103 protein-coding genes, 1 tRNA gene and 1 pseudogene are annotated in these 103,256 nt (G+C 69.5%); 64 read left to right on the top strand and 41 right to left on the bottom strand.

Features of this window, described 5'->3' with window-relative positions; all coding sequences use genetic code 11:
* Positions 1-517 precede the first annotated feature (517 nt).
* A complete protein-coding gene (locus BM013_RS36605; protein WP_093134717.1) occupies positions 518-1,060 on the bottom strand; it encodes a hypothetical protein in 543 nt (180 codons plus the stop codon).
* 123 nt (positions 1,061-1,183) lie between these two features.
* Here BM013_RS36605 and BM013_RS36600 point away from each other — a divergent pair, with 123 nt between their 5' ends.
* A complete protein-coding gene (locus tag BM013_RS36600) occupies positions 1,184-2,164 on the top strand; it encodes a LysR family transcriptional regulator (protein WP_093134713.1) in 981 nt (326 codons plus the stop codon).
* 12 nt (positions 2,165-2,176) lie between these two features.
* Here the strand turns inward: BM013_RS36600 and BM013_RS41505 are convergent, their stop codons facing one another.
* Positions 2,177-2,350 (bottom strand): hypothetical protein, encoded by a 174-nt coding sequence (locus BM013_RS41505; RefSeq protein ID WP_165941317.1) that lies wholly within the window; start codon positions 2,348-2,350, stop codon positions 2,177-2,179.
* A 126-nt stretch (positions 2,351-2,476) separates the two neighbouring features.
* On the opposite strand from BM013_RS41505, the gene BM013_RS36595 reads away from it, so the two are divergent.
* Complete coding sequence (locus BM013_RS36595) at positions 2,477-3,283, top strand: metallophosphoesterase (protein ID WP_093134710.1); 807 nt, start codon at positions 2,477-2,479, stop codon at positions 3,281-3,283.
* 106 nt (positions 3,284-3,389) lie between these two features.
* Entirely contained in the window at positions 3,390-4,913 is a 1,524-nt protein-coding gene (locus tag BM013_RS36590; protein ID WP_093134707.1) for an amidase, read from the top strand.
* Between the two features lie 18 nt (positions 4,914-4,931).
* Here the strand turns inward: BM013_RS36590 and BM013_RS36585 are convergent, their stop codons facing one another.
* Together BM013_RS36585 and BM013_RS36580 are read right to left on the bottom strand one after the other, a co-directional pair.
* Positions 4,932-5,549, bottom strand: coding sequence for a TetR/AcrR family transcriptional regulator (locus tag BM013_RS36585; protein WP_093134704.1), 618 nt, complete (start codon positions 5,547-5,549; stop codon positions 4,932-4,934).
* Positions 5,550-5,652: 103 nt separating this feature from the next.
* A complete protein-coding gene (locus BM013_RS36580) occupies positions 5,653-6,387 on the bottom strand; it encodes a GntR family transcriptional regulator (RefSeq protein ID WP_093134702.1) in 735 nt (244 codons plus the stop codon).
* Between the two features lie 262 nt (positions 6,388-6,649).
* On the opposite strand from BM013_RS36580, the gene BM013_RS36575 reads away from it, so the two are divergent.
* From BM013_RS36575 to BM013_RS36540, 8 genes are all read left to right on the top strand, one after another.
* Positions 6,650-7,981 carry an aromatic ring-hydroxylating dioxygenase subunit alpha gene (locus tag BM013_RS36575; RefSeq protein WP_093134699.1) on the top strand — a complete coding sequence of 444 codons (1,332 nt, stop codon included), beginning with the start codon at positions 6,650-6,652 and terminating at the stop codon, positions 7,979-7,981.
* A gap of 23 nt (positions 7,982-8,004) precedes the next feature.
* Complete coding sequence (locus BM013_RS36570) at positions 8,005-9,456, top strand: glutamine synthetase family protein (RefSeq protein WP_093134698.1); 1,452 nt, start codon at positions 8,005-8,007, stop codon at positions 9,454-9,456.
* A gap of 16 nt (positions 9,457-9,472) precedes the next feature.
* A complete protein-coding gene (locus tag BM013_RS36565) occupies positions 9,473-9,796 on the top strand; it encodes a 2Fe-2S iron-sulfur cluster-binding protein (protein ID WP_093134695.1) in 324 nt (107 codons plus the stop codon).
* A 108-nt stretch (positions 9,797-9,904) separates the two neighbouring features.
* Positions 9,905-11,098, top strand: a complete 1,194-nt coding sequence (locus BM013_RS36560; RefSeq protein WP_256220178.1) for an ABC transporter substrate-binding protein — start codon at positions 9,905-9,907, stop codon at positions 11,096-11,098.
* A gap of 55 nt (positions 11,099-11,153) precedes the next feature.
* Positions 11,154-12,014 carry a branched-chain amino acid ABC transporter permease gene (locus BM013_RS36555; protein WP_093134690.1) on the top strand — a complete coding sequence of 287 codons (861 nt, stop codon included), beginning with the start codon at positions 11,154-11,156 and terminating at the stop codon, positions 12,012-12,014.
* Entirely contained in the window at positions 12,011-12,976 is a 966-nt protein-coding gene (locus BM013_RS36550; RefSeq protein WP_093134687.1) for a branched-chain amino acid ABC transporter permease, read from the top strand. Before BM013_RS36555 ends, BM013_RS36550 begins: the two co-directional genes overlap by 4 nt.
* Positions 12,973-13,740, top strand: coding sequence for an ABC transporter ATP-binding protein (locus BM013_RS36545; RefSeq protein WP_093134685.1), 768 nt, complete (start codon positions 12,973-12,975; stop codon positions 13,738-13,740). The genes BM013_RS36550 and BM013_RS36545 overlap by 4 nt, the downstream gene beginning before the upstream one ends.
* Positions 13,733-14,491: an ABC transporter ATP-binding protein gene (locus BM013_RS36540; RefSeq protein ID WP_093134682.1), complete on the top strand. Its 759-nt coding sequence runs from the start codon at positions 13,733-13,735 to the stop codon at positions 14,489-14,491. The genes BM013_RS36545 and BM013_RS36540 overlap by 8 nt, the downstream gene beginning before the upstream one ends.
* A 20-nt stretch (positions 14,492-14,511) precedes the next feature.
* Here BM013_RS36540 and BM013_RS36535 read toward each other — a convergent pair whose 3' ends face one another.
* From BM013_RS36535 to BM013_RS36525, 3 genes are all read right to left on the bottom strand, one after another.
* A complete protein-coding gene (locus BM013_RS36535; RefSeq protein WP_093134680.1) occupies positions 14,512-14,889 on the bottom strand; it encodes a hypothetical protein in 378 nt (125 codons plus the stop codon).
* Positions 14,890-14,974: 85 nt separating this feature from the next.
* Positions 14,975-16,144: an ABC transporter substrate-binding protein gene (locus BM013_RS36530; RefSeq protein WP_093134677.1), complete on the bottom strand. Its 1,170-nt coding sequence runs from the start codon at positions 16,142-16,144 to the stop codon at positions 14,975-14,977.
* A gap of 112 nt (positions 16,145-16,256) precedes the next feature.
* Positions 16,257-17,840 (bottom strand): phospholipase D family protein, encoded by a 1,584-nt coding sequence (locus BM013_RS36525; RefSeq protein ID WP_093134674.1) that lies wholly within the window; start codon positions 17,838-17,840, stop codon positions 16,257-16,259.
* Positions 17,841-17,910: 70 nt separating this feature from the next.
* On the opposite strand from BM013_RS36525, the gene BM013_RS36520 reads away from it, so the two are divergent.
* The 5 genes from BM013_RS36520 (at position 17,911) to BM013_RS36500 (ending at position 22,313) form a co-directional block, all read left to right on the top strand.
* The gene (locus tag BM013_RS36520) at positions 17,911-19,140 is read left to right on the top strand and encodes a nucleoside recognition domain-containing protein (RefSeq protein ID WP_093134672.1); all 1,230 of its coding nucleotides are present in this window, start codon (positions 17,911-17,913) and stop codon (positions 19,138-19,140) included.
* A 119-nt stretch (positions 19,141-19,259) separates the two neighbouring features.
* Positions 19,260-19,769: a flavin reductase family protein gene (locus BM013_RS36515; RefSeq protein WP_093134669.1), complete on the top strand. Its 510-nt coding sequence runs from the start codon at positions 19,260-19,262 to the stop codon at positions 19,767-19,769.
* Positions 19,769-20,284 carry a BON domain-containing protein gene (locus BM013_RS36510; RefSeq protein WP_093134667.1) on the top strand — a complete coding sequence of 172 codons (516 nt, stop codon included), beginning with the start codon at positions 19,769-19,771 and terminating at the stop codon, positions 20,282-20,284. Before BM013_RS36515 ends, BM013_RS36510 begins: the two co-directional genes overlap by 1 nt.
* A 155-nt stretch (positions 20,285-20,439) precedes the next feature.
* Positions 20,440-21,348, top strand: coding sequence for a DMT family transporter (locus BM013_RS36505; RefSeq protein ID WP_093134664.1), 909 nt, complete (start codon positions 20,440-20,442; stop codon positions 21,346-21,348).
* Positions 21,349-21,353: 5 nt separating this feature from the next.
* Positions 21,354-22,313: a glutaminase gene (locus tag BM013_RS36500; protein WP_218153724.1), complete on the top strand. Its 960-nt coding sequence runs from the start codon at positions 21,354-21,356 to the stop codon at positions 22,311-22,313.
* Between the two features lie 39 nt (positions 22,314-22,352).
* On the opposite strand, the gene BM013_RS36495 is transcribed toward BM013_RS36500, so the two are convergent.
* A complete protein-coding gene (locus BM013_RS36495; RefSeq protein WP_093134662.1) occupies positions 22,353-23,348 on the bottom strand; it encodes an NAD-dependent epimerase/dehydratase family protein in 996 nt (331 codons plus the stop codon).
* Positions 23,349-23,443: 95 nt separating this feature from the next.
* Here BM013_RS36495 and BM013_RS36490 point away from each other — a divergent pair, with 95 nt between their 5' ends.
* From BM013_RS36490 to BM013_RS36480, 3 genes are all read left to right on the top strand, one after another.
* Entirely contained in the window at positions 23,444-24,427 is a 984-nt protein-coding gene (locus BM013_RS36490; protein WP_093134659.1) for a LysR family transcriptional regulator, read from the top strand.
* A complete protein-coding gene (locus BM013_RS36485; protein WP_093134657.1) occupies positions 24,424-24,933 on the top strand; it encodes a hypothetical protein in 510 nt (169 codons plus the stop codon). The genes BM013_RS36490 and BM013_RS36485 overlap by 4 nt, the downstream gene beginning before the upstream one ends.
* A gap of 251 nt (positions 24,934-25,184) precedes the next feature.
* Positions 25,185-26,222, top strand: a complete 1,038-nt coding sequence (locus BM013_RS36480; protein WP_093134654.1) for an aliphatic amidase — start codon at positions 25,185-25,187, stop codon at positions 26,220-26,222.
* Positions 26,223-26,252: 30 nt separating this feature from the next.
* Here BM013_RS36480 and BM013_RS36475 read toward each other — a convergent pair whose 3' ends face one another.
* Positions 26,253-27,143, bottom strand: coding sequence for a LysR family transcriptional regulator (locus BM013_RS36475; RefSeq protein WP_093134651.1), 891 nt, complete (start codon positions 27,141-27,143; stop codon positions 26,253-26,255).
* A 113-nt stretch (positions 27,144-27,256) separates the two neighbouring features.
* On the opposite strand from BM013_RS36475, the gene BM013_RS36470 reads away from it, so the two are divergent.
* Genes BM013_RS36470 through BM013_RS36460 form a run of 3 tightly spaced genes read left to right on the top strand, consistent with a single transcriptional unit; the run spans position 27,257 to position 29,587 of the window.
* Positions 27,257-27,451, top strand: coding sequence for a YjiS-like domain-containing protein (locus BM013_RS36470; RefSeq protein ID WP_093134649.1), 195 nt, complete (start codon positions 27,257-27,259; stop codon positions 27,449-27,451).
* Between the two features lie 55 nt (positions 27,452-27,506).
* Positions 27,507-29,192, top strand: coding sequence for a hypothetical protein (locus BM013_RS36465; protein ID WP_093134646.1), 1,686 nt, complete (start codon positions 27,507-27,509; stop codon positions 29,190-29,192).
* Between the two features lie 50 nt (positions 29,193-29,242).
* Positions 29,243-29,587, top strand: coding sequence for a hypothetical protein (locus BM013_RS36460; RefSeq protein WP_093134643.1), 345 nt, complete (start codon positions 29,243-29,245; stop codon positions 29,585-29,587).
* 21 nt (positions 29,588-29,608) lie between these two features.
* On the opposite strand, the gene BM013_RS36455 is transcribed toward BM013_RS36460, so the two are convergent.
* Positions 29,609-30,658, bottom strand: a complete 1,050-nt coding sequence (locus BM013_RS36455; RefSeq protein ID WP_093134641.1) for a LacI family DNA-binding transcriptional regulator — start codon at positions 30,656-30,658, stop codon at positions 29,609-29,611.
* Between the two features lie 131 nt (positions 30,659-30,789).
* Between BM013_RS36455 and BM013_RS36450 the strand changes: the two genes are divergently transcribed.
* From BM013_RS36450 to BM013_RS36420, 7 genes are all read left to right on the top strand, one after another.
* Positions 30,790-31,656 (top strand): dioxygenase family protein, encoded by an 867-nt coding sequence (locus BM013_RS36450; RefSeq protein ID WP_093134638.1) that lies wholly within the window; start codon positions 30,790-30,792, stop codon positions 31,654-31,656.
* Positions 31,657-31,676: 20 nt separating this feature from the next.
* Complete coding sequence (locus BM013_RS36445; protein ID WP_093134636.1) at positions 31,677-32,438, top strand: SDR family NAD(P)-dependent oxidoreductase; 762 nt, start codon at positions 31,677-31,679, stop codon at positions 32,436-32,438.
* Positions 32,435-33,343: a beta-keto acid cleavage family enzyme gene (locus tag BM013_RS36440; RefSeq protein ID WP_093134633.1), complete on the top strand. Its 909-nt coding sequence runs from the start codon at positions 32,435-32,437 to the stop codon at positions 33,341-33,343. Before BM013_RS36445 ends, BM013_RS36440 begins: the two co-directional genes overlap by 4 nt.
* A gap of 11 nt (positions 33,344-33,354) precedes the next feature.
* The gene (locus BM013_RS36435) at positions 33,355-34,374 is read left to right on the top strand and encodes a quinone oxidoreductase family protein (protein WP_093134741.1); all 1,020 of its coding nucleotides are present in this window, start codon (positions 33,355-33,357) and stop codon (positions 34,372-34,374) included.
* 24 nt (positions 34,375-34,398) lie between these two features.
* On the top strand, positions 34,399-34,755 hold the full coding sequence (locus BM013_RS36430; RefSeq protein WP_093134631.1) for a cupin domain-containing protein: 357 nt from the start codon (positions 34,399-34,401) through the stop codon (positions 34,753-34,755).
* 65 nt (positions 34,756-34,820) lie between these two features.
* Positions 34,821-35,816 carry a Bug family tripartite tricarboxylate transporter substrate binding protein gene (locus tag BM013_RS36425; protein WP_093134628.1) on the top strand — a complete coding sequence of 332 codons (996 nt, stop codon included), beginning with the start codon at positions 34,821-34,823 and terminating at the stop codon, positions 35,814-35,816.
* Between the two features lies 1 nt (position 35,817).
* Positions 35,818-37,503 (top strand): amidohydrolase, encoded by a 1,686-nt coding sequence (locus BM013_RS36420; RefSeq protein ID WP_218153723.1) that lies wholly within the window; start codon positions 35,818-35,820, stop codon positions 37,501-37,503.
* Positions 37,504-37,505: 2 nt separating this feature from the next.
* On the opposite strand, the gene BM013_RS36415 is transcribed toward BM013_RS36420, so the two are convergent.
* The 4 genes from BM013_RS36415 to BM013_RS36400 all read right to left on the bottom strand — a co-directional run bounded on the left by BM013_RS36415 (position 37,506) and on the right by BM013_RS36400 (position 40,447).
* Positions 37,506-37,916 (bottom strand): RidA family protein, encoded by a 411-nt coding sequence (locus BM013_RS36415; RefSeq protein WP_093134626.1) that lies wholly within the window; start codon positions 37,914-37,916, stop codon positions 37,506-37,508.
* A 31-nt stretch (positions 37,917-37,947) separates the two neighbouring features.
* Positions 37,948-38,574 (bottom strand): uracil-DNA glycosylase family protein, encoded by a 627-nt coding sequence (locus BM013_RS36410; RefSeq protein ID WP_093134733.1) that lies wholly within the window; start codon positions 38,572-38,574, stop codon positions 37,948-37,950.
* A 40-nt stretch (positions 38,575-38,614) separates the two neighbouring features.
* Positions 38,615-39,445, bottom strand: a complete 831-nt coding sequence (locus BM013_RS36405; protein WP_093134623.1) for an isocitrate lyase/PEP mutase family protein — start codon at positions 39,443-39,445, stop codon at positions 38,615-38,617.
* A gap of 78 nt (positions 39,446-39,523) precedes the next feature.
* Positions 39,524-40,447, bottom strand: coding sequence for a LysR substrate-binding domain-containing protein (locus BM013_RS36400; RefSeq protein ID WP_093134621.1), 924 nt, complete (start codon positions 40,445-40,447; stop codon positions 39,524-39,526).
* A 125-nt stretch (positions 40,448-40,572) separates the two neighbouring features.
* On the opposite strand from BM013_RS36400, the gene BM013_RS36395 reads away from it, so the two are divergent.
* On the top strand, positions 40,573-41,439 hold the full coding sequence (locus tag BM013_RS36395; RefSeq protein ID WP_093134618.1) for a fumarylacetoacetate hydrolase family protein: 867 nt from the start codon (positions 40,573-40,575) through the stop codon (positions 41,437-41,439).
* A gap of 28 nt (positions 41,440-41,467) precedes the next feature.
* Positions 41,468-42,103, top strand: a complete 636-nt coding sequence (locus BM013_RS36390; RefSeq protein ID WP_093134616.1) for a VOC family protein — start codon at positions 41,468-41,470, stop codon at positions 42,101-42,103.
* A 24-nt stretch (positions 42,104-42,127) separates the two neighbouring features.
* Here the strand turns inward: BM013_RS36390 and BM013_RS36385 are convergent, their stop codons facing one another.
* Genes BM013_RS36385 through BM013_RS36375 form a run of 3 tightly spaced genes read right to left on the bottom strand, consistent with a single transcriptional unit; the run spans position 42,128 to position 46,061 of the window.
* A complete protein-coding gene (locus BM013_RS36385) occupies positions 42,128-43,513 on the bottom strand; it encodes an L-serine ammonia-lyase (RefSeq protein ID WP_177225666.1) in 1,386 nt (461 codons plus the stop codon).
* Positions 43,514-43,517: 4 nt separating this feature from the next.
* Complete coding sequence (locus BM013_RS36380) at positions 43,518-44,696, bottom strand: M20 aminoacylase family protein (RefSeq protein ID WP_093134610.1); 1,179 nt, start codon at positions 44,694-44,696, stop codon at positions 43,518-43,520.
* A gap of 27 nt (positions 44,697-44,723) precedes the next feature.
* Positions 44,724-46,061 (bottom strand): DUF3100 domain-containing protein, encoded by a 1,338-nt coding sequence (locus BM013_RS36375; protein WP_093134607.1) that lies wholly within the window; start codon positions 46,059-46,061, stop codon positions 44,724-44,726.
* Between the two features lie 125 nt (positions 46,062-46,186).
* Here BM013_RS36375 and BM013_RS36370 point away from each other — a divergent pair, with 125 nt between their 5' ends.
* Together BM013_RS36370 and BM013_RS36365 are read left to right on the top strand one after the other, a co-directional pair.
* Complete coding sequence (locus BM013_RS36370) at positions 46,187-47,176, top strand: LysR family transcriptional regulator (RefSeq protein ID WP_256220175.1); 990 nt, start codon at positions 46,187-46,189, stop codon at positions 47,174-47,176.
* A gap of 53 nt (positions 47,177-47,229) precedes the next feature.
* Positions 47,230-47,688, top strand: a complete 459-nt coding sequence (locus tag BM013_RS36365) for a CopD family protein (RefSeq protein WP_093134605.1) — start codon at positions 47,230-47,232, stop codon at positions 47,686-47,688.
* Here the strand turns inward: BM013_RS36365 and BM013_RS36360 are convergent.
* The 8 genes from BM013_RS36360 to BM013_RS36325 all read right to left on the bottom strand — a co-directional run bounded on the left by BM013_RS36360 (position 47,685) and on the right by BM013_RS36325 (position 53,516).
* Positions 47,685-48,098: a hypothetical protein gene (locus BM013_RS36360; protein ID WP_093134602.1), complete on the bottom strand. Its 414-nt coding sequence runs from the start codon at positions 48,096-48,098 to the stop codon at positions 47,685-47,687. The genes BM013_RS36365 and BM013_RS36360 overlap by 4 nt on opposite strands.
* Positions 48,099-48,111: 13 nt before the next feature.
* Entirely contained in the window at positions 48,112-48,696 is a 585-nt protein-coding gene (locus tag BM013_RS36355) for a hypothetical protein (RefSeq protein ID WP_093134600.1), read from the bottom strand.
* Between the two features lie 80 nt (positions 48,697-48,776).
* Entirely contained in the window at positions 48,777-49,400 is a 624-nt protein-coding gene (locus tag BM013_RS36350; protein WP_093134597.1) for a dihydrofolate reductase family protein, read from the bottom strand.
* A gap of 123 nt (positions 49,401-49,523) precedes the next feature.
* Positions 49,524-49,937 carry an organic hydroperoxide resistance protein gene (locus BM013_RS36345; RefSeq protein ID WP_093134594.1) on the bottom strand — a complete coding sequence of 138 codons (414 nt, stop codon included), beginning with the start codon at positions 49,935-49,937 and terminating at the stop codon, positions 49,524-49,526.
* 56 nt (positions 49,938-49,993) lie between these two features.
* A complete protein-coding gene (locus tag BM013_RS36340) occupies positions 49,994-50,374 on the bottom strand; it encodes a helicase SNF2 (protein ID WP_256221854.1) in 381 nt (126 codons plus the stop codon).
* Positions 50,375-50,618: 244 nt separating this feature from the next.
* Positions 50,619-51,047: a VOC family protein gene (locus tag BM013_RS36335; protein WP_093134589.1), complete on the bottom strand. Its 429-nt coding sequence runs from the start codon at positions 51,045-51,047 to the stop codon at positions 50,619-50,621.
* A gap of 24 nt (positions 51,048-51,071) precedes the next feature.
* A complete protein-coding gene (locus BM013_RS36330; protein ID WP_093134587.1) occupies positions 51,072-52,310 on the bottom strand; it encodes a CaiB/BaiF CoA transferase family protein in 1,239 nt (412 codons plus the stop codon).
* 6 nt (positions 52,311-52,316) lie between these two features.
* On the bottom strand, positions 52,317-53,516 hold the full coding sequence (locus tag BM013_RS36325) for an acyl-CoA dehydrogenase (protein WP_093134585.1): 1,200 nt from the start codon (positions 53,514-53,516) through the stop codon (positions 52,317-52,319).
* 184 nt (positions 53,517-53,700) lie between these two features.
* Here BM013_RS36325 and BM013_RS36320 point away from each other — a divergent pair, with 184 nt between their 5' ends.
* Positions 53,701-54,615, top strand: a complete 915-nt coding sequence (locus BM013_RS36320) for a LysR substrate-binding domain-containing protein (RefSeq protein WP_093134582.1) — start codon at positions 53,701-53,703, stop codon at positions 54,613-54,615.
* Positions 54,616-54,677: 62 nt separating this feature from the next.
* On the opposite strand, the gene BM013_RS36315 is transcribed toward BM013_RS36320, so the two are convergent.
* Positions 54,678-55,181, bottom strand: coding sequence for a GFA family protein (locus tag BM013_RS36315; protein ID WP_093134579.1), 504 nt, complete (start codon positions 55,179-55,181; stop codon positions 54,678-54,680).
* 82 nt (positions 55,182-55,263) lie between these two features.
* Here BM013_RS36315 and BM013_RS36310 point away from each other — a divergent pair, with 82 nt between their 5' ends.
* Positions 55,264-55,974, top strand: a complete 711-nt coding sequence (locus BM013_RS36310; protein ID WP_093134577.1) for a 2OG-Fe(II) oxygenase — start codon at positions 55,264-55,266, stop codon at positions 55,972-55,974.
* Between the two features lie 217 nt (positions 55,975-56,191).
* Positions 56,192-58,132 (top strand): adenylate/guanylate cyclase domain-containing protein, encoded by a 1,941-nt coding sequence (locus BM013_RS36305; RefSeq protein ID WP_093134574.1) that lies wholly within the window; start codon positions 56,192-56,194, stop codon positions 58,130-58,132.
* A 7-nt stretch (positions 58,133-58,139) separates the two neighbouring features.
* On the opposite strand, the gene BM013_RS36300 is transcribed toward BM013_RS36305, so the two are convergent.
* Together BM013_RS36300 and BM013_RS36295 are read right to left on the bottom strand one after the other, a co-directional pair.
* A complete protein-coding gene (locus BM013_RS36300) occupies positions 58,140-58,472 on the bottom strand; it encodes a YbaY family lipoprotein (RefSeq protein ID WP_256221853.1) in 333 nt (110 codons plus the stop codon).
* A 128-nt stretch (positions 58,473-58,600) separates the two neighbouring features.
* Positions 58,601-60,628 (bottom strand): acetoacetate--CoA ligase, encoded by a 2,028-nt coding sequence (locus tag BM013_RS36295; protein ID WP_093134569.1) that lies wholly within the window; start codon positions 60,626-60,628, stop codon positions 58,601-58,603.
* 100 nt (positions 60,629-60,728) lie between these two features.
* Here BM013_RS36295 and BM013_RS36290 point away from each other — a divergent pair, with 100 nt between their 5' ends.
* The 8 genes from BM013_RS36290 (at position 60,729) to BM013_RS36255 (ending at position 68,485) form a co-directional block, all read left to right on the top strand.
* The gene (locus BM013_RS36290; protein ID WP_093134566.1) at positions 60,729-61,523 is read left to right on the top strand and encodes a TetR/AcrR family transcriptional regulator; all 795 of its coding nucleotides are present in this window, start codon (positions 60,729-60,731) and stop codon (positions 61,521-61,523) included.
* The gene (locus tag BM013_RS36285) at positions 61,520-62,479 is read left to right on the top strand and encodes an ABC transporter substrate-binding protein (protein ID WP_256221852.1); all 960 of its coding nucleotides are present in this window, start codon (positions 61,520-61,522) and stop codon (positions 62,477-62,479) included. The genes BM013_RS36290 and BM013_RS36285 overlap by 4 nt, the downstream gene beginning before the upstream one ends.
* Positions 62,476-63,333 (top strand): ABC transporter ATP-binding protein, encoded by an 858-nt coding sequence (locus BM013_RS36280; protein ID WP_093134564.1) that lies wholly within the window; start codon positions 62,476-62,478, stop codon positions 63,331-63,333. Before BM013_RS36285 ends, BM013_RS36280 begins: the two co-directional genes overlap by 4 nt.
* Entirely contained in the window at positions 63,326-64,096 is a 771-nt protein-coding gene (locus BM013_RS36275) for an ABC transporter permease (protein WP_093134561.1), read from the top strand. Before BM013_RS36280 ends, BM013_RS36275 begins: the two co-directional genes overlap by 8 nt.
* Entirely contained in the window at positions 64,093-64,890 is a 798-nt protein-coding gene (locus tag BM013_RS36270; RefSeq protein ID WP_093134559.1) for an ABC transporter permease, read from the top strand. Before BM013_RS36275 ends, BM013_RS36270 begins: the two co-directional genes overlap by 4 nt.
* A gap of 58 nt (positions 64,891-64,948) precedes the next feature.
* A complete protein-coding gene (locus tag BM013_RS36265; RefSeq protein ID WP_093134557.1) occupies positions 64,949-65,755 on the top strand; it encodes a cyclase family protein in 807 nt (268 codons plus the stop codon).
* Between the two features lie 10 nt (positions 65,756-65,765).
* Positions 65,766-67,091, top strand: coding sequence for a fumarylacetoacetase (gene fahA / locus BM013_RS36260; protein WP_093134555.1), 1,326 nt, complete (start codon positions 65,766-65,768; stop codon positions 67,089-67,091).
* 344 nt (positions 67,092-67,435) lie between these two features.
* Complete coding sequence (locus BM013_RS36255; RefSeq protein ID WP_093134552.1) at positions 67,436-68,485, top strand: RNA ligase (ATP); 1,050 nt, start codon at positions 67,436-67,438, stop codon at positions 68,483-68,485.
* A gap of 59 nt (positions 68,486-68,544) precedes the next feature.
* Here the strand turns inward: BM013_RS36255 and BM013_RS36250 are convergent.
* The 3 genes from BM013_RS36250 to BM013_RS36240 all read right to left on the bottom strand — a co-directional run bounded on the left by BM013_RS36250 (position 68,545) and on the right by BM013_RS36240 (position 70,042).
* Positions 68,545-68,620, bottom strand: a tRNA-Gly gene (locus BM013_RS36250).
* 62 nt (positions 68,621-68,682) lie between these two features.
* Positions 68,683-69,591, bottom strand: a complete 909-nt coding sequence (locus tag BM013_RS36245; protein ID WP_093134550.1) for an NAD(P)/FAD-dependent oxidoreductase — start codon at positions 69,589-69,591, stop codon at positions 68,683-68,685.
* On the bottom strand, positions 69,581-70,042 hold the full coding sequence (locus tag BM013_RS36240) for an RrF2 family transcriptional regulator (RefSeq protein ID WP_093134547.1): 462 nt from the start codon (positions 70,040-70,042) through the stop codon (positions 69,581-69,583). Before BM013_RS36240 ends, BM013_RS36245 begins: the two co-directional genes overlap by 11 nt.
* A 106-nt stretch (positions 70,043-70,148) precedes the next feature.
* Here BM013_RS36240 and BM013_RS42170 point away from each other — a divergent pair, with 106 nt between their 5' ends.
* From BM013_RS42170 to BM013_RS36225, 3 genes are all read left to right on the top strand, one after another.
* A complete protein-coding gene (locus BM013_RS42170) occupies positions 70,149-71,408 on the top strand; it encodes a helix-turn-helix domain-containing protein (protein WP_093134543.1) in 1,260 nt (419 codons plus the stop codon).
* Positions 71,409-71,515: 107 nt separating this feature from the next.
* On the top strand, positions 71,516-72,592 hold the full coding sequence (locus tag BM013_RS36230; RefSeq protein ID WP_371281640.1) for an alpha/beta hydrolase family protein: 1,077 nt from the start codon (positions 71,516-71,518) through the stop codon (positions 72,590-72,592).
* 159 nt (positions 72,593-72,751) lie between these two features.
* Complete coding sequence (locus BM013_RS36225) at positions 72,752-73,192, top strand: adhesin (RefSeq protein WP_093134540.1); 441 nt, start codon at positions 72,752-72,754, stop codon at positions 73,190-73,192.
* 74 nt (positions 73,193-73,266) lie between these two features.
* Here the strand turns inward: BM013_RS36225 and BM013_RS36220 are convergent, their stop codons facing one another.
* The 5 genes from BM013_RS36220 to BM013_RS36200 form a co-directional block, all read right to left on the bottom strand.
* Positions 73,267-73,710 carry a MaoC family dehydratase gene (locus BM013_RS36220; protein ID WP_093134538.1) on the bottom strand — a complete coding sequence of 148 codons (444 nt, stop codon included), beginning with the start codon at positions 73,708-73,710 and terminating at the stop codon, positions 73,267-73,269.
* Positions 73,711-73,720: 10 nt separating this feature from the next.
* Positions 73,721-75,001, bottom strand: coding sequence for a benzoyl-CoA 2,3-epoxidase subunit BoxA (gene boxA / locus BM013_RS36215; RefSeq protein ID WP_093134535.1), 1,281 nt, complete (start codon positions 74,999-75,001; stop codon positions 73,721-73,723).
* Positions 75,002-75,134: 133 nt separating this feature from the next.
* A complete protein-coding gene (gene boxB / locus BM013_RS36210) occupies positions 75,135-76,562 on the bottom strand; it encodes a benzoyl-CoA 2,3-epoxidase subunit BoxB (RefSeq protein ID WP_093134532.1) in 1,428 nt (475 codons plus the stop codon).
* A gap of 35 nt (positions 76,563-76,597) precedes the next feature.
* On the bottom strand, positions 76,598-78,274 hold the full coding sequence (gene boxC, locus BM013_RS36205) for a 2,3-epoxybenzoyl-CoA dihydrolase (protein ID WP_093134530.1): 1,677 nt from the start codon (positions 78,272-78,274) through the stop codon (positions 76,598-76,600).
* Between the two features lie 139 nt (positions 78,275-78,413).
* Positions 78,414-79,361 (bottom strand): helix-turn-helix transcriptional regulator, encoded by a 948-nt coding sequence (locus tag BM013_RS36200; protein ID WP_093134527.1) that lies wholly within the window; start codon positions 79,359-79,361, stop codon positions 78,414-78,416.
* A gap of 163 nt (positions 79,362-79,524) precedes the next feature.
* On the opposite strand from BM013_RS36200, the gene BM013_RS36195 reads away from it, so the two are divergent.
* From BM013_RS36195 to BM013_RS36155, 9 genes are all read left to right on the top strand, one after another.
* Positions 79,525-80,013: a 4-hydroxylaminobenzoate lyase gene (locus tag BM013_RS36195; RefSeq protein ID WP_093134525.1), complete on the top strand. Its 489-nt coding sequence runs from the start codon at positions 79,525-79,527 to the stop codon at positions 80,011-80,013.
* A complete protein-coding gene (locus BM013_RS36190; RefSeq protein WP_093134522.1) occupies positions 80,013-81,563 on the top strand; it encodes a 3,4-dehydroadipyl-CoA semialdehyde dehydrogenase in 1,551 nt (516 codons plus the stop codon). The genes BM013_RS36195 and BM013_RS36190 overlap by 1 nt, the downstream gene beginning before the upstream one ends.
* A gap of 29 nt (positions 81,564-81,592) precedes the next feature.
* On the top strand, positions 81,593-83,146 hold the full coding sequence (locus BM013_RS36185; protein WP_093134519.1) for a benzoate-CoA ligase family protein: 1,554 nt from the start codon (positions 81,593-81,595) through the stop codon (positions 83,144-83,146).
* A 154-nt stretch (positions 83,147-83,300) separates the two neighbouring features.
* Complete coding sequence (locus BM013_RS36180) at positions 83,301-84,107, top strand: alpha/beta fold hydrolase (protein WP_093134517.1); 807 nt, start codon at positions 83,301-83,303, stop codon at positions 84,105-84,107.
* A complete protein-coding gene (locus tag BM013_RS36175; RefSeq protein WP_093134514.1) occupies positions 84,104-85,276 on the top strand; it encodes an ABC transporter substrate-binding protein in 1,173 nt (390 codons plus the stop codon). Before BM013_RS36180 ends, BM013_RS36175 begins: the two co-directional genes overlap by 4 nt.
* A gap of 123 nt (positions 85,277-85,399) precedes the next feature.
* Entirely contained in the window at positions 85,400-86,272 is an 873-nt protein-coding gene (locus BM013_RS36170; RefSeq protein ID WP_007832654.1) for a branched-chain amino acid ABC transporter permease, read from the top strand.
* The gene (locus BM013_RS36165) at positions 86,269-87,228 is read left to right on the top strand and encodes a branched-chain amino acid ABC transporter permease (protein WP_093134512.1); all 960 of its coding nucleotides are present in this window, start codon (positions 86,269-86,271) and stop codon (positions 87,226-87,228) included. Before BM013_RS36170 ends, BM013_RS36165 begins: the two co-directional genes overlap by 4 nt.
* A gap of 139 nt (positions 87,229-87,367) precedes the next feature.
* Entirely contained in the window at positions 87,368-88,117 is a 750-nt protein-coding gene (locus BM013_RS36160) for an ABC transporter ATP-binding protein (RefSeq protein WP_093134509.1), read from the top strand.
* On the top strand, positions 88,117-88,818 hold the full coding sequence (locus BM013_RS36155) for an ABC transporter ATP-binding protein (RefSeq protein ID WP_093134507.1): 702 nt from the start codon (positions 88,117-88,119) through the stop codon (positions 88,816-88,818). The genes BM013_RS36160 and BM013_RS36155 overlap by 1 nt, the downstream gene beginning before the upstream one ends.
* A gap of 26 nt (positions 88,819-88,844) precedes the next feature.
* Here the strand turns inward: BM013_RS36155 and BM013_RS36150 are convergent, their stop codons facing one another.
* Positions 88,845-89,204 carry a hypothetical protein gene (locus tag BM013_RS36150; RefSeq protein ID WP_143098456.1) on the bottom strand — a complete coding sequence of 120 codons (360 nt, stop codon included), beginning with the start codon at positions 89,202-89,204 and terminating at the stop codon, positions 88,845-88,847.
* A 49-nt stretch (positions 89,205-89,253) separates the two neighbouring features.
* Positions 89,254-89,667, bottom strand: a complete 414-nt coding sequence (locus tag BM013_RS36145) for a hypothetical protein (protein WP_093134501.1) — start codon at positions 89,665-89,667, stop codon at positions 89,254-89,256.
* Positions 89,668-89,815: 148 nt separating this feature from the next.
* On the opposite strand from BM013_RS36145, the gene BM013_RS36140 reads away from it, so the two are divergent.
* Together BM013_RS36140 and BM013_RS36135 are read left to right on the top strand one after the other, a co-directional pair.
* Entirely contained in the window at positions 89,816-91,738 is a 1,923-nt protein-coding gene (locus BM013_RS36140) for a sigma-54-dependent Fis family transcriptional regulator (RefSeq protein ID WP_093134724.1), read from the top strand.
* A gap of 153 nt (positions 91,739-91,891) precedes the next feature.
* Entirely contained in the window at positions 91,892-93,694 is a 1,803-nt protein-coding gene (locus BM013_RS36135; protein ID WP_093134499.1) for an NAD(P)/FAD-dependent oxidoreductase, read from the top strand.
* A 166-nt stretch (positions 93,695-93,860) separates the two neighbouring features.
* Here BM013_RS36135 and BM013_RS36130 read toward each other — a convergent pair whose 3' ends face one another.
* Both BM013_RS36130 and BM013_RS36125 read right to left on the bottom strand, forming a co-directional pair.
* On the bottom strand, positions 93,861-94,571 hold the full coding sequence (locus BM013_RS36130) for a Crp/Fnr family transcriptional regulator (protein ID WP_093134496.1): 711 nt from the start codon (positions 94,569-94,571) through the stop codon (positions 93,861-93,863).
* A 31-nt stretch (positions 94,572-94,602) separates the two neighbouring features.
* A complete protein-coding gene (locus tag BM013_RS36125) occupies positions 94,603-94,983 on the bottom strand; it encodes a DUF1090 domain-containing protein (protein ID WP_093134494.1) in 381 nt (126 codons plus the stop codon).
* Between the two features lie 179 nt (positions 94,984-95,162).
* Here BM013_RS36125 and BM013_RS36120 point away from each other — a divergent pair, with 179 nt between their 5' ends.
* From BM013_RS36120 to BM013_RS36100, 5 genes are all read left to right on the top strand, one after another.
* Positions 95,163-96,083, top strand: a complete 921-nt coding sequence (locus BM013_RS36120) for a beta-keto acid cleavage family enzyme (RefSeq protein WP_093134491.1) — start codon at positions 95,163-95,165, stop codon at positions 96,081-96,083.
* A gap of 58 nt (positions 96,084-96,141) precedes the next feature.
* A complete protein-coding gene (locus BM013_RS36115; RefSeq protein WP_093134490.1) occupies positions 96,142-97,359 on the top strand; it encodes an ABC transporter substrate-binding protein in 1,218 nt (405 codons plus the stop codon).
* Positions 97,356-98,309: a 3-hydroxyacyl-CoA dehydrogenase NAD-binding domain-containing protein gene (locus BM013_RS36110; RefSeq protein WP_093134722.1), complete on the top strand. Its 954-nt coding sequence runs from the start codon at positions 97,356-97,358 to the stop codon at positions 98,307-98,309. The genes BM013_RS36115 and BM013_RS36110 overlap by 4 nt, the downstream gene beginning before the upstream one ends.
* Before the next feature lie 119 nt (positions 98,310-98,428).
* The gene (locus BM013_RS36105; RefSeq protein WP_177225665.1) at positions 98,429-100,234 is read left to right on the top strand and encodes a feruloyl-CoA synthase; all 1,806 of its coding nucleotides are present in this window, start codon (positions 98,429-98,431) and stop codon (positions 100,232-100,234) included.
* A gap of 45 nt (positions 100,235-100,279) precedes the next feature.
* A complete protein-coding gene (locus BM013_RS36100) occupies positions 100,280-101,062 on the top strand; it encodes a crotonase/enoyl-CoA hydratase family protein (protein ID WP_093134719.1) in 783 nt (260 codons plus the stop codon).
* Here the strand turns inward: BM013_RS36100 and BM013_RS36095 are convergent.
* Positions 101,052-102,443, bottom strand: coding sequence for an aminotransferase-like domain-containing protein (locus BM013_RS36095; protein WP_093134485.1), 1,392 nt, complete (start codon positions 102,441-102,443; stop codon positions 101,052-101,054). The genes BM013_RS36100 and BM013_RS36095 overlap by 11 nt on opposite strands.
* A gap of 150 nt (positions 102,444-102,593) precedes the next feature.
* Between BM013_RS36095 and BM013_RS36090 the strand changes: the two are divergent.
* A pseudogene (locus BM013_RS36090) lies at positions 102,594-103,256 on the top strand (3-hydroxy-3-methylglutaryl-CoA reductase); the annotation flags it as partial.

Raw genomic sequence — 103,256 nt, 5'->3', positions numbered from 1 at the left:
CACCGAAGCAACTTGTCGTTGTCTTCGTTTGCTTTGCTGCGATCAGCGAAGCCTTGTAGTCTATCACGATTTTTTAAGTACCGTCAAACTTTTTTCGCTTTCTTTTCTTTCCGCAATCCGCAACTCTCATCGCGTTTTGCTGAAGTCTTTTCAGCGGAGCCTTCGATTATGCACTGTTTTTTCAAACAACGTCAACTTTCGAAGACCTTTTTCTCAACCCACACAATCAACTCCTAAGAGCTCGCCCCGAAGAGCCTGATCGCTGCAACATCTTGCGATGCGCTGTCAGCCGAGCCCTCGATTATGCACAGTTTTCGACACTTCGGTCAACGAACAGCAAACTTTTTATCGTTCCAAGCCGTTGCTCTCCTCAATAGAAGCAAGCTGTTTCCCTGGCGAGCACCTGGTCCTACTAATAGAAGAGCGCCACACCAAGCCTTCTCACTTCCGTTCACTGGAACCGGCAATAAAAAAGCCGCCCAAAGGCGGCTTTTGATTCCAGCAGGTCGCTTGCTTATTAATAATAGCGCGAGCTGTTCATGCGGCGCATTGCTTCGTACAGCGTGGGCATGCGCACTTCCTGCGAACGGGCGCTCATGCGGGCCAGGCCGTCGATCTTGGCGACGTCGGCGGCGTCCACGGTGCCTTGCTCCTGCTGGCGCCACATGGCGGCTTGCAGTTCCTGCATCACGCGCGGGTCGCTCTGGGCGGTCGCCAGGAAGCGGGCGTCGGCACGTGCAGCTGCACGGCGTTGGGAAGCAGCGCGCAAGGCAGCGCCGATGCTGCTTTCGCGGACCGAGCCGGCAAACAGTGCGAACAAGGCGATCGCGGCGAGGCAGAACACGGTCCACACGGCGAGCAGGCCGCCTTCGTTCCAGTTGGAAACGAGCGAGTCGGTCACCACCAGCACGGCTGCGGCAATGGCGATGATCAGCAGGGCGATCAGCGGGCGGGCGCCATTGGCGCCGGCGCGGGCGGCCTGGATCTGGCCGAACAGGACTTCGGCGCGACGGACGCCGGGGTGGACGGTAGGTTGGTCAACGTGAACGAAGCTGGTCATGATGTGTCCCTCCTGAGGAACGGTGGTAATCAGTGGTGGCGAACAAGGCCGATGCAGTGATATTAGGGCTTACCCTAGTGCGTTTCCACTTTATCTTTCTGATGTTTATCATTCACATCACTGATGGACGTCAACTTTCGCACGCTTGATCTCAACCTGCTCCGCGTCTTCGACGAGGTGATGGCAGAGCGCAACCTCACACGCGCCGCCCGCAACCTGTCGATCACGCAGCCGGCCGTGAGCAATGCGCTGCGCCGCCTGCGCGAGGTGCTGGGAGACGAACTGGTGAAGCGCTCAGGCGCCGGGGTGGAGCCCACGCCCCGTGCCCTGGCTCTGTGGCCGACCGTGCGCGACGCCCTTCGCCTGCTGCAGCACACCCTGGCGCCTGGTGAATTCGACGCCGGCACGGCCGACACCACCTTCCTGCTGGCCATGGCCGATGCCACGGCGGCCGAGCTCATTCCCGGGCTGGTGCAGATCGCAGAAACCGAGGCGCCCGCCATCTCGCTGCGCGTGCTGCCGCTGACCACGCGCGACCCCCGCCGCATGCTCGAGCTGGAAGAGGTGGACATGGCCATCGGCTATTTCCCGGCGGTGATCGCCAGCCTCGCCGCGCGCGGGCAGTCCGGCGTGGGGGTGGCGTTCGAGACCCAGCGGCTCTACCTGGGTCAATATGTATGCGTGATGCGGCGGGACCACCCGCTGGCCAAGGCGCCCCTCACGCTGGACGACTACTGCGCGGCGCGGCACCTGCTGGTGAGTTTCTCGGGGCGGCCCTACGGCTTCATCGACCAGACGCTGGGCGCCATGGGGCGCGAGCGGCGCATCGTGGTGACGGTGAACCAGTTCTTCACGGCGGGCCGGGTGGTCGCCAACTCGGACCTGCTGACCGTGCTGCCGCGCCACTTCGTGACCGTGACCGGCATCGACGACCAGTTGGTGCTGCGCGACCTGCCGTTCGACCAGCCGCCGGTGCACGTGGATGCCATCTGGCATCGGCGCGCCCAGCATGGGCACGCACATGAGTGGCTGCGCACGGCGCTGTTGCGCTCCGCAGCCGCGGCTTTCGCCGGCTCGGTCCTCGGGCAGAAGGTGCCCGATTGACCGAAAGGTGGATCAGCGGACGACGCTGAGCCAGGCGCTGGCGGCTGCGCGCAGTTCCTGCGCGTGGTGCGCACCGCGGCCGGCGCGCATGTCGGCGCTTTCCATCAGCGCGGCGGCATGGCTGGCCGGGGCGGTGGCGGTCGAGGAACGGAAGAAACGGGCCACTTGGGCGATGAGGCTGAACATGGTGTTGCGCGGCTTGTGGCCGTGCTCTGAGTGGTTGATGCTTCAAGAATAAGGGTTATCCCTAGTAAAACAAGCTCAACCTTATGCGCTTCATGCATGGGGCAATTCACCTAGACTGCCCCGACGATGAAGCTGCAACTGCTGTCCGACCTGCACCTGGAGTCCCATCCCCGCTTCCATGCCGAGCCCGTCCCGGGCGCCGACATGCTGATCCTGGCGGGCGACATCGGCTCCTACCAGCAACGCTCCCGGCTGACCGAGACCGACTTCGGCCTGGGCCGCTTCTCGCCGCGCAACGGCTGGCCGACCCCGGTGATCTACGTGCCGGGCAACCACGAGTACGACAACCTCGACTTCGACGAGACCCACGACCGCCTGCGCTCCCTCTGCGAGGAGCTCGACATCCTCTGGCTCGAGCGCGAGACCCGCGTCATCGGGGGCATCCGCTTCGTCGGCACCACGCTCTGGGCCGACTTCGACGCGCTGGCCGAACCCACCGACAGCCTGGGCGAGGCGCTGAAGAAACGCGGCAAGGCGATGCGCGCAGCCGATTTCTACCTTGAAAAAGCAGCCACCATGCGTAACGGCAAGCTCTTCCTCGCCGAACAGCTTCGCGAGCAGGGACTGGCCTGCCAAGGCTGGCTCGCGCAGGCGCTGGCCGAACCTTTCGACGGCACCACGGTGGCCATCACCCACTTCGCGCCCAGCCTCGACAGCGGCGATCCGCGCTACGGCCTGACGCCCGGCACGGCCGGTTTCTGCAATGCGCTCGACGAGCTGCTGCCCCACGCCAGGCTGTGGCTGCACGGCCACCTGCACTGCCCGTCCGACTACGTGAAGAACGGCTGCCGCGTCGTGGCCAACCCGCTGGGCTATGCGCGAAACGGCGAGCAGGAAGGCTTCAAGCCCCACTTGCTGATCGACGTGCGCTGAACCGACGGCGCCACGACCGGTAACACCGTAACGGCCGGCAACGTGCGCGCCGCGACCGCTGTGTAGACTGGTTCGAGACCATCTCACCGATGGAGGAGAGAGCGCCATGACGCAACAGCAAGAACAACGACGCACCTTCCTGAAACAGACCGCGGGCGCCGCCGCGGCCACCGGGCTGCTCGGCATCTGCTCGCGGGCGTTCGCCCAGGGTCCGGGGGACGGCACGGGGATGGGTACAGGTACAAGCACCGGCAAGGCCATGGGCCAGCTGTCGATGGCCGAGATGGCGCGCCGCCTCGCCGCCGGCACGCTCACCAGCAGCCAGCTGGTGGAAGAAGCACTGGCCGCCATCCAGAACCCCGCGGGCGAAGGCGCGCGCAGCTTCATCCGCGTGCACGCCGACACGGCCCGCAGCACCGCCGCGCGGCTGGACGCCGAACGCAAGGCCGGCCGCCCCGCCGCTTCGCCGATCGCCGGCATCCCGATTTCGCTGAAAGACCTGTTCGACGAAACCGGCATCACCACGCTCGGCGGCTCGGTCGTGCTGGCCGGCCAGCCGCCCGCGGCGCGCGACGCCATCGTGGTCGAGCGGCTGCGCCGGGCCGGCGCGATCATCGTCGGGCGCACCAACACGGTCGAGTTCGCCTACACCGGGCTGGGCGTCAACCCGCACTACGGCACGCCGAAGAACGTCTTCGACCGCGCCACCGGCCGCATCCCGGGCGGCTCCACCTCGGGCGGCGCGATCTCGGTGGCCGACGGCATGGCGGCCGGCGCCATCGGCACCGACACAGGCGGCTCGCTGCGCATTCCGGCCGCGCTCAACGGGCTGGTGGGCTTCAAGCCGACGCAGCGGCGCGTGCCGCTGGACGGCGTGATGCCGCTGTCGACCTCGTTCGACTCCGCCGGCCCGATGGCATGGACGGTCGAAGACTGCGCCCTGCTCGACGCCGTGCTGGCCGCCGAGCTGCCGCGCCCCTTGCGCGTGCTGCCGCTGCGGGGCCTGCGCTTCGCGGTGCCCAAGACCTTCTTCCAGGACGACCTGTCGCCGGCGGTGGCCGCGGCCTTCGCGTCGGCCCTGGCCAAGCTCTCGGCGGCGGGCGCCACGGTCACCGAGCTGCCGATGGCGGAGTTCGCGAAGGCGCCGACCATCAACCCGCGCGGCATGATCACCGCGGCCGAAGCCTTCACCTGGCACCGCGACTTCATCAAGAACGGCGCCGCCCGATACGACCCGCGCGTGCTCGCCCGCATCAAGACCGGCGAGACCATCACCGCGCCCGACTACCTGCAGCTGCTGGCGCTGCGCCGCCAGTTCATCCGCTCGATCAACACCGCGGCCGCCGGCTACGACGCGATGCTGATGCCCACCACGCCCGACACCGCGCCGCCCATCGCCGAGGTGGTGAAGGACGACGACACGTACTACCGCATCAACGCCCGCATGCTGCGCAACCCTTCGGTGGTGAACCTGTTCGACGGCTGTGCGCTCTCGGTGCCCTGCCACGACGCGGGCACGGCGCCGGTCGGGCTGATGGTGGCCAGCATCGGCAACACCGACCACCGCCTGCTGGCCGTGGGCGCGGCGGTGGAAGCGGTGGTGACGCCGCGGCGCGCGCTCAGCAGCTGAGGCGCGGGCGCAAGCCGCTCAGCGCGCGGCGATGCCTTCGAAGCAGGTCGCGAGCACCAGGTCGACGATCTGCTCGTCCGTCTGCAGCCCGCCGGCCTTCAGGAAACCCAGCACCGGATCGCAGGCGCGCGCGAACAAGGTGTAGAGCACGGCGATGGCCGGCAGCTTCGGGTCGAGCGAGCCGTCGGCCTGCGCCGCCTGGATCCAGCCGCCGAGCTTGTCGCTGATGGTCACCAGGCGGTCGAGGTAGCCGCGGTTGTTCATCAGCGTGGCGCGCAGGGTGGAGTTCTGGTGCGGCAGCGACGGCATCTCGCCAGCCAACTGCACCTGCATGGCCCAGCGCACCACGGCGCGCAGCTTGTCGACGGGCTTGTCCTGCGCCGGCACCGAGGCCAGGAAGTCGAGGGTGCGCTGCATGATGCGCACCATGGCCGCGGCGGCCAGGTCTTCCTTGCTGGGAAAGTGCTTGTAGAGGCTGGCCTTGGCGATGCCGACGGCGGCGGCCACCTCGTCCACCGTCATCGACTCGAAGCCCTTCTCGGCGAGCAGGCGGTTCGCGGTCTGCACGATGGCCTCTTCGCGGGCCTGCAGCATCTGTTCCTTGAACGAGGTCTTGGCGGGGGCAGTGGCACTCATGCGGAAATTCTAGTCTCGGGCGTCGCCAACCAGACGACGTGAACACCGAAATACCGGCCAGTCTTTTACAGACCGGCGAGTTCGACCCGGTTGCTCGCGGCGATCAGCTCGCCCGGCTCTTCGACACCAGTCGGATGCCGGGCATCAGTTCGGCCGCGAGTTCGGGCCGCTCCAGCGCGTAGTCGAGGTTCATGCGCGCGATCTCGACGTGCTCCTCGCCCAGCGCCTGCGCCCGCGAGCCCTGCCCGCGCTCGATGGCCTGCACCATCGCGTGGTGCGTGCGGTGCGCCTGGCGCATCCACTGCTGGCCCTCTTCCATCGACGACTGCATCGGCAGCATCGCGCTGGGCGCGGCGAAGGGCTGGCCGCCCAGCATGTCCATCACGCGCTTGAGCGCCAGGTTGCCGCAGCCGTCGACGATCAGCTTGTGAAAGCGGTCGTTCATCTCGACGTACGCCGCGTAGTCGTCGATTTCCATGCTGGGCTTGTTCACGGCGCGGTCGCCGTCGTCCAGGCACTCCTTCAGGTCACGCAGCAGCTGGCGCGACGCACCGTCCTCGGCCAGCAGGCGCGCCGCGAAGCCTTCGATCACGCCGCGCACGCGAATCGCGTCGGCCACCTCCTGCGACGTGAAGCGGCGCATCTGGTAGCCGCCGCTGGGCGATTGCTCGATCAGGCCTTCGTGCTCCAGGCTGGTCAGGGCCAACCGCACCGGTGTGCGCGAGGCGTCGAGCTTCTCGGCGAGCGGGATCTCGGCCAGCCGCTCTCCAGGCACGAATTCGCCCTTGAGGATCAGGTCGCGCAGTTGCACGAGCACGCGGGATTGTTGGGAGTCCATCGGGCGATTTTAGGAGACGCGCCCGGCATTGCACGCAGCCAATTTAGGCTGGCTCGGTTGTTGCATGCACTTGATGCAAGCAAGTGTGAAAAACACACGTCACAGTCAGCATTTACCCTGATCAAAGGCGTTGCAAGCCCCATTTCGGGGCAGATTGGCCGATGAAAGTTTGACCTGGATCGAGGATCACCAAGACAATGCATACAGTTGCATGCAATGGATGCAAGCCTCTTTCCACAGCACCCACGATGGAGCCCGCACGATGATCAGCGCAGAGCAGAACGATTTCCTCACCCGCGTCGGACCCGGCGCGCCCGCAGGCAAGCTGCTGCGCCGCTACTGGCAGCCGGTGGCCCTGGCCGACGAGCTGGCGGGCCCGCGCCCGGTCAAGCCGGTGAAGCTCATGGGGCAGGACTTCGTCCTGTTCCGTGACGAGAGCGGCCAGCTCGGCATGCTCGACCGCGACTGCCCGCACCGCGGCGCCGACCTGGCCTTCGGCCGGCTCGAAAACGGCGGCATCCGCTGCGCCTTCCACGGCTGGCTCTTCGACGCCAAGGGCAACTGCCTCGAAACCCCGGCCGAGCCCGCCACCAGCAAGCTGTGCAGCCGCATCAAGCAGTCGGCCTATCCGGTGGTCGAGAAAGCCGGCGTGGTCTTCGCGTACATCGGCGAGGGCGAGCCCCCGGCCTTTGCGGACTTCGACTGCTTCGTCGCGCCCGACAGCCACACCTTCGCCTTCAAGGGCCTGTTCGAGTGCAACTGGCTGCAGGCGCTCGAGGTGGGCATCGACCCCGCGCACGCCTCGTACCTGCACCGCTTCTTCGAGGACGCGGACACCTCGGAAAGCTACGGCAAGCAGTTCCGCGGCGCCTCCGCCGACTCCGACATGCCCATCACCAAGGTGCTGCGCGAGTACGACCGCCCCGACATCAGCGTGGAGCCCACCGACTACGGCTTTCGCCTGAAGGCCCTGCGCAAGCTGAGCGAAGACACCACCCACGTGCGCGTGACGAACGTGGTGTTCCCGCAGGCCTTCGTGATCCCGATGAGCGCGGAGATGACCATCTCGCAGTGGCACGTGCCGGTGGACGACACGCATTGCTACTGGTACGCCGTCTTCACCAGCTTCACCGGCCCGGTCGACAAGCAGCAGATGCGCGACCAGCGCCTGAAGCTCTACGAGCTGCCCGACTACACCTCGCGCAAGAACAAGCGCAACAACTACGGCTTCAGCATCGCGGAGCAGCTGACCGAGACCTACACCGGCATGGGCGACGACATCAACGTGCACGACCAGTGGGCGGTGGAGTCGCAGGGCGCCATTCAAGACCGCACGCGCGAGCACCTGGGCAGCACCGACAAGGGCATCATTGCCTACCGCCGCGTGCTGGTGAAGGCCATCGAGGCCACGCTGGCCGGCGAGACCGCGCCGATGCTCATCGACGCCACGCAGGCCAGCGCCATGACCGGGCCGCCGTCCATCGACGGCATCGGCCACGTCAGCGACGAGGCCGCCACCGAGACCTACTGGCAGGAGGCCGACCGCGCGCGCCGCCTGAAGTCCGACTGGGCCTCGGCACGGCTCGCCGCCTGAACCCCGCTCACCGCACGCACGCCATGAGCACCAAGAGCCACACATTCGTCGACCGCTTCGGTCTGTGGTCCGACGACCAGCACGCACAGGCCAGGGAACTGGTGCGCCGCATCGACAGCGGCGAGGTCGACCTCGTCCGCTTCGCCTGGCCCGACCAGCACGGCATCCTGCGCGGCAAGACGCTGGTCGCCACCGAGGCGCGCTCGGCCCTGTGGGAGGGCGTGAACCTCACCTCCACCCTGCTGGCCAAGGACACCTCGCACAAGACCGTGTTCCCGGTGTTCAGCGCCAACGGCGGCTTCGCCATCGAAGGCCTGCAGGGCGGCGCCGACTTCACCGTCGTGGCCGACCCCGCCACCTTCAAGGTGCTGCCGTGGTCGCCGCGCACCGGTTGGGTGCTGTGCGACGCCTACATGGCCGACGGCAAGCCCTGCCCCTTCGCCACCCGGCAGATCCTGCAGCGCGCGGTGCGCCAGCTCGACGCGCTGGGGCTGGACTTCATCGCCGGCCTGGAGGTGGAGTTCCACGTCTTCAAGCTGGAAGACGCGCGCATGGGCCTGGCCGACTCGGGCCAGCCCGGCGAGCCGCCGCGCGTGTCGCTGCTGTCGCACGGCCACCAGTACCTGACCGAGCTGCGCTACGACCGCGTCGACACGCTGATGGAGCTGCTGCGCTCGCAGCTGATTGCGCTGGGCCTGCCGCTGCGCTCGCTGGAAATCGAGTTCGGCCCGAGCCAGTTCGAGCTGACCTTCGGCCCCACCGCCGGCGTGACGCCCGCCGACACCATGGTGCTGCTGCGCAGCGCCATCAAGCAGATCTGCCAGCGCGCCGGCCTGCACGCCACCTTCATGTGCCGCCCGAAGATCCCGAACGTGATGTCCAGCGGCTGGCACCTGCACCAGTCGCTGCGCCGCAAGAGCGACGGCGTGAACGCGTTCATGCCCGAGGCCGAGGGCCAGCACCTCAGCGAGATCGGCATGCACTACCTCGGCGGCCTGAAGGCGCACGCCTGCGGCGCCGCGGCGCTCGCGAGCCCGACCATCAACGGCTACCGCCGCTACCGCCCGTTCTCGCTGGCGCCCGACCGCGCGATCTGGGCCAAGGACAACCGCGGCGCGATGCTGCGCGTGCTCGGCGGCGTGGGGCAGAACGCCTCGCGCATCGAGAACCGCGTGGGCGAGCCGACGGCCAACCCGTACCTGTACCTCGCGTCGCAGCTGTTCTCCGGCCTCGACGGCATCGGGAACCGGACCGACCCGGGCCCTTCCGCCGATGCGCCGTACGAAACGCCGGCCGAGCAACTGCCCCGCTCGCTCGGCGATGCGCTGGCCTGCCTGCGCCGCGACGAGATGCTCAACACGCAGATGGGCAAGACCTTCGTCGACTACCTCTGCCACATCAAGGAAGCGGAAATCGCCCGCTTCAACCTCGAAGTCAGCGAGTGGGAACACCGCGAGTACTTCGACATGTTCTGAACGAGCCTCCACAAGAATGCCCACGATCCACTACATCCTCAAGGACGGCACCACGCGCGAGGTCGACGCCAAGGTCGGCGCCAGCGTGATGGAGACCGCCATCCGCGGCAACGTGCGCGGCATCGACGCCGAGTGCGGCGGCTGCTGCTCCTGCGCCACCTGCCACGTCTACGTGGACGACGCCTTCATCGGCCTGCTGCCGCCGCCCGACGACATGGAGAGCGCGCTGCTCGAGGCCGTGGCGTCCGAGCGCCGGCCCGGCAGCCGGCTGAGCTGCCAGCTCACGGTCACCGCGGCCTTCGATGGCCTCACGGTGCACGTGCCCGATACCCAGGTTTGAAGCGCGGCTCGGGCATCATCGCCCGCGTTGCACATCCGGTTACACGACAGCAGCGCCCGAGGGGGCGCGTTCATTCCACCTGAAAGGCGTTTTCCCATGACGACGACGATGACCAAGAGAACCGTTCTCTCGACCCTGCTGCTGGCCGGCTTCGGCCTGCTGGGCGCCACGGCCCAGGCCGCCGACGAGCCGCTGCGCATCGGCCTTATCGCCACCTACTCCGGCCCCTACGCCGACTACGGCCGCCAGTTCGACGCCGGCATCGCGCTGTACCTGAAGGAGCACGGCGGCAAGGTGGGCGGGCGCACCGTGGAGATCATCAAGAAGGACACCGCCGGCCCCGCGCCCGACGCCGCCAAGCGCATCGCGCAGGAGCTCATCGTGCGCGACAAGGTGAGCGTGCTCACCGGCCTGGACTTCAGCCCCAACGCCTACGCCGTGGGCGCCATCGCCACGCAGGCCAAGATCCCGACCATCGTGATGAACGCCGCCTCCTCGGCCATCACCACCAGCTCGCCTTATGTGGCGCGCCTGTCGTTCACCGTGCAGCAGGTCACCGACCCGATGGCGCGCTACATGCTCAAGGAAGGCATCAAGGACGCCTACACCGTGGTCGCCGACTACGCCTCGGGCGTGGACGCCGAAACCGCCTTCAAGAAGACCTTCACCGCCGGCGGCGGCAAGGTGTCGGGCGAGGTGCGCACGCCCATGAACAACCCCGACTTCTCGGCCTACGTGCAGCGCATCAAGGACGCCAAGCCCCAGGCCGTGTTCTTCTTCTTCCCCTCGGGCGTGATGCCGCCGGCCTTCCTGAAGGTGTGGAAGGAGCGCGGCATGGAGCAGGCTGGCATCAAGCTGTACGCCACGGGCGAAGCCACCGACGACAGCTACCTGGACGCCACCGGCGACGTGGCGCTGGGCCTGGTCACCAGCCACCACTACTCGTTCGCTCACCCCTCGGCCAAGAACCAGAAGTTCGTGAAGGACTTCGCGGCCGACAACGGCGCCAAGCTGCGCCCGAGCTACTTCGCCGTGACCGCCTACGACGCCATGGCCGCCATCGACCTCGCGCTGGCCAAGACCAAGGGCGACACCACCGGAGACAAGTTCATGGACGCGCTCAAGGGCCTGAGCTTCGAGAGCCCGCGCGGCCCCATCGAGATCGACCCGGCCACGCGCGACATCGTGCAGACCGTGTACATCCGCAAGACCGAGCGCGTGAACGGCCAGCTGGTGAACGTGGAGTTCGACAAGTTCGACCGCGTGAAGGACCCGGCGAAGGAAGCCGCCGCGGCCAAGTAACCGGGACACCTTCCGTCCGCCAGCCAGCACGCAGAAAGCAGCAAGCAGGAAATTCATGGGCATCGTGATCTTCGATGGAGTGGCCTACGGCATGCTCCTGTTCCTCATCGGCGTGGGCCTGTCCATCACGATGGGGCTCATGAACTTCGTCAACCTCGCGCACGGCAGCTTCGCGATGGTGGGCGGCTATGCGGCCAGCGTGCTGATGAACCACTTCGGCCTGGGCTTCGGCCTGTCGCTGGCGGCGGCCTTCGTGGCGGCGGCCGTGGTGGGCGCGGTGCTGGAGTTCGCGTTCTACCGGCGGCTGTACCGCGCGCACCCGCTGGACCAGGTGCTGCTGTCGATCGGCGTGGTGTTCGTGTCGATCGCCGCCTTCACCTACTTCTTCGGCCCCACGATGCAGCCCTTCACGCTGCCGCCGATGCTCGACGGCCAGGTGTCGCTGCTGGGCCTGGAGGTGGGCCGCTACCGCCTGTTCCTGATCGTCTGCGGCGTGGCCGTTCTGCTTGCGCTGCTGCTGGGTCTGGGCAAGACGCGCTACGGCGCGATGGTGCGCGCGGCGGTGGACAACCAGCGCGTGGCGGGCGGCACCGGCATCCACGTGCAGCGCCTGTTCTTCCTGACCTTCTCGCTGGGCTGCGGCCTGGCGGGCCTGGGCGGCGCGCTGAGCCTGGGCATGCTGGGACTGGAGCCGTCGTTCCCGCTCAAGTACCTCGTCTACTTCTTGATGGTGGTGTGCGTGGGCGGCGCGGGCACCGTCACCGGGCCGTTCATCGCGGCGCTGCTGGTGGGCATCGTCGACGTGGCCGGCAAGTACTACCTGCCCGAGGCGGGCGCCTTTCTCATCTATGTCTTCATGATCGTCATGCTGCTCGTGCGGCCCAACGGCATCGTCGCGAAGAAGGGGCTCGCATGAAAGCGCTGACCGTTTCCCCCGCGCAGCTGCGCATCGCGGAAGCCGCCTTCTGGCTCGCGCTGGCGTCGTGCTTCTTCCTGCTGCCCGACAAGCTCACGCTGATGAGCCAGGTCATGATCTTCGGCCTGTTCGCCGTGTCGCTCGACATGGCGCTGGGCTACGCGGGCATCCTCACCGTGGGCCACGCGGCCTTCTTCGGCGCGGGTGCCTATGCGGCCGGCCTGCTCGCCAAGTACGGCTGGAGCGAGCCCTTCACCGGCCTGCTGTTCGCGCTCGCGGTGTGCGGCGTGCTGGGCTACGTGCTGAGCTACCTGGTGGTGCGCGGCGCCGACCTCACGCGGCTGATGATCACCATCGGCGTGTGCGTGCTGCTGTTCGAGGTGGCCAACCGCCTGTCTGGCATCACCGGCGGCACCGACGGCCTGCAGGGCGTGGTCATTGCACCGGTGCTGGGCTTCTTCGACTTCGATCTCTACGGCAAGACCGCCTTCTGCTATGCCTTCGGCGTGGTGCTCGCGATGTTCCTGCTGGTGCGGCTGGTGCTGCGCTCGCCCTTCGGCCTGGCGCTGCGCGGCATCCACGACAGCCGCAAGCGCATGCTGGCCATCGGCTCGCCGGTGGAAGCGCGCCTGCGCATGGCCTACGCCTTCTCGGCCGCGGTGGCCGGCGTCGCGGGCGCGCTGCTGGCGCAGACCACGCAGTTCGTGGGCATCGAGTCGATCGGCTTCAACCGCTCGGCCGAAGTGCTCATCATCCTGGTGCTCGGCGGCACCGGGCGCCTGTACGGCGGCATGATCGGCGCCATCGTCTACATGCTGGTGCACGACTGGTTCGCCGACATGAACCCGCAGTACTGGATGTTCTGGCTCGGCATCTTCCTGATCACGGCCGTCATGCTGGGCCGCGGCGGCATCATGGGCGCGCTCTCGCGCCTGGTTCGCACGGGAGGCAAGGCGCGATGAGCGGCTCGACCACGCACACGCTGCGCACGCGAAACCTCGGCATCCACTTCGGCGCCTTCCATGCCGTGAGCGAGGTCGGGCTGTCGCTCGAACCCGGCGCGCGGCAGGCGCTGATCGGCCCCAACGGCGCGGGCAAGACCACGCTCATCAACCTGCTCACGGGCGTGTTCAAGCCCACCAGCGGCAGCATCCACATGGGCGATCGCGACATCACGCGCCTGTCGAGCGACAAGCGCGCGCGCATGGGACTGGCGCGCACCTTCCAGATCAACACGCTGTTCCCCAGCCTCACGCCGCTCCTGTCGGTGGTGCTGGCCATCAGCGAGCGCGAAGGGCTGGGCGCCACCTGGTGGCGGCCGCTGAAGGGCTGCACGGCGGTGTTCGACGAGGCGCATGCGCTGCTGGGCACCCTGCGGCTCGACAGCCTGGCCGACGTGCCCGTGGCCGAGCTGGCCTACGGCAAGCAGCGCCTGCTGGAGATCGCGCTGGCGCTGGCGGCCAGGCCGCGCATCCTGCTGCTCGACGAACCGGCCGCCGGCGTGCCGGAGGACGAGAGCGGCGAACTCTTCGAAGCCATCGCGGCGCTGCCGCAGGACATCAGCGTTCTGTTCATCGAACACGACATGAAACTCGTCTTCCGCTTCTCGCGCCGCATCTCGGTGCTGGTGGGCGGACGCATCCTCACCGAAGGCACGCCCGCCGAGATCGGCGCCGACCCGCGCGTGCGCGAGGTCTACCTGGGAAGCTCGCACCACCATGGCTGAAACCGCCAAGCCCGCACTCGTTTTCGACGGCGTCACCGCCGGCTACGGCAACGCCGTGGTGCTCAACCGCCTCGGCTTCTCGCTGCAGCAGGGCGAGAGCCTCGCCATCCTCGGGCGCAACGGCGTGGGCAAGACGACGCTGCTCGAGACGCTCATGGGCAACACCCGCGTGATGCAGGGCGCCATCCGCTGGCAGGGCGAGGACATCACGCGCTGGCCCTCGCACCAGCGCGTGCGCGCCGGGCTGGGCTGGGTGCCGCAGGAGCGCGAGGTGTTCCCCTCGCTCACCGTCGAAGAGAACCTCACCGTCATCGCGCGCTTCGGCGCCTGGAACCTGCAGCGCGTGTACCAGTTCTTTCCGCGCCTGCGCGAGCGGCGCGGCAACTACGGCAACCAGCTCTCCGGCGGCGAGCAGCAGATGCTGGCCATCGGCCGCGCGCTCATGACCAACCCCAGGCTGCTGCTGCTCGACGAGCCGATGGAAGGCCTCGCGCCGATCATCGTGGAGGAGCTGGCCGCGGCGATCCGCCGGCTGTGCGAATCGGAAGGCCTGGCCTCGGTGGTCGTGGAGCAGCACCCGGTGCTGGCGCTGGAGATGACGCACAAGGCCATCGTGCTCGAACGCGGCACCGTGGTGCATGCCGGGCCGAGCGCGGCGCTCGCGGCGGACCGGGGCCTGCTCGAAGGGCTGCTGGGCGTGGGGATCGCGCAAGACGCGACCACGGACGTGGCCGAGGGCGTGGCCGGCTGAAACGACTTCGGTCTCAGGTCTCAGGCCCGGGGTTGCCGCCCCAGCCGCTTCGAACAGACCGTGAAGCGCCACGCGGCGAGGCACGCGACGACGAAGGCCACGGCCCAGGACATCCACAGGCACGCGAAGAGGATGAAGGCCACGCTGATGTCCGCCAGGTGCGTCCAGAACGACGGCTTATCTGCCGGCAGGTGTTCCAGGAAGGCCCGGATGCTCCACCACACGCCGAGCGGCACCGCGGCCACGCACAGGGCATAACCGAGGCTCGCGCCCAGCGCGCCGATGCGGCCCCGTGAAACGGCCCGCTGCCACAACAGGAAGGCCGCCAGGGCGAGCGCCGCACAGCTCCCGAAGCCGAGAAGCAGGAGGCCGTTGAACAGCGGGAAGTCGAGGTCCATGGGCGTGCACTGTACCGGCGCACCCCCGCCGCAGAGCGCGGCCCTTGCCAAGGTATCCGCAGACGCTCCCCGGGGGAGCGCCGGCTCAGCTCAGCATCTGCCCGCGGCTGCCGATCACCGCCACGTCCACGAACTGCCCGCCTTCGCGGTTGGTGCGCCCGTAATGGATCTTCAGGCCGCCGAGGTCGAAGTTCTCGATGCTCGCGAGCCCCGACATCACCGACGCGCGCGTGAGCGTGCCGCCCGCGCGGCGCATGCCTTCGGCGAGCACGGCGGCGTCGATGTAGCCCTCCAGGCTGGGCAGCGAAAACTCCTTGACGCCGCTGGCCAGCATGTCGGCCTGGTAGCGGCGCACGATCTCGAACTTGGTCGAGTACGGCGACGGCACCACGATCACGAAGCCCAGGCCCTTGGCCAGGTCGCCCATGGCCGCGAGCGCGCTGGCCGTGATCGACAGGCCGTAGGCCGAGCTGCTGTTGCCCGCCTCGCGCAGCGCCTTCAGGAACACCGGCGCCGTGCCGGCCAGCCCGACCACCACCACCTGGGGCTTGGCCTTGGCGATGGCGGCGGCCGCGGGGCCCACTTCCATGCTGGTGGTGTTGGGCGTGGTCGCGATGACCGCGGGCTCGAGCTTGGCCTTGGCCAGCGCGTTCTTGAAGGCCGCCAGCACCGACTGGCCCAGCGGATCTTCCGAATGCACGAGGCCGATGCGGGTCTGGCCCAGCACGGCGGCCGTGCTCACGAGCTTGTCGACTTCCTGGTCGTAGTTGGCGCGCACCCAGAAGGTGTTGGGCGAATTCTTCTTGCGCAGCGAGATGGTGCCGGTGTTGGGGCCCACCACGGCCATGCCGGGCACCGCGTCCATCACCTCCGAGGTCTGGCGCGTGCCCAGCGGATGCAGCAGCGCGAGCACCGCGCTGTCTTTCTCGAAGGCCAGCGCGTTGGCCTTGGCCACGTCGGGCTTGAAGGTGTCGTCGGCCATCACGAGCTCGACCTTGGTGCCGTTGATGCCGCCGGCCTTGTTCAGCGCCGCGAAGAACGCGCTCGAACCCTGGAACAGCCCCTGCCCGTTGGCCTTCTCGACACTGCTGTTGTCGAAGGTGGCGCCGATGCGCACCGAACGTGCCTGCGCGAACGCCGGAAACCCCAGCCCCGCGGCGGCCGCGGCGGTGGCCAGCCCGGTCAATGCGCGGCGGCGGCTGGTGGAAAGCGGCGAAAGCGCAGAGATGGACTCGCGCGGCACGGGAACGGTCATGTCGAAGTCTCCAGGGGCCTCAAGGGGCAGTGACAAAAGTTTACATTTCTACCGGAAATGTAATGCACTAACCCCCTCCGGAGATGACAAAGCGCGCCCGCCGGTAGGCTGCCTACAACAGTTCCTCGCCCACGATGGGCAGCAGCAGCCAGTTCTTGAAGCGCAGCCAGAGGAACTCGCCCGGCTCGTCCTCGTGCACGATGTCGCCGCCGGCGTCGTCGTACTCCAGCCACTGCACGCGCCGCCCGTCGGGACCCAGGCGCAGCCGGTAGCCGAGGTTGACGCGGTCGCCGGCCATGAGCTTGTCGTAGTCCTGCACCAGTTCCGGGCTGTCGATGACCAGGCCCATCTCGGTGTTGACCGCGGCCGAGCGGTGGTCGAGGTTCATCGAGCCCACGAAGAAGCGGTCGTCGTCGATCACCGCGAGCTTGGCGTGCAGCCGGCTGATCGACTTGCCGAAGTCGCCGAAGCGCCCCGAGCGGCCGGTGAGCGTGGGCGCGATCTCGTAGATGGTGACGCCGATCTTCAGCATGTCGGCGCGGTAGCGCTCGTAGCCCGCATAGGCCAGCGGCTCGTCGGTGGCGCCCAGCGAGTTGGTGACCACCGTGATGCGCCCGCCGCCCTCGATGGCCTTCTTCATCATGGCCATGCCGTGCGCGCCCGGAATGAAGTACGGCGAGCCGATCTTCACTTCGCGCCTGGCCGAGTTGATGACGTTCAGCGCGCCCTCGGTCACGCTGCCTTCGTAGGCGGCGTCGGGCTTGCGCGTGATCTTCTCGGGCGAGTCCACGAACAGCGTGGACGGCGCCCAGTAGCGCCCCACGTTGCCGGTGATGAGCTCCTGCCCCACCGGCGGCCTGTTGAGCACGTCGCGCTGGTGCATGGCCACGTCGGGCACGGCCGTGCGCGCGATGGCGTCGAAGCGCTTCTGCGCCTCCTCCACCGGCAGGCGCTGCGGCGCGACCTGCTCGATGGGGCGCACGTGCTCGCTGTTCCAGTACCGGTCGAAGCCCTCGGACATCTGGCGCACCACCGGGCCGCTGGACAGCACGTCCATGTCGATGAAGTTCGCCGCCGTGCTGCGCATGAAGTACTCGTTGGCGATGTTCCGCCCGCCCGACACCGCGAAGCTGTTGTCGGCCACCAGCAGCTTGTTGTGCATGCGGTGGTTGATGCGGCCGAAGTCGGTCAGCGAGAACAGGAGCCGCGCCGACAGCGAACTGGCGCGCGAGGGCAGCGGGTTGAACAGGCGCACCTCGATGTTGGGGAACGCCGACAGCGTGCTGAACACCTCGTCTTCGCCGCCGGTGTACAGGTCGTCCACCAGCAGCCGCACGCGCACGCCGCGGGCCGCGGCCTCGCGCAGCTCCTTCAGGAACAGCAGGCCGACGTCGTCCTTCTGTATCAGGTAGTACTGCACGTCGAGCGACTTCTCGGCGTGACGGGCGAGCGAGATGCGCGCATCGAACGCGAAGGCCGCCTCCGGCAGCAGCCGGAAGCCCGACAGCGCCGTGGAGCCGCCCGGCGTGCCCTTGGCCGCGAGCTGCGCCAGTTCGGTTTGTGACACGTCCGTGGCGGAAAGCGCAGTGACCACCGGCATCGGCCGGGGCGGCGGCAGGCTCGCGCAACCGGCCAGCCAGAGGGTGGCTGCGCCCAGTGCCAGGGCGGCTGTTCGGCGGAAGTTGACGGCGCGCATGGCCCGAACTGTAGCTCGCGGCGGCCCGGAATGGCGGCCTATGATCGGCCCGCAAAAAAGGAAAAGAAGCGTGCTCAACGGCTTGTGGCTTGGTTTCTTCGGGATGGCGGCGCTCGCGGCGCTCGCGCGGTGGCTCGTCGGGGGCGACCCGGGCGTGTTCGCGGCGCTGGTCGAGAGCCTGTTCACCATGGCGCGGCTGGCGGTCGAGGTGATGGTGCTGCTGTTCGGCACGCTCACGCTGTGGCTCGGTTTCCTGCGCATCGCCGAGGCCGCGGGGCTGGTGGGCTGGCTCGCGCGGCTGCTGGGGCCGCTCTTCCGGCGCCTGATGCCGGGCGTGCCCGCCGGGCACCCGGCGCTCGGGCTCATCACCATGAACTTCGCGGCCAACGCGCTGGGGCTGGACAACGCCGCCACGCCTATCGGCCTGAAGGCCATGCGCGAGCTGCAGCGGCTCAACCCCGACCCGGTGACGGCCACCAACGCGCAGATCCTGTTCCTGGTGCTCAACGCTTCGTCGCTGACCTTGCTTCCGGTCACCATCTTCATGTACCGCGCGCAACAGGGCGCGGGCGACCCGACGCTGGTGTTCCTGCCAATCCTGCTGGCCACCAGCGCCTCGACGCTGGTCGGGCTGCTCACGGTGGCGCTGGCGCAGCGCCTGCGGCTGTGGGACCCGGTGGTGCTGGCCTACCTGCTGCCCGGCGCGCTGCTGCTGGGCGGCTTCATGGCCTTGCTGGGCACCCTGTCGGCGGCGGCCATCGCGTCGCTGTCGTCGCTGCTGGGCAACCTCACGCTGTTCGGCGTGATCGTGGGCTTCCTGCTGGCGGGGGCTTTCAAGCGCATCAAGGTCTACGAGTGCTTCGTCGAAGGCGCGAAGGAAGGCTTCGACATCGCGAAGAACCTGCTGCCGTACCTGGTCGCCATGCTGTGCGCCATCGGCGTGCTGCGTGCGTCGGGCGCGCTGGACTTCGTGCTTCACGGCCTGCGCTGGCTGGTGAGCGCGGGCGGCTTCGACGCGCGCTTCGTCGACGCCATGCCCACCGCGCTGGTCAAGCCGTTCTCGGGCAGCGCGGCGCGCGCGATGCTCATCGAGACCATGAAGAGCCAGGGCGTCGACAGCTTCCCCGCGCTGGTGGCCGCCACCATCCAGGGCAGCACCGAGACCACCTTCTACGTGCTGGCGGTGTACTTCGGCGCGGTCGGCATCCAGCGCGCGCGGCATGCGGTGGCCTGCGCGCTGCTGGCCGAGCTGGCGGGCGTGGTGGCGGCCGTGGCGGTGTGCTACTGGTTCTTCGGATAGATGGCGGGGCCACTGCCTTTTCACCGGCTTGCGGCCCGATCGATGAGCCCCGCCGAGCAGCCCCCGGGTCGCTGAGCCAAAATGGCCCTCTGCCCTCCAAGCCCTTGCTGCCTTTTTCAGTGACCACTCCCCGACGGGCCCAGCCGCCCTCCTTTTCACCCGACGAGTTTCGTGAAGCGCTCGGCACGTTCGCGACCGGCGTCACCATCGTCACCGCGCGCGCGGCCGACGGCACGCTGGTCGGCCTCACGGCCAACTCCTTCAACTCCGTGTCGCTCGCGCCGCCGCTGGTGCTGTGGAGCCTCGCGCGCGCCGCGGGCTCCATGCCCGCGCTGAGCGCCGGCTCGCACTACACGGTGAACATCCTGGCGGCCAACCAGAAGGCGCTGGCCGAGCGCTTCGCCACCAAGAACATCGACCGCTGGGCCGACGTGGCCTTCACCGAAGGCATCGGCGGTGCGCCCGTGCTGGCGGGGGCCGCGGCCAGCTTCGAGTGCTTCAACCGCAGCCGCTACGACGAAGGCGACCACGTGATCTTCGTGGGCGAGGTGGAGCGCTGCACGCACGACGCGGGCGCCTCGCCGCTGCTGTTCCACGGCGGGCGCTTCTACACCGAACACCCCTTGTAATGGCCCGCCCTGCGCTCCTGCTCGTCCTGCTGCTTGCCGCACAGGCGGGCATGGCGCAGGAAGCTGCGGCACCGCGCGAGCCGATCGAGCCCGTCAAGCAGAACTGGTTCGACGACCCGTTCTTCCAGGTGGCCGCGGGCCTGCCGGCCTGCGCCGTGCCCGAGGGGCCGTTCTACACGGCCGAGGAGCGCCGCCTGCAGACCCACTCGCGGCTGGAGCGCGGCACCAGCTGCTGGCTGGCCGGCAAGTGCACCGACAGCAACGCCTACCGCTACGACAAGCCCCTGGCCCCCAAGGTGCGCGCCGCGCTGCGGGCCGTGCCGGGCGTGGACAAGGGCAGCGTCTGGGTGACCGTGCAGCGCCGCTGGGTGTACCTGCAGGGCTGCGTGCCGAACGCGGCGCTGGCGAGCAAGCTCGAGCGCGCGGCGCGCGCGCTGCCCGACGTGGAGGCGGTGGTGCCCGACCTGATGGTGGGCACGCGGGGCAAGCCGCCCTACCCCGTGGCCACGAGGTAGGCCCGAGGTAGGCCGCCCCCCGGCCACCCGCTGGCCGCGCGGGGCGAAATACCGCGGCTGCGCGCAGTGCCCACGCCGTCACACGGCACGCCCGGCGCCGCGATACGATCATCGGACGAATTGACGGCCCCGCGCCGCGATTGACTGACCGCCAAATGATCCAGCGCAAGACCCACCTCGACAGCCTCGCCATCGGCCTGCTCATTGCCTGCTGCGCCTTCTGGGGCCTGCAGCAGATCCTCATCAAGACCACCGTGGCCGAGGTGCCGCCGATGTGGCAGGCCTCGATCCGCATGGTGGGCGCCACCTTCCTGCTGTGGCTGTGGTGCGTGTGGCGCGGCGTGCCGCTGTTCGCGCGCGACGGCACGCTGTGGCCGGGGCTGCTGGCCGGCCTGCTGTTCTCGGGCGAGTTCGCGGGCATCTACCTGGGGCTGCAGCACACCAGCGCCTCGCGGCTCACGGTGTTTCTCTACACCGCGCCCTTCTGGGTGTCGCTGCTGCTGCCGCGCTGGGTGCCGGCCGAGCGGCTGCGCGGCTTCCAGTGGCTGGGGCTGTTCATTGCGTTCGCGGGCGTGGTGCTGGCGTTCAGCGAGGGCTTCGGCCACATGAGCTCGTCGCAGCTCATCGGCGACGCCATGGCCCTGGCGGCCGGCGCGCTGTGGGGCCTGACCACGCTCACGCTGCGCACCACGCGGCTGGCCACGGCCAGCGCCGAGAAGACGCTGTTCTACCAAGTCGCCGTGACGGCCGCGGTGTGCCCGCTGCTGTCGCTCGCGCTCGGCGAGCACTGGGGCTTTGCGTACTCGGCGGCGGCCTGGGGCTCGATCGGCCTGCAGACCGTGATCGGCGCCTTCGCCAGCTACCTCACCTGGATGTGGCTGCTGCGGCACTACCCGGCCACGCAGATGTCGTCCTTCACCTTCCTCACGCCGGTGTTCGCGCTGGTGTGCGGCGTGGTGCTGCTGAAGGAGCCGCTCACGGCGCAGCTGGTCGTGGCGCTGGCGGGCGTCGCAGTGGGCATCGTGCTGGTGAACCGGCGGCCCGCGGTACAACGCACGGCATGAACCCGATGACCCAGACCATGAAATTCCAGCCGGTGCTCGACGAGATCGCGGCCACCCTGCGCCCGCAACTCGGCCAGGGCGGCACCGTTGCCAGCTACATCCCGGCGCTGGCGCGCGTCGATGCGCGCCAGTTCGGCATTGCGCTGCGCACCTGCGAGGGCGAGGAGGCCGGCGCGGGCGACTTCGAGACGCCGTTCTCGATCCAGAGCGTGTCGAAGCTGTTCACGCTCACGCTCGCCATGCAGCGCATGGGCGACACGCTGTGGGAGCGCATCGGCCGCGAGCCGTCGGGCAACCCGTTCAACTCGCTGGTGCAGCTGGAGAACGAACAGGGCAAACCGCGCAACCCGTTCATCAATGCGGGCGCCATCGCGGTGGCCGACCGGCTGGTGAGCCAGGCGCTGGCTAACGGCGACAACGGCAACAACGGCCACAGTGCCAAGGCCGACATCCTCGCGCTCATGACCAGCCTGTGCGGCGAGCCCATCGGCTTCGACGACGAGGTGGCGCAGTCGGAGGCCGACACGGGCTTTCGCAACATCGCGCTGGCCAACTTCATGAAGAGCTTCGGCAAGATCGACAACGACGTCGCCAGCGTGCTCGACACGTACTTTCACCAGTGCGCGCTGCGCATGAGCTGCCGCCAGCTGGCGCGCGCCGCGGCCTTCCTGTGCCGCGACGGTGCCCACCCGCTGGACGGCGAGCCCGAGATCACAGGCGAGCGGCAGACCCGGCGCATCAACGCGCTGATGCTCACCTGCGGCACCTACGACGCGGCCGGCGACGTGGCCTTTTCCATCGGCCTGCCCTGCAAGAGCGGCGTGGGCGGCGGCATCGTGGCGGTGGTGCCCGACAAGCTCACGCTGTGCGTGTGGTCGCCCGCGCTCGACGCCACGGGCAATTCGCTGCTGGGCATGAAGGCGCTCGAGATGTTCGTGGCGCGCACGGGGCTGTCGGTGTTCTGATCGCGCCGATCGCGCCGATCGCGCCGATGCGCCGACGGATCAGGCCGCCACCACCGCCGGTGCGGCGGCCAGGCAACCCATGCCTTCCAACGCCGCCTCCACGGCCTCTTCGAGCGGCGTGTGCGGCTCGCGGCCCAGGAAGGCGACCAGCTTCGCGTTGTCCATGCCCACGGGCGTGCGCCACAGGTAGCGCATCTCGCGCATCTCGCGGAAGGTGGCGACGAAGGGCGAGGCCAGCGTCAGCAGCCACCACGGGAAGGCCGACACGCGCACCGCTGCGCCGCCGCCCTGCGCGTGGCGTGCCGCCACCTTGCGGATGGCGCCGCTCATGCGCGTGCCGTCGGCGTCCCAGTGGCCGGCCATGTGGAAGCGCGCGAAGGGCTCGAGCCGGTCGCGCCGCGCCAGCAGCTCGACCATGGTGCGCGCCACGTCGGGCAGGTACGACCACTGGTGGCCGACGCCGGCGCGGCCCGGGTAGCTCACGGCCTTGACCGGCTGTCCCGCCTTCACCAGCCCCTGCGAGAACCAGTTGTTGCCGGCCTTCGGTCCGAAGAAGTCGCCGGCGCGCACGATCAGCACGCGGACGCCCTGGCGGCTCGCGTCTTCCAGCCGCTTCTCCATTTCGACGCGGATCGCGCCCTTGCGCGTGAGCGGGTGCTGCGGCGCGTCCTCGGCCAGCAGCGGGAAGGCGTCGGGGCCGAAGTTGTAGACCGTGCCGGGCAGCACCACGGTCGCGCCTTCGGCCCTGGCGGCGGCAATGGTGTTGTCGAGCATCGGCAGCACCAGCTCCGACCAGCGGCGGTAGCCCGGCGGATTGACCGCATGCACGATGACCGCACAGCCCCGGGCGGCCTCCCGCACGGCCTGTGCGTCCATCGCGTCGCCGGCCAGCCAGCTGATGCCGTCGCGGCGGCCTTCGGTCGCGCCGCGCTTCAGTGCGCGCACCTCCCAGCCGGCGTCGCGCAGCTGGCGCGCCACTTCGCCGCCGATGCCGCCCGTTGCGCCCAGAACCAGAACCGTGTCGTTGCGTGCCATGAAGTGCTCCTGAAAAGGTGTCGATGGATGAATTCTGGGCTGGGCGAGGTTGCATTGGAATTGCCGAACATGAGCCAGCAGCTATACATTTCCGTATGACTTCGAACATCGGCTGGGAGCTCTACCGCTCCTTCCTCGGCGTGCTGCGCGAGGGTTCTCTTTCGGGCGCGGCGCGCGCGCTGGGCATCACCCAGCCCACGGCCGGGCGCCACGTGGCCGCGCTCGAGGCGGCATTGGGCGTGGTGCTCTTCACGCGCTCGCAGGTCGGCCTGCTGCCCACCGAGGTGGCGCTGGCCTTGCAGACCCACGCCGAGGCCATGGAAAGCACGGCCGCCTCGCTGGAGCGCGCCGCCAGCAGCCACGGCACGGGCGTGCGCGGCGTGGTGCGGGTGTCGGCCAGCGAGGTGATCGGCGTGGAGGTGCTGCCGCCCATCGTGGCGCGGCTGCGCGAGGCGCACCCGGCGCTGAAGGTCGAGCTGGTGCTGACCAACCGCGTACAGGACCTGCTGCGCCGCGAGGCCGACATCGCGGTGCGCATGGTGCGCCCCAAGCAGGAGCAACTGGTGGCGCGGCGCATCGGCCACATCGAACTGGCCTTCCACGCGCACCGCGACTACCTGGCGCGCCACGGCACGCCGCGCAAGCTGGAGGAGCTGGCCGGCCATGCGGTGATCGGCTACGACCAGCCGTCGGCCTTCGTGCGCGATGCGGTCAAGGCGGCGAATGCGGGCAGCGCGGGCAGCGCGGGCAAGGCGCTGCCCGGCTACACCCGCGACGCCTTCTCGCTGCGCACCGACAGCGACCTGGCGCAGCTCGCGCTGATCCGCGCGGGCGCGGGCATCGGCATCTGCCAGGTCGGCCTGGCCCGGCGCAGCGACGCGCTGGTGCGCCTGCTGCCGCGCGCCTTCTCGATGAAGCTCGACACCTGGGTCACCATGCACGAGGACCTGCGCCACAGCCCGCGCTGCCGCGCCGCCTTCGACGCGCTGGCCGGCGGACTGCAACAGTACGTTGGCGCGCCCGAAGCAGCCGGCGCACAGGGGAAAATGGCCCGCGCAAGAACACACACCACCGAATGACCGACCTCAACGATCCGACCGAACCGACCGACTCCGACTCCCTTCCCCTGCGGGAGGCCCGCCTCTGGCGCGACGGCCTGTGGACCGCCCGCGTCATCAAGAACGAGGAAGACGACGGCTGGGCCGTCGAGATGACCCGCCAGGGCGACCCCGAGCCCGCGCTCGTCGGCCCCTGGACCATGGGCCGCGACAAGAAGAACCCCAAGCCGCTGGACGGCCCCGCCTTCTCCACGCTGGTGAAGACCGCCGCCGAAGTCATCCGCCGCCACGAGCAGCACCTGCACGCCACGCTCAACAAGAGCGTGACCGTCACCGCGCGCAACGACCAGCGCGTGCGCGTCACGCTGGCCATCGTGCCCGACGAGGACAACCCCTCGGCCACCCTCACCGCATACGACGACGCCGACGACACGGAACTCGCCAGCGTGAACGTGTCGCCCGCGTTCAGGCTCACGGCGTCGAGCGCCACCGCGTGGATCGAGTCGGAGTACGCACGCCCGCGCTGAGCGCGGGCCACAAGGCAGTCGCGCTGAACGCGGACCGCGAGATAGCCGCGCTGAGCGCGGGCCGGATGCATAACGCGCCGAGCCCCGCCGCAATCAGCGAAATGACGTATGTGCAGCCTGCGCCGAGTTGAGAACAATCGGCTCCGACGACACGAACCCGTTGCCCGCCGCCCCACAGACAAGCCCGAATCGGTTGAACACCGGCTCGGGCTTTTTTGTTTTTCTCTCAACCACCCTTCAGGAGCAGCGTCATGAGACATGGTGATATTTCGAGCAGCAGCGATTGCGTCGGCGTCGCGGTCGTCAACTACAAGATGCCCCGCCTTCACACCAAGGCCGAGGTGCTGGACAACGCCCGCAAGATCGCCGAGATGCTGGTCGGCATGAAGCGGGGCCTGCCGGGCATGGACCTGGTGGTCTTTCCCGAGTACTCCACGCACGGGATCATGTACGACGCCCAGGAGATGTACGACACCGCGGCCACGGTGCCCGGCGAGGAGACCGCCATCTTTGCCGACGCCTGCCGCCGCGCCAACGTGTGGGGCGTGTTCTCGCTGACCGGCGAGCGGCATGAAGAGCACCCGAACAAGGCGCCGTACAACACGCTGATCCTCATGAACAACCAGGGCGAGATCGTCCAGAAGTACCGAAAGATCATGCCGTGGACGCCCATCGAAGGCTGGTACCCGGGCGACCGCACCTACGTGAGCGACGGCCCCAAGGGCATGAAGATCAGCCTGATCGTCTGCGACGACGGCAACTACCCCGAGATCTGGCGCGACTGCGCCATGCGCGGCGCCGAACTCATCGTGCGCTGCCAGGGCTACATGTACCCGGCCAAGGAGCAGCAGATCCTGGTGTCCAAGGCCATGGCCTTCATGAACAACACCTACGTGGCGGTGGCCAACGCGGCGGGCTTCGACGGCGTGTACTCGTACTTCGGCCACTCGGCGCTGATCGGCTTCGACGGGCGCACGCTCGGCGAATGCGGCGAGGAAGAGATGGGCATCAACTACGCCGAGCTGTCGATGGGCCTCATTCGCGACGCGCGCAAAAACGGCCAGTCGCAGAACCACTTGTTCAAGCTGCTGCACCGCGGCTACACCGGCATCGTCAACTCGGGCGACGGCGACAAGGGCGTGGCGGACTGCCCGTTCGACTTCTATGCGCAGTGGGTCAACGACCCCCAGGCCGCGCGCGACAAGGTGGAGGCGTTCACGCGCAGCACCATCGGCACGGCGGAGTGCCCGATAGAGGGCATTCCGCACGGGCCCGCCACGCGGGACTGAGTACGCGACCGAGCACCCGGCTCCCCGTGCTCAGGCCTGGCGGAACGCCGTGAGCACCTTCAGCACGCTGAGCGTCGCGCCGTCGAGCAGCGCGGGCTGGCGGTGCGCAATGCCCACGCGCCGCGTGAGTTTGGGCGTCACCGGCAGGATCCGCATGCGCTCGTTGTGCGCCGTGTCGGTGCTCTGCTGCAGCGGCAGCAGCGCCGCGCCGTAGCCGGCCGCCACCAGGCTGCGCATGGCCGCGTCGTAGTTGAGCTCGATGCGCGCGCGCGGCGCGAAGCCGGCCGCGGCAAACCACTCCATGGTGAGGCGGTACATGTGCGTGGTCGCCTCGTTGAAGATCAGCGGCTGCGCCGCCAGCCAGGCCGGCGTGACGCGCCTGGGCGCCTTCCAGCGCTGCGGCACGAACGCCATCATGGGCTGCTCGCACCACGGCGCGACCACGATGCCGCGCACCGGCGGCTGCGGCAGCGCCACCAGGCCGATGTCGAGCGTGCCCGCCGCGAGCCGCTCCATGGCCTCGTACGAACCGCGAATGCTCACCTCGACGTCGATGCCCGCGTGCGCCTCGCCCAGCGCCTCGAGCACCTGCGGCAGCAGGTCGACCAGCACGCCGGTCGACGTGCCCAGCCGCACGCGGCCCACGCGCCCTTCGGCCTGGCGCTTGACCGCCTCGACGGCATCGTCGGTGTCGCGCAGCAGCTTGCGCCCGCGCTCCACCAGCGCCGCGCCCGCGGCCGTGGGCGTGATGCGGCGGTTGCCGCGCAGCACCAGCGGCGCATCCAGGCGCGACTCGAGTTCGCTGATGTGCAGGCTCACCGTGGGTTGCGCGAGATGCAGCGCCTTGGCCGCGGCCGAGAAGGTGCCGAGGTCGGCGATGGCGATGAGCGTGCGCAGTTGGTCGAGGTTGAGCTGTCGCATGGGGTGGCGGGTTTCTCAGGTATCAGGAAAGCTGATCGGCGGTGTCAGAAATCTCAACTTCCACAATATCACGCACCGCAAGAAGATGGGCGCTCCCAACCAAGGAGCCCATCGTGACAGCGCCGAAGCCAACGTCCTTTCATCAACGCCTGATCCATGCCCTGCGCGGCTGGCGCCGCCGCGTGGTGAACGGCCGCCGTGCGCGTGCCGACATGCGGCACCTGACCGGCATGAGCGAGCACGAGCTGCGCGACCTGGGCATCGGGCGCAGCGAGGTGCCCGAGTTGCTGGACCGCCACCGGTACTGAGCAGCGCGGCGCTTTTCTTCAGGCATCGCGCCCGTTTTGAGGTTCAATTCGGGGCGTGCCCAAGCCCGTTGCTTCACCCGCCCCCCTGTTCATCGAACTCACGTCGCCGCAGTCCGTCAACGACCGGCGCGCGGCCTTCCAGTCGCTCTGGCTGCTGGTGCGCATGCAGCACGCCCACGAGGCCGCCGACGGCGTCGTGCGGCTGGCCGACCTGCGCGGCGAGGTGTCGGACGCCAGCACGCTGCGCATGGTGGTGAGCCGCGCGTTTCGCGACTTCAAGGCCTGGGACCTCGAGGTCGGCTGGGGCGAGGACACGCAGCGCGAGCCCCGTTTCCTGAACGCCGAGCGGCGCAGCCAGGGCCCGTTCTGGCTGCCGGCGGCCGAGGCGAAGCGCGTGCGCGTGCGCGTCGACGGCCGCGCGGCCACGGCGGCGGAGGTGGCGTCGTTCCTGGGCCTGCGTTCGCGCAAGGCGCAGGCGGCACCGGCCACCGGCTCGGCGCCGCCCGATGCGGTGCACCTGCAGGACGCGGCCTTCTGGAAGCAGCTGGTCGCCTCGCAGCAGGCGGCGCGGCAAGGCCGGCTCATGGCGCCGGTGGCCGGCAGTGACGGCAACGGCAGCGCCCTCGAATCGATCCGCTTGGCCGGCACGCTGGCCGCCACCGACTTCCAGCGCGCGCTGGTCACGCTGAACGAGGCCATGCTGTGGCGCCGGCTCGGCGACAACGAGCAGGCGCGCCGCCGCCTGCAGGCGCTGAAGAAGCAGCGGCTCGCGCACCACGTGGCGGGCAACGACTACCTGGGCGCGATGGAATGCATCGTCTCGGCCTGGTGCGCCTACACCGCGCGTGACCTGCCGCTGGCGCAGTCGCTGCTGGCCGGCATGGCCGAAGACGCGGCGCGCGCGCTGGTGCTGCGCCACCACCCCGACGTGCGCTTCGAGTGGTGCAACCTGTGGGCGCTGGCCTGCCGTTCGCGCGCGCTGGGGCTCGCGGCCGACGACAAGCCGGCCGCGGCCGCGCTGGCCGAGGAATCGCTGCGCCGCTTCGGCGAGGCGCTGGCGGCGGCGTTCGAGTCGCACTCGTTCGACGCGGCGCAGCACGTGGCGGCCAACATGGGCATGGCCGCGTGGCTGTTCGACCGCGTGGGGCTGTCCGACCTGCCCGCGCTGGCGCACGACGGCAACGCCGACACCACGCGCCGCGCGGTGCAGTGGATCGCCTTCAGCGAATGGCTCTGCGGCCACACCGACGGCCAGGGCCGCTCGGCGTGGAACGCGATCTACCTGATGCGCATCGCGCGCGGCCACTGCCGGCCCGGCGACCACGAGAAGCCGCCCGCGCTCGCGCAGTTCCGCGCGCAGAAACCGCTCGACCCCGCCGCCGTTTCCAGGCTGGCTGGTCCGCTCGCCGACGCCTTCGACGCCACGAACTGGCCCGCGCGCTGGGTGCAGGTGGCGCAGGCGCGGCTGGCCGACCACCAGGCCGGGCGCCGGCGCTACCCCGGCCTGCAGCACTGCAGCCTGCTGTTCGAGCACGCCTGGTATGCGGCGCACGCGGGCGACCTGAAGGCGGCCGAGCAGTCGCTGGCCTTGCTGCGCGAAGCGCTGCCGCAGCTGGTGCCGAGCGACCGCGCCTACTTCACCGAATCGTGGAACGACCAGCTGCCCGCCGAACTGGTGCTGGAGGCCAAGCCGCCGCGGCGGCCGGCCGCTCGCAAGAAGACCGCGCCGCGGGTACGCTGAACCTGATTTCGCACCTGATTTCGCACCTGATTCCGCACCTGATTCCGTTCATGTCCGACAAGCCTAACGAACCCATCGACCTGGCCGCGCACCGCGAACGCCGCGCCCGGCTGGAGCAGCAGCGGCTGAGGCAGCGCGCCGCGGCGCAGGCGGCGCGAGACGCCGCGCCCTCGCCCGAACCCGGTCCCGGCGAAGTGCCCTGCGCGCGTTGCGGCGAGCCCATCTTCGGCCACGTGCGGCAGTGCCCGCATTGCGGCGTGCATTTCAGCAGCGGCGGCGCCGAGGCCTTCGCGCCGAAGCAGGGGCTGTCGCGGCGCACCAAGTGCATCGTCGCGCTGGTCGCCGTCGCGCTGCTGCTGGCGGGACTGAGCGACGACATCGCCCGCTGGTGGTGAGCCAGTAGGCCCCGCCAGCGCTCAGCGTGCCGCTGCCGGCGCGCCCGTCGACTTGCGCACCACCAGCTCCGGGCGCAGCACCACGGTCGAGGCCGACATCGAGTGGCCGTCGATCTCCTCGAACAGCATCTCGGCCGCGCGCCAGCCCAGCTCGCGGTGCGGCAGGCGGATCGTGGTGAGCGGCGGGTCGACCATGTCGACCAGCGGCATGTCGTTGTGGCCCGTCACCGAGATGTCCTGCGGCACGCGCAGGCCGGCCTCGCGCAACGCGTCGTAGGCGCCCAGCGCCACCAGGTCGTTGCAGCACACCACGGCCTGCGGCGGGGCACCGGCCTCCAGCATCTGCTTCATGGCGGCGGCACCGGCCTCGCGGCTGTAGCTTGCGCACTCGACCACGCGCAACGGCTTCATGCGGTGGTCGCGCAGCGCCTGCTCCACGCCCAGGCGCCGGCCCACGCCGGTGGGAATGGTCTGCGGCCCCGCCAGGTGCGCGATGCGCTTGTGGCCCAGGCCCACGAGGTGGTCGACCGCCAGCTTCATCGCGAGCCGGTCGTCGCTCACCACGGCGGGCAGGCGGCCGGTTTCGTCGGCGCGGTTGACCAGCACGGCCGTCATGCCGGCCTGGGTGACGAAGTCGACCAGCGGGTCGTCGCGCGTGGCGGTGGCCATGACCACGCCGTCGACGCGCTGCGCCAGCATGCGCTCCAGCACGGGCCGCGCCAGCGCATGGTCGACCACGTTGGCGACGAACACGAAGTACCCGCGCGCCGCCGCGCTGGCCTCGATGCCCTGCAGGATCGGCGGGAACACCGCGTTGGTGATGTCGGGCACCAGCACGCCGATGGTGTGGGTGCGCCCCGTGCGCAGCGCCGAGGCCGCGCGGTTGGGCCGGTAGCCCAGGCGCTGCGCGGCCTCCTCGACCACGCGCAGCACCTCGTCGCTGATCAGCGAGCGCTTCTCCGGGCTGAGCGCGCGCGAGACGGTGGACACGTGCACGCCGGCGGCGCGGGCAACGTCGCGGATGGTGACGGGGGCGGTCGGAGAAGAAGGGGCGGGCGGGCGGGTGCTCATTGGTGCAAACGATTGTCGTCCGGTACGGCGGGCCTTGGGTGACTTACCCTCATTCCTGAACCCCGGATTCCCGCCATTTTACTTTTCGGCGATTTGGTCTAACATCGTGCAAACGATTGCAAAGACCCGCCATGAACATTGCCACCTCTCCCGGCTCGGTGCTGGGCTTCACGCTCGACGCCATGAAGCGCACGCCCGACCCGCGGCTGCGCACCGTGATGGACGCGCTCACGCGCCACCTGCACGCCTTCGTCCAGGAGGTGAAGCTGACCGAGGAAGAGTTCGAGCAGGCGCTCGAATTCATCGTCGCGATCGGCCATGCCACCGGCGAGACCAAGAACGAGGTGGTGCTGGCGGCGGACATCCTGGGCGTGTCGACCGTGGTGGCGCTGCAGAACAACCAGGACCCGCACGGCGAGTCGCCGGCCGCGCTGCTCGGGCCGTTCTGGCGCGCCAACGCACCGGCCTGCGCGCTGGGCGACAACATCGCGCGCTCGGGCACGCCGGGCATTCCGCTGGAAGTGACGGGCACGGTGCGCGACGCCCAGGGCCGGCCGGTGGCCGATGCCACGGTCGACGTGTGGCAGGCCTCGCCGGTCGGCCTCTACGAGAACCAGGACCCGGCGCAGGAAGACATGAACCTGCGCGGGCGCTTCGACACCGACGCCGAGGGCCGCTTCCACTTTCGCAGCGTGCGCCCCGCCGGCTACCCGGTGCCCACCGACGGGCCGTGCGGCGTGCTGCTGCGCGCGCAGCTGCGCCACCCCAATCGCCCCGCGCACCTGCACTTCATGGTGAGCAAGCCGGGCCACAAGGTGCTGATCACGCAGGTGTTCGCGGACGACGACGAGAACCTCGAGAGCGACCCGACCTTCGGCGTGACGCGCCGGCTGATCGGCCGCTTCGCGCTGGCCCCCGACGGCAAGACCGCATCGATGCACCACGACTTCGAGCTCGAACCCGGCGAGATGAAGTTCCCCCGCCCCCCCATTCCCTGACTCAACCCGAGACACTCCCCATGAGCTTCGACCCCGTATCCCGACTCGACGGCAAGGTCGCCGTCATCGCCGGCGGCCTCGGCGCCATCGGCTACGCCACGGCCGTGCGCCTGGCCGCGCTGGGCGCCACCTGCGTGCTGCTGCACCGCAAGGACGATGGCGCCGCGCGCGCCGCCGCCCTGCCCTCGGCCCACGGCCAGCGCCATGCCGCCATTCGCGCCGACATCGTCGACACGGCCAGCCTGAACGCCGCCGCCGCCGAGGTGCAGGCCACGCTCGGGCGCTGCGACATCCTGGTGAACAGCGCGGGCCACACGCAGCCCGTGCCGGCCGCCGACCTCGACGCGCTGACCGACGAACTCATCGACGACATGGTGCGCGCCAACTTCCGCGGCGTGTTCGCCACCATCCGCGCCTTCGCGCCGATGCTGAAGGCCAGCGGCGACGGGCTGGTGGCCAACATCTCGTCCATTGCCGGCTTCACCGGCGTGGGCAGCAACCTGGCCTACGTGGCGGCCAAGGCCGGGCTCGACGTGGTGGGCGACGCGCTGGCCAAGGCGCTGGCGCCGGCGGTGCGCGTGGTGTCGGTGTCGCCGGGCGCGGTGGCCTCGGGCTTCGTGCCCGGGCGCGGCGCGGAGTTCGCCGACAAGATGGCCAGCACCACGCCGCTGGGCCGCATCGGCCAGCCCGACGACGTGGCCGCCACGGTCGAGGCGCTGGCCACCACGATGCGCTTCGTGACCGGCACGCGCATCGTGGTCGACGGAGGGCGCCACCTGTGAGCGCCGCCAAGACCCTCATCACCTGCGCCGTCACGGGCAACCTCGTGAAGCCGGAGCAGACGCCGCACCTGCCGATCACGCCGGTGCAGATCGCCGACGAATGCCTGGCCGCGGCCGAGGCTGGCGCGAGCCAGGTGCACATCCACGTGCGCCACCCCGAAACGGGCAAGCCCTCGATGGAAGTCGAGCTGTACCGCGAGGTGGTGGAGCGCATCCGCCGCGAGAACCGCGAGCTGATCGTGAACCTCACGACCGGCCCCGGCGGGCGCTTCGTTCCCAGCGAGGAAGACCCGAAGGTCGCGGCACCCGGCACCACGCTGCTGCCACCGGAAAAGCGCGTGGAACACATCGCGCTCATCAGGCCCGACGTGTGCTCGCTCGACCTGAACACCATGAACTCCGGCCCCGACGTGGTGATCAACACGCCGAAGAACGTGCGGCGCATGGCCCAGGTGATGCGCGCGGCCGGCGTGAAGCCCGAGCTGGAGATCTTCGATTCGGGCGACATCAACCTCGCGCTCGACCTGATCGCCGACGGCACGCTCGACGGACCCGCCATGTGGACCTTCGTGCTCGGCGTGAAGTACGGCTTCGCGCCCACGCCCGAGACCCTGCTGTACGCACGCAACATGCTGCCGCGCGGCGCCTTCTGGAGCGCCTTCGGCATCGGCCGCATGGAGTTCCCGATCGTCGCGCAGGCCTGGCTGCTGGGCGGCCATGTGCGCGTGGGCATGGAGGACAACATCTACCTCGAGAAGGGTGTGCTCGCCGAGAGCAATGCCCAACTGGTGGCGAAGGCGCGCGACATCCTCGTGAGCCTGGGCGGAGAGGTGGCCAACCCGCGCGAGGCGCGCGCCATGCTGGGCCTGGCCGACACCCGCGCCGTGCAGGGAGCCGCACGATGAGCGCCGCCGCGATGCACACCACGCATGCCACGCACACCGCACAGGCCGCCCACCCGGCGCGCGCACTGCGCGTGACCGAGAAGGCCGCCACCCTGGACGCGCTGCGGCTCGAAGCCGCTGCCCAGGCCGAACCCACGCCGCCGCCCGGCCATGCCGTGGTGCGCGTCGCCGCCGCCGCGGTGAACCCGAGCGACGTGAAGGCGACGCTGGGCATCATGCCGCAGGCCGTGTGGCCGCGCACCCCGGGGCGCGACTTTGCGGGCACCGTCGTGAGCGGCCCCGCCGAGTGGATCGGCCGCGAGGTATACGGCTCCGGCGGCGACGTCGGCATCACGCGCGACGGCTCGCATGCGCGCTACCTCGTGCTACCCGCGCAGGCGCTGCGCGCCAAGCCCCAGGGCATCTCGATGGACGAGGCCGGCGCGGTGGGCGTGCCCTTCGTCACCGCCTACGAGGGCTTTCGCCGCAGCGGCATGCCGCAGGCCGGGCAGACGGTGCTGGTGCTCGGCGCCAACGGCAAGGTCGGCCAGGCGGCGGTGCAGCTGGCCTCGCAGGCCGGCGCGCGCGTGATCGCGGTGCAGCGGCGCGAAGGCCCCTTCGAGGGCTTTGCGAGCGGGCCGGTCGATGCGATCGACGCGCGCCACCACGCCGACGTGGGCGCGCGGGTGCGCGAGCTCACCGACGGGCGCGGCGCGCACATCGTCTACAACACCGTGGGCAGCGCCTACTTCGAAGCGGCCAACAAGGCCATGGCCAAGGGCGCGACGCAGATCTTCATTGCCACGCACGACCGCGCGGTGCCCTTCGACATCTTCGCGTTCTACCGCGGCATGCACACCTACGTGGGCATCGACTCGCTGGCCATGGACTGCATCGCGAGCACCGCGCAGCTCGACGCCATGCGCGAAGGCTTCGAGCGCGGCACGCTCAAGCCCTTTCCGGTCGCGCGCAGCTTCACGCTCGACGAAGCGCTCGACGCCTACCGGCTGGTGCTCTCGGGCAGCACCGACCGCGTCGTGCTGCGCCCCTGAACCGCCTGCAAGGAACCCCACGCCATGCACGTCACCCGCTTCGACGCGGCGCCGCACTACGAGGCGCCCAACCATTTCGACATGCGCTGCCTGCGCCTGCAAGGCAAGGAAGCCGGCCCCTCCACGCAGATGTGGATGGGCATGAGCCAGATCCTGCCCGGCGGCCACACCGGCCTGGACGGCTCGCCCATGGAAAAGCTCTACCTCGTGCTCGAAGGCCAGCTGCACGTGGTGGGCGAGATCGACGGCGCGCGCTGGGAAGAAGTGCTCGGGCCCTACGACAGCTGCCGCTTCGCCCCCGGCGAAAAGCGCCAGCTGGAAAACCGCGGCAACCGGCCCGTGCTGGTTGCGCTGGTGATGCCCCACGCACCGCCGCCGTAGCGGCCCTTTCTTTCATCAGTCAGTCATTCATCGCTCAACCCAATAAATCAACGGAGACAAGACGCATGAAGAAGACATTCACCTGGAGCCGCCGGCGGACGCTGGCAACGGCGCTGGCCGCGGCATTGGCCGCCTGCGCGCTCCCCGGCGCCCACGCGCAGGGCCCGTGGCCGGGCACGCAGCCCATCAAGCTCGTGGTGCCCTTCACCGCGGGCAGCGGCACCGACATCGTCGCGCGCCTCGTGGCCGAGAAGCTCGGGCCCGTGCTGGGCACCAGCGTCATCGTGGACAACAAGCCCGGCGCCGGCGGCACGCTGGGCGCGGCCCTCACGGCCAAGGCGCCGGCCGACGGCTACACGCTGCTGGTGCATTCGGCCGGCCACCTCGTGAACCCGTGGATCTACAAGGGGCTGTCGTACGACACCCTCAAGGACTTCACCGGCATCACGCCGATGGCCAGCCTGCCCAACGTGCTGGTCACCGCGCCGTCGCACTTCACCGACGTGAAGGACCTGGTCGCGAAAGCCAAGGCCAAGCCCGGCGGCCTGAACTACGGCTCGGCCGGCAACGGCTCGGCCACGCACATGAACGCCGAGGTGTTCCGCCTCGCCGCCGGCCTGGACGCGCAGCACGTGCCCTTTCGCGGCACGCCCGAGGCCATGACCGAGGTGATGGCCGGGCGCGTCGACTGGTTCTTCGCGCCGATGGTGTCGGCGCTGCCGCTCATCCAGAGCGGCAAGCTGCAGGCGCTCGCGGTGGGCACGGGCAAGCGCTCGTCGGCGCTGCCAAGTGCGCCGACGACGGTCGAGGCCGGCGTGCCGGGCTCGGAGTACCTGTTCTGGGTCGGCCTGTTCGCGCCCGCGAAGACGCCGCAGCCGGTGGTGGAGCGCCTGCAGGCCGAGGTCGCGAAGATCATGGTGTCGCCCGAGCTGAAGGAGCGGCTCGAGAAGCTGGGCGCCGAACCCTTCACGATGCCTTCGGCGCAGTTCAACAGGTTCATCGTCGACGAGACGGCCAAGGCGCAACAGGTGGTGAAGGCTGCCAGCATCAAGGTCGACTGACATGGCCCGCACGCACTTCATGGCCGTGGCCCTTGCCGCCCTTGCCGCCAGCCTCCTGCTGCCCGTTGCCGCGCAGGCGCAACCGGCCGACCTCGTCCTCACCAATGCAAAGATCGCCACGCTCGACGCCGGCGGCGCCACCGCGCAGGCGCTGGCCGTGCGCGACGGGCGCATCGTGGCCGTCGGCAACGCCGCGCAGATGCGCGCGCTCTCGGGCCCCGCCACACGGACGGTGGACGCCGGCGGGCGCACCGTCATCCCCGGCCTCATCGACTCGCACATGCACGCGGTGCGCGCCGCGCTGAGCTATTCGACCGAGGTCAACTGGATCGGCGCGGGCACCATCGCCGAAGCCATGGCGCGCATCCGCACCGCCGCAGCCAGCGCGCGCCCCGGCGGCTGGCTGATCGTGGCCGGCGGCTGGACCGAGCAGCAGTTCGCCGAGCGCCGCCGCCCGACCCTGGCGGAGCTGCAGGAGGCCGCGCCCGGCAACCCGGTGTACGTGCAGCTCTTCTACGAAGCGGTGGTGATGACGCCCAAGGCGCTCGAGGCGCTGGGTGTGCCGGCCGGCACGCTGCCCGCGGGCATGAAGGCCTCGCCCGACGGCGCACCGGGCTGGATGACCGGCGACATCGTCGGCATCTCGGCGCTGTTCGACAAGCTGCCCAAGCCCACCTACGACGACAACCTGGCCGGCACGCGCGCCTTCTTCACCGAGCTGAACCGGCTCGGCGTCACCGGGCTGGTGGACCCGGGCGGCTTCAGCATCGCGCCTTCGCAGTACGCGGCGCTGTTCGCGCTGTGGCGCGAGAAGGCGCTGACGCTGCGCGTGGCCTACAGCGTGTTCGCGCAGAAGCCCGGCGCCGAGCTGCAAGAGTTCCGCGACCTCACGCAGATGCTGCCGATGGGCTTCGGCGACGACATGCTGAAGTTCAACGGGCTGGGCGAACGCGTGACGCTCGCGATGTACAACAACAACTTCCCCGACGAGGCCGCGAAGGCGAAGTTCTACGAGCTCGTGAAATGGGCGGCCACGCAGAGGCTGGCCGTCACCATCCACTGGCAGGAGAACGGCTCGGTCGACCACCTGCTCGGCCTGTACGAGAAGCTGAACGCCGAGGTGCCGCTGAAGGACCTGCGTTGGTCCATCGCCCACCTGGACGACGCCTCGCCCGAGACCTTCGCGCGCATGAAGGCGCTGGGCATCGGCTGGACCATGCAGGACGCGATGTACTTCCAGGGCGACCGCGCGCTGGCCGTGCGCGGCGAGGCCGCGCGGCGCATGCCGCCCATCGGCACGGCCCTGCGCGCGGGCGTGAACGTGGGTGCGGGCACCGACGCGCACCGCGTGGCCTCGTACAACCCCTTCGTCGCCCTGCAGTGGATGCTCGACGGCAAGACGGTGAGCGGCAAGGCCATGCGCGGCGCCGACGAAACGCCCACGCGCGAGCAGGCGCTGCGCCTGTACACGGCGGGCAGCGCGTGGTTCAGCTTCGACGAAGGCCGGCGCGGCACGCTGGAGGTGGGCAAGCTCGCCGACTTCGCGGTGCTCGACCAGGACTTCTTCACCGTGCCGCTGGAGCGCATCGGCAAGACCACCTCGCTGATGACGGTGGTGGGCGGGCGCGTGGTCCATGCGGCGCAGCCCTTCGGCGCGGCCACCGCCTCGGTGGCCTCGGCACCCTGAAGTCAGGCGTTGAATGCAGTGCGGAGGGCGGCGATGCAGTCGATCTCGATGTCGAAGCGCCCCGGCCATGCGGGCACGCAGACGAAGATGCGCGCGGGCGGGTCTTTCGGGAAATAGCGCGCATAGATCGCGTTGACCGCCGCGAACTTCTCCACCGAGGTGCAGTACACGTTGCACTTGAGCACGTGGTCCAGCGAGGAGCCGGCGGTTTCGAGGCACAGCTTGAGCTGGTCGAGCACCAGCTCGGTCTGCCGCTCCAGCGGTGCGTCGGCCACCTGGCCGGTGGCCGGGTCGAACGGCGGCAGGCCCGACACGTACACCGTGCCGCCGTGCCGCGTGACCACCGAGGTCGGCGCCTTCCAGTTGTCCAGGTAGGTCGACAGCGGTTCGACACGGATCACCTCGCGTTGCATGGGGGCGCTTTCTGTGGAGGGGGAAAGCGCCCTATGGTGCCGGCGAAGGCGCCTCCTCGCTTCGTTCCACGACGAAGGATGGCGCGGGCCCCAGGGCGTGTCGCACCCGCTCGCGCAGCACCGGCAGCACATCGCTCTCGAACCACGGGTGGTGCTTGAACCAGCCGGTGTTGCGCGGCGAGGGATGCGGCAGCGGGATGAAGCGCGACGCGTAGTCGGCGAAGGCCTGCACGGTCTCGGTGACGCCAACGCGCGCCGTCTTGCCGAGGAAGTGGCGCTGCGCGTACTGGCCGATGAGCAAGGTCAGCTCGACCTGCTTCATGTGCGCGAGCAGCTTGTCGTGCCACAGCGCGGCGCACTCCCTGCGCGGCGGCAGGTCGCCGCTGGTGCCGCGGCCCGGGTAGCAGTAGCCCATGGGCATGAGCGCGACGCGCGTGGCGTCGTAGAAGGTGGCGCGGTCGATGCCGAGCCAGCGGCGCAGCTGCTCGCCGCTCTTGTCGTCCCATGGCACGCCGGTCCTGTGCACGGTGAGGCTGGGCGCCTGGCCGATGAGCAGCAGCCGCGCGCTCGCGCTGGCCTGCACCACCGGCCGCGGGCCGAGCGGCAGGTGCACGGCGCAGGCGTGGCAGGCGCGGATTTCGGTGAGCAGCGCGTCCATGGCCTTCAACCGGACTGGCGCACCTTCGACTTGCGTACCTTCATTCGGCGAAGGGACGGAAGAAGGCATTGAGTTCGTTGCCCGCCGCGGCGTCCGCGAAGCCGTCGAAGCGGCCCTGCTGGGCCAGCGTGCGCGCCGCGCGAATGAAGCCGCCCCAGGCCGCGCGCGCCATGCCGCCGCCCACGCTGACGCGGCGCACGCCGAGCTCGGCGATGTCCTGCATGGTGAGTTCGCTGGCCGCGCCCACCAGCAGGTTGACCGGCTTGGGCGCCACGGCGGCAACCACGGCCGCGATCTGCTCGCGGGTCTTGATGCCGGGGGCGTAGAGGCAGTCGGCACCGGCATCCGAATAGGCCTTGAGGCGCGCGATGGCGTCGCCGAGGTCGGGGCGGCCGGCGAAGAAGTTCTCGGCGCGGCCGATCAGCATCACGTCGGCACCCGACGCGTCGATGGCCCGGCGCGCCGCGCGCAGGCGCTCCACCGCCACGTCGATGGGGAACAGCGGATCGGCGGCGTTGCCGGTCGAGTCCTCGATGGACAGGCCCGCCACGCCGGTCTCGATGGCCAGGCGCACGCTGGCGGCCACGCCCTGCGCGTCGGCGGCGAAGCCGTTTTCGAAGTCGGCGTTCACGGGCAGGCCGGTCGCTTCCACCAGTTCCTGCAGGTGCCCGAGCATGCGTTCGCGCGACATGGCGCCGTCGGCCTGGCCCTGCGACCACGCGAAGCCCGAGCTGGTGGTGGCCAGCGCCTGGAAGCCCAGGCCTTCGAGAAAGCGCGCGCTGCCCGTGTCCCATGGGTTCGGAATGACGAAGCAGCCTTGCGCGTGCAGGGCGCGGAAGGCGGCGCGTTTCTCGGCGACGGTGCGGGTCATGGCGGGGCCTCGGCTTTCTTGGTGTGGGCGTCTGTGGGCGTCTGTGGGGGTCTGCAGGGCTGGCGAAAATCCGGGCGCTCAGGATAAGCCCGTGCGCCCGGCCGCCTCGCCCGGCGGGTTTTGCAGCAGGTAGTCGATGAAGGCGCGAACGGCCGGCAGCATGCCGCGCCGCGAGGCGAAGGCGGCCTGGATCTCGCTGGCCGCGCAGGCCCATTCGCCGCACAGGCGCACCAGCCGGCCTTCGGCCAGCGCGTCGCGGCACATGATCTCGGGCAGCAGCGCGAGCCCCATGCCCTGCTCGGCCAGGTGCCTGAGCGCGAACATGTCGTCGGTGACGAAGTGCGGCGTGAACGACAACTCCTGCATCTCTTTCTGCACACCGCGTTCCAGCGTCCAGCGGTAGCGCTCGTTCTCGGCGGGCAGCGACAGCACCGGCCACGCGGCCAGCTCGCCGAGCGTTTGCGGCATGCCGAGCCGCGCCACCAGCGCCGGGCTCGCCAGCAGCACGTCGACCGTGCCGCCCAGGCGCCGTGCGACCAGGCTCGAATCCTCGAAGGGCGGGCGCCGCACGCGCAGCACCACGTCGATGTTCTCCTGCAGCGGATCGACGCGCCGGTTGCTCACCTCCAGCTGCAGCCGCACGCCGGGGCAGGCCCGCATGAAGGCCGGGATCAGCGGCGTGAGCCAGAACTGCGCGAGCGTGAACGGGCAGCTCACGCGCAGCAGGCCCTGCGGCTGCGTGGTGGCCTGGCGCACCACGTCGAAGGCCTCTTCGCCCGCGGCCACCGTCGCCTGGCAGCGCTCGTAGAACTGCCGGCCCACGCTGGTGAGCAGCAGCCGGCGCGAGCTGCGCTGCAGCAGGCGCACGCCCATGCGCTCCTCGAGCTGCGAGACGCGCCGGCTCAGGCGCGACTTGGGAATGCCCAGGTGGCGGCTCGCGGCGCTGAAGCCCTGCTGCGTGACCACGTGGGCGAAGAGGGCCAGGTCGTTGAAGTCTTCCATGTCTTGCTCATGTCTCGCTCTGTTTTGTTCTGCCTGCGGAACGATCCGTTCTTTTGCAGCGAATTGTTCTGCGTTCGTTCCACCAGCATCATCGATCGCTCCGCCACGGTCAACCTCCACACCCCATGAAACTCGCCAGCTTCCACCACCGCGACGCCCTTCGCTTCGGCGTGGTCCGAAACGACGGCATCGCCGACCTGAGCGCGCAACCCGGCGCGCCGGCCGGGTTGCGCGAACTGCTCGCGCGCGGCGACGACGGCATGGCGTGGCTGCACGCGGCGCTGGCCGATGCACCGCGCGTGGCGCTGTCCGATGTGCGGCTGGCCGCGCCCATTCCGGCGCCGCAGAAATTCCTCGGCCTGGGCGGCAACTACGCCTCGCACCTGGAGGAAGCCGCCAAGGTGGGCCTGGTGCGGGCGCCGGGGCAGGTGTGGTTCAACAAGCAGGTGTCGTGCGTGGCCGGCCCGTTCGACGCGGTGCACAAGCCCCGCGTGTCCGACCAGTTCGACTACGAGGGCGAGCTGGGCGTGGTCATCGGCCGGCGCTGCCGCCATGTGCGCGCCGAAGACGCGATGGCCATGGTTGTGGGCTACGTGGTGGTGAACGACCTGAGCGTGCGCGACTGGCAGATGCGCGCGCCCACGCACACGCTGGGCAAGTCCTTCGACACGCACGGCCCGTTCGGCCCCTGGCTGGTGACGCGCGACGAAGTCGCCGACCCTCACGCGCTGCGGCTGCGCACCTGGGTCAACGGCGAACTGCGGCAGGACGGCAACACCGCGCAGATGCTCCACCGCATCGAGGCCATGCTGGTCGAGCTGAGCACCGCCTTCACGCTGGAGCCCGGCGACGTGCTGACCACCGGCAGCCCCGCGGGCGTGGGCGGGCTGATGGACCCGCCGCGCTACCTGGTGCCGGGCGACGTGGTGCGCGTGGAGATCGACGGCATCGGCCACCTCGAGAACCGCGTGGTGGCCGAGCCCGCCGCCTGAGCATTGCGCCCCAAAAAGGAGACGACCCATGAACGACATCGCCACGCCCATGCCCGCGCCCGCGCGCACGCTGCCCGCTCGCGCCCTGCCCGACTTCACGCGCACCGCGCTGCGCCCCGTCAAGCTCGCGCACGTGGTGCTGCGCGTGAGCGAGCTCGCGCGTTCGCGCGCCTGGTACCTCGAGGTGCTGCAGGCCCAGCCCGCGTTCGAGAACGAGATGCTGTGCTTCCTGACCTACGACGACGAGCACCACCGCATCGGCCTGATCGCGCCGCCGGGCCTGAAGCACGAGGCCGACGCCAGCACGGGGCTGGAGCACATCGCCTTCACCTACGGCTCGCTGGGCGAGCTGCTGGCCAACTACCGCCGGCTGGCCGCGCGAGGCATCCGGCCCTACTGGTGCATCAACCACGGGCCGACGGTGTCGATGTACTACCGCGACCCCGACGGCCACCGGCTCGAGCTGCAGCACGACGTGTTCGAGACCGCGACGGACATCAACGCCTTCTTCGCGGGCGGCGCCTATGCGGAGAACTTCATGGGCGTGGTGTTCGAGCCCGAGGCACTGATCGCGCGTTTCGAGGCCGGCGAGCCGCTGGAATCGCTCACCGCGCGGCCCGGGCTGCCGGCGGGCAAGGGGCCGTGGGACATGTTCGTGCCCTGAACGCTGAAAGCCGAGCCGAGCGCGTCAGCACTCGACCACGTTCACCGCGAGCCCGCCCAGCGAGGTTTCCTTGTAGGTGGACTTCATGTCCTCGCCGGTCTGCTTCATGGTGCGGATCACCGCGTCGAGCGACACATAGTGGCTGCCGTCGCCGCGCAGCGCCAGGCGCGCCGCGTTGATGGCCTTCACCGCGCCCATCGCGTTGCGTTCCACGCATGGAATCTGCACCATGCCGCCCACCGGGTCGCAGGTGAGGCCGAGGTTGTGTTCCATGCCGATCTCGGCTGCGTTCTCCACCTGCGCCGGCGTCGCGCCGAGCACCGCGGCCAGCGCGCCCGCCGCCATCGAGCAGGCCACGCCCACCTCGCCCTGGCAGCCGACCTCGGCGCCCGAGATGGAGGCGTTGGTCTTGTAGAGCATGCCGATGGCCGCCGCGGTGAGCAGGAAGTCGACAATGCCTTCGTCGCTCGCCTGCGGCACGAAGCGCTGGTAGTAGTGCATCACCGCGGGCACCACGCCGGCCGCGCCGTTGGTGGGCGCGGTGACCACGCGCCCGCCCGCGGCGTTCTCCTCGTTCACCGCCATGGCGAAGGCGTTGACCCAGTCCATGGCCGCGAGCGGGTCGGCCGCGCCGGCCTGCGCCAGCAGTTCGCGGTGCAGCTCGCTCGCGCGGCGGCGCATGCGCAGCGGGCCGGGCATGGGCTGCGCGGCCAGCGGGTTGTCGATGCCGAAGCCGCGCTGCACGCACTGCCGCATCACGCCCCAGATGCGCAGCAGGCCGCCGCGCACCTCGGCCTCGGGCCGCCACGTGCATTCGTTGCGCATGACCAGCGCGGCCACCGAGAGGCCGCTGGCGCGGCATTGCGCCATCAGCTCGTCGCCGGTGGTGAACGGGTGCGGCACCGTTGCGGCGGTGGCCACCGTCTCGGCCACGGCCTGGCCGCCTTCGACCACGAAGCCGCCGCCGACCGAGAAGTACGTGGCCTCGGCCAGCGCGGTGCCGTCGCGCGCGAAGGCCGTGAAGCGCATCGCGTTGGGATGCTCGGGCAAGGATTCTTCACCGCGAAAGGCGATGTCCCGCACGCGGTCGAAGGCGATGGGCGTGGTGCCCAGCAGGCTCAGCTGGCCGCTGCGGCGCAGCGCGTCGAGCCGGGGCTGCACGGTTTCGGGCCGCACCGTGTCGGGCGCGTCGCCCAGCAGGCCGAGGATCACGCCCTGGTCGGTCGCGTGGCCGTGGCCCGTGGCGCCGAGCGAGCCGAACAGGTCCACCCGCAGCCGCACCACGCGCGCGAGCACGCCGCGCGGCGCGAGCGACTGCGCGAACATCAGCGCCGCGCGCATCGGGCCCACGGTGTGCGAGCTCGAGGGGCCGATGCCGATCTTGAAGATGTCGAAGGCGGACAGCATCAGCGCATCATGCCCCTGCAGGTACAGGCAACTGCTGCTTCACCAGCGCCACCCAGTACGCCGCGCCCAGCGGCAGGATGTTGTCGTTGAAGTCGTAGTACGGGTTGTGCACGTTCGGGTCGTTCGGGCCCTCGCCCGCGCCGATGCCGATGTACGCGCCCGGGCGCTTCTGCAGCATGAAAGCGAAGTCTTCCGAACCCATGGCCGGCGGAATGTCGGTGTGCACCTGCTCGCGCTCGACCAGGCTGGCGGCCGCGGCAATGGCGGCGTCGGTCTCGGCGGGCGTGTTCACCACGCCGGGGTAGCCGCGGCGGTACTCCAGCGCCACGCTGGCGCCATGCGTGGCGGCCACGCCGTCGCAGATCTGCTGCATGGCGGCCTGGGTCTTGTCCTGGATGGCGGCGTCCAGCGTGCGCACGGTGCCGCGCAGCACCACGGTCTCGGGGATCACGTTCCAGGTGTCGCCGCCGTGGATCTGCGTGACGCTCACCACGGCCGAGTCGGTCGCGCCGGTGCGGCGGCTCACGATGGTCTGCAGCGCGTTGATGAGCTGGGCCGAGACCACCACCGAGTCGATGCCGGTCTCGGGCATGGCACCGTGGCTGCCCTTGCCGGTGATGACGATCTCGAAGGTGTCGAGAAAGGCCGTCATCGTGCCCTTGCGGATCGCGAACTTGCCGCGCGGCAGGCCCGGGAAGTTGTGCATGCCGTACACCGCGTCGGCCGGAAACTGGTCGAACAGGCCCTCTTCCACCATCACGCGGCCGCCGCCTTCGTTCTCTTCGGCGGGCTGGAAGATGAACTGCACCGTGCCCTTGAAGGGCTTGTGGCGCGACAGGTGCTCGGCCGCGCCCAGCAGCATGGCGGTGTGGCCGTCATGGCCGCAGGCGTGCATCTTGCCCACGCATTTGGAGGCGTGCGCCTGCGTGCCCAGCTCCTGCATGTTGAGCGCGTCCAGGTCGGCGCGCAGCGCGATGCTCGGGCCCTCGCCGTTCTTCAGCGTGCCGACCACGCCGGTGCCGGCCAGGCCGCGGTGCACGGGCAGGCCCATGAGCATCAGCGCGTTGGCAACCACGTTGGCGGTGCGGTGCTCTTCGAAGGCGGTCTCGGGGTTGGCGTGGATGTCGCGGCGCCAGCTCAGCATGCGGGCGCGGGTGTCTTCGGCAATTTCGGGGTCGCGGTACATGGCGTGGGCCTCTCGTGGGTTGTCTTGTCAGTGGAAGAATTCGGCGATCAGCGTGGCACCCAGGAAGGTGCCGGCCGTGGCGGTGAGCGACACCACCACGATGCGCCAGCCCAGCTGGCGGAACACCGGCAGGTCTTTCGCGACCGAGAAGCCGGCCAGCGCGAGCACCGGCGTGGTGAAGGCCAGGAAGTTGAGCTTGGCGGTGATGGCGATGAGCGCGTCGGAGAACGGGAACAGGCCCGGAATGCCCGCCACGGTGGCCACCACCGACAGCACCAGCACCATCGGCAGGCGCGGCAGCAGGCGCTTGATGCCCTCGACCACCAGCGCAATGGCCACCACGGCGGCCATGCCTTCGAGCGAGACCAGCATCGGCACCTTGTAGGTCAGCGAATTGCCGATGAGCACGCCGCCGCCCACCACCGCCCAGGCGATGAACGTGTGGCGCAGCGGCAGCGCGCCGCCATGGCCCACGCTGACCTGCGACACGGCGGCCGTGCCCGCATCCTGCGCGCCGCGCTTCGAGAAACGGCCCAGCACCGGCTCCAGCTTGCCGTAGAGCCACGAGCACAGCGGCAGCGAGAGGAACAGCGTGAAGTAGAAGCCCGCCACGGTGGTCAGCAGGTTCGACGCGGCGGCAATGGCGGTGAGCTGCGGCAGCATCTCGGCCGGCTGCTGCGCGGCGATGGCGCCCAGCGCCGCCGCCATCAGGCTGCCCGAGCCCACGCCGGCGCCCATGGCCAGCGAGCGCGGATCGAAGATGTGCAGGCTGGCGATGAAGCCCGCCAGCACCGCGATGAAGAGCGCGCCCAGCACGGTGCCGGTGATGTACTCGGCCAGCACGCCGCGGCCTTCGGGCGAGGCCATGCCGTACTTCTCTCCGATGATCACCAGGTTGCCCTCGCGGCCCACCGAGAAGGTGGCACCCACGGCTTCGCGCTTGATGCCCAGCAGCAGCGCCAGCGGCAGGCCCAGCGCCAGCGTGCCCAGCGCATGGCCGAACTCCTGGAACAGCAGCGCCCAGCCGGCCTGCTTCACCTGCGGCAGCGCGGCGCCGACCGTGAGGCCCAGCTTCACCACGAACAGCAGCAGGCCCGCGTTCAGCAGGCCGCCGGCAAAGGTCTGCTCGGCGGTCGCCACGCGCACCACGCCCGGCACGCGGCGGTGCGCGATGCCCCACACGGCCGCGATCAGCAGCGCCCACAGCATCGGCAGCAGCGCCACCTTGCCGGGGCCGACGCTGAACTGCACCGGCCCGATCAGCTCGGCCGCGGCCACGATGGCCAGGGTGACGAGCGCGAGCTTGAGTTTTCCGGAGGCGCCGGAGGGCGCGGCGGTGGCGAGAGCGGAGGCAGCAGAGGTCATCGGTGGGGGCTCATCTGGCGCGGTTGGAACGAATGCCGGCAAGTTTCCGCATGCAGGCCTCTTGCATCAATGACCGTAAATCGGGATATTCGATGCATCGAATGCAACACTCAGGAGACCGGGCGATGGACGACAAGCTCGACACGCGCCGCGTGCGCTACTTCATGCAGGTGCTCGACAGCGGCTCGGTGCGCGGCGCCGCCGACGTGCTCGACATGGACCCCTCGGCCGTGAGCCGCGCCATCGGCATCCTCGAGCAGGAGTGCGGCGTGCCGCTGCTGGAGCGCCACGGCCGCGGCGTGGTGCCCACCGACGCGGGCGAGATGCTGGCCGGCTACGTGCGGCGCCAGAACAGCCAGAAGCAGCACCTCATGGCGCAGATGGACAGCATCCGCAAGATCGAGCGCGGCCACATCGACATCGTGGCGGGCGAGGGCTACGTCGACTGGCTCATGCGCCACAGCCTGCGCGAGTTCATGACCACGCACCCGAAGATCACGGTCGAGCTCGACGTGGCCAGCACCGACGAGATCGTGCGGCGCGTGGTCGAGGAGCGCGCCCACATCGGCATGCTGTTCCAGCCGCCCAGGGACGAGCGGCTCACCTCGCACCAGTCGCACCCGCAGCCGATCCAGGCGATGGTGCTGCGCTCGCACCCGCTCGCGCAGCTGGGCCGGCCGCTGAAGCTCGCCGACCTGCTGCCCTACCCCGGCGCCACGCTGCACCGCAACTTCGGCGTGCGCCAGCACATCGAGGCGGCCGAGATCAGCGAGGGCGTGCGGCTGCCGTCGCTGCTCACCACCACCTCGTTCAGCGCGCTCGGCCACTTCGTGTCGGCCGGGCTGGGCTACACGCTGGGCACGCGCATCTCGCTCACGCCGAGCGCCACCAACCCCGAGCTGATCGAGCTGCCGATGAAGAACCCGCTGCTGTCGCAGGGGCGCTCGCACATCGTGTCGCGCCACGGCCGCATGCTGTCGCCGGCCGCGAGCGAGCTGCTGCGGCGCATCGTGGCCGACATGCGGCGCTACACCGACCTGGCGGTGCCGGCACCGGCACCCGCAGCCGCACCGCAGAAACGGCCGGCCGCGCGCAAGCGCCGCGTCGCGGCATAGCCCGCGGCAACGGCGTTGCGCGGACGGCCCGTTCGGTGTTCTGATCGGGCCCCATGTCCTACGTCGTTCCCCTCTTCGTCCATCTGCTGTGCGCCGCCTTCTGGGTCGGCGGCATGGCGACCCTGCACTTCGCGGTGCGCCCGTCCGCCGTCGCCACGCTGGAGCCGCCGCTGCGCCTGCGCATGATGGCCGCGACGCTGCGGCGCTTCTTCATCGGCGTGGACGCGGCGCTCACGCTGCTGTTCGTGACCGGCGTGGCGATGATCCTCGCGACCGGCGGCTTTCGCAGCGTGCACTGGCGCGTGCAAGCCATGATGAGCATCGCGATCGTGATGGCCGCGATCTACGTCTACATCCGCGCGTCGGTGTTCAAGGCGCTGCGGCGCGCGGTGGAACAGAGCGCATGGCCGGTGGCCGCGGCGCGGCTGAACACGGTGCGCCAGCTGGTGACGGTGAACCTGGCGCTGGGGGTGGTGGTGTTCGGGGTGGCGATCATCGGGCGGGCGGGTTAGGCCACACCCTGATACGGCTCGATGGTGGGCTCTGCGGCACAAAGCACGCAGACGCAGTCGGTGATTCCTGCGACCAGGTACTCGCGAAGATCGCCATGAAAGGCGATGCAGCTGCCGGGGCGAACCCGTTCCTTCGCCAGCCAGCCGCCCGACCGGATCTGGAACAGCAGGCCGTCGGGCGACGCGCAGGCAGGCCAGTATTCGCCGAAGTCCCGCTCGTCCATGACGCGGTAGGCCGCGACCTCGCCGAAGCCGATCTTGACCGAGGTGCCCTGCGTCGCGCTGCGCACGGTCACCTCCAGCCGGTGCATCGCGTAGTCGACGCGCACGACTTCAGCCGAGGCGACGGCACCGGAGGCGCTTGCCATCGCAACCGCTTCAACCGGCTGTGCGGCCTCGTGGTTCGTCATGTCCTTGCAGTGCTCAGCGCTCGCCCAGCACCGCGCCGTCCAGCGGCTTCAGCAGCCACTGCGCGATGTCCTCGCCCAGCTTGTAGGTCACGACACCGACCATGCTGCAGGTGCTGCGCGGCATGCCGAAGTAGATGAACATCTGGCGCTGCGCGGTGAACCGGGCGGGCGCTTCGCCCTGGCGCTCCAGCGTGCCGCGCAACTGGACGATCTTGGGGCCACCGTACAGGCCGCCCGCATTCGCGAGCAGGTCGGTGATCTCCAGCTTCAGCGACGGCGCGGCCTGTGCCGCAGCGGGTGCCGGTGGCGCCAGCACGAACTCGTAGGGGTCGAGCAACTGGTCCTGCACGGCCTGGCGCAACGACGCGGGCACGTCGCACGCGTCGTCGGCCTTCGTCAGCTGCACGCCCTTGGCGGTGGTGCCGTAGGCAACGGCGGGCATGACGACGCTGTTGCGCGGCGTGGCGGTGGCGGGCGGCGGCTCGGGCGGGGCCGGCTGGCGCGAGCCGCAGGCGGCGAGCAGCGCGGTTGCGGCGACCGCGGACACGGCAAAGGACAGCCGCGCGGCAACGCGCGCAGCGAACGGATGTTCGGACATGGGGAGCTCCCTGAAGAATTGTTGTGTGCGCGAGCGCGCGCCACCATTCTCCTTCGCTCACGTCACGGCTCAGGCCTCGTTCAGGTGAACCGGTAGTCCAGGTGCGTCACCAGCGCCGAGCCGTCGGCGCGCACGGGCACCAGCGTCATCTCGCCGGGCGCGAGGCCCTCGAGCAGCCGCTGGCCCGCGCCCAGCAGGTTCGGCGCGACGTGGATCGTGCATTCGTCGAGCAAGCCCGCGCGGATGGCCTGGCGGACGGTGTCGACGCCGCCGGAGATGCGCACGTCCTTGCCGCCGGCCGCGGCCTTGGCCTGGGCCAGCGCGCTCGCGAGGCCGTCGGTCACGAAATGGAAGGTGGTGCCGCCCTGGCGCACCCACGGCTCGCGCGGCGAATGCGTGAGCACGTACACGGGGCCGCGAAACGGCGGGTTCTCGGGCCAGGCGACCTCGCCCTCGTCGAACATGCGCCGCCCCATCACATAGGCCCCGGCGCGCGCGAACACCTGCTGGACGCGTGCGTCGTCGGGCGTACCCCGCTCGCCGCCGGGCATGCCCAGGATCTCGCGGAAGGTGGCGGTCTGGAAGATCCAGCCGTGCATGGCGCGCGCGCCATCGCCCATCGGGTTGCCGGGGCTGGCGTTCGGGCCCGCCATGTAGCCGTCGAGCGAGATGCCCACGTCGAAGAAGACCTTGCTGCTGCTCATACGTCGCGTTCCGGCGGCGAAGCCGGCCTGGGTTGCAGAGAAGGCGGAGTCTATGCGCGAGCCCGCCCGTTGAAAACAGGCAAACAGGCAGACAGGGGGCGAACGCGCGTGTCGACGGGGGGCTCAGACCAGGTTCAGCTCGACGTCGATGTTGCCGCGCGTGAGCTTGGAGTACGGGCAGGTCTGGTGCGCGGTGTCGACCACGGCGCGCGCGGTCTCGCGGTCCAGGCCCGGCAGGCTCACGTTGAGGCGCGCCTGCAGCAGGTACTGGCCTTCCTGCAGCACCAGGTCGACCTCGGCATCCACCGCCAGGTCGGCCGGCAGCTTGACCTTCAGGCCGCCCGCGGCCTTGCCCATGGCGCCGATGAAGCAGGCCGACCAGCCGGCCGCGAACAGCTGCTCGGGGTTGGTGCCCGTGCCGTTGCCGCCGGGGGGCGACAGCTGGATGTCGAGGTTGCCGTCGCTGCTGCGCGATGCGCCCTGGCGGCCGCCGGTGGTGTGGGTCTTGCCGGTGTAGAGGACTTGCTTGTCGGTCATGGTGCTTCCTTGGATGAGAGGGGGTCGTGTTGAAAGTGGTGTCGCGCGGGCCGGGCTCAGAGCGCCAGGCGGTCGATGCCGTGGGCCGTGGCAACGGCCTGGGCGCGCACCGCGGCGCGGTCCAGCGTGCTGGCGAAGCGCTCGTTGGGGCCGGCGCCTGCACCGTCTGCGTAGATGTTGCCGGCGCGGGCCGCGGCGATGGCGCCGGCACGGGCCTGGGCACGGTCGCTCAGGCCGGCCACGACGGCGGGCACGCCCGCGGTGGCGCCGTCGGCGTACGGGTCTGCAACGTGGGCGGCGGCCACACCCGCGGCCTGCACGGCGGTGCGGCTGGCGGACGACTGGAATTGCAGCACGCCCTGGTAGTTCTCCGCGCTGGCGCCGACGGCGAAAGCGGAAAGAGCGGCGGCGGCGATCAGGAGCTTGGTGGTTTTCATGGCAATGTCTTTCGAAGATGAAGGGTGAAGGGGTCGGTTGAACACCATCGCCTCCTCTGTGTGTGTGTCGTCGGTGGCGATGCATGAATTACATCGGCGGGCTGTATCCGCGATGTGTCGAGCCACCGGCAGATTTGCATGCGCGTGTGTACGCCGCGCCGGCCGGACACAGTGGCGTACAAATCGGAAATGAAAGACGGGGAAAGGCGGCCGCGCAGGGGGCAACCGACCGGCCGGGCCGCAGCTAGGCGGCCGGGCCCTTGAGCTCGACGGTGTTGCCGTCGGGGTCGCTCAGGTAGATCGACGGGCCGTTGCCCTCGGCGCCGAAGTTGTTCTGCACGCCGCCGTGAAGGGCCACGCCGTGGCGCGCCATCAGCGCGCGGATGCCCGCCTCGTCGAAGGGCTCGACGCGCAGGCAGAGGTGGTCGACGTTGCGGCCCTCGGCACCGGGCAGCGCACCGCCCTGGCGGCCCAGCGGGCCGTCGGGCGTGACGAGGTCGATGAGGCTGGCGCCGGCGCGCAGGTGCACCAGGCCCAGGTCGTCGCGGCGCTTCTCGACGGTGCAGCCGAGCACGTCGGCATAGAACGCGACGGCGCGCGCCATGTCCCTCACCCGCAGCACGACGTGGTCGATGCGCAGCACCGCGAACGGTGGGCGCATCGGGCTCGTCATGCCGGCCTTGTCATGGCAGCGGCGTCAGACCACGCCGGCCGAGCGCAGGGCGTCGAAGCGGGCGGCGTCGATGCCCATTTCCGCCAGCACTTCCTGCGTGTGCTGGCCGAGTGCCGGTGGCGCATGGCGCAGCACCGGCGGCGTGGCCGACAGGCGCAGCGGGCTCGCCACGCCGGTGATGCTGGCAATGCCGTCGCCCGCGTCGCGTGGCATCGTGACCTTCAGGCCGCGCGCCTGCACCTGCGCGTCGTCGAAGGCCTGCGCGATGTCGTTGATCGGGCCGCAGGGCACGGCCTTGTCTTCGAGCAGCGTGACCCACGCGGCCGTGGTGCGGGTGCGCGTGAGCTCTTCCATCATCGGGATCAGCACCAGGCGGTGCTTCACACGCAGCGTGTTGGTGGCAAAGCGTGCGTCGCTCGCCCACTCGGGGTGGCCGGCCGCTTCGCAGAAGCGCGCGAACTGGCCATTGTTGCCGACGGCCAGCAGCATCGAGCCGTCCTGCGTCGGAAAGTCCTGGTACGGCGCCAGGCTCGGGTGCGTGTTGCCCTGGCGGCCGGGCGCCTTGCCGGTGTTGAGGAAGGCGCTGGCCTGGTTCGCGAGGATGGCCATGCCCACGTCGAGCAGCGCCATGTCGATGTGCTGCCCTTCGCCGGTGCGGTCGCGCACCTGCAGCGCCGCGAGGATGGCGGTGCTGGCGTAGACGCCGGTGAACAGGTCGGTGAGCGCCACGCCCACGCGCAGCGGGCCGCCGCCGGGCACGTCGTCGGGACGGCCGGTGATGCTCATCATGCCGGTCATGGCCTGGATCATCAGGTCGTAGCCGGCGCGCTCGGCGTAGGGGCCGTCGTGGCCGAAGCCGGTCACGCTGCAGTAGATGAGGCGCGGGTTGGCCGCGCGCAGGCTTTCCTGGTCGAGGCCGTACTGCTTCAGGCCGCCGGTCTTGAAGTTCTCCACCACGATGTCGGCCTGCGCCGCCATCTGCTTGAGCAGCGCCTGCCCGTCGGGCGTGGCCATGTCGATGGTGACCGAGCGCTTGTTGCGGTTGCAGGCGGTGAAGTAGCTGGCCTGGTCGCTGTCGTTGCCGTCCGCGTCCTTGATGAAGGGCGGGCCCCAGGTGCGCGTGTCGTCGCCGACGCCGGGGCGTTCGATCTTGACGACGTCGGCGCCCAGGTCCGCCAGGATCTGCGTGCACCACGGGCCCGCGAGCACGCGGGACAGATCGAGGACCTTGATGCCGTCGAGTGCTGCGGGCTTCGTTGTCATGCGTTCTTAGTTGGCGAAAGCTGCGATGCCGGTGATCGCGCGGCCCAGGATGAGCGCGTGGATGTCGTGCGTGCCTTCGTAGGTGTTCACGACTTCCAGGTTCACCAGGTGGCGTGCCACGCCGAACTCGTCGCTGATGCCGTTGCCGCCCATCATGTCGCGCGCCATGCGGGCGATGTCCAGCGACTTGCCGCAGTTGTTGCGCTTCATGATCGAGGTGATTTCCACCGCGGCCGTGCCTTCGTCCTTCATGCGGCCCAGGCGCAGGCTGCCTTGCAGGCCCAGCGTGATCTCGGTCTGCATGTCGGCCAGCTTCTTCTGGATCAGCTGGTTGGCCGCGAGCGGGCGGCCGAACTGCTTGCGGTCCAGCGTGTACTGGCGGGCGCGGTGCCAGCAGTCTTCGGCGGCACCCAGGGCGCCCCACGAGATGCCGTAGCGGGCGCTGTTCAGGCAGGTGAACGGGCCCTTCAGGCCTTGCACTTCGGGGAAGGCGTTTTCCTCGGGGCAGAACACGCCGTCCATCACGATTTCACCGGTGATGCTGGCGCGCAGGCCGACCTTGCCGTGGATGGCGGGGGCGCTCAGGCCCTTCATGCCCTTTTCGAGCACGAAGCCGCGGATCGGGCCCACGGTGCCGCTTTCGCTGACTTCCTTGGCCCACACCACGAACACGTCGGCGATGGGGGAGTTGCTGATCCACATCTTCGAGCCGCTGAGCGAGTAGCCGCCCGGCACCTTCTTGGCGCGCGTGGCCATGCTGCCGGGGTCGGAGCCGTGGTCGGGTTCGGTCAGGCCGAAGCAGCCAATCCATTCGCCGGTGGCGAGCTTGGGCAGGAACTTCTGCTTCTGGCCTTCGGTGCCGAATTCGAAGATCGGCACCATCACCAGCGAGCTCTGCACGCTGGCCATCGAGCGGTAGCCCGAGTCGACGCGTTCGACTTCGCGCGCGATCAGGCCGTAGGCCACGTAGTTCAGGCCGGGGCCGCCGTACTGCTCGGGAATCGTCGGGCCCAGCAGGCCGAGCGCGCCCATTTCGCGAAAGATGGCGGGGTCGGTTTCACCGGTGCGGAAGCCCTCGATGACGCGGGGCGCCAGGCGCTCCTGGCAGTAGGCGTTGGCCGCGTCGCGGATCATGCGTTCTTCGTCGGTCAGTTGCTGGTCGAGAAGAAGGGGATCGTCCCAGTGGAATTGCGCTTTGGCGGCCATGTGCTGTCTCCGGAAGAGGGGAAAAGAGAAAAAAGAGGGGGATCGGCCGATCCTAGCCACGCAGGCACCATGACGCAAACGAGGATTGCGCACCCAGATATGCGTTCATAGAATGTCTTGCAAGATGTTCGAGCCACATCTTCATTGAGAAGCGCCTCGCTCCATTCCTACTTTCCAGGCATACATGCGCCGCAAGATCCCGCCGCTGCAGACCCTCGTGTGCTTCGACGCCGCCGCGCGCCACGAGAGCTACACGCGCGCCGCGCAGGAACTCGCCCTCACGCAGAGCGCGGTGTCGCGCCAGATCGGCACGCTCGAGGCCTTCCTGGGCGTGGCGCTGTTTCGCCGCACGCGCCACGGCGTGGCCCTCACCGCCAGCGGCGCGGCCTATGCGCGGCAGACGGCCATGCGGCTGCAGGCGATGGAGCGCGACGCGCTCGACGCCATGGCCCACCAGGGCGAAGGCGGCTCGCTCTCGCTGGCGGCCGTACCCACCTTCGCCACGCGCTGGCTGATGCCGCGCCTGAAGGGCTTCGCGGCGCTGCAGCCCGACGTGGTGGTGCACATCGAGACGCGCACACGGCCCTTTCTGTTCGCCGACGCCGAGTTCGACGCCGCGCTGTACGCCGGCACGCCCGCGCAGGTCGAGAACTGGGCCGGCACGCACGCGCTGCTGCTGATGCACGAGGACGTGGTGCCGGTGTGCAGCCCCGCCCTGCTTGCGCGCGGCAAGGCCGTGACGCCCGCCGTCATCGCGAAGATGCCGCTGCTGCAGCAGAGCACGCGCCCCGACGGCTGGCGCCAGTGGTTCGACGCGCAGCAGATCGACGCGCCCAACGCGCGCGGCGGCCCGCGCTACGAGCTGTTCTCCATCCTCGCGGCGGCGGCCTCGCACGGGCTCGGCGTGGCGCTGATGCCGACCATGCTGGTGGCCGACGAACTGGCGCGCGGCGAGCTGGTGGTGGCCTGCGCGCGGCCGCTGTCGGGCGAGCGCAACTACTACCTGGTGACGCCGGAGCGGGCCGACCAGCGGCCGCTGTTGAAGTTCTTCAGCGACTGGCTGCTTGCGCAGGCGCAGGCACAGGCGCAGCAGGGTTGAGCCAGGCGGGCTGAACGCCATGCCGCGCGGCTGCGGCTGCGGCTGCGGCTGCCAGCAAGGGTTCAGCGCTTCGCGGGCCGGGCGCCCTCTTTCGCATACGCCTCGATCAGCGCCGGGAACGCATCCATCGCGGGCAAGGCGCCGAAGCTGTGCTTCGCGGGCGTCGAGACCCAGGGCAGCTTTTCGTCGGTCCAGGTCTCGACGAAGGGCACGAACCACTCGTGGTGGTCGAGCGCGCTGGCGCGGATGTTGACGAAGTAGTCGAGGCCTTCGGTGCGGGTGAACAGCCAGCTCTTGCAGTGCGGGCAGAAGCAATGGTGCGAGTCGCCGTGCAGGCCGCCGATGACCGGCTCGCCGGCCGTCACCTCGAAGCCCGGCGTGGGAATGGCGAGCGACAGCGAGAAGGCGCTGGCCGTCATGCGCTGGCAGCCGGTGCAGTGGCAGGCCATGGCCAGCAGCGGCGGCGCGCTGATGCGCAGGCGCACCTGGCCGCAGCGGCAGCCGCCCTCCCAGGGGAGTTGCCAGTCGCCGGTGGCCGGGTCGTTGGGAATGTTCGGTGTGCTCATGCACGGAATCTACCTCGCGGGCCTTGAAAGATGTGTCCGGAAACGGCGAGTTTCCCGGCCTCGAAAACCGGACACTGTGTCCATGACATCCCCCGCCTCCCAGGTCGACGCCCTCGACTGGCCCCGCATCGAAGACGACCTCGCCCTGCGCGGCTGCGCCGTCGCTGGCCCGGTCTTCACGCCCGAGGAATGCGCCGCGCTCGTCGCCATGTACGACGAGGGCCACCGCTTCCGCAGCCGCGTCGTGATGCAGCGCCACGGCTTCGGCCAGGGCGAGTACCAGTACTTTGCGAACCCGCTGCCGAAGAAGCTCGCGGCCTGGCGCAGCGCGCTGTACGCGCGCCTGGCGCCGCTGGCCAATGCCTGGGCCGCGGCCATGGGCCAGCCGGCCGACCACCCGCCGGACCACGCGGCCTACCTGGCGCGCTGCCATGCCGCGGGCCAGCTGCGCCCGACCCCGCTGCTGCTGCGCTACGGCGAGGGCGACTACAACTGCCTGCATCAGGACCTGTACGGCGAGCTGCAGTTTCCGCTGCAGCTCACGGTGCTGCTGAGCGAGCCGGGCCATGACTTCACGGGCGGCGAGTTCGTGCTGACCGAGCAGCGCCCGCGCATGCAGTCGCGCGCCGAGGTGGTGTCGCTCGCGCGGGGCGAGGCGGTGATCTTCGCGGTCAACCAGCGGCCCGTGACGGGCACGCGCGGCACCTACCGCGTGACGATGCGCCACGGCGTGAGCCGCGTGCGCTCGGGGCACCGGCACACGCTGGGCCTGATCTTCCACGACGCGCAATAGGCTGCGGCAAGAGAAGAGTCAAGAAGGCCTCGTACAGCCCCTGCGGAAGGCGCGTTGCGCCGCTGCATCCCCCAAAAACCGAAGTCGAGCGAAAATCACGCCGCTTCCGGCCACCCACCAGGATCCCCGACATCAAAGATCGGGGCCGTGAGTCCCCCGGGGGCCGGTCTGCAGCCTCGGCGCAGCGGGCGCGCTCGAGTGGTTGTCAGGGAGCTGTATGAACAAGAACCCGTCCGGAGATCCGGCTGCGGCGCAGACGCCGCCTATCGAATCCGCCGCCCCCACGGCCGCGGCACCTCCCCCCGGGCGCTCGCGCCGGTTCCGGGTGGACGTGGGCACCATCGTGAGCGCCGTGGCGCTGGCCCAGTCGCTGCTGCTGGTGTCGCTGGGCTACTGGGGCTCGCAGCGGCTGGTGTCGCGCATCGGCGTGTCCGCGCACAAGGCCAACCACGACCGCACCGAGGACAAGGTGCTGGCCTTCCTGCAGAAGGCCGAGTCGGTCATCAACGCGGTGGGCACGGCCCCGAGCCTGCGGCCCGAGGGCGACCAGTCGGAGCGCACGGCCGAGCTGCTGTGGACGCTGCTGCAGCAGTCGCCCGAGCTCGACAGCATCTACGTGAGCAACGAGAAGGGCCAGATGCTGATGGCCCTGCGCTACCCGGTGCCGGCCATGCGCCACATCGAGCGCGCGAAAGACTTCACCACCGAGACCTGGCAGTACAAGCTGCCGCTGGACGCCGAGGCCGACGTGCAGCAGCGCTACGCCACGCAGCGCATCGAGTCCTACCGCAGCAGCTACGACCCGACGCAGCGCAGCTGGTACCTGCAGGCGCGCAAGGCGCAGGGCCCGATCTGGACGCAGCCCTACGTGTTCGCCGCGGCGCAGGAGCTGGGCGTGACCTACGCGCTGCCCAGCAAGCGCCGCTACGCGGACAGCAGCGCGCAGGCGCTGGTGGCGGCGGGCGACGTGTCGCTGGGGCGGCTGTCGGAGTTCGTGCGGCAGTTCAACAGCGGCGGCGACGGCGACAGCGCCCTGCTGAGCGCCGACTTCCGCGTGCTCGCGCGCAGCGACCAGTCCGGCGCGCTGCACACGCTGACCCCGCCCAACGGCGTGCTGGGCGCGCTGCATGCGCACATGGTGGCCGACGGCACGGCGGGCAGCGACAACGACACCGATTTCGCGTTCACCTTCGACGGGCGCCGCTACCTGGTACAGGCCTCGCTCATTCCGGCCACCGGCTGGCACCTGGTGAGCTGGGTGCCCGAGGACGCGCTGCTGGGCGACCTGCGCCGCGCCGTGCTGTGGGGGCTGCTGGTGGCGCTGGCCTTCCTGGCGATCTCTCTGTTCATGTCGCTGAAGCTGTCGAAGCTGGTCACCTCGCCGGTGGAGAACCTCTCGCACATCGCGCGGCGCATCGGCCTGCTGGAGCTGGACAACCTGCCGCGCGAACCCAGCCGCGTGCTCGAGATCCAGCATCTCGACCAGGCGCTGGACGACTCGGCGCGCAGCCTGAAGGCGTTCAGCAAGTTCGTGCCGGTGGACGTGATCAACCAGCTCATCGACCAGGGCCATGCGATTGCGCCCAACGGCTCGCCGCGGCGCATCACCGTGATGTTCACCGACGTGGAGGGCTTCACCTCGATCTCGGAGTCGCTGGACACCGACGTGCTGGTGGGCATGCTGACCGAGTACTTCAACCTGGCCACAGGCGTGTTCGCGCGGCACGGCGGCGTGGTCGACAAGTTCATCGGCGACGGCATCATGGTGCTGTGGGGCGCGCCCGCCGACCTGCCCGACGCGGAGTACCGGGCCTGCCTGGCCGCGCTCGAACTGCACGTGGAAATGAGCGAGCTCAACCGCAAGTGGCAGGACGAAGGGCTGCCCGCGTTCCGCACGCGCATCGGCATCCACACGGGCACGGTGATCGCGGGGGTGCTGGGCTCGAACGACCGGCTGTCTTACACGGCGTTCGGCGACGTCATCAACGTGGCGAGCCGCATCGAGGGCATCAACAAGCAGCTGGGCACGCAGATGCTGATGTCGGAGGTGACCTATGCCGGCCTGCAGGGCCGGCTGTACACGCGGCGCATCGAGGAACTGGTGGAGCTGCGCGGCCGGCAGACGCGCATGGTGCTCTACGAGCTGCTGACCGCCTGAGCCTTCTTCAGCGCGGGGCCTGCGTCACGCGCACCAGCACCAGGTCGGCGGTGCTGCCGGCGCCCTGCGTGAGCACCGAATGCTGCGTGTCGTTGATGAACAGCAGCTGCTCGCCGCGCGAGATGCGCGCGGACACCGCATAGCGCATGCGCGGGTCGATGCGCGCGGCATCGACCTTCAGTTCATAGGCAAAGGGCGGCTGCTTGCCGTTGGCCTTGATGCGCTGCTCGGCCAGCACGGTCGAGGCGGCGTCCATGCGCGACACGTCGAGCAGTTGCACCAGCACTTCGGCCGCGGGGTCGAGCGCCATGCGCTCGCGGTAGGTGACGCTGCCGCTCACGCGCAGCGGCGCGGCCGAACCGCCGGTTGCGGAAGATGGCGATGAAGGGATTGCGCAGGCACTCAGCAACGAGGCGCCTGCCACGGCGGAAAACATGAGGAGGCTGGTGCGTCTTTTCATCCGCCCCATTATGCGGAGGCGGTGGCCGCGCGCCGGGCTGCAAAAGCCACGTACCAGTCAAGGCTTCCCGGGTTGGCCATGGCCTCGCGGTTGACCACCTTCTCGATCGGCTGGCCCAGCAGCAGCTTCTTGATCGGCAGCTCCTGCTTCTTGCCCGACAGCGTGCGCGGGATCTCGGCCACCTGGAAGATGTCGTTGGGCACGAAGCGCGGCGACAGCGAGGTCTTGATGGCGTTGTTCAGCCGCGTGCGCATCGCGTCGTCGAGCGCCACGCCGGGACGCAGCACCACGAACAGCGGCATGTAGCTGTCGCGGCCCAGGTACTCGAGGTCGACCACCATCGAGTCGAGCACCTCGGGCAGGCCCTCGACCGCGCTGTAGATCTCGCTGGTGCCCATGCGCAGGCCCTGGCGGTTGATGGTGGCGTCGCTGCGGCCGTAGATGATGCAGCCGCCGTCCGCGCCGATCTTGATCCAGTCGCCGTGGCGCCACACGCCCGGGTAGGTGTCGAAGTAGCTCGACAGGTAGCGCGCGTTGCCTTCGTCGCCCCACAGGTACAGCGGCATCGACGGAATGGGTTGCGTGCACACCAGCTCGCCCACTTCGCCGATGACGCTCCGGCCGCTCTCGTTCCAGGCCTCGACCGCGTGGCCGAGCTCGCGGCACTGCATCTGGCCAGGCACTTCGGGCAGGTCGCGGTTGCCGCCGACGAAGGCGCCGCAGAAGTCGGTGCCGCCGGAAATGTTGCACCACCACACCTCCTTGGAACCCGCGCCCAGGATCTGCTGCGAGCCCCAGCGCTGCACCTCTTCGGGCAGCGGCGAACCGGTGCTGCCGAGCGCGCGCACGCGCGACAGGTCGCCGCAATCGCGGGCCACCAGCCCGGACTTCATGCAGTTGGTGAAGTAGGCCGCGCCCGCGCCGAAGAAGGTGACCTTGTGGCGCGCCACGAAGCGCCACAGCACGCCCCAGTCGGGCTTGTCCTTGCTGCCCGCCGGGTTGCCGTCGTAGATGCAGATGGTGGCGCCGAAGGCCATGCCCGAGAGCTGCGAGTTCCACATGACCCAGCCGGTAGAGCTGTACCAGTGGTAGCGCTCGCCGAAGTTGTTGGCGCCGTAGCTCGCGCCCACGTCGTTGTGCAGGCCGCAGGCATGCATGGTGAGGATGATGCCGCCCTGCCCGTGCACGATGGGCTTGGGCAGGCCGGTGGTGCCGCTCGAGTAGACGATCCAGATCGGGTGGTCGAAGGGCAGCCACTCGGGCTCGAAGGCCGCGACCTTGTCGTCGTAGCGGTCGGTGGCGTGCACCCATTCGACGTCGTGCGGCACGTGGCTGGCGGCGTAGGGCGACTTCACCAGCATCAGCTTCTGCACGCTGGGCAACTGGCCGCGCAGTTCCTGCAGCACGGCGCTGCGGTCCAGTGGCTTGCCGCCGTAGTGCACGCCGTCCACCGCGATCAGCACCTTGGGCTCGATCTGGCGGAAGCGGTCGGCCACGGCGGCGGTGCCCATGTCGGGCGCGCACACGCTCCACACGGCGCCGATGCTGGAACACGCGAGAAACGCCACCATGGTCTCGGGCACGTTGGGCATGTAGGCCGCCACGCGGTCACCGCGCTGCACGCCGAGCGACTTGAGCGTGAGCGCCACCGAGGCCACCTGGCGGCGCATTTCGGGCCACGACATCTCGCGCACTTCGCCGCGCTCGTTGTCGCTCACCATGGCGGGCATGCCGGCCGCATGCGCCGCGTCGACGTGGCGCAGCACCTCGCGCGCGTAGTTGACCTGGGCGCCGGGGAACCAGCGCGCGCCGGGCATGCGCCGCTCGGCGAGCACCGCGGTGTGCGGCGTGGGCGACTCGATGCGGGCGTAGTCCCAGATGCTCTGCCAGAAGGCGTCGAGCTCGGTGACGGACCAGCGCCACAGGGCGTGGTAGCCGTCGAACGAGAGGCCGCGCGTCTCGCGCAGCCAGTGCTGGTAGAGGCGGATCTGGGGAATGTTGGGAGGGGTGTCGGGAGCAAGGTTCGGAACGGGCATGGTTCGAGCGTAGCGCCGCGAACGACCGTGCTCAATGAGGGTTGACCTCAGGGTTTGTACGCGTGTTCAATGTTTTTGTACAAGCGTTCAATACGCCCCGATGAGCACCCGCACACCTCCCGTCCGGCGCAGCGGCTCGCGCGCCGCGGCGCCCGCCCCGGCCGCAGTCGCCCCAGAGACTTCACGCCCCGACCGCAAGCTCGCCATCCTGCTGGCGGCCGAGAAGCTTTTTGCGCAGCACGGCTACCACGCGGTGACGATCCGCCAGATCGCCGAGGAGGCCGGCGTGCCGCTCGCGCTGGTGGGCTACTACTACGGCGCGAAGCACGAGCTGTTCCACGCGATCTTCGAGCACTGGGGCCACACCATCGAGGAGCGGCTCGCGGGCCTGGCCGCGGTGGACAACGACGCCGACGACCCGCGCACGCTGCCGCGCATCATCGACGCCTTCACCGCGCCCGTGCTGGCGCTGCGCGCGAGCGCCGAGGGCGAGTACTACGCGCTGCTGGTGGCGCGCGAGCTCTACCACGCCACCGAAGAAGCCGACCGCGTGCTGCGCTCGTACTTCGACCCGCTGGCCGAGGCCTACATCGACGCATTGCACGTCGCCCTGCCGCACGCCACGCGCAGCCAGGCGGCCTGGGGCTACCAGTTCGCGCTGGGCTCGCTGCTGCACCACCTGAACGACAGCCGCATCGAGCGCCTGTCGCGCGGCGAGAACACGCGCGCCGACCCGGCCGTGGCGCCGATGCTGGTGAACTTCATCGTCGGCGGGCTGCGCGCGGCGCTGCCCCGGCCGAAGACGGTGAAAACGGCAAGGACCGCCGCCACCGCCACCGCCCCGACCGACAAGCCCCCCCGCACAAGAACCACCCCCCGGAGACAAAAGACATGACGATCACCCCCACGATGAAACGGCGCACCCTGCTGTCGGCACTGGCCGCCGCGTCGGCCGGCGCCGCGCTGCCCTCCTTCGCCCAAGCCAACCCGAAGATCGTGTTCGGCTACACGGCCGTGACCGACTTCGCCTCGGTGTTCGTGGCGGCCGAGGAGGGCTACTTCAAGAAGCGCAACCTCGACGTCGAGCTCAAGTTCATTCCGCTGAACTCGACGATTCCGGCGGCGCTGCAGTCCGACTCGCTGCAGATCGGCGGGCCCACGCCCTCGGTGTTCCTGCAGGCGGTGGACGGCGGGCTCGACCTGGTGCTGGTGGCCGGCGGCGGGCTCACCTCGAAGACCATCACCGGCTTCGGCCTGGTGGCGCGCGCGGGCTCGGGCATCAAGGGCCCGCAGGACTGCGTGGGCAAGAAGATCGGCGTGCCGGGCCTGGGCGCCTTCCTGCACGTGACCTTTCGCGCCTGGCTGAAGGACAGCGGCGTGGACTACCGCAAGGTGAACTTCGTCGAGGCGGCGTTCCCGCAGCACGCCGACCTGCTGCGCGGCGGCTCGGTCGACGCGGTGGTGTCGGCCGACCCGTTCATGAGCCGCATCACCGAGAGCGGCGCGGGCTACGTGGCCTCGTACTACTCGACCTTCCTGCCCGAGAACAACCAGACCATCGTGCACGCGGCCAAGCGCGAATGGGTGGCGAAGAACCCGGCGGCGGCGCGCGCGTTCCGCGAGGCGCTGGTGGAGTCGGGCGCGTTCATGCAGCAGGCCAGGAACGACGCCAGGGTGCGCGCGGCCATCGGCAAGTACATCAAGCTGCCGCCCGAGGTGCTGGCCAAGGTGCAGGTCTCGCCGCCCGGCCCCGTGGTGACCGAGAAGCAGCTCGCCTACTGGACCGGGCTGATGAAGGAGCAGGACATGCTCAAGACCAACATCGACGTGGCGAAGCTGGTGGTGAAGTGATCGCAGTCCCCGCCCCCGTCACTGCGCGCGCCGCGCTTTCTGCCGGCGCCTTCCATCCGCCCGCCAGCCCCACGATGCAAGCCACCCCTTTCCTGCGCTTCGACGGCGTGACCATCCGCCTGGGCGGGCGCGAGATCCTGTCGCCCACTTCGTTCGACGTGGCGCGCGGCGAGTTCGTCTGCATCGTCGGGCCCAGCGGCTGCGGCAAGACCACGCTGCTGCGCGCGGCCAGCGGCCTGGTCACGGCCAGCGCGGGCGAGGTGCGGCGCAACGGCGTGAAGATGAGCGCGCCGTCGCGCGAAGTCGCCTTCGTGTTCCAGGACTACGGCCGCGCGCTGCTGCCGTGGCGCACGGTGGAAGGCAATGTGAGCCTCGCGCTCGAAGCGGCCGGCGTGCCTGCCGGCGAGCGCGCGCCGCGCATCGCGGACGTGCTCGGCAAGGTCGGGCTGGCGAAGCACGCGCACAAGTTTCCGGTGCAGCTGTCGGGCGGCATGCAGCAGCGCGCGCAGATTGCGCGCTGCCTCGCGCAGCGGCCCGAGCTGATGATGATGGACGAGCCCTTCGGCGCGCTGGACGCGCTCACGCGGCAGAGCCTGCAGGACGAACTGGCACGGCTGGTGCGCGACGACGGGCTCACGGTGCTGTTCGTCACGCACGACCTCGAGGAGGCCATCTACCTCGGCGACCGCGTGATCGCGCTGCAGGCCAACCCCGGCCCGGGGCGGCCGAGCCTCGCGCGGATGATCGACGTGAAGATCCCGCGCCCGCGCGACCAGCTCACGACCAAGGAGCATCCGGAGTACCTGCAGTTGCGGCGTGAGCTGTTCGCTTTCATCGAGCAGGGCCATGACTGAGAGCCGCCTCTTTCGCTGGGTGCGCCCGTGGGTGCTTCCGGTGCTGCTGGTCGGCGTGTTCGAGTGGTACGCGCGCCGCGCATCGGCCCTGGGCAGCGACTCGCTGGCGCCACCGAGCGCGGCGGCCAAGGCCTTCGTGGGCGCGGCCATGGACGGCTCGCTGTGGCAGGCCACCGGCTTCACGCTGGGCACGGCCGCGCTCGGGCTGCTGCTGGGCGCGGTGCTCGGCATCGCGCTGGGGCTGGTGCTCGGGCTCTCGCGCCGCGCGGCGCAGCTGGGCTCGATGTCGATCGAGGTGCTGCGCCCGGTGCCTTCGGTGGCGCTGATTCCGCTCGCGATGCTGGGCTTCGGCTTCGGCGTGCGCATGGAGCTGGCCATCGTCGCCTTCGCCACCTTCTGGCCGTTGCTGGTGCTGGTGCAGTCGGCGGTGCAGCAGATCGAGCCCCGGCTGCTCGAGGTGAGCCGCGTGCTCGGCCTGTCGGCGCGCGAGCGGGCTTTCAAGATCGTGCTGCCGGCCATCGTGCCGCGCCTGTTCGTCGCGCTGCGGCTGGGTGTGGCGGTGGCGCTGGTGGTGGCCGTGACGGTGGAGATCGCGGCCAACCCGAACGGCATGGGCTACGCGATGATGATCGCGCAGCAGAGCTTCGACCCCGCGCTGATGCTCGCGTGGCTCGGGTGGATCGGCGTGGTGGGCTTTGCGGTCAACGCGGGCATGCTGCTGCTGCAACGCGTGGTGGCGCGGCGCATGGGGGTGCAGCCATGAACGGCGGCAACGAACGCGCGGGCCTGAACCGGCTCGGCTCGCTGGGCGTGCTGCTGGCGCTCGTCGCGCTGTGGTGGGTGGCGAGCAACGCGGGCTGGGTGAGCCGCGTGTTCCTGCCGACGCCGCAAGCCACCTTCGCGAGCCTGCTCGAAAGCCTCAACCTTTCCGGCGGCAGCGCCAACACCGGCAACGGCGAGCTGCTCGCCTTCACGCAGGCCACGGTCGGGCGCATGGTCGAGGGCTGGCTGCTGGCGTCGCTGTTCGGCGTGCTGCTGGGCGCGGCCATCGGCGTGTCGCCTTCGGTGCGCGCGTGGGTGCAGCCGACGCTGGAGTTCATTCGCCCGCTGCCCGCTTCGGCGCTGCTGCCGCTGGCCATCTCGATCTTCGGGCTGAACCCCGGCATGGTGCTGTTCGTGGTGGCCTTCGGCGCGATGTGGCCGGTGCTGCTGGCCACGGTGCACGGCTTCGCGGCCGTGGAGCCGCGGCTGGCGGAAGTGGCGCGCTGCCTGCAGATGTCGCGCGCGGCGTACATCTGGAAGATGGGCCTGCCCAACGCCATGCCCGACATCCTGGCCGGCATGCGGCTCGCGCTGACCATCGCGCTCATCGTGGCGGTGGTGGGCGAAATGATCGCCTCGCAAAGCGGCCTGGGCCAGGCCATCCTGCTGGCCGCGCGCGCCTTCCGCGCCAGCGACCTGTTCGCCGGCATCGTGCTGCTCGGGCTCATCGGCTTCGTGAGCAACGCGCTGCTGGCCTTTGCAGAGAAGCGGCTGCTGCGCTGGCAACAGCCCTGATCGCCCCATGCCTCGAATCCTCCCTTTCCAACACGAACACCCCACAAGGAGCCTCACCATGCCACGCCAATTCGTCGATCTGTCGATCTTCCTGGAGAACGACGTGATGTCCGACCCGCCGGCCTTCGCGCCGAAGATCCAGTACTTCACGCACGAGCAGACCTACGAGCAGATCGAGCCCTTCTTTCCGGGCCTGAAGAAAGAAGACCTGCCCGACGGCGAAGGCTGGGCGGTGGAGCTGGTGCAGCTGTCGACGCACAACGGCACGCACCTGGACGCGCCCTATCACTTCCACTCGACCATGGACAAGGCGCTGGGCGAGAAGAAGCCCGCCATCGCCATCCACGACGTGCCGCTCGAATGGTGCTTCCAGCCCGGCGTGAAGCTCGACTTTCGCCACTTCGCCGACGGCTACGTGGTGACGGCCGACGACGTCGAGGCCGAGCTCAAGCGCATCGGCCACACGCTGAGCCCGCTGGAGATCGTGGTGATCAACACGCGCGCCGGCTCGCGCTACGGCAACCCCGACTACGTGTCGGCCGGCGCGGGCATGGGCTACGAAGCGACGATGTACCTGCTGGAGCGCGGCGTGCGCCTCACGGGCACCGACGCCTGGAGCTGGGACGCGCCCTTCGTGCACACCGCGAAGAAGTACGGCGAGACGCAGGACGCCTCGCTCATCTGGGAAGGCCACAAGGCCGGGCGCGACATCGGCTACTGCCACATCGAGAAGCTGCACAACCTCGAGGTGCTGCCGCCCACGGGCTTCTTCATCAGCTGCTTTCCGCACAAGATCCGCGGCGCGTCGGCGGGGTGGACGCGCGCGGTGGCGATCTTCGACGACGCATTGATGGCCTCCGTGTGAGGACCGGCGCATGAGCATCACCCTCAACCACACGCACGACGTTCACGCACGCAGCTGGGTCGAATCGGCGAACGCGGCGGGCAGCGACTTTCCGGTCCAGAACCTGCCGCATGCGGTGTTCCGCCGCGTGGGCGGCGGCGAGGCATTTCGCGGCGGCGTGGCCATCGGCGACCAGGTGCTCGACCTGGCGGCGCTGGCCGCGCGCCAGCAACTCGACGGCCCGGCGCTCGATGCGGCGCGGGCCGCGGCGCTGCCGGCATTGAACGACTTCTTCGCCCTCGGCGCCAGCGCATGGAAGGCGCTGCGCCACGCGCTGTTCGACCTGCTGAAGAACGACGCCCCCGTGGCCACCGTGCAGGCAGTGCGCGAATGCCTGGTGCCGCAGGCCGAGGTCGAATACACCGTGCCCGCGCGCATCGGCGACTACACCGACTTCTACACCTCGATCGACCACGCGCTGAACATCAGCCGCCTGATGAACCCCGACGGCGACGTGACGCCCAACTTCCGCTGGATTCCGACCGCGTACCACGGGCGGGTGTCGACCATCGGCGTGAGCGGCCAGCGCTTTCACCGGCCAATGGGCCAGGCCATGGCCCCCGGCGCGAAGGCGCCCACCTACCAGGCCTGCGCGCGGCTCGACTACGAGCTGGAGCTGGGCGTGTGGATCGGCACCGGCAATGCGCAGGGCGAGCAGATTCCGCTGGAGCGCGCGGGCGACCACATCTTCGGCATCTGCCTGCTCAACGACTGGTCGGCGCGCGACATCCAGTTCTGGGAGATGGCGCCGCTCGGGCCCTTCCAGGCGAAGAACTTCGCGACCACGATCTCGCCGTGGATCGTGACGATGGAAGCGCTCGCGCCCTACCGCCAGGCCTGGACCCGGCCGGCCAACGAGCCCCAGCCGCTGGCCTACCTGGAGGACGCGGGCAACCGCGAGAGCGGCGCGCTCGACATCCGGCTCGAGGTCTGGCTCGAGAGCGAGAGGGCACGCAAGGAGAAGACGGGCCCGTCGCGCCTGTCGTCCACCAGCTTCAGGCACCAGTACTGGAGCGTGGCGCAGATGGTGACGCACCACACGGTGGGCGGCTGCAGCCTGAACCCCGGCGACCTGTTCGGCAGCGGCACGATCTCGGGGCCCGGCCCCGGCGAGGCCGGCGCCATCATCGAACTGGCGCGCGCGGCGCAAAGCCCGGTGACGCTGGCCAACGGCGAACAGCGCGGCTTCCTGGAAGACGGCGACGCGGTGCTGCTGCGCGGCTGGTGCGAAAAACCGGGGCACGCGCGCATCGGCTTCGGCGAGAGCCGCGGCACGGTGTTGCCCGCCAGGGGTTGACGACGGCGTAAACACTATTTACAGTCCGCTTCCTTCGCGCATTCGAGCGCCTGCAAACAAACCCGCACCTCCACCGGACGCCTCATCGTGAATCCCGCATCGGTCATCGCCCTCCCCTGCATCGCCCGCCCTACAGCGGGGGGCGAGGTCGCATGCGGCATGGACCATGCCAACAGCCTGCAGCAGCACACGGCCCATCACGCCGCACCGGGCGGAGGCAGCGCATAGCGCGCAGCGCTCCCGCACTCTTTCAAAAGAGGCCCGGACACCGAATGGTTCCGGGCCTTTTTTCTTTTCGTCACCGTCAACGCATCCACGCATTCATCACAGGGAGAAAACAAACCATGCGCAAACTGGTCACCGTCCGCAACGTCGACGCCGTCCGCCCCATCGCCGGGGCCGACGCGATCGAATGCGCCATCGTCGAAGGCTGGAGCGTCGTCATCAAGAAGGGAGAGTTCGCCGCCGGCGACCGCTGCGTCTTCTTCGAGATCGACGCGTTCCTGCCGCTGGACGATCCGCGCTTCGGCTTCCTCGAGAAGTCCGCGATCACCTGGAACGAACAGCGCGGCGTGCGGCTTCGCACGATGAAGCTGCGCGGGCAGATCTCGCAGGGGCTGATCCTGCCGCTGTCGCAATTCACCGAGATCGATGCGCTCGCGCTGGCCGACCCGGCGCTGCGCCAGCGCGATTGGGCGGCGCTGTTCGGCATCGGCAAATGGGAGCCGGTGATCCCGGCCTGCCTGTCGGGCGAAGTGGAAGGCGCGTTTCCGGACTTCATCGCCAAGACCGACCAGGAGCGCATCCAGAACCTGCCGGAGGTGTTCGCCGCGAGCGACGGGCTCGCGTTCGAAGTCACGGTGAAGCTCGACGGATCGAGCATGACCGTGTTCCACAACGCGGGTAACGCGGGCACGTCTGGCGTGTGCGGACGCAACTGGCAGCTGCGCGAAACCCCGGGCAACAGCCTGTGGCGCGTGGCGCGGGAAGACCGCCTGCTGGAAGCGCTGGCGACGCTGGGGCGCAACGTGGCGCTGCAGGGAGAGATCGTCGGCGAGGGCATCCAGGGCAACCCGGAGAAGCTGCGCGGGCAGCAGTTCCACGTGTTCGATGTGTTCGACATCGACAGCGGCAGCTACTGCGGGAGGGACGAGCGCAACGCCGTCGTCGATGCGCTGCGCGTGCTGGGCGCGACGGTGCGCACCGTGCCGCTGCTGGAAGTGACCACGCTCGAACGCTTCCGCGCGTCGATGGACGAGGTGCTGGCGTACGCCGAAGGGCCGTCGCTGAACCCGGCGACCTCGCGCGAGGGGGTGGTGTTCAAGCGGCTGGACGGCGGGCTGTCGTTCAAGGCGATCTCGAACCGCTACCTGCTGAAGCACTCGGACCGCTGAAGCCATCCGAAGCGCCAACGAAAAAGGCCACCCTTGTGGGGTGGCCTTTTCGTACTATCTGGAGCGGGAGAAGAGTCTCGAACTCTCGACCTCAACCTTGGCAAGGTTGCGCTCTACCAACTGAGCTACTCCCGCGGAGCCTCAGATTATAGGGTGCATTTTTCCCCTTTTTCCGAATTCGGGAAAAAAAGTTTTCATCACACGCCGAACACCAGCGACCGGTGCATCGACACGCCGGCCATCAGCCCGTCCGCCGAGGCCAGCGTGGCGTTCGAGAACGCCATCGCCAGATCACCCGCCGCGTAGACGCCGGGCACCGTGGTCATCTTCATGGCATCGACGCGCAGCACCGGGCCGAGTGGGCCGTCGTCGGAGGCGCAACCCAGCTGCTCGGCCAGCGGACTGGCCGGCCGCGTGTGCGGCGCCACGAACAGGGCCTCGATTGGCACCAGCCTGCCGTCGTCGATGCGCACGCCGGCCAGGGCCGTCCCCTGCCCCTCCAGCCCGGCGATGCGTCCCGGTTCGATGGTCACGCCGCGTTCCTGCAGTCTGGCGCACACCTCTGCATCGGGGCCCTCGACGTCGTTGAGGAAGAGCGTGGTCGGGCCCCACTCGGCGATGAGCTGTGCGTGGTCCGGCGGCCCGCCGCGATGGAAGAGCAGGCCCAGCCTGCGGTCGCCGAATTCGTAGCCGTGGCAGTAGGGACAGTGCAGCACGCTCTGGCCCCAGCGTTCGCCGATGCCCCGAATGTCGGGCAGGCCGTCCTGCACACCGAACGCGAGCAGCAGCTTGCGGGTCGAGAGCTTGTCACCGTTGTCCAGCGACACCGTGAACCCCTCGTCGCCGTCGGCATTGGCATTGGCGGTCGCCACCCTGCCCGCGATGAACTCGACCGACGGGTACGCGAGCAGCTTGTCGCGCGCGTCGGCAATCATCTTCAGCGGCGGCATGCCGTCCTGCCCGAAGAAGCCGTGCGAGGCGGCGGCGAAGCGGTTGCGCGGCGCGCCCGCGTCGACCACGCACACCTTCCTTCGCGCGCGGGCGAGCTGCATGGCAGCGGAAAGGCCGGCAAAGCTGCCGCCCACGACCAAAGCGTCATAGCGCATGTTCAATGTCCTTCAAGGTGAAACCGCCGCCCGTCATGCGGCGATGGAAGTCTTTGGATAGATCGGCCAGCGTGATGCTGTTGAAACGCCGCAGCAGCAACGCCTCGGCCTCCTCGCACACGCCGTCGAGCGCGGCGTTCACGGCCTGCTCGACGATGCAGCCCGGGCTCTCGGTGCGGTTGCCCATGGCCAGCAACGCGGGCGCGCCGACGGCGTTGTGGATGTCGCCCAGCGTCACCGCCGCCAGCGAGCACGACAGCACCCAGCCGCCGCCGTGGCCCTTGGCCGATGTGACGAACCCCGCCTGCCGCAGGCCCGCCATGACGCGGCGCACGACGACCGGGTTGGTGTGCATCGCGGCCGCGAGCGACTCGGAGGTGACGGGGCCGTCCATCTCGGCCATGTGCAGCAGCACGTGGAGGACGCCTGAAAGCTTGCTGTCTCGTTTCATGCAACATTATTAGTTGCATGAGTTTTTCATGGCACGCCGAAGGGTCTTTGGGGCTTGCGAATTCCGCGCCGCTTGTCGCGGCACAGGCGAGAGAATCGGTCCCGCCATGACGCCCACCCCGACCACCTTGCTCGACGCCGCCCTGCGCGGCGTGCTGCTGGCCTTGCTGCTCGTGCTGGCGCTGGTGCTCGGGCGCGACCGCCCTCGCCTGGCGGCGGCGCGCGCGGGTGCGCTGCTCGCGCTCGGCCTGTGCGTGCAGGTCATCGGCGCGACGCCGCTGTTCGAGGCGCTGGTGCCGCGCGGGTGGCAGGCGCCGTTCGTCGCGGTGTCGGTTGGCAATGCGGTGCTTTTCTGGGTGTTCGTGCAGGCCTTGTTCGAAGACGACTTCGTGCTGCGGCCGCTGCATGTCGCCGCCTGGCTCGCGGTGGCAGGGGTGGCGGCGCTCAACTGCGCGGTGGTCGCGGGCAGCGCCTCGGTGCTGGCGCCGGTGACGCTGGGCGTGCAGCGCGCGGTGCCGCTGGTGTTCGCGGTGCTGGCCGCGATGGCGGCGGCGTCGCAGTGGCGCGCGGACCTGGTCGAGGGGCGGCGCCGGCTGCGCGTGTTCATCGTGGTGACGGGCGTCGGCTACAGCGTGGGCATGCTGCTCGTTCGGCTGACTTCGCCGCATGGGCAGCTGTCGGACCTGTCGGCGACGGCGGACGCGGCGATGCTGCTGCTGATCGTCACGGTGGTGGCCTGGCGGATGCTGCGGCTGGCGGGGTCGGAGCTGTTTCCCGCCGTACAGGCGCCGGTCGCGATGCCAGCGATGCCAGCGATGCCAGCGATGGCGGTGGTGGCGGTGGTGGCGGCAGACGCGCCACATGAAGAAGAAGAAAAGCTGGAAGAAGGAAGCACCGCCGCACCGGCTCCCGCCGAAGCACCGCCGCCCGCACCCGAGCCCCAGCCCCAGCCCCAGCCCAAACCCGAACCCTCGCCGCGCCCGGAATCCGAGCAAGCCCCCGCCCCTGCCCCCGCCGAAGACCGCCTCACCGAATCCCTCCGGCACGCCATGGCCGTCGAGCGCGTCTACCGCAGCGAAGACCTCAGCATCGCCAGCCTCGCCGCCCGGCTGTGCGTGCCCGAATACCGGCTGCGCCGCGTCATCAACCAGCGCCTGGGCCACCGCAACTTCAACGCCTTCGTCAACGGCTTCCGGCTGGCCGAGGCGATGGCGGCGCTGGCCGATCCGTCGAAGCGCGAGCTGCCGGTGCTGACCGTTGCGCTGACCGCCGGCTTCCAGTCGATCGGCCCGTTCAACCGCGCCTTCAAGGCCGCCACGGGCCTCACGCCCACCGAATTCCGCAAAGAGAAGCTGGCCGAATCCTGAAATTGCTGGCCGAAAGCCGCGATGGCGGGTTTCGGCCAGACGCGGCCGGCACCGCGCGGCATCGTCCCAGTCGCCGGGGGCATGGGCCCTCGATGACAAGGAGTCCGATGCCAAGACGTCTGTATTTCATCATCTGCCTGCTGGCGCTGTGGTCCGGCTGGGTGCACGCTGCAACGGCCGCCGTGACCGCAATGGGGCTGGCGGAAATTCCCGCCGCGCCGGGCGACGGCCCGGTCACGGTGTTCTATCCGTCCAGCGACGCGGCCCGGCCGACACGGCGCGCCCGTTTCACGCTCGACGTGGCGGTGCAGGGTGCGCCGGTGCGCGGCAACGGCCGGCTGGTCGTGGTCTCGCACGGTTCGGGCGGTGCGCCGTGGGTGCATGCGGACCTGGCGCGCAGCCTGGTCGACGCGGGCTTCACCGTGGCCATGCCAGAGCACAAGGCCGACAACTACAAGGACGACGGCAACCCCGGCCCCGACAGCTGGGCCATGCGCCCGGCCGAGGTGTCGCGCGCCATCGATGCGGTGGCCCGCGACGCGCGCTTCGCGCCGCTGCTGCAGCTCGACAAGGTCGGCATGTACGGCATGTCGGCGGGCGGCCACACGGCGCTGAGCCTCGCGGGCGGGCGCTGGTCGCCGGCCGGCTTCAAGCAGCATTGCGAGGCGAACCTGGTGGACGATTTCCAGTCCTGCGTCGGGCTCATCACGCGGCTGACCGGCGGGCCCTTCGACGGGCTCAAGAAATGGGCGGCGCTGTTCGTCATTCGCCACCGCTTCGACGACGCCGCCTGGCGCACGCACACCGACCCGCGCATTGCCGCCATCGTGGCGGGCGTGCCCTCGTCGGCCGATTTCGACATGGCCTCGCTGGCCGCGCCGCGCGTGCCGCTCGGGCTCATCACCGCGCAGCAAGACCGCTGGCTGGTGCCGCGCTTCCACAGCGACCGGGTGCTGGCGGCCTGCCTGCCGCGCTGCGAACGCGTCGCCGACATGCCGGCGGGCGGCCACGGCGCGCTGCTGTCGCCCCCGCCGCCAGGCCTCACGGGGCTGATCGGCGACATGCTCAACGACCCGCCCGGCTTCGACCGCGCGGGTGTCATGCCGGAAGTGAACCGCAAGACAACGGCATTCTTCAGCACCCATCTGCTGCCTTTGTCCGCCGAAGCGGATGCGCACCCCTAACGTCCGAGCGCCCGGTTTCGCCGACAGCCGAGTCCCACACGCGCGGGCGACAGTGGCGCACATGGCGACAGATGACGGCCCGGCCATGGTTGCACCCGGACCGATCGAACCCCGGTCGGTCCTTGAATCGTGACCATGCTACGAAAGGAACAGTCACCCATGAAGCAACAACAACACAACCGCATCCTCATCGGCGCCGTGCTCGCAGGCCTGCTGGCCATCGGCGGAGCAGCCCAGGCGCAAGGCGTCGGGGTCGGCGTCGGGGTCAATGCCGACGTGAACGCATCGGGCGCAGGCACACGCGGCAATGCGGGTGCGGCGACCGGCGCGAATGCCGGGGCCAATGCGAATACAGGAAGTGCAGTCGGCGGTGCCACCAGCGGCGCGGGCAATGCGGTCGGCGGCGTGCTGGGCGGTGCCACGGGCGCTGTCGGCGGTGCCACCAATGCCGTGGGTGGCGTGACCAACACCGTGGGTGGCACGCTCAACGGCGCCACCGGCGCGGTCGGCTCGGCCGGCGGCGCGGTGAAGGCACCGGCCGCGGGCGTGAAGGCCAACGGCAAGGCCCAGGGCTCGGGTGCGGTCGACCTGAAGAAGTAAGCAGGCACCCGTCACCCGTGAAAAGGCCCGCAGCGCTTGCGCGTTGCGGGCCTTTTTTCATTGGCGCGGCAAGCTCAGCAGGCCGGCTTGAGCTTGAACAGGCTGGTGACTTCCACGTCGAGCACCGGCAGTTCGCGCTGGTTGAACAGCTGCCAGCGCCAGCGCAGGATGCCCAGCGTAGGCCGCTTCTCGGAGCGGCGCACCTCGATCACGTCGGCCACCAGCCGCAGCGCATCGCCGGGCCGCACCGGGTTGGGCCAGCGCACGTGTTCGAGCCCCGGCGACGCGAACGATTCGGAACCGGCCAGCACCGCATCGACCACCAGCCGCATCGCGATGGAACACGTGTGCCACCCACTGGCGATGAGCCCGCCGAACGGGCTTTGCGCCGCGGCCTGCGCGTCGGTATGGAACCACTGCGGGTCGTAGGCCCGCGCGAATTGCACGAGTTCAGCCTCGGTGAGCACGTAGGGCCCGGCCTCGATGACCTGGCCCGCATGGAAGTCGGCGAACTGCATCCGCCGCAGCTTAGTACGTTTCGAGGTGCAGGCGGCCTTCGCGCTTCAAGGCGGCGCCGACGGTGTCCCAGTCGAGCCCCGCGTCCTTCGCCACGTCGCGCAGTGCCAGCACCACGCCCTCTTCCATGCTCTTCAGGCCGCACACGTAGAAGTGGCTGCTGCTGTCCTTCAGCAGCGCGGCCAGGTCGGCGGCGCGCTCGCGCATCATGTCCTGCACGTAGCGCTTGGGTTGGCCCGGCGTGCGCGAGAAGGCGAGGTTGATGTCGATGAAATCCTTGGGCAGCGACTGCAGTGGCCCGAAGTACGGCAGCTCCTGCTGCGTGCGCGCGCCGAAGAACAGCATCAGCTTGCCGCCTTCGAACTTGCCGCTCTTGCGCAGCCGGCGGCGCCACTCGGTCATGGCGCGCATGGGGGCGCTGCCGGTGCCGGTGCAGATCATCACGATGTTCGACTTGGGGTGGTTCGGCATCAGGAACGACGAGCCGAAGGGGCCCACCACCTGCACCGTGTCGCCCACCTTCAGGTCGCACACGAAGTTGGAGCACACGCCGCGCACCGGGTCGCCCTCGTGGTCCTCGGTGACGCGCTTCACTGTCAGCGACACGTTGTTGTAGCCGGGCCGCTCGCCGTTGCGCGGGCTGGCCACCGAGTACTGGCGCGCATGGTGGCGCTTGCCGATGGCGTCCACGCCCGGCGGCACGATGCCGATCGACTGGCCTTCCAGCACCGGGAACGGCACCACGCCGAAGTCGAGCACGATGTGGTGGGTCTCGCTGTCGAAGCCCGCCTCGGTGCAGTTGAAGTTGCCCACCACGGTGGCCGTGGTCGGGGTCTTCGGCGGAAACAGATTCGTGTACGCGTGGGCAGCCGACCAGGGCGGCACGCTGGCGCCGTACTGCGCGGAATTGAAGACCGGCTCGCTCGCCTCGGCGGCGGCCTGGGCCTGGGTTTGCGCGGGTGCCTCGGCCGCATCGGCGGCGCTGGCGGACACGCCGGCGGCCTCGAGCTCCTCGGGCGAGAGTTCTTCCGGCAGCGATTCCCAGGTGAGCTGTTCCTCGATGGAATACGCGCGCACCAGCGGCATCGTGCGCCAGTTGTCGATCGAGCCCGTGGGGCACGGCGAGATGCAGGCCATGCAGCCGTTGCAGGTGTCCGCGCGCACGACGTAGTTGTTGTCGTCGTGCGTGATCGCGTTCACGGGGCAGATGGCCTCGCAGGTGTTGCAGCGGATGCAGATCTCGGGGTCGATCAGGTGCTGCTTGATGACTCCGGCTTCAACGGCCATGTCCATTTCGTTCTCTCCTGAAGCCCTCCCCTTTCGGGGGAGGGTTGGGTGGGGGCATGCGGCGCTTGTCGTGGTCACGCCGCTTGCCCCCATCCCAGCCTTCCCCCGGAGGGGGGAAGGAGCAATGCCCAAATACCAATCAGCCGAAACGCACGTACTCGAAGTCGACCGGCTGGCGATTGATGCCCATCACCGGCGGCGAAATCCAGCCGGCGAACTTGCCTGGCTCCACCACGCGGCCCATCAACGATGCCACGAAAGCGAAGTCTTCGGAACTCGGCAGCCATTCGTCGCGCTTGGCGGCCCATTCGATCTCGTTCACCACGCGGCCGTCCGGCGACATCTTGATGCCGGCGAGCGCGCCGATCTGGCGGTTGAAGGCCTTGTGCGGCACGGTCAGGCGCGTCGGGATGCCGGCCTTTTCCAGCACCTTGTTCCAGCGGCCCACGCCGGCCACCGAGTCCTTGATGAAGTCGTCGCGCAGCACTTCGTTCAGCGCGTTGAGCATCGGCACGTCCTTCTCGACGAGCTGGCCGTCGCGCACTTCCAGCACCTTGTAGGTCTGGCCCTTGAGCACGTGGTCGTCGTCGCGCTTGCCTTCTTCGTAGCGGCCCTTCAGGCCCGAGCTGTAGAAGATGGCGGCGTTGCTCGACTGGTCGGCGCCGAACAGGTCGATGGTCACGCTGTAGTGGAAGTTCAGGTAGCGCTGGATGGTGCCCAGGTCGATGCAGCCGGCCGCGCGGATCTTCTGCGCGTCGTCGGTCTTCAGCTCGTTCATCACCTGCGCGGTGCGGGCGATGACGCGCGACACGCCGCTCTCGCCCACGAACATGTGGTGCGCCTCTTCGGTCAGCATGAACTTGGTGGTGCGCGCGAGCGGATCGAACGCGCTCTCGGCCAGCGCGGCCAGCTGGAACTTGCCGTCGCGGTCGGTGAAGTACGTGAACATGAAGAACGCCAGCCAGTCGGGCGTCTTCTCGTTGAAGGCGCCCAGGATGCGCGGGTTGTTCGCGTCACCCGAGGTGCGCTGCAGCAGCGCGTCGGCTTCTTCGCGGCCGTCGCGGCCGAAGTGCTTCTGCAGCAGGTAGACCATGGCCCACAGGTGGCGGCCTTCTTCGACGTTGATCTGGAACAGGTTGCGCAGGTCGTACATGCTGGGCGCGGTCAGGCCCAGGTGGCGCTGCTGCTCGACCGAGGCGGGCTCGGTGTCGCCCTGCGTCACGATGATGCGGCGCAGGTTGGCGCGGTGTTCGCCGGGCACGTCCTGCCAGGCCTTTTCGCCCTTGTGGTCGCCGAAATGAATTTCGCGGTTGGCATCGCCCGGGTTCAGGAAGATGCCCCAGCGGTAGTCGCGCATCTTCACGTGGCCGAACTGGGCCCAGCCTTGCGGGTCGACGCTCACGGCCGTGCGCAGGTACACGTCGTGGTTGGTGGAGCCTTCAGGGCCCACGTCGTCCCACCAGTTGATGAAGTTGGGCTGCCAGCCTTCGAGCGCGCGCTGCAGCGTGCGGTCTTCGCCGAGGTTGACGTTGTTGGGGATCTTCTCGCCGTAGTTGATCGTGCTCATCGTTGTTCCTTGGGTTGTTCGGACTGCGGTTGTCTTCAGACGCGGTTCAGATCGAAGCCGGCCTTCTCGCCGGTGCCATAGACCTTGAGCGCACCCTTTTCGCCGACGGCGTTGGGACGGTTGAAGATCCAGTTCTGCCAGGCGGTGAGCCGGCCGAAGATGCGGGTGTTCATGTTCTCCTTGCTCGCGAAGCGCAGGTTGGCTTCCAGGCCGGTGAGGGCGTCGGGCGACATGGCGGCACGCTCCTCGATGGCGATGCGGATCTCGTCGTTCCAGTCGATGTCGTCGGGCGCGGCAGTCACCAGGCCCAGCTTCACGGCCTGGTCGGCGTCGAGTGCGTTGCCGGCGGCGGCGCGCGCGGCTTCCAGCGGCGCGGCTTCTTCGTAGAAGCGGCGTTGCAGGCGGCTCTGGTCGTTCACCATCGGGAAGTAGCCGAAGTTGGCATCGCCCAGCGTGAGCCTGGGTGCGCGGTCGGCGTCGTCGGGCAGCGCCAGCATGTAGGTGCGGTCGGCGGCAAAGGCCAGTTCGGCCAGCGTGCCGGCAAAGCACGAGCCGGCTTCCACCAGCGCGAACAGGCTGCGCGAGGACACGTCGAGGCGCGCCAGCGTGCGGCGCAGCGCGCCGATGGTCTCGCGCACCAGCCAGTGGTCCTTGTTGGCGAACATCACGGCGTCGGACGCCAGCACGGCGGCGGCGTCGCCTTCGGTCTTGAGCAGCCAGGTGCCCGTGTCGAGCTCGTTGGTGCGCAGGTTGAGGATGGCGTCGTCGAGTTCGCGGCACATCGCCAGCGGCCACCAGGCGGCGCCCGCGGCTTCGATGGCGGCCACGTCGGCCGGCTGCGTGCCGGTGGGGGCCTTGATGGTGATGGTGGCGGTGCGCTTGCTGCGGTCGATCTGCACGTTCACGTTCGAATAGGCAATGCCGTCGGCGCTGTCGGTGCGCTCCAGGCGGGTCAGCGCCACGCCCTTGCCGTTGGCCGGGCGGTCGCTGCCGGCGGCCAGTTGCGAGGCACGCTCCTGCACGGCGGCGGGGAACTGCGCGGGCTTGGCCACGGCGTCCACCAGGCGCCAGTCGACCGCGCGCTGGCCGCGCACGCCTTCCACGCTGGTGCAGAAGATGTCGGCGAGGTCATGGCGCACGCGGCGCTTGTCGGTCACGCGCGTCAGGCCGCCGGTGCCGGGCAGCACGCCGAGCAGCGGCACTTCCGGCAGCGACACGGCCGAGGAGCGGTCGTCCACCAGCAGGATCTCGTCGCAGGCCAGGGCCAGCTCGTAGCCGCCGCCGGCGCAAGCGCCGTTCACGGCCGCGAGGAACTTCAGGCCCGAATGCCTGGAGGTGTCTTCGATGCCGTTGCGGGTCTCGTTGGTGAACTTGCAGAAGTTCACCTTCCAGGCGTGGCTGGAGACGCCGAGCATGAAGATGTTGGCGCCCGAACAGAAGATGCGGTCCTTGCCGCTGGTCACGATCACGCTGCGCACTTCGGGGTGCTCGAAGCGCACGCGGTTGAGCGCGTCGTTCAGTTCGATGTCCACGCCCAGGTCGTAGCTGTTGAGCTTGAGCTTGTAGCCGGGGCGAATGCCGCCGTCTTCCGCGATGTCGAGCACGAGGCGGGCAATGGCGCCGTCGAAGCTCAGGGACCAGTGGCGGTATTGGCCGGGTGCTGTGCGGTAGTCGACGCGCGGGGGCGCCTGGAGCGTGGTGGTGTCGGTCATGCGGAGTCTCCTGTGGGGGCTGTGTTCGGAAACCGTGAACAGGAAAGATAATGCACTTTCTTGCTCCGATGACATGCATCATGCTGCATGCGAACAGGCAAGTCAATGCCTGTTGTGCTTTTTTTCAGATTTCAGGGTCCTAGACCAGTCCCATGGACTGGCGTGCCACGCCGCGCAGCGCCTGGAAGCTCTGCGACAGGGTGCGCCCGCTGGTGTCCACCGACAGGTCGGCCTTCGAATAGAAGGCGGCGCGGCCGTTCAGGATGCGGCGCAGGTCTTCCATCGCTTCCTTGCTCGCGGCCATCGGGCGGGTGTCGCCCTGCGCGGCCACGCGGCCCATGTGCTCCTCGGGCGCGGCCTGCAGCCACACGGTGGTGCAGTGCGCCAGCAGCTCGTTGAAGGTGGCCGGGTCGGACACGATGCCGCCGGGCGTGGCAATGACCACCTCGCTGTAGATCTGCACCGCTTCTTCCAGCGCCCGGCGCTCGTAGCGGCGGTAGGCGTTGGTGCCGTACAGGTCGTGGATCTCGCGCACGCTGCAGCCCGCGAGCTTCTCGATCTCGCGGCTCAGCTCGATGAACGGAATCTCCAGGTCTTCGGCCAGCATCTGCCCCAGCGTCGACTTGCCCGCGCCGCGCAGCCCCACCAGCGCAATGCGCCGGTGCCGCGCCGGGTCGACCGAGGCCGTGCCCAGCAGCTCGCCGAGCGCCACGCGCACGCGGCGCAGGTCGGCTTCGCTGCGGTGCTCGAGCAGTTCGCGGATCAGCAGCCACTCGGGCGAGCTGGTCGTCACGTCGCCCACCAGCTCGGCCAGCGAGCAGTGCAGCGCGCCGGCCACCTGCTGCAGCACCAGGATCGACGCGTTGCCGATGCCGTACTCGAGGTTGGCCAGGTGGCGCTCCGACACGTCGGCCGCGATGGCCACCGCCTTGCGCGTGAGGCCGCGCTGCGCGCGCAGGTTGCGCACGCGGTCGCCCAGCGCCGCCAGCAGCGGGTTCTTCGCCTCCCCTGCCGTGGCGTTGGCTTGGGCGCCATTGCCGGCGCCTTCCGGCGCGGTGGCCAGCACCGCGTCTACATGCTCGTTCATGCCATTCCTCGTTCTTCGCCGGGATTGTGCGCGCTCAGGGTAAACACCATATATGCACTATATTGCTTGACACTCATTGTCTCGATGCTTATTGTTCGGCCACAAGCAAGATACTGCACACGCAGCATTCACGCAAGGTAGTTCCAAAGTTCGAGGCCCCACGATGTCCGACAGCAGCAACCCAGCCACCGGCAAGGCAGCATTTCACCAGTTGATCGCCGGCCTGACCGCCCAGATCGACGGCAAGCCGCTCGACAGCGCGCTCGACCAGTGGCTCAACGCCACCCACGGCGCGGGCAGCGCCAGCTTCGAGCAGCTGCGCCAGGCCTGCATCGGCGGCGTCGCCGAAGGCTGGCTGTGCGAGCGCGAAGGCGGCGGCATCAGGTACGGCCGCGTCTTCAAGGCCGAGGACGCCCTGCACCGCTTCTCGGTCGACGTGGTCGACATGCAGGACATCGCCGGCCCGCACCACACGCACCCCCACGGCGAGATCGACCTGATCATGCCGCTGGACGACCACCCCGCCACCTTCGACGGACGGCCCGCGGGCTGGTGCGTCTACGGCCCGGGCACCGCACACCGCCCGACCGTGGCCCAAGGCCGCGCGCTCGTTCTCTACCTGCTGCCCGAAGGGCAGATCAAGTTCTCCTGATGACCGAACTCCTCCCCAACTACGTCGCCGGCCGCTGGCAGGCCGGATCGGGCGCCGGCACGCCCCTGTTCGACCCGGTGCTGGGCACCGAGCTCGCGCGCGTCGACGCCACCGGCCTCGACCTGCCCGAAGCCTTTGCCTTCGCCCGCGAACAGGGCGGCAACGCACTGCGCGCCCTCACCTACCGCCAGCGCGCGGGGCTGCTCGACGCCATCGTGAAAGTGCTGCAGGCCAACCGCGACGCGTACTACGAGATCGCCACCGCCAACTCCGGCACCGTGAAGAACGACTCGGCCGTCGACATCGACGGCGCGATCTTCACCGTGGGCCAGTACGCCAAGTGGGGCGACACGCTCGGCGACGTGCGCGCGCTGCGCGACGGCGAGGCCGTGAAGCTCGGCAAGGAGCCGCTGTTCCAGTCGCAGCACCTGCAGGTGCCCACGCACGGCGTGGCGCTGTTCATCAACGCCTTCAACTTCCCTTCATGGGGCCTGTGGGAAAAGGCGGCGCCCGCGCTGCTGTCCGGCGTGCCCGTGATCGTGAAGCCCGCCACGGCCACTGCCTGGCTCACGCAGCGCATGGTGCGTGACGTGGTCGACGCGGGCGTGCTGCCCGCGGGCGCGCTGTCCGTCGTCTGCGGCAGCTCGGCCGGCCTGATGGACGCGCTGCAGCCCTTCGACGTGGCCTCGTTCACCGGCTCGGCCGAAACGGCCGCCATCATTCGCTCGCACCCCGCCGTGGCCGAGCGCTCGGTGCGCGTGAACATCGAGGCCGACAGCCTCAACAGCGCCCTGCTGCTGCCCGGTGCCGCGCCCGGCAGCGACGCCTTCAACCTGCTCGTGCGCGAAGTGGTGCGCGAGATGACGGTCAAGTCGGGCCAGAAGTGCACCGCCATTCGCCGCATCCTCGTGCCGGCCGAGGTGTACGACGCCGCGGCCGAAGCCATCGGCGCCAAGCTCGCCGGCGTGAGCGTGGGCAACCCGCGCAACGAGAGCGTGCGCATGGGCTCGCTGGTGAGCCGCGCGCAGCTCGATGCGGTGCGCGACGGCCTCGACGCACTGGCTTCGCAGACCACCGTGCTGCACGACAGCCGCAACAAGCCCCTGGTCGATGCCGACCCGAAGGTGGCCGCCTGCATCGGCCCCGTGCTGCTGGGCGCGCGCGATGCCGACGCGGCGCAGCGCGTGCACGACGTGGAAGTGTTCGGCCCCGTGGCCACGCTGCTGCCGTACCGCGACCTGGCGCACGGCATGGCGCTGGCGCACCGCGGCCAGGGCTCGCTCGTCACCTCGCTGTACGGCAGCGACGACGCCGCGCTGGCGCAGGTCGCTTTGTCGGTCGCTCCGAGCCACGGCCGCGTGCACGTCGTCACCCCCGAGGTGGCGCAGGCCCACACCGGCCACGGCAACGTGATGCCGATGTCGCTGCACGGCGGCCCCGGCCGCGCGGGTGGCGGCGCCGAGCTCGGCGGGCTGCGCGCGCTCGACTTCTATCACCGCCGCAGCGCGGTGCAGGCGAGCCCCGGCGTGCTCGCCGCGCTCGGCCTCTAGAACAAACACCCGGCCGAAGGAGACAAGACATGACCCTGCCCACACGATTCAACTTCGCCGAGCACCTGTTCGCCCTCAACCGCGGCCGCGCCGAGCGCACCGCCTACATCGACGACCGCGGCACGCTGAGCTACGGCCAGCTCGAAGACCGCGCGCGCCGCCTGGCCGCCGCGCTGAAGGCAGCGGGCATCCGCCGCGAAGAGCGCGTGCTGCTGCTCATGCTCGACAGCCACGACTGGCCCGTGAGCTTCCTGGGCTGCCTGTATGCGGGCATCGTGCCGGTGGCCGTCAACACGCTGCTCACGCCCGACGACTACGCCTACATGCTCGACCACAGCCGCGCGCAGGCCGCGCTGGTGTCGGGTGCCTTGCTGCCGGTGCTGCAGGAGGCGATGGCGCGCGGCGGCCACGAGGTGCAGACGCTGATCGTGTCGCAGCCCACGGGCGCGCTGCCGTTGCCCGAAGGCGCGAAGGAATTCGAGGCCGCGCTGGCCGCCGCCGAGCCCCTGGCCGCGCCGGTGACCACCGCATCGGACGACCCCGGCTTCTGGCTCTATTCGTCGGGCTCCACCGGCAAGCCCAAGGGCACGGTGCACACGCAGGGCAACCTGTGGTGGACGGCCGAGCTGTTCGGCAAGCCGGTGCTCGGCCTCACGGAAGACGACATCTGCTTCTCGGCCGCCAAGCTCTACTTTGCGTACGGCCTGGGCAACGCGCTGACCTTCCCGCTGTCGGTGGTCGCCACCGTGGTGCTGATGGCCGAGCGGCCCACGCCCGACGCCACCTTCCGCCGCTGGGTGGAGCACCAGCCCACCGTGTTCTTCGGCGCGCCCACGGGCTTCGCCGGCATGCTCGCATCGCCCAGGCTGCCCGCGCGCGAAGCCGTGGCGCTGCGCATGTGCTCGTCGGCCGGCGAGGCGCTGCCGGGCGAGATCGCGCAGCGCTTCAAGTCGCACTACGGCTGCGACATCATCGACGGCATCGGCTCGACCGAGATGCTGCATGTGTTCATCTCCAACCGTCCCGGCGACGTGCGCTACGGCACCACCGGCAAGCCGGTGGACGGCTACGAGATCGAGCTTCGCGGCGAGGACGGCCGCCCCGTGGGCGACGGCGAAGTGGGCGACCTCTACATCCGCGGGCCGAGCTCGGCGCTCATGTACTGGACCAACCGCGAGAAGTCGCGCGACACCTTCCAGGGCGGCTGGACCAAGAGCGGCGACAAGTACACGCGCGACGCCGACGGCTACTACACCTACGCGGGCCGCAGCGACGACATGCTGAAGGTCAGCGGCATCTACGTGTCGCCGTTCGAGGTCGAGTCGACGCTGATGCAGCACCCCGCCGTGCTCGAGGCCGCCGTCATCGGCAAGGAAGACGCCGAGGGGCTGACCAAGACCAAGGCCTTCGTGGTGCTGAAGGACGGCGGCGCCGCCACCGAGGAAGAGCTGAAGGCCTTCGTGAAGGAACGCCTCGCGCCGTACAAGTACCCGCGCTTCCTGGAGTTCGTGAGTGAATTGCCGAAGACGGCGACGGGGAAGATTCAGCGGTTCCGGTTGCGTGAGAAGGAAAAGCAGGCATGACGCGCGCCCGGTCTTGCCTTGCTCCCTCCCCTCCCGGGGGAGGGCTGGGGTGGGGGCGCGCGGCCTTTGCATACGCATTGCCTTTGTCGACGCCGCTTGCCCCCATCCCAACCTTCCCCCGGAAGGGGAAGGAGCAACAGCCAGAGGCAACGCCATGAACACGCCCGACTTCGCCACCATCGACTGGCACGGCCGCCCCGTGCGCATCGAGTGCCAGTGGATCGCTCCCGAACGCACAGACGCCCCGCTCATCGTCTTCCTCCACGAAGGCCTCGGCTCCGTCGCCATGTGGAAGGACTTTCCCGCGCAGGTGTGCGACGCCGCCCACGCGCGCGGCCTGGTGTTCTCGCGCCCCGGCTATGGCCGCTCCACCCCGCGCGCCGACGACGAGATCTGGGACGTCGACTTCATGCACCGGCAGGCGCACGAGGTGCTGCCCGCGCTCTTCGCCGCGCTGCAACTCGGCGATGAGAAGCCCTGGCTCTTCGGCCACAGCGACGGCGGCTCGATCTCGCTGCTGTACGCCTCGCGCTTCCCCGACAAGGTCGAAGGCCTCGTCGTGCTCGCGCCGCACATCTTCGTGGAAGACGTGACGGTGGAGAACATCGAGAAGGCGCGCACCGCCTACCTGGGCACCGACCTGCCGAAGAAGCTGGGCCGCTACCACGACAGCGCCGACTCCGCCTTCTGGGGCTGGAACCGCATCTGGCTGCACCCGCCCTTCCGGCAATGGAACATCGAGCAGGAGCTCGACACCATCCGCTGCCCCGTGCTCGCCGTGCAGGGCATCGACGACGAGTACGGCACGCTCGCGCAGATCCGCGGCATCGCCGCGCGCGTCGGCGGCTGCGAGCTGCTCGAAATCCCGGAATGCGGGCATTCCCCGCATCGCGATCAGCCGGATCGTGTCATCGTCGCGGCCACTTCTTTCATCACCAAAAACAGGAGACAGATTCCATGACCATTCGCACCGCACGCCTGGCCCTCACGGCCATCGCCTTCGCCGCGCTGGCCTCCGCCGCCGGCGCCCAGGGCACGGGCAAGCTCAAGGTCGGCCTCATGCTGCCCTACAGCGGCACCTACACCGCGCTGGGCGTGGCCATCGAGAACGGCTTCAAGCTCTACGTGGACGAACAAGGCGGCAAGCTCGCCGGCCGCGAGATCGAATACTTCAAGGTCGACGACGAGTCCGACCCCGCCAAGGCCACCGACAACGTCAACAAGCTCATCAAGCGCGACAACGTCGACGTGATCGTGGGCACCGTGCACTCCGGCGTGGCCATGGCCATGGCCAAGGCCGCGAAGGAAAGCGGCACCGTGCTGATCGTGCCCAACGCCGGCGCCGACGCCGTGACCGGCCCGATGTGCGCGCCCAACATCTTCCGCAGCTCGTTCAGCAACTGGCAGCCGGCCTACGCCATGGGCGAAGTCGCGGCCAAGAAGGAAGGCAAGAAGAAGGCGATGACCATCACCTGGAAGTACGCGGCCGGCGACGAGTCGGTCAACGGCTTCAAGGAAGGCTTCGAGAAGAACGGCGGCAAGGTCGACAAGCAACTCACGCTGCCCTTCCCCAACGTGGAGTTCCAGGCGCTGCTGACCGAGATCGCTGCGGCCAAGCCCGATGCGGTGTACGCCTTCTTCGCGGGCGGCGGCGCGGTCAAGTTCGTCAAGGACTACCAGGCCGCCGGCCTGAACAAGACCATTCCGCTGTACGGCCCCGGCTTCCTGACCGACGGCACGCTCGACGCGCAAGGCGAGTCCGCGCAAGGCATGCTGACCACGCTGCACTACGCCGACGGCCTGAACACGCCGCGCGACACCGCCTTCCGCACCGCCTATGCCAAGGCGTTCAAGCTGCAGCCCGACGTGTACGCGGTGCAAGGCTACGACGCCGCGCAGATGCTGGGCGTGGGCCTGAACGCCACCAAGGGCGACATCTCGAAGAAGGCCGACTTCGCGGCCGCGGTGGAGAAGGCGAAGATCGACAGCCCGCGCGGCACCTTCACGGTGAGCAAGTCGCACAACCCGGTGCAGGACATCTACCTGCGCAAGGTCGACGGCAAGGAGAACAAGCTGGTGAACACCGCCATCAAGGGCCTGGCCGACCCGGCACGCGGCTGCCGCATGTAAGCAGCAGGGCCGCAAGGCCTGCCCTGCTTTTTCGATCGACTCTCTCGTTTCCTCGCGGCCCTGACCGAGTTCACGGGCCGCGAGCCGCCTTGCGGCAACCACATTCAACTGGGATCTCACACGGTGGATTTCGGAACCTTCCTCGTCCAGTGCCTGAACTCCGTTCAGTACGGACTCCTGCTCTTCCTCGTGGCCTCGGGGCTGACGCTGATCTTCGGGATCATGGGCGTCATCAACCTCGCGCACGGCAGCTTCTACATGATCGGCGCGTACATGGCGTTCGCGCTGGCGCCGCTGTTCGGCGACCAGTTCCTCTTGATGCTGGTGGCCGGCGTGGTGCTCGCCGCCGTCTTCGGCTACCTGCTGGAGTGGGCCTTCTTCAGCTACCTCTACCAGCGCGACCACCTGCAGCAGGTGCTGATGACCTACGGGCTCATCCTGGTGTTCGAGGAGCTGCGCTCCATCCTGGTGGGCAACGACGTGCACGGCGTGAAAGTGCCCGCCTGGCTCGACGGCAGCTTCGCGCTGGGCAACGTCATGAGCTACCCGTGGTATCGCCTGTTCGCATCGGCCGCCTGCATCGTGCTGGCCGTGGCGCTGTACTGGGTGGTCAACCGCACGCGCCTGGGCATGATGATCCGCGCCGGCGCGAGCAACCGCGACATGGTGCGCGGCCTGGGCATCGACGTGAAGCGGCTCTACCGCATCGTGTTCGCGGCCGGCGTGGCGCTGGCGGCACTGGCCGGCATGATCGCCGCGCCCATGTCCTCCGTGTACCCGAACATGGGCGCCAGCGTGCTCATCATCTGCTTCGTGCTGGTGGTGATCGGCGGCATCGGCTCGATCACCGGCGCGCTGGTGGCCTCGCTGCTGGTGGGCTTCGTCGACACCTTCGGCAAGGTGTTCTTCGCCGACCTGAGCGGCATCGGCATCTACCTGCTGATGGCCATCGTGCTCATCTGGAAGCCTGAAGGGCTGATGGGGAGAAGGCCATGACAGGCATGAAGAAGAGTGCCTTCCTGGTGCCCGTGGTGTGCGCCATCGCCATCGGCGTGGCCGGCCCTTTGATGGGCAACTACGCGTCGGACTTCGTCGTGAAGATCATGATCCTGTCGATCTTCGCGCTGAGCCTGGAACTGCTGGTCGGCATGACCGGCCTGGTGAGCCTGGGCCATGCGGCGTTCTACGGCATCGGTGCCTACGTGACCGTGCTGGCCTCGGGCAGCGACGGCGGCAACTTCGCGCTGCTGCTGCCGCTGGCCATGGGCGCCGCGGCGTTGTACGCGCTGTTCGTGGGCGCCCTGAGCCTGCGCACGCGCGGCGTGTACTTCATCATGGTGACGCTGGCCTTCGCGCAGATGGCCTTCTTCGTGTTCCACGACACCAAGGTCGGCGGCGGCAGCGACGGCATCTACATGTACGTGCGGCCCGCCATCGGCGCGCTCGACCTGGAGAACCGCACCGTGCTGTTCTACGTGGTGCTGGCGTCGCTGGTGTTCACCTACGCGCTGCTGGCGCTGGTGCGCCGCTCGCGCTTCGGCGCGGCGCTGGCCGGCATTCGCGTGAACGAGCAGCGCATGCGCGCGGCGGGCTTCTCCGTGTACGGCTACAAGCTCGCGGCCTTCGTGCTGGCCGGTGCGCTGGCCGGACTCGCGGGCTTCCTGCTGGCCTCGCGCGACGGCGTGGTCAACCCCGAGCTGATGGCCTGGCACAACTCGGGCGAGGTGCTGCTGATGGTGATCCTCGGCGGCATGGGCCACCTGCGCGGCGCGGTGATCGGCGCCATCGCCTTCACCCTGCTGAAGGAAATCTTCTCCACGCATGCCGTGATGGGGCCGCTGGCCGACCACTGGCAATTGACGCTGGGCCTGACCATCATCTTGTTCGTGGCGCTGCTGCCGAAGGGCCTGATCGGCCTGGTGAAGCGGCTGTCGCCGAAGGAGGCCGCATGACCTGCGTCGGTCTTCTGACTTCCTCCCTCCCCTCCCGGGGGAGGGCCGGGGTGGGGGCGCGCGGCCTCCAACGCCGCGCGGCGACAAAGGCCGCTTGCCCCCATCCCCACCTTCCCCCGGAAGGGGAAGGAGCCACACCATGACCGCACTCCTCTCCGTCGACAAGCTCACGCGCCGCTTCGGAGGCCTCACCGCCGTCAACGCCGTCACGCTCGACCTGCACGTGGGCGAAGTGCATGCCGTCATCGGCACCAACGGCGCCGGCAAGTCGACGCTCATCAACATGCTCTCGGGCGAGATCGAGGCCTCCGAAGGCCGCATCGCGCTCGACGGCGTCGACATCACCGGCCGCGCGCAGTCGAAGCGCGCGCGCGACGGCGTGGGCCGCAGCTACCAGCGCACCACCATCTTCCCGGAGTTCACGGTGCACGAGAACTGCCGCCTCGCCGCGCAGGCCGCCACGCCCAGGCCCTGGGTGTTCTGGCAGTCGTCGCAGGCCTGCGCCACCAGCACCGCGTCGGCCGACGCCGCGCTCGAAGCGGCCGGCCTCGCGCACGAGGCCAAGCGCATTGCCGGCACCATGAGCCACGGCGCGCAACGCCAGCTCGAAGTGGCCATGTGCCTGGCCACCAACCCGCGCGTGCTGCTGCTCGACGAGCCGCTCGCCGGCATGGGCGCCGAGGAAACCGACCGCATGCTCACCCTGCTCGCGCGGCTGAAGGCCACGCACGCCATCCTGCTGGTGGAGCACGACATGGACGCCGTGTTCCGCATCGCCGACCGAATCACCGTGATGGTCAACGGCACCGTGATCGCCACGGGCAACCCGCGGGAGATCCGCGAGAACCCCGAAGTGCGCACGGCCTATCTGGGCGAGGAACAACACTGATGCTGATCGTTCGCGACCTCAACACCTATTACGGCAACAGCCACATCCTGCGCGGGGTGCACGCCGGCATTCCGGCGGCCACCTCGGTTGGCCTGCTCGGGCGCAACGGCATGGGCAAGACCACGCTGATCCGCACCGTCATGGGCTACGTGCGCCCGGCTTCGGGTGAAGTGCAGGTCGACGGCCGCACCGTCACCGGCCTGCCGCCCGAGAAGATGGCGCGCCTGGGCATCGGCTACGTGCCCGAGGGCCGCGGCATCTTCCCGAACCTGTCGGTGCGCGAGAACCTCGTGATGAGCGAACGCGCCGGCATCGACGGCCGCCGCGCCTGGACCTTCGACCGCGTGATGGCCACCTTCCCGCGCCTGTCGGAGCGGCTGTCGCACGGCGGCCAGCAGCTTTCGGGCGGCGAGCAGCAGATGCTGTCGATCGGCCGCGCGCTCATGACCAACCCGCGCCTGCTCATCTTGGACGAAGCCACCGAAGGCCTCGCGCCGCTGATCGTGGCGGAGATCTGGCGCGTGATCGGCGAGATCCGCGCCACCGGCATCGCCACGCTGATCGTCGACCGCGACTACCGCAAGGTGCTGGCGCACACCGACCTGGCGGTGGTGATGGAGAAGGGGCAGATCGTGCGGCACGGGGCGTCGGCGGATCTGCTGGCGCAGCCGCAGGCGTTGGAGGAGCTGCTGGGCGTTTGAGGGCCGACACCCGGCACGACAGAAGATCAGTCGTCGTCTCTTTTCAAGAGCCTTCGAATTTCGCCTTCGGCGATCTCGCGGTGATGTGCGGAGTCTTCGAGCAGCAGGTACGCCTCGTACTTCTCGACGGCTTGCGCGAGCTCGCCAACATCTTCGAGCTGGCACGCCTCGAACATGAAGCGGGTGAGCCGCTTGTTGGACTCCAGATACGGTGAAGGCTCGCTCAGGTAGGCCGGTTTCAGCTCCGGTCGAAGCACGTGGATCTTCTGCTCGATCTCGAAAATCGCGGCAAGGATCTCGCCGACCTGATGGATGTTCTCGCGAACGGGTTCGAGCTGGGCGTCCCGCATCTCGGAGGCGGCACTGTCGAGCAACCTCGCGGCCACGGTGAGGAGTCGGTGAATGGATTCCGGCGATGCCATAGGGACCGCCGGTTCAATGCGTCGCTTGCGACGCCGCATCAGCCGGCGCTCGCAACCAATAGCACTCCCCCGTTCCCGGAACGTTGCGCACGACGAAGCCGCGTCGTTCCAGGACACGCCGGAGCTTGAGATTCGGGTTGGCGCAATGCACCGCATGAACTCGCCATTCGACGAAGGCCAGGCCTTGGCGCCTGGCATAGCGGCTGGCCAACGCCGCCACGCTCGGCAAGGCGCCTTCACCACCGCCGTCGACGTGTGCAAGCTCCATGACCAGCGCATCGCCATCGACCTTGAACCGGCCGAGCATGTCGGCACTGCCCGCCTTGAACACGAGCGGCTCGTCTCTCAGGACGAGGGCCTGGAACTCTTCATTCGGCAGTTGAAGAACTTCGTCGACGGTGTAGCCCTCGAGCAGGATCTCTGACATGCGCAACCCCCTTCGTAGCTGGAAAAGTATTCGTCAGGAAGCGTAACCGAAGGCCTTGACCACCGGGTTTCACCTCTGTCCTGCGACAGTGCGACAGCCGAATGATGGCCGCGCCCCACCATCACTCTGTCACTCCGCGAGGTTGCGCATGACTTCCCTGCAATCGCGTCACATCGACAACGTCTATTCGATCGCCACCGGCGCGGCGCTGGCCGATCCGGCGCAGAGCCTGGTCCACAAGTCGTGGGCGCGCTGCGTGCGCGACCACGGGCTCGACCCGTCGAAGCCGAGCCCCGCGCGCATCCTGCCCGCGCAGGAGGTGCGCGCGCACCAGCAGCAGCTCGAGCACTTCCTGCGCGCCGCGCGCGCGGGCATGGAAGACATCTACCGCCGCGTGGCCGACCTGGGCTACATGGTGCTGCTGACCGATGCCGAGGGCATCACGGTCGACTACATCGGCAACCCCGCATGGGACGACCAGTTGCGCAAGGCGGGCCTCTACCTGGGCGCCGACTGGAACGAAGCGCATGCCGGCACCTGCGGCGTGGGCACCTGCCTGGTCGAGCGCCAGCCGATGACCTGCCACCAGACCGAGCACTTCGACGCCACGCACATCGCGCTGACCTGCACCACCGCGCCGCTGTTCGACCACAGCGGCAGGCTCACGGCCATCCTCGACGTGTCGGCGCTGCGCTCGCCCGAGGCCAAGGAGAGCCAGCACCTCGTGCGGCACCTGGTGTCGATGTACGCGCGGATGATCGAGGACGCCGATTTCCTGCGCAACTTCCGCGGCCACTGGATCCTGCGGCTGGGCAGCGCCTACGGCCTGGTCGACGTGGCGGGCGAGGTGATGCTGGCCTTCGACGACGGCGGCACGCTGGTGGGTTCCAACGGCGGCGCACGGCTGGCCTTTGCCGGACGGGCGCTGAGCGGCGCGGTGTCGGAGTTGCTGCACATGCCGATGGATGCGGTCTGGCGCATCGGCAGCGGCGGCGCGGCGATGCCTTTTGCGCACACGGTGCTGCTGCCCGGTGGCGGCGAGTACCACGCGTCGCTGCTGGCGCCGCGCGTGCGGCGTGCTTCGGCACCCTCACCGGCGCCCGCAAGCGCGCGCCCGTCCGACCGCCTGCCGCCGCTGGAGCGCATCGCTGGCGACGACCCGGCCATGCAGAAACTGCTCGCGCAGGCGCGCCGCCTGGTCGACCGCGGCATCCACGTGCTGGTCGAGGGCGAGACCGGCAGCGGCAAGGAAGTGCTGGCGCGCGCGCTGCACGGCGCCAGCAGCCGCGCGGCGATGCCCTTCGTGGCGGTGAACTGCGCGGCCATTCCCGATTCGCTGATCGAGAGCGAGCTCTTCGGCTACACGCCCGGCAGCTTCACGGGCGGGCGCGCCAAGGGCATGAAGGGCCTGATCGCGCAGGCCGACCGCGGCACGCTGTTCCTCGACGAGATCGGCGACATGCCGATGGCGCTGCAGACGCGGCTGCTGCGCGTGCTGTCCGAAGGCGAGGTGCTGCCGCTGGGGGCGGAGTCGCCGCAACGGGTCGACATCGCGGTGGTGGCGGCCACGCACCGGCACCTGCCGGAGCTGGTGGCAGCCGGGCACTTTCGCGAAGACCTGTACTACCGGCTGTGCGGCGCGGTGCTGAAGCTGCCGCCATTGCGCGCGCGCAGCGACAGGCGCTACCTGATCGAAGGCATGTTCAACGAGGAAGCCGCGGCAATGGGGTCGGCGGCGCGGCTGTCGGCCGAGGCGATGCAGCAACTGCTGGCGCACGACTGGCCGGGCAACCTGCGGGAGCTGCGCAATGTGCTGCGGCTGGCGCTGGCGTTGTGCACCGATGGCGCGGTGGGGGCGGAAGATCTTCAGTTGCCGGTGCGCACGGCGAGAGCCGTCGCGGCCCCCGCCGAAGCCATGCCCAATGCAGGCGCAGAGGCGGCGAGCCTGCTGGCGCTGCTGAAGCGCCATCGATGGCACGTGTCGCAGGCCGCCACTGAACTCGGCGTGTGCCGCGCCACGCTGTACCGCCACATGAAGCGCCACGGCATCGCACCGCCGCAACGCATGTAGCCCTTGCGACGCGTGTCGCACGCCACCCGCGACAGCTGCGACAAAACCCCGCCCAAGTCATTGATTTCCCGTGCCGCCCTCCACGGCACGAAAGCTGCGCAATGAACGCCGCGCCTCGCCGCGCATTCATCAACGACGCTACGGAGACATTCAATGACAGACCCGACCACCGGCCCGACCCGGGCCGCCGCCCAATGGCTCGCCGACTTTGCCGCCGCGCTGGCGCGCAGCGACATCGACGCGGCCGTCTCGCTGTTCGAGCCCGACGGCTTCTGGCGCGACCTTGTCGCGTTCACCTGGAACATCCGCACGCAGGAAGGCCCCGAGGCCATCCGCGCGATGCTGAAGGCGCGGCTGGCCGACACGCAGCCCACGGCCTTCGCGGTGGAAGGCGATGCGACCGAGGCCGACGGCGTGGTCGACGCGTGGTTCACGTTCGAGACGCGCGTGGCGCGCGGGCGCGGGCACCTGCGCCTTCGCAACGGCAGGGCCTGGACGCTGCTCACCACCATGACCGAGCTGAAGGGCTTCGAGGAAAAGACCGGTGACAACCGCGCCAAGGGCGCGGAGCACGGCGTGCACAAGGGCCGCAAGAACTGGCTCGAGAAGCGCCTCGACGAGCAAGCCGCGCTGGGCTACACAGAGCAGCCCGAGGTGGTGGTCATCGGCGGCGGCCAGGGCGGCATTGCGCTGGGCGCGCGGCTGCGGCGGCTGGGCGTGCCGACCATCATCGTGGAGCGCAACGCGAAGGCCGGCGATTCCTGGCGCAAGCGCTACAAGTCGCTGTGCCTGCACGACCCGGTCTGGTACGACCACCTGCCCTACATGCCCTTCCCCGACGACTGGCCGGTGTTCGCACCCAAGGACAAGATCGGCGACTGGCTGGAGATGTACACGAAGATCATGGAGCTCAACTACTGGAGTTCCACGAACGCGAAGAACGCGCGCTTCGACGAGGCCACGCAGCGCTGGGAAGTGACGGTCGAGCGTGAAGGCCAGACGGTGGTGCTGCGGCCGAGGCAGCTGGTGTTCGCGCTGGGCGTGTCGGGCTATCCGAACGTGCCGAAGGTGGCGGGCGCGGAGAACTTCAAGGGCGACCAGCACCACTCCAGCCAGCACCCCGGGCCCGAGGCCTACGCAGGCAAGAAGTGCGTGGTGCTGGGCTCGAACAACTCGGCGCACGACATCTGCGCGGCGCTGTGGGAGCACGGCGCGGACGTGACCATGGTGCAGCGCTCGTCCACCCACATCGCGCCCTCGCAGTCGCTGATGGAGCTGGCGCTGGGCGGGCTCTACTCCGAGCAGGCGGTGAAGGGCGGCATCGACCACCACAAGGCCGACCTGATCTTCGCGTCGGTGCCCTACAAGGTGATGCACACCTTCCACATCCCGGTGTACGACGAGATGAAGAAGCGCGACGCCGACCTGTACGCGCGGCTGGAGAAGGCGGGCTTCATGCTGGACTTCGGGGTGGACGGCTCGGGGCTTTTCATGAAGTACCTGCGGCGCGGCTCGGGCTACTACATCGACGTGGGCGCCTCCGAGCTGGTGGCCAACGGCAGCATCCACCTGAAGAGCGGCGTGAACATCGAGCGGGTGAACGAACGCTCGGTGACGCTGACCGACGGCACCGAGCTGCCGGCCGACCTGCTGGTGTACGCCACGGGCTACGGCTCGATGAACGGCTGGCTCGCCGACCTGATCTCGCCCGAGATCGCCGACAAGGTCGGCAAGTGCTGGGGCCTGGGCTCCGACACGCCGAAGGACCCGGGGCCGTGGGAGGGCGAGCTGCGCAACATGTGGAAGCCCACGCAGGTCGACAACCTGTGGATCCACGGCGGCAACCTGCACCAGTCGCGGCACTACTCGCAGTTCCTGGCGCTGCAATTGAAGGCGCGCATGGAAGGGATCGACACGCCGGTGTATGAGCGGGCGGTGTCGCACCACACGCGCTGACCCGTGTGGTCCCCTCTCCCGCTTGCGGGAGAGGGTCAGGGTGAGGGGGTGCATTCGATGAGGCGCGGCGGTGGAGTGAAAGCCGCTGCCCTCACCCCCGCCCTCTCCCCAAGGGGAGAGGGAGCAAGTCCGCGTCGCCGCGCTGGCTCGGTCCGAAGGGCGCAAGTCACTCGCTGATGAACCTGCGCAGCCCCTCCAGGTCGATCACGGTGATCCCCCCGTACTCGATGCGCAGGAACCCCGCCTCCTTCAACCGGTTCAGCGCCGCATTGCACCGCTGCCTCGACACGCCCGACAGGTTCGCAATCTCCTCCTGCGAGGTCTGCAGGTGCGGCTCGCTGCCCGGATGCAGCCACGGGTGGAACAGCCCCGCCAGCGCACGCGCCACCTGGCTGTCGGCATCGAGCAGCCGGTGCGCCGCGTAGCTGCCCATGAACCAGTGCAGCCGCTCGTTGATCTGCTGCAGCAGGAAGTGGTCGAAGCCGCGCTGCGTGCGGTGCAGCCACTCGAAGGTCTCCAGCGGCAGCTGCGCCACGCGGCTCGTGCGCAGCGCGATGATGTCGGCCGAGCGCGGCAGCGCGCGCAGCAGCGTGCCCTCGCCGAACCAGCTGCCCACCGACAGCCCGCCCAGCGTCACCGCGCGCCCGTCGCTGGAGGTGATCGACCATTTCAGCAAGCCCTCCAGCGTGCCGTACCAGTGCGCGGGCGTGTCGCCGCGCCGGCACAGCGCGGCGCCGGCGGGCACCTCGACCTCGCGCATCTCGTCGAGCACGCGCTCGCCCGCCGCCACGTCGAGCAGCGGGAACCAGGCCGAGCCCTGCAGCAGCTGCGCAACGGTCAGCGAGGCGTGTTGAAGGGGTGGCTTGGTCGTGGGCATGAACTGGCGGGCGCGCGTGGCAAGGGAGGAATTACGGCAGGTCCTTGACGCGCTGCAGCTCGGCCTGCGCTTCGCGCAGCTTGTCCTCGCGGCGCGCGACCTTGTCGGCATCGCCCTTGCGCCGGACGTCGCGCAGTTCGCGCTCGCGGTCGGCCACCTTGCGCTCCTGGCTGCGCACGCGCTGGCGGTGCTCGGCGGCCAGCCTGGCGTCGCTGCAGTTGCGGCGCACTTCGGCCAGCGCCCGCTCCAGGCCGCGCACGCGCTGGGTCTGGCCGCCGGCCTTGGCCGCGTCGATGTCGCGCCCGATGGCGTCGCGCTTGGCGGCGCAGCTGGCGCTGGGGCCGGGCTGCGCGGCGGCCCAGTTGGAGGTGAGTGCGGCGGCGGCCACCAGGACGAGAGGCAATAACTTCATGCGTGCTCCTTTGCGCAACTTCGCGAGAGTGAAAAGGCAGGGGCAACTTTAGCTTCTGGCGCAGGTAAACCCTGCCCCCAAATGTCGTCGCGATGACTGAGTGCGACAGCGCCCCAAAAAATAATGGTGCGCCCCCACGGGCAAACATCCAGCCAGCCAGCCACCAGGAGCCCCCGACCATGTCGAAGCGCAAAGTGATCGTGACCATCGCCCCCACCGGCGGCATGGCGCACAAGTCGCAGAACCCCCACCTCCCCACCCAGCCGGCCGAGATCGCCGCCGACACGCTGCGCTGCTGGAACGCCGGCGCCAGCGTGGTGGCCATCCACGCGCGGCGCGCGGACGACGGCGCCACCTGCAACGCCGAGGTGTACCGCGACATCAACAGCCGCATCCGCGCGGGCGGCAGCGACATCGTCATCAACAACTCCACCGGCGGCGGCGTGCACGGCGACATGGTCAAGCCGCTGGCCGGCGACCGCTGGGAAATCGCGTGGGAAGAGCGCATCAAGGGCATGGACGCCGGCGCCGAGATGTGCACGCTGGACGCCACCACGCTCAACCTGAGCTTCGAGGGCAGGCAGATCCTGATGGACACGCCCATCACCCGCGGGCGCGAACTGGCCGCCGGCATGAAGGCGCGCGGGATCAAGCCCGAGTGGGAGGTGTTCAGCCCCACGCACATCCTGCAGGATACGACCACGCTGATCGAGGAAGGCCACGACGACGAGCCTTGGTTCATCAACCTGGTGATGAACGTGCACCGCAACTTCCAGAACGCGATGCCCTATTCGCCGCGCAACCTGCAGATGATGGTCGACACGCTGCCCAAGGGCGCGATCTTCGGCGTGAGCGGCATCGGCATGTCGCAGCTCGAGGCCAACGTGGCGGCGCTGCTGCTGGGCGGCCATGCGCGCGTGGGGCTGGAAGACAACCTGTACTTCCGCCACGGCGAGCTGGCCACCAACGTGCAGCTCACCGAGCGCATCGTGCGGGTGATCCGCGAGCTCGACATGGAAGTGGCCACGCCGGCCGAGGCGCGCCAGATCATGGGGCTGCCGCGCGTGGGCGGTCCGCGGCCCGAGTTCGCGCTGGGCTGAACGACACAAGAACCACACAAGAACCACACAAGAACCATAGCGAACGCAGACAAACCCCATGACCATTTCCCGCACCGCCCTGGCCCTCGCATCGGGTGCCGCCTTTACCGCATTCGCCCAGGGCGCCTCGGCCCAGGTGTCCGACGACGTGATCCGCATCGGCTTCATCAGCGACATGTCGGGCCTGTACCGCGACTACGACGGCCCGGCCGGCGCCGAGGCCATCCGCATGGCCATCGCCGACATGGGCGGCGCCATCGACGGCAAGAAGATCGAGCTGGTCACGGCCGACCACCAGAACAAGCCCGACATCGCCGCCGCCAAGGCGCGCGAGTGGTTCGACGTGCAGAAGGTCGACATGCTGATCGGCGGCGTCAACTCCGGCGCGGCCATTGCCATGGCGGGCGTGGCGGCCGACAAGAAGAAGCCGTACTTCGTGGTGGGCTCGGGCGCCTCGAGCCTCACCAACGAGTACTGCTCGCCCTACACGGTGCACTACGCCTACGACACGGTGGCCATGGCGCGCGGCACGGCAAGCGCGGTGGTCAAGGCCGGCGGCAAGAGCTGGTACTTCGTGGCGGCCGACTACGCCTTCGGCGCAGCGCTGCAGAACGACGCCACCAAGACCGTGCAGGCCAACGGCGGCACGGTGGCGGGCTCGGTGAAGCACCCGCTGGGCGCGAGCGATTTCTCGTCGTTCATGCTGCAGGCGCAAAGCTCCAAGGCGCAGGTGCTGGCGCTGGCCAACGCGGGCGGCGACACGGTGAACGCCATCAAGTCGGCGGCGGAGTTCGGCATCAGCAAGAACATGAAGCTGGCCGGCATGATCATCACCATCAACGACGTGCATGCGCTGGGCCTGAAGAACTCGCAGGGCATGTACCTCACCGACAGCTGGTACTGGAACCAGAGCCCCGAGTCGCGCGAGTGGGCGCGCCGCTTCTTCGACAAGCACAAGCGCATGCCCTCCTCCTTCCACGCCGGCGACTACTCGGCCGCGCTGCAGTACCTGCAGGCCGTGAAGGCCGCGGGCAGCGACGACGCCGACAAGGTGATGGCGCAATTGCGCAAGACCAAGTTCAATGACATGTTCGTCAAGGGCGGCTGGCTGCGCGACGACGGACTGATGGTGCACGACATGCACCTGATGCAGGTGAAGACCCCGGCCGAGTCGAAGGAGCCGTGGGACTACTACAAGGTGGTCGAGCCGATCCGCGGCGAGGCCGCATGGACAACCAAGGCGGAGAGCCGCTGCGCGCGGTGGAAATCGGCATGAGCAATGCATCTTCTTCGAACGTGAAACGCGTGGCGGTGGTCGGCACCGGCGTGATCGGCGCGAGCTGGGTCGCGTACTTCCTGGCGCATGGGCTGGACGTGAACGCGACCGACCCTTCTCCCGGCGCGCAAGAGCGGCTGCGCGCCGCGGTGGCGCAGCACTGGCCGACGCTGGAGCGCTTCGGGCTGGCCGAGGGCGCCTCGCTCGACCGGCTGCGCTTTCACGACAGCCTGGAAGACGCCGTGTCGGTGGCCGACTTCGTGCAGGAGAACGGCCCCGAGCGCATGGACTTCAAGATCGACCTTTTCCGCCGCATGGACGCGGCGGCGCCGCCGGACACCATTCTTGCGTCGAGCTCGTCGGGCCTGGCCATCAGCGACGTGCAGTCGGGCTGCGCGCACCCGCAGCGCGTGGTGCTGGGGCATCCGTTCAACCCGCCGCACCTGATTCCGCTGGTGGAAGTGATCGGCGGCGAGCAGACCTCGGCCGACGCCATCGAGCGCACCATGGCGTTCTACGCGGCCATCGGCAAACGGCCGATCCATGTGAAGCGCGAGGTCAAGGGACACATCGCGAACCGGCTGCAGGCGGCCCTGTGGCGCGAGGCCTTTCACCTGGTGAACGAAGGCGTGGCGAGCGTGGCCGACATCGACACCGCCATCGCGCACGGCCCCGGCCTGCGCTGGGCGGTGATGGGGCCGTTCATGAACCTGCACCTGTCGGGTGGCGCGGGCGGCATCGAGCATGTGCTCGCGCACCTGGGCGGGCCGATAGAAGACTGGTGGAAGGACCTGGGCGCGCCGCTGATGACGGCTGAACTCAAGCAGAAGGTGAAGGAAGGCGTCGACGATGAGCTGGGTCAACGCCGCACAGCCGACCTCGAAGCCGCCCGCGACACCCTGCTGTTAAACCTTATTCGCGCGAAGGCCGATAGCGGCAAGCTCGACTGAAAGGGCTGTGGGGAATCGGGTGTCCTGTTCGGGGTGCGATCACGCCGACGGGGGACATTGTCGGAGGGGGAGTACCCGGTGTCCCGTGCACGCGCCCCGAATAAAAACGGAACATAAACATGACCGACTTCCTCCTCGATGAGAGCCTGATCGCCCCGCCCCGCACGGTGCGCATCGACTTCGACGACGGCTCCTTCGCGCTGCGCTCGCCGATGGCGCTGAAGCCCTATGCGCGCTGCATCGGCGACTGGCTGGAGCGCTGGGCCCATGAAACGCCCGACGCACTGGCTTTCGCCGAACGCGACGAGACCGGCGAAGGCTGGCGCAAGCTCGACTACCGCGCGCTGCGCCGGGCGGTCGGCGCGGTGGCGCAGGCGCTGCTGGACATGAACCTGCCCACGGGCCGGCCGGTGGTGATCCTCTCGGACAACGCCATCGACCATGCGGTGCTGATGCTGGCCACCATGCACATCGGCCGCACCGCGTGCTCGCTGTCGAGTGCCTACTCGCGCATGGCCAAGGACCCGTCGCGCCTGCACGGCATGCTGCAGGCGCTGCAGCCGGGCCTGGTCTACGCGTCGGACGCCAAGATGTACGGCGCCTCGCTCGCGGGCTGCGGCGTGCAAGCCGTCACGGTGTTCAGCCGCAACGCCGACGCGCACCCGGGCGCGGTGCCATTCGACCGCCTGCTCGCCACCGAGGAAACACCCGCCGTCATGCAGGCCTTCGCCGGCGTGCTGCCCGACACGCACGCCAAGTACCTGCTGACCTCGGGCTCCACCGGCAAGCCCAAGGTGGTGATCAACACGCACCGCATGCTGTGCGCCAACCAGCAGATGATGGCGCAGACCTGGCGCTTCCTCGCGCAGGAGAAGCCGGTGCTGGTCGACTGGCTGCCGTGGAGCCACACCTTCGGCGCCAACCACAACCTGCACATGGTGCTGTGCCATGGTGGCGCGCTGTACATCGACGAGGGCCGGCCCGCGCCGGGCCTGATCGAGAAGACGGTGCGCAACCTGCGCGAGGTGAAGCCCACGCTGCTGTTCAACGTGCCGCGCGGTTTCGACATGCTGCTGCCCTTCCTGGAAGCCGACGACGCGCTGGCCGCCGAGGTGTTCTCGCGGCTGCGGCTGGCCTTCTACGCGGCGGCGGCGCTGGCGCCCTCCACGTGGCAGCGGCTCGAAGCGGTGGCGCAGCGCGTGCGGCCCACGCGCCCGCTGTGGCTCACCACCTCGTGGGGCGCGACCGAGACCTCGCCCGCCATCACCTCCGCGCACTGGAAGCTCGACGGCGCCGGCTGCATCGGCGCGCCGCTGCCGGGGCTGGAGCTGAAGTTCGTGCCCAACGGCGAGAAGCTGGAGATGCGCGTGAAGGGCGTCTCGGTGTTCCCGGGCTACCGCGACGCACCGCGCGAAACGGCCGCGGCCTTCGACGAAGAGGGCTACTACCGCATCGGCGACGCGGGCTTCCTCGCGAACCCGGGCGAGCCGGCGCACGGCGTGATCTTCAACGGCCGCGTGGCGGAAGATTTCAAGCTCTCCACCGGCACCTGGGTGTCGGTGGGCACGCTGCGCGTGAAGCTGGTGTCGCTGCTGGCGCCGCACGCGCAGGACGTGGTGCTCACGGGCCACGACCGCGACGAGATCGGCATGCTGGTGTTCCCCAGCCCGCAGGCGGCGGCGCTGTCGCCCGAGGCCATGGGCGAGCGCATCGCCGGCGTGCTGCGCGCGCTGCGCGACGAAGGCGCGGGCTCCTCGCAATGCCCAGCCTGCGCGCTGGTGCTGGCCGAGCCGCCGAACCTCGACGCGGGCGAGATCACCGACAAGGGCTACATCAACCAGCGCGCGGTGCTCACGCGGCGCGCGGCCGAAGTGGCGCGGCTGCACGCACGCGCGCCCGCCGACGCGCAGGTGGTGCGGCCCTGAACACCGAACACCGAACCCAGAACCCAGAACCCCGGAGGCATGACCATGCAGCACGTGAACTACGAAGCCGAAGACACCGTCTGCACGATCACGCTGAACCGCGCGGAGAAACGCAATGCCGTCAATGGCCCGATGGCTGCCGCGCTGCGCGAAGCCTTCGAGCGCTTCGAGGCCGACGACGCGCTGCGCGTGGCGGTGCTCACCGGCGCGGGCGGCCACTTCTGCGCGGGCGCCGACCTGGCCGCCGTGAGCGACCCCGCGCAGCGCAACGCGCTCGACCCCGAAGGCGGCGCCGACGCGCCGATGGGGCCGACGCGCATGGCGCTGTCGAAGCCGCTGATTGCCGCCATCGCCGGCCATGCGGTGGCCGGCGGGCTCGAGCTGGCGCTGCTGGCCGACCTGCGCGTGGCCGACGACGACGCGGTGCTCGGCGTGTTCTGCCGCCGCTGGGGCGTGCCCCTGATCGACGGCGGCACGGTGCGCCTGCCGCGCATCGTCGGCATGGCGCGCGCGCTCGACATGATCCTCACGGGCCGGCCGGTGGGCGCGGCGGAAGCACTGGCCATGGGCCTGGTGAACCGCACCACGCCGCCCGGTGGCGCGCTCGCGGCCGCGCAGCAGCTGGCGCGCGAGATCGCCGCGTTTCCGCAGCAGTGCATGCGGGCCGACCGCGCGTCGGCCTACGCCCAGTGGGACCTGCCGCTGGCCGAGGCGCTGCGCAACGAAGGCGTGCACGGCGTGCCGATCGTGTTTGCCGAAGGCGAACGCGGCGCGGCGCGCTTTGCCGCGGGCGCGGGACGCCACGGCGACTTCACGGTCAGTCGCTGACGCGCTTGCGCAGCGCGAGGCGCAACGCCTTCGCGAAGCGCGGGTCGGCCATGGCGCCGACGTTGAAGCGCGACCAGCGCGAGACCTGCGTCGAATCGGCGTTGAAGATGCGCCCCGGCGCCATCACGATCTTGCGCGGCAGCAGCTCCTTGGCGAAGGCCAGCGAGTCGGCCACGCCGGGCAGCGCCGCCCACACGTAGAGCGACTGCGGCGTGCGCGCGAACACCTCGGCGTCGACCGACTCGAACAGCTTGATCGCGTTGCGCGTGGCTTCGCCCAGGCGCGTCTGCAGGCGGTTCAGGTGCCGCTGGTAGTGGCCCTCGCTCAGGATGACGTCCACCGTGCGCTCGCAGTACTCCGAGCTGCTCACGTGGATCAGCGCCTTCAGGTCGGCCAGGTCGCTCGCCAGGTCGGCGCCGCAGGCGATGAAGCCCACGCGCAGCGCCGCCGAGAACGACTTGGAGAAGCTGCCGATGTAGATGGTGCGCTCCAGCTGGTCGAGCGCGGCCAGGCGCGGCAATGAGGTGGGCTTGAAGTCGGCCAGCGGGTCGTTCTCGACGATCAGCAGGTCGTGCTTCTGCGCGAGCTGCAGCACGCGAAAGGCCTTGGCCGGCGAGATGTCGGAGCCCGTGGGGTTGTGCGCGATCGACTGCGTGAAGAACAGGCGCGGGCGCTCGGCCACGAGCAGCCGCTCCAGCGCCTCGAGGTCGGGCCCGTCGGCCAGCCGCGGCACGGCCAGCATCTGCGCGCCCGCGAGCTTGAGCTTGCCGAACAGCGGGTAGTAGCCCGGGTCGTCCACCAGCACCTTGCCGCCGGGCGGCACGAAGTAACGGATGACGATGTCCATCGCCTCGTTGGCGCCGTGCGTGAGCACGATCTGCCGCGGCTCGGCGCCGATGCCGAAGTCGGCCAGCTTGCGCACCAGGTGGTCGCGCAGCGGCGCATAGCCGAAGCGGCTGCCGTAGCGGAACAGCGCGCCGAGCCCCGTGCGGACCACCTTGGGGTGGTACTTGTCCAGCCGCACGTCGGCCAGCCATTCGACCGGCGGAAAACCGTCGCCCACCGCAACCGCGTCGGGCTGCGTCTTGAGCTGCTCGCGCATGAGCCACACGATGTCCATCGCGCGGCCGAGGCTGCCGGCGTCTTCCTCGGCCGGCTTCGCGGCCTTGTGTTGCGCCAGCACGAAGTAGCCCGAGCCGCGCCGCGGTTCGACCAGCCCGCGCGAGACCAGCAGCTCGAAGGCGGCCACCACGGTGTTCTTCGCGTAGTTGTGCAGCTGGGCCAGTTCGCGCAGCGAGGGCAGCTTGTCGCCGGCCTTGTAGGCGCCGCTGGCGATCTGTCGTTCGAGGGTGCTGGCGAGCGAATCGGCGATGGTCGTCATGGGTTTCGACTGTGACACAGCACCCACCCGATGCGGGTGACTGTCCGCACTGTCCCGCCAAACTGTGCCTTCCGCCAGCGGTACAGCTGGCCTAAATTGCCTGCTCCCGGATCCTCCCGCCCCCGAACCCTCCTGAAGAGACACGCAACGATGGTCGCCGACTCCCGCATTCCCAACTTCCGCGCGCTGACACCCGCCCAGCGCTTCGAACACATCGCGCGCGCCGCCTCGCTCACCGCCGACGAGGTGGCGCTGCTCGCCGCGCCCGGCGCGCTGAGCGTGGAGCGCGCCAACGGCATGGTCGAGAACGTCATCGGCACCTTCGAACTGCCGCTGGGCGTGGCCGGCAACTTCCTGGTGAACGGGCGCGAGTACCTCGTGCCGATGGTGGTGGAAGAGCCCTCGGTGGTGGCCGCCGCCTCCTTCATGGCCAAGCTGGCGCGCGAGGGCGGCGGCTTCGATGCCTCCAGCACCGGCCCGATCATGCGGGCCCAGGTGCAGGTGCTCGGCGTGACCGACCCGTACGGCGCGCGCCAAGCGCTGCTGCGCGCGCGCGACCAGATCCTGGAAGTGGCCAACAGCCGCGACAAGGTGCTGATCGGCCTGGGCGGCGGCTGCCGCGACATCGAGGTGCACGTGTTCCCCGACACGCCGCGCGGCCCGATGATCGTGATGCACCTGATCGTGGACGTGCGCGACGCCATGGGCGCGAACACCGTCAACACCATGGCCGAATCGGTCTCGCCGCTGGTGGAGAAACTCACCGGCGGCACGGTGCGCCTGCGCATCCTGTCGAACCTGGCCGACCTGCGG

Source organism: Variovorax sp. OK605 (genome assembly GCF_900115445.1).
Lineage (GTDB): Bacteria > Pseudomonadota > Gammaproteobacteria > Burkholderiales > Burkholderiaceae_C > Variovorax.
This window is presented reverse-complemented; position numbering and strand designations above follow the sequence as displayed.

Excerpts from the sequence above, each read along its gene's own strand:
- BM013_RS36370 (WP_256220175.1), top strand. The coding sequence starts at position 46,187 with ATGGACGACAAGCTCGACACGCGCCGCGTGCGCTACTTCATGCAGGTG.
- BM013_RS36430 (WP_093134631.1), top strand. The coding sequence starts at position 34,399 with ATGCACGTCACCCGCTTCGACGCGGCGCCGCACTACGAGGCGCCCAAC.
- BM013_RS36305 (WP_093134574.1), top strand. The coding sequence starts at position 56,192 with ATGAACAAGAACCCGTCCGGAGATCCGGCTGCGGCGCAGACGCCGCCT.
- BM013_RS36270 (WP_093134559.1), top strand. The coding sequence starts at position 64,093 with ATGAACGGCGGCAACGAACGCGCGGGCCTGAACCGGCTCGGCTCGCTG.
- BM013_RS36110 (WP_093134722.1), top strand. The coding sequence starts at position 97,356 with ATGAGCAATGCATCTTCTTCGAACGTGAAACGCGTGGCGGTGGTCGGC.
- BM013_RS36160 (WP_093134509.1), top strand. The coding sequence starts at position 87,368 with ATGACCGCACTCCTCTCCGTCGACAAGCTCACGCGCCGCTTCGGAGGC.
- BM013_RS36380 (WP_093134610.1), bottom strand. The coding sequence starts at position 44,696 with ATGTACCGCGACCCCGAAATTGCCGAAGACACCCGCGCCCGCATGCTG.
- BM013_RS36310 (WP_093134577.1), top strand. The coding sequence starts at position 55,264 with ATGACATCCCCCGCCTCCCAGGTCGACGCCCTCGACTGGCCCCGCATC.
- BM013_RS36180 (WP_093134517.1), top strand. The coding sequence starts at position 83,301 with ATGAACACGCCCGACTTCGCCACCATCGACTGGCACGGCCGCCCCGTG.
- BM013_RS36345 (WP_093134594.1), bottom strand. The coding sequence starts at position 49,937 with ATGACCGACAAGCAAGTCCTCTACACCGGCAAGACCCACACCACCGGC.
- BM013_RS36445 (WP_093134636.1), top strand. The coding sequence starts at position 31,677 with ATGAGCTTCGACCCCGTATCCCGACTCGACGGCAAGGTCGCCGTCATC.
- BM013_RS36245 (WP_093134550.1), bottom strand. The coding sequence starts at position 69,591 with ATGCGCTATGACGCTTTGGTCGTGGGCGGCAGCTTTGCCGGCCTTTCC.
- BM013_RS36325 (WP_093134585.1), bottom strand. The coding sequence starts at position 53,516 with ATGGCCGCCAAAGCGCAATTCCACTGGGACGATCCCCTTCTTCTCGAC.
- BM013_RS36425 (WP_093134628.1), top strand. The coding sequence starts at position 34,821 with ATGAAGAAGACATTCACCTGGAGCCGCCGGCGGACGCTGGCAACGGCG.
- BM013_RS36320 (WP_093134582.1), top strand. The coding sequence starts at position 53,701 with ATGCGCCGCAAGATCCCGCCGCTGCAGACCCTCGTGTGCTTCGACGCC.
- BM013_RS36595 (WP_093134710.1), top strand. The coding sequence starts at position 2,477 with ATGAAGCTGCAACTGCTGTCCGACCTGCACCTGGAGTCCCATCCCCGC.
- BM013_RS36315 (WP_093134579.1), bottom strand. The coding sequence starts at position 55,181 with ATGAGCACACCGAACATTCCCAACGACCCGGCCACCGGCGACTGGCAA.
- BM013_RS36335 (WP_093134589.1), bottom strand. The coding sequence starts at position 51,047 with ATGACGAGCCCGATGCGCCCACCGTTCGCGGTGCTGCGCATCGACCAC.
- BM013_RS36130 (WP_093134496.1), bottom strand. The coding sequence starts at position 94,571 with ATGCCCACGACCAAGCCACCCCTTCAACACGCCTCGCTGACCGTTGCG.
- BM013_RS36555 (WP_093134690.1), top strand. The coding sequence starts at position 11,154 with ATGGGCATCGTGATCTTCGATGGAGTGGCCTACGGCATGCTCCTGTTC.
- BM013_RS36590 (WP_093134707.1), top strand. The coding sequence starts at position 3,390 with ATGACGCAACAGCAAGAACAACGACGCACCTTCCTGAAACAGACCGCG.
- BM013_RS36115 (WP_093134490.1), top strand. The coding sequence starts at position 96,142 with ATGACCATTTCCCGCACCGCCCTGGCCCTCGCATCGGGTGCCGCCTTT.
- BM013_RS36175 (WP_093134514.1), top strand. The coding sequence starts at position 84,104 with ATGACCATTCGCACCGCACGCCTGGCCCTCACGGCCATCGCCTTCGCC.
- BM013_RS36155 (WP_093134507.1), top strand. The coding sequence starts at position 88,117 with ATGCTGATCGTTCGCGACCTCAACACCTATTACGGCAACAGCCACATC.
- BM013_RS41505 (WP_165941317.1), bottom strand. The coding sequence starts at position 2,350 with ATGTTCAGCCTCATCGCCCAAGTGGCCCGTTTCTTCCGTTCCTCGACC.
- BM013_RS36530 (WP_093134677.1), bottom strand. The coding sequence starts at position 16,144 with ATGACCGTTCCCGTGCCGCGCGAGTCCATCTCTGCGCTTTCGCCGCTT.
- BM013_RS36415 (WP_093134626.1), bottom strand. The coding sequence starts at position 37,916 with ATGCAACGCGAGGTGATCCGTGTCGAACCGCTGTCGACCTACCTGGAC.
- BM013_RS36505 (WP_093134664.1), top strand. The coding sequence starts at position 20,440 with ATGATCCAGCGCAAGACCCACCTCGACAGCCTCGCCATCGGCCTGCTC.
- boxB (WP_093134532.1), bottom strand. The coding sequence starts at position 76,562 with ATGAGCACGATCAACTACGGCGAGAAGATCCCCAACAACGTCAACCTC.
- BM013_RS36550 (WP_093134687.1), top strand. The coding sequence starts at position 12,011 with ATGAAAGCGCTGACCGTTTCCCCCGCGCAGCTGCGCATCGCGGAAGCC.
- BM013_RS36195 (WP_093134525.1), top strand. The coding sequence starts at position 79,525 with ATGTCCGACAGCAGCAACCCAGCCACCGGCAAGGCAGCATTTCACCAG.
- BM013_RS36510 (WP_093134667.1), top strand. The coding sequence starts at position 19,769 with ATGGCCCGCCCTGCGCTCCTGCTCGTCCTGCTGCTTGCCGCACAGGCG.
- boxC (WP_093134530.1), bottom strand. The coding sequence starts at position 78,274 with ATGACCGACACCACCACGCTCCAGGCGCCCCCGCGCGTCGACTACCGC.
- BM013_RS36485 (WP_093134657.1), top strand. The coding sequence starts at position 24,424 with ATGACCGACCTCAACGATCCGACCGAACCGACCGACTCCGACTCCCTT.
- BM013_RS36525 (WP_093134674.1), bottom strand. The coding sequence starts at position 17,840 with ATGCGCGCCGTCAACTTCCGCCGAACAGCCGCCCTGGCACTGGGCGCA.
- BM013_RS36395 (WP_093134618.1), top strand. The coding sequence starts at position 40,573 with ATGAAACTCGCCAGCTTCCACCACCGCGACGCCCTTCGCTTCGGCGTG.
- BM013_RS36565 (WP_093134695.1), top strand. The coding sequence starts at position 9,473 with ATGCCCACGATCCACTACATCCTCAAGGACGGCACCACGCGCGAGGTC.
- BM013_RS36285 (WP_256221852.1), top strand. The coding sequence starts at position 61,520 with ATGACGATCACCCCCACGATGAAACGGCGCACCCTGCTGTCGGCACTG.
- BM013_RS36375 (WP_093134607.1), bottom strand. The coding sequence starts at position 46,061 with ATGACCTCTGCTGCCTCCGCTCTCGCCACCGCCGCGCCCTCCGGCGCC.
- BM013_RS36585 (WP_093134704.1), bottom strand. The coding sequence starts at position 5,549 with ATGAGTGCCACTGCCCCCGCCAAGACCTCGTTCAAGGAACAGATGCTG.
- BM013_RS36100 (WP_093134719.1), top strand. The coding sequence starts at position 100,280 with ATGCAGCACGTGAACTACGAAGCCGAAGACACCGTCTGCACGATCACG.
- BM013_RS36220 (WP_093134538.1), bottom strand. The coding sequence starts at position 73,710 with ATGCAGTTCGCCGACTTCCATGCGGGCCAGGTCATCGAGGCCGGGCCC.
- BM013_RS36360 (WP_093134602.1), bottom strand. The coding sequence starts at position 48,098 with ATGACGAACCACGAGGCCGCACAGCCGGTTGAAGCGGTTGCGATGGCA.
- BM013_RS36120 (WP_093134491.1), top strand. The coding sequence starts at position 95,163 with ATGTCGAAGCGCAAAGTGATCGTGACCATCGCCCCCACCGGCGGCATG.
- BM013_RS36230 (WP_371281640.1), top strand. The coding sequence starts at position 71,516 with ATGCCAAGACGTCTGTATTTCATCATCTGCCTGCTGGCGCTGTGGTCC.
- BM013_RS36600 (WP_093134713.1), top strand. The coding sequence starts at position 1,184 with ATGGACGTCAACTTTCGCACGCTTGATCTCAACCTGCTCCGCGTCTTC.
- BM013_RS36105 (WP_177225665.1), top strand. The coding sequence starts at position 98,429 with ATGACCGACTTCCTCCTCGATGAGAGCCTGATCGCCCCGCCCCGCACG.
- BM013_RS36340 (WP_256221854.1), bottom strand. The coding sequence starts at position 50,374 with ATGAAAACCACCAAGCTCCTGATCGCCGCCGCCGCTCTTTCCGCTTTC.
- BM013_RS36450 (WP_093134638.1), top strand. The coding sequence starts at position 30,790 with ATGAACATTGCCACCTCTCCCGGCTCGGTGCTGGGCTTCACGCTCGAC.
- BM013_RS36255 (WP_093134552.1), top strand. The coding sequence starts at position 67,436 with ATGCGCAAACTGGTCACCGTCCGCAACGTCGACGCCGTCCGCCCCATC.
- BM013_RS36545 (WP_093134685.1), top strand. The coding sequence starts at position 12,973 with ATGAGCGGCTCGACCACGCACACGCTGCGCACGCGAAACCTCGGCATC.
- BM013_RS36200 (WP_093134527.1), bottom strand. The coding sequence starts at position 79,361 with ATGAACGAGCATGTAGACGCGGTGCTGGCCACCGCGCCGGAAGGCGCC.
- BM013_RS36350 (WP_093134597.1), bottom strand. The coding sequence starts at position 49,400 with ATGAGCAGCAGCAAGGTCTTCTTCGACGTGGGCATCTCGCTCGACGGC.
- BM013_RS36165 (WP_093134512.1), top strand. The coding sequence starts at position 86,269 with ATGACAGGCATGAAGAAGAGTGCCTTCCTGGTGCCCGTGGTGTGCGCC.
- BM013_RS36390 (WP_093134616.1), top strand. The coding sequence starts at position 41,468 with ATGAACGACATCGCCACGCCCATGCCCGCGCCCGCGCGCACGCTGCCC.
- BM013_RS36495 (WP_093134662.1), bottom strand. The coding sequence starts at position 23,348 with ATGGCACGCAACGACACGGTTCTGGTTCTGGGCGCAACGGGCGGCATC.
- BM013_RS36290 (WP_093134566.1), top strand. The coding sequence starts at position 60,729 with ATGAGCACCCGCACACCTCCCGTCCGGCGCAGCGGCTCGCGCGCCGCG.
- BM013_RS36460 (WP_093134643.1), top strand. The coding sequence starts at position 29,243 with ATGTCCGACAAGCCTAACGAACCCATCGACCTGGCCGCGCACCGCGAA.
- BM013_RS36330 (WP_093134587.1), bottom strand. The coding sequence starts at position 52,310 with ATGACAACGAAGCCCGCAGCACTCGACGGCATCAAGGTCCTCGATCTG.
- BM013_RS36355 (WP_093134600.1), bottom strand. The coding sequence starts at position 48,696 with ATGTCCGAACATCCGTTCGCTGCGCGCGTTGCCGCGCGGCTGTCCTTT.
- BM013_RS36570 (WP_093134698.1), top strand. The coding sequence starts at position 8,005 with ATGAGCACCAAGAGCCACACATTCGTCGACCGCTTCGGTCTGTGGTCC.
- BM013_RS36125 (WP_093134494.1), bottom strand. The coding sequence starts at position 94,983 with ATGAAGTTATTGCCTCTCGTCCTGGTGGCCGCCGCCGCACTCACCTCC.
- BM013_RS36420 (WP_218153723.1), top strand. The coding sequence starts at position 35,818 with ATGGCCCGCACGCACTTCATGGCCGTGGCCCTTGCCGCCCTTGCCGCC.
- BM013_RS36480 (WP_093134654.1), top strand. The coding sequence starts at position 25,185 with ATGAGACATGGTGATATTTCGAGCAGCAGCGATTGCGTCGGCGTCGCG.
- BM013_RS36405 (WP_093134623.1), bottom strand. The coding sequence starts at position 39,445 with ATGACCCGCACCGTCGCCGAGAAACGCGCCGCCTTCCGCGCCCTGCAC.
- BM013_RS36185 (WP_093134519.1), top strand. The coding sequence starts at position 81,593 with ATGACCCTGCCCACACGATTCAACTTCGCCGAGCACCTGTTCGCCCTC.
- BM013_RS36435 (WP_093134741.1), top strand. The coding sequence starts at position 33,355 with ATGCACACCACGCATGCCACGCACACCGCACAGGCCGCCCACCCGGCG.
- BM013_RS36400 (WP_093134621.1), bottom strand. The coding sequence starts at position 40,447 with ATGGAAGACTTCAACGACCTGGCCCTCTTCGCCCACGTGGTCACGCAG.
- boxA (WP_093134535.1), bottom strand. The coding sequence starts at position 75,001 with ATGGACATGGCCGTTGAAGCCGGAGTCATCAAGCAGCACCTGATCGAC.
- BM013_RS36540 (WP_093134682.1), top strand. The coding sequence starts at position 13,733 with ATGGCTGAAACCGCCAAGCCCGCACTCGTTTTCGACGGCGTCACCGCC.
- BM013_RS36475 (WP_093134651.1), bottom strand. The coding sequence starts at position 27,143 with ATGCGACAGCTCAACCTCGACCAACTGCGCACGCTCATCGCCATCGCC.
- BM013_RS36295 (WP_093134569.1), bottom strand. The coding sequence starts at position 60,628 with ATGCCCGTTCCGAACCTTGCTCCCGACACCCCTCCCAACATTCCCCAG.
- BM013_RS42170 (WP_093134543.1), top strand. The coding sequence starts at position 70,149 with ATGACGCCCACCCCGACCACCTTGCTCGACGCCGCCCTGCGCGGCGTG.
- BM013_RS36365 (WP_093134605.1), top strand. The coding sequence starts at position 47,230 with ATGTCCTACGTCGTTCCCCTCTTCGTCCATCTGCTGTGCGCCGCCTTC.
- BM013_RS36605 (WP_093134717.1), bottom strand. The coding sequence starts at position 1,060 with ATGACCAGCTTCGTTCACGTTGACCAACCTACCGTCCACCCCGGCGTC.
- fahA (WP_093134555.1), top strand. The coding sequence starts at position 65,766 with ATGAGCATCACCCTCAACCACACGCACGACGTTCACGCACGCAGCTGG.
- BM013_RS36500 (WP_218153724.1), top strand. The coding sequence starts at position 21,354 with ATGACCCAGACCATGAAATTCCAGCCGGTGCTCGACGAGATCGCGGCC.
- BM013_RS36410 (WP_093134733.1), bottom strand. The coding sequence starts at position 38,574 with ATGGACGCGCTGCTCACCGAAATCCGCGCCTGCCACGCCTGCGCCGTG.
- BM013_RS36575 (WP_093134699.1), top strand. The coding sequence starts at position 6,650 with ATGATCAGCGCAGAGCAGAACGATTTCCTCACCCGCGTCGGACCCGGC.
- BM013_RS36560 (WP_256220178.1), top strand. The coding sequence starts at position 9,905 with ATGACCAAGAGAACCGTTCTCTCGACCCTGCTGCTGGCCGGCTTCGGC.
- BM013_RS36535 (WP_093134680.1), bottom strand. The coding sequence starts at position 14,889 with ATGGACCTCGACTTCCCGCTGTTCAACGGCCTCCTGCTTCTCGGCTTC.
- BM013_RS36490 (WP_093134659.1), top strand. The coding sequence starts at position 23,444 with ATGACTTCGAACATCGGCTGGGAGCTCTACCGCTCCTTCCTCGGCGTG.
- BM013_RS36455 (WP_093134641.1), bottom strand. The coding sequence starts at position 30,658 with ATGAGCACCCGCCCGCCCGCCCCTTCTTCTCCGACCGCCCCCGTCACC.
- BM013_RS36095 (WP_093134485.1), bottom strand. The coding sequence starts at position 102,443 with ATGACGACCATCGCCGATTCGCTCGCCAGCACCCTCGAACGACAGATC.
- BM013_RS36135 (WP_093134499.1), top strand. The coding sequence starts at position 91,892 with ATGACAGACCCGACCACCGGCCCGACCCGGGCCGCCGCCCAATGGCTC.
- BM013_RS36225 (WP_093134540.1), top strand. The coding sequence starts at position 72,752 with ATGAAGCAACAACAACACAACCGCATCCTCATCGGCGCCGTGCTCGCA.
- BM013_RS36145 (WP_093134501.1), bottom strand. The coding sequence starts at position 89,667 with ATGTCAGAGATCCTGCTCGAGGGCTACACCGTCGACGAAGTTCTTCAA.
- BM013_RS36275 (WP_093134561.1), top strand. The coding sequence starts at position 63,326 with ATGACTGAGAGCCGCCTCTTTCGCTGGGTGCGCCCGTGGGTGCTTCCG.
- BM013_RS36140 (WP_093134724.1), top strand. The coding sequence starts at position 89,816 with ATGACTTCCCTGCAATCGCGTCACATCGACAACGTCTATTCGATCGCC.
- BM013_RS36240 (WP_093134547.1), bottom strand. The coding sequence starts at position 70,042 with ATGAAACGAGACAGCAAGCTTTCAGGCGTCCTCCACGTGCTGCTGCAC.
- BM013_RS36580 (WP_093134702.1), bottom strand. The coding sequence starts at position 6,387 with ATGGACTCCCAACAATCCCGCGTGCTCGTGCAACTGCGCGACCTGATC.
- BM013_RS36265 (WP_093134557.1), top strand. The coding sequence starts at position 64,949 with ATGCCACGCCAATTCGTCGATCTGTCGATCTTCCTGGAGAACGACGTG.
- BM013_RS36190 (WP_093134522.1), top strand. The coding sequence starts at position 80,013 with ATGACCGAACTCCTCCCCAACTACGTCGCCGGCCGCTGGCAGGCCGGA.